96 protein-coding genes, 1 tRNA gene and 2 pseudogenes (2 of these 99 only partly in view) are annotated in these 115,343 nt (G+C 72.1%); 53 read left to right on the top strand and 46 right to left on the bottom strand.

Translation table 11 applies throughout. From position 1 onward, the window contains the following. Positions 1-1,516, bottom strand: partial view of a helix-turn-helix domain-containing protein gene (locus ACWCQK_RS09035; RefSeq protein WP_451153459.1) — the 5' portion only. Its footprint begins 62 nt before the window's first position; the window shows 1,516 of its 1,578 coding nt (coding positions 1-1,516); it begins with the start codon at positions 1,514-1,516; its stop codon lies off the left edge, out of view. A 187-nt stretch (positions 1,517-1,703) separates the two neighbouring features. Here ACWCQK_RS09035 and ACWCQK_RS09030 point away from each other — a divergent pair, with 187 nt between their 5' ends. The 4 genes from ACWCQK_RS09030 to ACWCQK_RS09015 are packed head-to-tail and all read left to right on the top strand — an operon-like array spanning position 1,704 to position 6,587. Continuing rightward, positions 1,704-3,182, top strand: coding sequence for a sodium:solute symporter (locus ACWCQK_RS09030; RefSeq protein WP_451153457.1), 1,479 nt, complete (start codon positions 1,704-1,706; stop codon positions 3,180-3,182). Between the two features lie 55 nt (positions 3,183-3,237). Further along, positions 3,238-4,206 (top strand): agmatinase, encoded by a 969-nt coding sequence (speB, locus tag ACWCQK_RS09025; protein WP_451153455.1) that lies wholly within the window; start codon positions 3,238-3,240, stop codon positions 4,204-4,206. After that, positions 4,203-5,888 (top strand): thiamine pyrophosphate-binding protein, encoded by a 1,686-nt coding sequence (locus ACWCQK_RS09020; protein WP_451153453.1) that lies wholly within the window; start codon positions 4,203-4,205, stop codon positions 5,886-5,888. Before speB ends, ACWCQK_RS09020 begins: the two co-directional genes overlap by 4 nt. Before the next feature lie 36 nt (positions 5,889-5,924). After that, the gene (locus ACWCQK_RS09015; RefSeq protein ID WP_451153451.1) at positions 5,925-6,587 is read left to right on the top strand and encodes a hypothetical protein; all 663 of its coding nucleotides are present in this window, start codon (positions 5,925-5,927) and stop codon (positions 6,585-6,587) included. Between the two features lie 3 nt (positions 6,588-6,590). Here ACWCQK_RS09015 and ACWCQK_RS09010 read toward each other — a convergent pair whose 3' ends face one another. The 4 genes and pseudogenes from ACWCQK_RS09010 to ACWCQK_RS08995 form a co-directional block, all read right to left on the bottom strand. Beyond that, positions 6,591-6,944, bottom strand: a complete 354-nt coding sequence (locus ACWCQK_RS09010) for a peptidase inhibitor family I36 protein (RefSeq protein ID WP_451153449.1) — start codon at positions 6,942-6,944, stop codon at positions 6,591-6,593. 144 nt (positions 6,945-7,088) lie between these two features. After that, positions 7,089-7,892 carry an endonuclease I family protein gene (locus ACWCQK_RS09005; protein WP_451153447.1) on the bottom strand — a complete coding sequence of 268 codons (804 nt, stop codon included), beginning with the start codon at positions 7,890-7,892 and terminating at the stop codon, positions 7,089-7,091. Between the two features lie 456 nt (positions 7,893-8,348). Next, positions 8,349-9,386, bottom strand: coding sequence for a hypothetical protein (locus tag ACWCQK_RS09000; protein ID WP_451153445.1), 1,038 nt, complete (start codon positions 9,384-9,386; stop codon positions 8,349-8,351). 31 nt (positions 9,387-9,417) lie between these two features. Continuing rightward, positions 9,418-11,987: pseudogene (locus ACWCQK_RS08995) on the bottom strand (DNA/RNA non-specific endonuclease); the annotation flags it as partial. A 117-nt stretch (positions 11,988-12,104) separates the two neighbouring features. On the opposite strand from ACWCQK_RS08995, the gene ACWCQK_RS08990 reads away from it, so the two are divergent. The 7 genes and pseudogenes from ACWCQK_RS08990 to ACWCQK_RS08960 all read left to right on the top strand — a co-directional run bounded on the left by ACWCQK_RS08990 (position 12,105) and on the right by ACWCQK_RS08960 (position 23,008). Beyond that, the gene (locus ACWCQK_RS08990; RefSeq protein WP_451153443.1) at positions 12,105-12,641 is read left to right on the top strand and encodes a hypothetical protein; all 537 of its coding nucleotides are present in this window, start codon (positions 12,105-12,107) and stop codon (positions 12,639-12,641) included. A gap of 197 nt (positions 12,642-12,838) precedes the next feature. Then, positions 12,839-15,045, top strand: a pseudogene (locus ACWCQK_RS08985) (trypsin-like serine protease). A gap of 153 nt (positions 15,046-15,198) precedes the next feature. Continuing rightward, positions 15,199-16,047 carry a serine hydrolase gene (locus ACWCQK_RS08980; protein ID WP_451153441.1) on the top strand — a complete coding sequence of 283 codons (849 nt, stop codon included), beginning with the start codon at positions 15,199-15,201 and terminating at the stop codon, positions 16,045-16,047. Between the two features lie 62 nt (positions 16,048-16,109). Continuing rightward, the gene (locus ACWCQK_RS08975; protein ID WP_451153439.1) at positions 16,110-17,129 is read left to right on the top strand and encodes an esterase-like activity of phytase family protein; all 1,020 of its coding nucleotides are present in this window, start codon (positions 16,110-16,112) and stop codon (positions 17,127-17,129) included. A gap of 92 nt (positions 17,130-17,221) precedes the next feature. Further along, a complete protein-coding gene (locus tag ACWCQK_RS08970; protein WP_451153437.1) occupies positions 17,222-20,947 on the top strand; it encodes an ABC transporter ATP-binding protein in 3,726 nt (1,241 codons plus the stop codon). 138 nt (positions 20,948-21,085) lie between these two features. Continuing rightward, positions 21,086-21,475, top strand: coding sequence for a hypothetical protein (locus tag ACWCQK_RS08965; protein ID WP_451153435.1), 390 nt, complete (start codon positions 21,086-21,088; stop codon positions 21,473-21,475). Positions 21,476-21,574: 99 nt separating this feature from the next. After that, positions 21,575-23,008, top strand: coding sequence for a S28 family serine protease (locus ACWCQK_RS08960; RefSeq protein ID WP_451153433.1), 1,434 nt, complete (start codon positions 21,575-21,577; stop codon positions 23,006-23,008). A 13-nt stretch (positions 23,009-23,021) separates the two neighbouring features. Here the strand turns inward: ACWCQK_RS08960 and ACWCQK_RS08955 are convergent, their stop codons facing one another. From ACWCQK_RS08955 to ACWCQK_RS08945, 3 genes are all read right to left on the bottom strand, one after another. Next, a complete protein-coding gene (locus ACWCQK_RS08955; protein ID WP_451153924.1) occupies positions 23,022-23,663 on the bottom strand; it encodes a hypothetical protein in 642 nt (213 codons plus the stop codon). 112 nt (positions 23,664-23,775) lie between these two features. Continuing rightward, a complete protein-coding gene (locus tag ACWCQK_RS08950) occupies positions 23,776-25,680 on the bottom strand; it encodes a glycoside hydrolase family 3 protein (protein ID WP_451153431.1) in 1,905 nt (634 codons plus the stop codon). A 313-nt stretch (positions 25,681-25,993) separates the two neighbouring features. Beyond that, positions 25,994-26,911 carry a LysR family transcriptional regulator gene (locus ACWCQK_RS08945; RefSeq protein WP_451153429.1) on the bottom strand — a complete coding sequence of 306 codons (918 nt, stop codon included), beginning with the start codon at positions 26,909-26,911 and terminating at the stop codon, positions 25,994-25,996. A 102-nt stretch (positions 26,912-27,013) separates the two neighbouring features. Here ACWCQK_RS08945 and ACWCQK_RS08940 point away from each other — a divergent pair, with 102 nt between their 5' ends. Next, positions 27,014-27,922 carry an EamA family transporter gene (locus ACWCQK_RS08940; RefSeq protein ID WP_451153428.1) on the top strand — a complete coding sequence of 303 codons (909 nt, stop codon included), beginning with the start codon at positions 27,014-27,016 and terminating at the stop codon, positions 27,920-27,922. 177 nt (positions 27,923-28,099) lie between these two features. Here ACWCQK_RS08940 and ACWCQK_RS08935 read toward each other — a convergent pair whose 3' ends face one another. The 4 genes from ACWCQK_RS08935 to ACWCQK_RS08920 all read right to left on the bottom strand — a co-directional run bounded on the left by ACWCQK_RS08935 (position 28,100) and on the right by ACWCQK_RS08920 (position 32,420). Beyond that, positions 28,100-29,338, bottom strand: a complete 1,239-nt coding sequence (locus ACWCQK_RS08935; protein ID WP_451153427.1) for an MFS transporter — start codon at positions 29,336-29,338, stop codon at positions 28,100-28,102. A gap of 101 nt (positions 29,339-29,439) precedes the next feature. After that, positions 29,440-30,240, bottom strand: coding sequence for a sugar phosphate isomerase/epimerase family protein (locus ACWCQK_RS08930; protein ID WP_451153922.1), 801 nt, complete (start codon positions 30,238-30,240; stop codon positions 29,440-29,442). 49 nt (positions 30,241-30,289) lie between these two features. After that, on the bottom strand, positions 30,290-31,219 hold the full coding sequence (locus ACWCQK_RS08925; protein ID WP_451153425.1) for a bifunctional helix-turn-helix transcriptional regulator/GNAT family N-acetyltransferase: 930 nt from the start codon (positions 31,217-31,219) through the stop codon (positions 30,290-30,292). 154 nt (positions 31,220-31,373) lie between these two features. Beyond that, positions 31,374-32,420, bottom strand: a complete 1,047-nt coding sequence (locus ACWCQK_RS08920; RefSeq protein WP_451153423.1) for a LacI family DNA-binding transcriptional regulator — start codon at positions 32,418-32,420, stop codon at positions 31,374-31,376. Between the two features lie 313 nt (positions 32,421-32,733). Here ACWCQK_RS08920 and ACWCQK_RS08915 point away from each other — a divergent pair, with 313 nt between their 5' ends. From ACWCQK_RS08915 to ACWCQK_RS08905, 3 genes are read left to right on the top strand one after another with little or no spacing between them, the layout of a single operon-like run. Next, positions 32,734-33,885 carry a Gfo/Idh/MocA family protein gene (locus tag ACWCQK_RS08915; RefSeq protein ID WP_451153421.1) on the top strand — a complete coding sequence of 384 codons (1,152 nt, stop codon included), beginning with the start codon at positions 32,734-32,736 and terminating at the stop codon, positions 33,883-33,885. After that, a complete protein-coding gene (locus ACWCQK_RS08910) occupies positions 33,882-35,036 on the top strand; it encodes a dihydrodipicolinate synthase family protein (RefSeq protein WP_451153419.1) in 1,155 nt (384 codons plus the stop codon). Before ACWCQK_RS08915 ends, ACWCQK_RS08910 begins: the two co-directional genes overlap by 4 nt. Before the next feature lie 32 nt (positions 35,037-35,068). Continuing rightward, positions 35,069-35,878: a sugar phosphate isomerase/epimerase family protein gene (locus ACWCQK_RS08905; RefSeq protein ID WP_451153920.1), complete on the top strand. Its 810-nt coding sequence runs from the start codon at positions 35,069-35,071 to the stop codon at positions 35,876-35,878. A gap of 318 nt (positions 35,879-36,196) precedes the next feature. On the opposite strand, the gene rbsD is transcribed toward ACWCQK_RS08905, so the two are convergent. The 5 genes from rbsD to ACWCQK_RS08880 form a co-directional block, all read right to left on the bottom strand. After that, a complete protein-coding gene (gene rbsD, locus ACWCQK_RS08900; protein WP_451153417.1) occupies positions 36,197-36,586 on the bottom strand; it encodes a D-ribose pyranase in 390 nt (129 codons plus the stop codon). Next, the gene (locus ACWCQK_RS08895) at positions 36,583-37,485 is read right to left on the bottom strand and encodes a ribokinase (protein ID WP_451153415.1); all 903 of its coding nucleotides are present in this window, start codon (positions 37,483-37,485) and stop codon (positions 36,583-36,585) included. Before ACWCQK_RS08895 ends, rbsD begins: the two co-directional genes overlap by 4 nt. Positions 37,486-37,561: 76 nt before the next feature. Beyond that, positions 37,562-39,508 carry an ABC transporter permease/substrate-binding protein gene (locus tag ACWCQK_RS08890; RefSeq protein ID WP_451153413.1) on the bottom strand — a complete coding sequence of 649 codons (1,947 nt, stop codon included), beginning with the start codon at positions 39,506-39,508 and terminating at the stop codon, positions 37,562-37,564. Next, entirely contained in the window at positions 39,498-41,024 is a 1,527-nt protein-coding gene (locus tag ACWCQK_RS08885) for a sugar ABC transporter ATP-binding protein (RefSeq protein WP_451153411.1), read from the bottom strand. The genes ACWCQK_RS08890 and ACWCQK_RS08885 overlap by 11 nt, the downstream gene beginning before the upstream one ends. Further along, positions 41,021-42,055 carry a LacI family DNA-binding transcriptional regulator gene (locus tag ACWCQK_RS08880; protein WP_451153409.1) on the bottom strand — a complete coding sequence of 345 codons (1,035 nt, stop codon included), beginning with the start codon at positions 42,053-42,055 and terminating at the stop codon, positions 41,021-41,023. Before ACWCQK_RS08880 ends, ACWCQK_RS08885 begins: the two co-directional genes overlap by 4 nt. Before the next feature lie 185 nt (positions 42,056-42,240). Between ACWCQK_RS08880 and recD2 the strand changes: the two genes are divergently transcribed. Together recD2 and ACWCQK_RS08870 are read left to right on the top strand one after the other, a co-directional pair. Continuing rightward, positions 42,241-44,511: an SF1B family DNA helicase RecD2 gene (recD2, locus tag ACWCQK_RS08875; RefSeq protein ID WP_451153407.1), complete on the top strand. Its 2,271-nt coding sequence runs from the start codon at positions 42,241-42,243 to the stop codon at positions 44,509-44,511. Positions 44,512-44,709: 198 nt separating this feature from the next. Continuing rightward, positions 44,710-45,999, top strand: coding sequence for a citrate synthase (locus tag ACWCQK_RS08870; protein ID WP_385774763.1), 1,290 nt, complete (start codon positions 44,710-44,712; stop codon positions 45,997-45,999). Positions 46,000-46,581: 582 nt separating this feature from the next. On the opposite strand, the gene ACWCQK_RS08865 is transcribed toward ACWCQK_RS08870, so the two are convergent. From ACWCQK_RS08865 to ACWCQK_RS08855, 3 genes are all read right to left on the bottom strand, one after another. Then, positions 46,582-48,843: a heavy metal translocating P-type ATPase gene (locus ACWCQK_RS08865; protein WP_451153405.1), complete on the bottom strand. Its 2,262-nt coding sequence runs from the start codon at positions 48,841-48,843 to the stop codon at positions 46,582-46,584. A 93-nt stretch (positions 48,844-48,936) separates the two neighbouring features. Then, complete coding sequence (locus ACWCQK_RS08860) at positions 48,937-49,176, bottom strand: heavy-metal-associated domain-containing protein (protein WP_451153403.1); 240 nt, start codon at positions 49,174-49,176, stop codon at positions 48,937-48,939. A 354-nt stretch (positions 49,177-49,530) separates the two neighbouring features. After that, positions 49,531-50,241 carry a TetR/AcrR family transcriptional regulator gene (locus ACWCQK_RS08855; protein WP_451153401.1) on the bottom strand — a complete coding sequence of 237 codons (711 nt, stop codon included), beginning with the start codon at positions 50,239-50,241 and terminating at the stop codon, positions 49,531-49,533. A gap of 173 nt (positions 50,242-50,414) precedes the next feature. Between ACWCQK_RS08855 and ACWCQK_RS08850 the strand changes: the two genes are divergently transcribed. Both ACWCQK_RS08850 and ACWCQK_RS08845 read left to right on the top strand, forming a co-directional pair. Next, the gene (locus tag ACWCQK_RS08850; protein ID WP_451153399.1) at positions 50,415-52,631 is read left to right on the top strand and encodes an MMPL family transporter; all 2,217 of its coding nucleotides are present in this window, start codon (positions 50,415-50,417) and stop codon (positions 52,629-52,631) included. Between the two features lie 72 nt (positions 52,632-52,703). Then, a complete protein-coding gene (locus tag ACWCQK_RS08845) occupies positions 52,704-53,747 on the top strand; it encodes a zinc-dependent alcohol dehydrogenase family protein (protein ID WP_451153397.1) in 1,044 nt (347 codons plus the stop codon). Here ACWCQK_RS08845 and ACWCQK_RS08840 read toward each other — a convergent pair. The 3 genes from ACWCQK_RS08840 to ACWCQK_RS08830 form a co-directional block, all read right to left on the bottom strand. After that, positions 53,728-54,318 (bottom strand): GNAT family N-acetyltransferase, encoded by a 591-nt coding sequence (locus tag ACWCQK_RS08840; RefSeq protein WP_451153395.1) that lies wholly within the window; start codon positions 54,316-54,318, stop codon positions 53,728-53,730. The genes ACWCQK_RS08845 and ACWCQK_RS08840 overlap by 20 nt on opposite strands. A 72-nt stretch (positions 54,319-54,390) precedes the next feature. After that, positions 54,391-54,591 (bottom strand): helix-turn-helix transcriptional regulator, encoded by a 201-nt coding sequence (locus tag ACWCQK_RS08835; protein ID WP_451153393.1) that lies wholly within the window; start codon positions 54,589-54,591, stop codon positions 54,391-54,393. A gap of 479 nt (positions 54,592-55,070) precedes the next feature. Beyond that, positions 55,071-55,988 (bottom strand): sugar phosphate isomerase/epimerase family protein, encoded by a 918-nt coding sequence (locus ACWCQK_RS08830; RefSeq protein ID WP_451153391.1) that lies wholly within the window; start codon positions 55,986-55,988, stop codon positions 55,071-55,073. Positions 55,989-56,111: 123 nt separating this feature from the next. Between ACWCQK_RS08830 and iolC the strand changes: the two genes are divergently transcribed. From iolC to mmsA, 5 genes are read left to right on the top strand one after another with little or no spacing between them, the layout of a single operon-like run. Continuing rightward, a complete protein-coding gene (gene iolC, locus ACWCQK_RS08825; RefSeq protein ID WP_451153389.1) occupies positions 56,112-57,062 on the top strand; it encodes a 5-dehydro-2-deoxygluconokinase in 951 nt (316 codons plus the stop codon). 59 nt (positions 57,063-57,121) lie between these two features. Further along, positions 57,122-58,006, top strand: coding sequence for a Cgl0159 family (beta/alpha)8-fold protein (locus tag ACWCQK_RS08820; RefSeq protein WP_451153918.1), 885 nt, complete (start codon positions 57,122-57,124; stop codon positions 58,004-58,006). Between the two features lie 7 nt (positions 58,007-58,013). After that, a complete protein-coding gene (iolB, locus tag ACWCQK_RS08815; RefSeq protein WP_451153387.1) occupies positions 58,014-58,838 on the top strand; it encodes a 5-deoxy-glucuronate isomerase in 825 nt (274 codons plus the stop codon). Next, positions 58,835-60,727 carry a 3D-(3,5/4)-trihydroxycyclohexane-1,2-dione acylhydrolase (decyclizing) gene (iolD, locus tag ACWCQK_RS08810; protein WP_451153385.1) on the top strand — a complete coding sequence of 631 codons (1,893 nt, stop codon included), beginning with the start codon at positions 58,835-58,837 and terminating at the stop codon, positions 60,725-60,727. The genes iolB and iolD overlap by 4 nt, the downstream gene beginning before the upstream one ends. A 14-nt stretch (positions 60,728-60,741) precedes the next feature. Beyond that, entirely contained in the window at positions 60,742-62,244 is a 1,503-nt protein-coding gene (gene mmsA, locus ACWCQK_RS08805; protein ID WP_451153383.1) for a CoA-acylating methylmalonate-semialdehyde dehydrogenase, read from the top strand. Between the two features lie 82 nt (positions 62,245-62,326). Here mmsA and ACWCQK_RS08800 read toward each other — a convergent pair whose 3' ends face one another. Further along, positions 62,327-63,172, bottom strand: coding sequence for a hypothetical protein (locus ACWCQK_RS08800; protein WP_451153381.1), 846 nt, complete (start codon positions 63,170-63,172; stop codon positions 62,327-62,329). Between the two features lie 382 nt (positions 63,173-63,554). On the opposite strand from ACWCQK_RS08800, the gene ACWCQK_RS08795 reads away from it, so the two are divergent. After that, positions 63,555-64,955: an APC family permease gene (locus ACWCQK_RS08795; protein WP_451153379.1), complete on the top strand. Its 1,401-nt coding sequence runs from the start codon at positions 63,555-63,557 to the stop codon at positions 64,953-64,955. 23 nt (positions 64,956-64,978) lie between these two features. Here ACWCQK_RS08795 and ACWCQK_RS08790 read toward each other — a convergent pair whose 3' ends face one another. Then, a complete protein-coding gene (locus tag ACWCQK_RS08790; protein WP_451153377.1) occupies positions 64,979-65,410 on the bottom strand; it encodes a GNAT family N-acetyltransferase in 432 nt (143 codons plus the stop codon). Between the two features lie 116 nt (positions 65,411-65,526). Between ACWCQK_RS08790 and ACWCQK_RS08785 the strand changes: the two genes are divergently transcribed. The 3 genes from ACWCQK_RS08785 (at position 65,527) to ACWCQK_RS08775 (ending at position 70,791) form a co-directional block, all read left to right on the top strand. Next, a complete protein-coding gene (locus tag ACWCQK_RS08785) occupies positions 65,527-68,169 on the top strand; it encodes a CocE/NonD family hydrolase (RefSeq protein ID WP_451153375.1) in 2,643 nt (880 codons plus the stop codon). Further along, positions 68,166-69,038 carry an ABC transporter permease gene (locus ACWCQK_RS08780; protein WP_451153373.1) on the top strand — a complete coding sequence of 291 codons (873 nt, stop codon included), beginning with the start codon at positions 68,166-68,168 and terminating at the stop codon, positions 69,036-69,038. Before ACWCQK_RS08785 ends, ACWCQK_RS08780 begins: the two co-directional genes overlap by 4 nt. A gap of 211 nt (positions 69,039-69,249) precedes the next feature. Beyond that, the gene (locus ACWCQK_RS08775) at positions 69,250-70,791 is read left to right on the top strand and encodes a YfbK domain-containing protein (protein WP_451153371.1); all 1,542 of its coding nucleotides are present in this window, start codon (positions 69,250-69,252) and stop codon (positions 70,789-70,791) included. An 86-nt stretch (positions 70,792-70,877) separates the two neighbouring features. Here the strand turns inward: ACWCQK_RS08775 and ACWCQK_RS08770 are convergent, their stop codons facing one another. Both ACWCQK_RS08770 and ACWCQK_RS08765 read right to left on the bottom strand, forming a co-directional pair. Further along, entirely contained in the window at positions 70,878-71,282 is a 405-nt protein-coding gene (locus ACWCQK_RS08770; protein WP_451153369.1) for a rodlin, read from the bottom strand. Between the two features lie 340 nt (positions 71,283-71,622). After that, positions 71,623-72,030 carry a rodlin gene (locus ACWCQK_RS08765; protein WP_451153367.1) on the bottom strand — a complete coding sequence of 136 codons (408 nt, stop codon included), beginning with the start codon at positions 72,028-72,030 and terminating at the stop codon, positions 71,623-71,625. A 221-nt stretch (positions 72,031-72,251) separates the two neighbouring features. Here ACWCQK_RS08765 and ACWCQK_RS08760 point away from each other — a divergent pair, with 221 nt between their 5' ends. The 3 genes from ACWCQK_RS08760 (at position 72,252) to ACWCQK_RS08750 (ending at position 74,181) form a co-directional block, all read left to right on the top strand. Next, complete coding sequence (locus ACWCQK_RS08760; RefSeq protein WP_451153365.1) at positions 72,252-72,662, top strand: rodlin; 411 nt, start codon at positions 72,252-72,254, stop codon at positions 72,660-72,662. 317 nt (positions 72,663-72,979) lie between these two features. After that, positions 72,980-73,231 (top strand): chaplin, encoded by a 252-nt coding sequence (locus tag ACWCQK_RS08755; protein ID WP_451153363.1) that lies wholly within the window; start codon positions 72,980-72,982, stop codon positions 73,229-73,231. A gap of 110 nt (positions 73,232-73,341) precedes the next feature. Then, a complete protein-coding gene (locus tag ACWCQK_RS08750; RefSeq protein WP_451153361.1) occupies positions 73,342-74,181 on the top strand; it encodes a chaplin in 840 nt (279 codons plus the stop codon). Between the two features lie 75 nt (positions 74,182-74,256). On the opposite strand, the gene ACWCQK_RS08745 is transcribed toward ACWCQK_RS08750, so the two are convergent. Together ACWCQK_RS08745 and ACWCQK_RS08740 are read right to left on the bottom strand one after the other, a co-directional pair. Next, a complete protein-coding gene (locus ACWCQK_RS08745) occupies positions 74,257-75,516 on the bottom strand; it encodes an NAD(P)-binding domain-containing protein (RefSeq protein WP_451153359.1) in 1,260 nt (419 codons plus the stop codon). Continuing rightward, the gene (locus tag ACWCQK_RS08740) at positions 75,516-76,952 is read right to left on the bottom strand and encodes a carboxylate--amine ligase (protein ID WP_451153357.1); all 1,437 of its coding nucleotides are present in this window, start codon (positions 76,950-76,952) and stop codon (positions 75,516-75,518) included. Before ACWCQK_RS08740 ends, ACWCQK_RS08745 begins: the two co-directional genes overlap by 1 nt. A 169-nt stretch (positions 76,953-77,121) precedes the next feature. Here ACWCQK_RS08740 and ACWCQK_RS08735 point away from each other — a divergent pair, with 169 nt between their 5' ends. Then, positions 77,122-78,570: a glycoside hydrolase family 26 protein gene (locus ACWCQK_RS08735; RefSeq protein ID WP_451153355.1), complete on the top strand. Its 1,449-nt coding sequence runs from the start codon at positions 77,122-77,124 to the stop codon at positions 78,568-78,570. Between the two features lie 25 nt (positions 78,571-78,595). Here the strand turns inward: ACWCQK_RS08735 and ACWCQK_RS08730 are convergent, their stop codons facing one another. The 9 genes from ACWCQK_RS08730 to ACWCQK_RS08690 are packed head-to-tail and all read right to left on the bottom strand — an operon-like array spanning position 78,596 to position 89,388. After that, entirely contained in the window at positions 78,596-79,702 is a 1,107-nt protein-coding gene (locus ACWCQK_RS08730; RefSeq protein WP_451153916.1) for a GNAT family N-acetyltransferase, read from the bottom strand. A 14-nt stretch (positions 79,703-79,716) separates the two neighbouring features. Next, the gene (locus ACWCQK_RS08725; protein WP_451153353.1) at positions 79,717-80,373 is read right to left on the bottom strand and encodes a lipopolysaccharide biosynthesis protein; all 657 of its coding nucleotides are present in this window, start codon (positions 80,371-80,373) and stop codon (positions 79,717-79,719) included. Continuing rightward, positions 80,370-81,548, bottom strand: coding sequence for a glycosyltransferase (locus ACWCQK_RS08720; protein ID WP_451153351.1), 1,179 nt, complete (start codon positions 81,546-81,548; stop codon positions 80,370-80,372). The genes ACWCQK_RS08725 and ACWCQK_RS08720 overlap by 4 nt, the downstream gene beginning before the upstream one ends. Continuing rightward, positions 81,548-82,297: a polysaccharide deacetylase family protein gene (locus tag ACWCQK_RS08715; RefSeq protein ID WP_451153349.1), complete on the bottom strand. Its 750-nt coding sequence runs from the start codon at positions 82,295-82,297 to the stop codon at positions 81,548-81,550. Before ACWCQK_RS08715 ends, ACWCQK_RS08720 begins: the two co-directional genes overlap by 1 nt. Then, positions 82,281-84,065 carry a murein biosynthesis integral membrane protein MurJ gene (murJ, locus tag ACWCQK_RS08710; RefSeq protein ID WP_451153347.1) on the bottom strand — a complete coding sequence of 595 codons (1,785 nt, stop codon included), beginning with the start codon at positions 84,063-84,065 and terminating at the stop codon, positions 82,281-82,283. Before murJ ends, ACWCQK_RS08715 begins: the two co-directional genes overlap by 17 nt. Beyond that, entirely contained in the window at positions 84,062-85,441 is a 1,380-nt protein-coding gene (locus ACWCQK_RS08705) for an O-antigen ligase family protein (RefSeq protein WP_451153345.1), read from the bottom strand. The genes murJ and ACWCQK_RS08705 overlap by 4 nt, the downstream gene beginning before the upstream one ends. Positions 85,442-85,446: 5 nt before the next feature. Continuing rightward, positions 85,447-86,871 carry an exopolysaccharide biosynthesis polyprenyl glycosylphosphotransferase gene (locus tag ACWCQK_RS08700; RefSeq protein WP_451153343.1) on the bottom strand — a complete coding sequence of 475 codons (1,425 nt, stop codon included), beginning with the start codon at positions 86,869-86,871 and terminating at the stop codon, positions 85,447-85,449. Continuing rightward, complete coding sequence (locus tag ACWCQK_RS08695) at positions 86,868-88,157, bottom strand: glycosyltransferase (RefSeq protein ID WP_451153341.1); 1,290 nt, start codon at positions 88,155-88,157, stop codon at positions 86,868-86,870. Before ACWCQK_RS08695 ends, ACWCQK_RS08700 begins: the two co-directional genes overlap by 4 nt. A 55-nt stretch (positions 88,158-88,212) precedes the next feature. Continuing rightward, a complete protein-coding gene (locus tag ACWCQK_RS08690) occupies positions 88,213-89,388 on the bottom strand; it encodes a DUF3344 domain-containing protein (RefSeq protein ID WP_451153339.1) in 1,176 nt (391 codons plus the stop codon). Between the two features lie 264 nt (positions 89,389-89,652). On the opposite strand from ACWCQK_RS08690, the gene chpG reads away from it, so the two are divergent. From chpG to ACWCQK_RS08655, 7 genes are all read left to right on the top strand, one after another. After that, on the top strand, positions 89,653-89,892 hold the full coding sequence (gene chpG / locus ACWCQK_RS08685; protein WP_451153337.1) for a chaplin ChpG: 240 nt from the start codon (positions 89,653-89,655) through the stop codon (positions 89,890-89,892). A gap of 288 nt (positions 89,893-90,180) precedes the next feature. After that, positions 90,181-91,065: a hypothetical protein gene (locus tag ACWCQK_RS08680; protein ID WP_451153335.1), complete on the top strand. Its 885-nt coding sequence runs from the start codon at positions 90,181-90,183 to the stop codon at positions 91,063-91,065. A gap of 319 nt (positions 91,066-91,384) precedes the next feature. After that, complete coding sequence (locus ACWCQK_RS08675; RefSeq protein WP_451153333.1) at positions 91,385-91,675, top strand: hypothetical protein; 291 nt, start codon at positions 91,385-91,387, stop codon at positions 91,673-91,675. A 165-nt stretch (positions 91,676-91,840) separates the two neighbouring features. Beyond that, the gene (locus tag ACWCQK_RS08670; RefSeq protein WP_451153331.1) at positions 91,841-92,344 is read left to right on the top strand and encodes a DUF5949 family protein; all 504 of its coding nucleotides are present in this window, start codon (positions 91,841-91,843) and stop codon (positions 92,342-92,344) included. A 176-nt stretch (positions 92,345-92,520) separates the two neighbouring features. Beyond that, on the top strand, positions 92,521-93,036 hold the full coding sequence (locus ACWCQK_RS08665) for a hypothetical protein (protein ID WP_451153329.1): 516 nt from the start codon (positions 92,521-92,523) through the stop codon (positions 93,034-93,036). Between the two features lie 243 nt (positions 93,037-93,279). Then, positions 93,280-93,840, top strand: coding sequence for a tyrosinase family oxidase copper chaperone (locus tag ACWCQK_RS08660; RefSeq protein ID WP_451153327.1), 561 nt, complete (start codon positions 93,280-93,282; stop codon positions 93,838-93,840). Continuing rightward, positions 93,824-94,690 carry a tyrosinase family protein gene (locus tag ACWCQK_RS08655; RefSeq protein WP_451153325.1) on the top strand — a complete coding sequence of 289 codons (867 nt, stop codon included), beginning with the start codon at positions 93,824-93,826 and terminating at the stop codon, positions 94,688-94,690. The genes ACWCQK_RS08660 and ACWCQK_RS08655 overlap by 17 nt, the downstream gene beginning before the upstream one ends. Before the next feature lie 184 nt (positions 94,691-94,874). Here the strand turns inward: ACWCQK_RS08655 and ACWCQK_RS08650 are convergent, their stop codons facing one another. Then, positions 94,875-95,162 carry a chaplin gene (locus ACWCQK_RS08650; RefSeq protein WP_451153323.1) on the bottom strand — a complete coding sequence of 96 codons (288 nt, stop codon included), beginning with the start codon at positions 95,160-95,162 and terminating at the stop codon, positions 94,875-94,877. A gap of 208 nt (positions 95,163-95,370) precedes the next feature. On the opposite strand from ACWCQK_RS08650, the gene ACWCQK_RS08645 reads away from it, so the two are divergent. Continuing rightward, positions 95,371-96,150, top strand: a complete 780-nt coding sequence (locus ACWCQK_RS08645) for a DUF2087 domain-containing protein (RefSeq protein WP_451153321.1) — start codon at positions 95,371-95,373, stop codon at positions 96,148-96,150. 10 nt (positions 96,151-96,160) lie between these two features. Here ACWCQK_RS08645 and ACWCQK_RS08640 read toward each other — a convergent pair whose 3' ends face one another. Together ACWCQK_RS08640 and ACWCQK_RS08635 are read right to left on the bottom strand one after the other, a co-directional pair. After that, positions 96,161-97,117: a D-2-hydroxyacid dehydrogenase family protein gene (locus tag ACWCQK_RS08640; RefSeq protein WP_451153319.1), complete on the bottom strand. Its 957-nt coding sequence runs from the start codon at positions 97,115-97,117 to the stop codon at positions 96,161-96,163. Positions 97,118-97,325: 208 nt separating this feature from the next. Beyond that, positions 97,326-97,601, bottom strand: a complete 276-nt coding sequence (locus tag ACWCQK_RS08635; RefSeq protein ID WP_451153317.1) for a hypothetical protein — start codon at positions 97,599-97,601, stop codon at positions 97,326-97,328. 644 nt (positions 97,602-98,245) lie between these two features. On the opposite strand from ACWCQK_RS08635, the gene ACWCQK_RS08630 reads away from it, so the two are divergent. Beyond that, on the top strand, positions 98,246-98,923 hold the full coding sequence (locus ACWCQK_RS08630; RefSeq protein ID WP_451153914.1) for a CDP-diacylglycerol diphosphatase: 678 nt from the start codon (positions 98,246-98,248) through the stop codon (positions 98,921-98,923). A gap of 405 nt (positions 98,924-99,328) precedes the next feature. On the opposite strand, the gene ACWCQK_RS08625 is transcribed toward ACWCQK_RS08630, so the two are convergent. Then, a tRNA-Arg gene (locus ACWCQK_RS08625) sits at positions 99,329-99,404 on the bottom strand. Positions 99,405-99,728: 324 nt separating this feature from the next. Here ACWCQK_RS08625 and ACWCQK_RS08620 point away from each other — a divergent pair. From ACWCQK_RS08620 to ACWCQK_RS08605, 4 genes are all read left to right on the top strand, one after another. Next, positions 99,729-101,336, top strand: coding sequence for a dynamin family protein (locus ACWCQK_RS08620; RefSeq protein WP_451153315.1), 1,608 nt, complete (start codon positions 99,729-99,731; stop codon positions 101,334-101,336). A 3-nt stretch (positions 101,337-101,339) separates the two neighbouring features. Then, positions 101,340-103,556, top strand: a complete 2,217-nt coding sequence (locus ACWCQK_RS08615) for a GTPase (protein ID WP_451153313.1) — start codon at positions 101,340-101,342, stop codon at positions 103,554-103,556. A gap of 348 nt (positions 103,557-103,904) precedes the next feature. Then, positions 103,905-104,384, top strand: a complete 480-nt coding sequence (locus ACWCQK_RS08610) for a single-stranded DNA-binding protein (RefSeq protein ID WP_451153311.1) — start codon at positions 103,905-103,907, stop codon at positions 104,382-104,384. Between the two features lie 271 nt (positions 104,385-104,655). Further along, positions 104,656-106,068: a Cys-Gln thioester bond-forming surface protein gene (locus tag ACWCQK_RS08605; protein ID WP_451153309.1), complete on the top strand. Its 1,413-nt coding sequence runs from the start codon at positions 104,656-104,658 to the stop codon at positions 106,066-106,068. 152 nt (positions 106,069-106,220) lie between these two features. Here the strand turns inward: ACWCQK_RS08605 and snpA are convergent, their stop codons facing one another. Beyond that, positions 106,221-106,922, bottom strand: a complete 702-nt coding sequence (snpA, locus tag ACWCQK_RS08600; protein ID WP_451153307.1) for a snapalysin — start codon at positions 106,920-106,922, stop codon at positions 106,221-106,223. 689 nt (positions 106,923-107,611) lie between these two features. Here snpA and ACWCQK_RS08595 point away from each other — a divergent pair. After that, positions 107,612-108,718, top strand: coding sequence for a hypothetical protein (locus ACWCQK_RS08595; protein WP_451153305.1), 1,107 nt, complete (start codon positions 107,612-107,614; stop codon positions 108,716-108,718). Positions 108,719-108,885: 167 nt separating this feature from the next. Here ACWCQK_RS08595 and ACWCQK_RS08590 read toward each other — a convergent pair whose 3' ends face one another. Continuing rightward, the gene (locus ACWCQK_RS08590) at positions 108,886-109,029 is read right to left on the bottom strand and encodes a hypothetical protein (RefSeq protein WP_451153303.1); all 144 of its coding nucleotides are present in this window, start codon (positions 109,027-109,029) and stop codon (positions 108,886-108,888) included. Positions 109,030-109,290: 261 nt separating this feature from the next. On the opposite strand from ACWCQK_RS08590, the gene ACWCQK_RS08585 reads away from it, so the two are divergent. After that, a complete protein-coding gene (locus ACWCQK_RS08585; protein WP_451153301.1) occupies positions 109,291-109,599 on the top strand; it encodes a hypothetical protein in 309 nt (102 codons plus the stop codon). A gap of 152 nt (positions 109,600-109,751) precedes the next feature. Here ACWCQK_RS08585 and ACWCQK_RS08580 read toward each other — a convergent pair whose 3' ends face one another. Continuing rightward, positions 109,752-110,090, bottom strand: a complete 339-nt coding sequence (locus tag ACWCQK_RS08580; RefSeq protein ID WP_451153299.1) for a cyclic-phosphate processing receiver domain-containing protein — start codon at positions 110,088-110,090, stop codon at positions 109,752-109,754. Between the two features lie 510 nt (positions 110,091-110,600). Between ACWCQK_RS08580 and ACWCQK_RS08575 the strand changes: the two genes are divergently transcribed. The 5 genes from ACWCQK_RS08575 (at position 110,601) to ACWCQK_RS08555 (ending at position 114,366) form a co-directional block, all read left to right on the top strand. Continuing rightward, positions 110,601-111,098 (top strand): hypothetical protein, encoded by a 498-nt coding sequence (locus ACWCQK_RS08575; protein WP_451153297.1) that lies wholly within the window; start codon positions 110,601-110,603, stop codon positions 111,096-111,098. Between the two features lie 102 nt (positions 111,099-111,200). Beyond that, positions 111,201-111,392 (top strand): hypothetical protein, encoded by a 192-nt coding sequence (locus tag ACWCQK_RS08570; RefSeq protein ID WP_451153295.1) that lies wholly within the window; start codon positions 111,201-111,203, stop codon positions 111,390-111,392. 197 nt (positions 111,393-111,589) lie between these two features. Next, on the top strand, positions 111,590-113,254 hold the full coding sequence (gene ettA / locus ACWCQK_RS08565) for an energy-dependent translational throttle protein EttA (protein ID WP_451153293.1): 1,665 nt from the start codon (positions 111,590-111,592) through the stop codon (positions 113,252-113,254). A 6-nt stretch (positions 113,255-113,260) separates the two neighbouring features. Next, complete coding sequence (locus ACWCQK_RS08560) at positions 113,261-113,686, top strand: acyl-CoA thioesterase (protein WP_451153291.1); 426 nt, start codon at positions 113,261-113,263, stop codon at positions 113,684-113,686. Beyond that, complete coding sequence (locus tag ACWCQK_RS08555) at positions 113,683-114,366, top strand: hypothetical protein (protein WP_451153289.1); 684 nt, start codon at positions 113,683-113,685, stop codon at positions 114,364-114,366. Before ACWCQK_RS08560 ends, ACWCQK_RS08555 begins: the two co-directional genes overlap by 4 nt. Before the next feature lie 192 nt (positions 114,367-114,558). Here ACWCQK_RS08555 and ACWCQK_RS08550 read toward each other — a convergent pair whose 3' ends face one another. Continuing rightward, positions 114,559-114,972 (bottom strand): globin, encoded by a 414-nt coding sequence (locus tag ACWCQK_RS08550; RefSeq protein ID WP_451153287.1) that lies wholly within the window; start codon positions 114,970-114,972, stop codon positions 114,559-114,561. Positions 114,973-115,103: 131 nt separating this feature from the next. On the opposite strand from ACWCQK_RS08550, the gene ACWCQK_RS08545 reads away from it, so the two are divergent. Continuing rightward, positions 115,104-115,343 carry the 5' portion of a methyltransferase domain-containing protein gene (locus ACWCQK_RS08545; RefSeq protein WP_451153285.1) on the top strand. Its footprint extends 744 nt past the window's final position, so the window shows 240 of its 984 coding nt (coding positions 1-240); it begins with the start codon at positions 115,104-115,106; its stop codon lies beyond the right edge, outside the window.

Genomic DNA, 115,343 nt, shown 5'->3' with positions numbered 1-115,343 from the left:
CCAGCAGCGCGGCGCACCGGGCGATCCGCTGCCGCACGGTGTTGCGGTGCACCGCGAGTGCCACCGCCGTGCGGTCCCAACTGCCGTGCAGGGACAGCCAGGTGCGCAGGGTCTCGGTGAGGGCGGGGGTGGCGGCGATCGGGGCGAGGAGGGTGCGGGCGTGCGTCGCGGCCTCGTCGAGCGGGACCAGCTCCGCGAGGCCCGGGCGGTCGCCGTGGCGCACCAGCGGGACGCGGAGGGCGCGGGCGCGGGCCAGGGCGCGCGCCGCCCGGGTGTCGGCGGCCGGCCAGTCCGGTGGCGCGGCGGGCGCGCTCACGCCCAGCGTCCAGCCGGGCTGCGCGGCCGGTTCACGGTCGCCGGGCACCAGGATCCGGACGACGCCGTCGGCGAGGTCGACCAGCGCGGAGCCGAGGGCCGCGCCCAGCGCGGAGGCGGCCACCGGGCCGGCGGCCCGGTCGTCCGGACGGGCGTGCACGACACTCCAGAGCCCGGCCCCCAGCAGCGGGGCCACCGCCTCCGGCTCGGCGCCCAGCAGCAGTCGTACGAGCGCCGAGGAGCGGGCCGCCCCCGTGCCGCTCTGGTGCTCGCCGGTGAGCAGGGAGAGCAGTACGGCCGCCACCGAGGCGATGGTGTGGTCGCCCGGGTCGCGCCGAGGCGCGGCGACCGCGAGCGCGAAGCCCTGGCCCGTGCCGAGGTCGTAGGCCGCGAGGTGCGTCCCGGCGGCGGTGTCGGTGGCGGTGGAGGACGGCCCGTCGGCGACGACGCGCGCGAGCCGGGCGAGCGCCGCCCGCACCCGCCCGCCGTCCGCCGGGTCGGGCTGCCGTACGGGATCGCCCGCGCCGTCCCGGCCGACCGGCACTGAGGGCTCGGGTTCCTCTGCGCGCAGGCGGCCCGCCGTGGCGAGTTCCGTGCCGTCCGGGCCGTACAGCACCGTCCACCCGCCCACCCGCTGGGCCAGCTGGCGCAGCACCGAGGGGACCGGGTCCGGGCGGGAGGCCGCGGCGGCCAGGCTCTGCTGTGCCTCCGTGACCCGGCGGAGCTCGGCCAGCCGGGCCTGGGCCATCAGCTGCCAGACCGCGCGGGCCACGCCCGAGAACGTGGTCTGCACCGGCACCTCGACCAGCGGCAGCTCGTACCTGTCGCAGGCCGCGACCAGCGCCCGCGGCACGCTGTCGTGCACCGGCGCCAGCCCGAAGCCGAGGGCCGCGCCGCCCGCCGCCACGATCCGCGTGACGTAGTCGTCGAAGTAGTCCCCCGGTCCCGACTGCGCTCGACCGGGGGCGCCCCCGTCCGGCCCGGCCGCCTCCGGGATGTGCACCCCGGCCGTCAGCAGCAGTTCGCCGCCCAGCAGATACGGATAGGGGTCGGCCATCTCCGAGGTGTGCGCCCAGTGGATCACCAGATCGGGGTCGCGGGGCCCCGCGATCTGGCGCAGTCCCAGGTCCTCGCGGGCCAGCAGGGCGGACAGCGGGACCGGCGGGGTGGGTGGGACCGCTGGTGCGGGAGCGTCCGGCATGGTGTGCGTTTCCTCCAGTCCGAACGGTCGGGATGGATGAAACGTACACTTCGCAGTCGCTTTCCGGCCACCTAGGGTCGGTGCAGAACCAGCAGCTCCGGGTACGGGCGGATGTCCCCGGGAAACGCTGCCGACCGTCCCCGGTACCGCACGACACGCCACCGAGAGTGCGCGAAGGAGGGCCCTCATGGCCGTCGACTACACAGTGATCGTCCTGTATCTGGCCGGCATGCTGGCCATGGGCTGGTGGGGCATGCGCCGCGCCAAGTCGAAGAGCGACTTCCTCGTGGCGGGCCGTCGCCTCGGACCGGCGATGTACTCCGGCACCATGGCCGCGATCGTGCTCGGCGGCGCGTCCACCATCGGCGGCGTCGGGCTGGGCTACCAGTACGGGCTGTCCGGTGCCTGGATGGTCTTCACCATCGGCCTGGGGCTCCTCGCCCTGTCCGTCTTTTTCTCCGCCCGCATCGCCCGCCTCAAGGTCTACACCGTCTCCGAGATGCTCGACCTGCGCTACGGCGGCCGGGCGGGCGTCATCTCGGGCCTGGTCATGTGGGCGTACACCCTCATGCTCGCGGTCACCTCGACCATCGCGTACGCCACGATCTTCGACGTCCTGTTCGACATGAACCGGACCCTCGCGATCATCCTGGGCGGCTCGATCGTCGTCGCCTACTCGACGCTCGGCGGCATGTGGTCGATCACGCTGACCGACATGGTGCAGTTCGTGGTGAAGACGATCGGCGTGCTGCTCCTGCTGCTGCCCATCGCCGTCGTCAAGGCCGGCGGCTTCGGCGAGATGAAGGCGAAGCTGCCCACGGCGTACTTCGACCCGCTGGGCATCGGCGGCGAGACCATCTTCACGTACGTGCTGATCTACACCTTCGGCATGCTGATCGGCCAGGACATCTGGCAGCGCGTCTTCACCGCCCGCAACGACCGCACGGCGAAGTGGGGCGGCACGGTCGCCGGCACCTACTGCCTGGTCTACGCCCTCGCCGGCGCCGTCATCGGCACGGCGGCCAAGGTGATGTACCCCAAGCTCGCCAGCCCGGACGACGCCTTCGCGACCATCGTCAAGGACGAACTGCCCGTCGGGGTGCGCGGCCTGGTGCTGGCCGCCGCGCTCGCCGCCGTGATGTCGACGTCCTCCGGCGCTCTCATCGCCTGCGCCACCGTCGCCAACAACGACATCTGGTCGCGGCTGCGCGGCGGCCTGGGGCGGCGGTCCGGGCAGGCGCGCGAGGAGGACGCGCACGACGAGGTCAGGGGCAACCGCGTCTTCATCCTGATCATGGGGGTCGCCGTCATCGGCACGGCCATCGCCCTCAACAACGTCGTCGAGGCGCTGACCGTGGCGTACAACCTCCTCGTCGGCGGGCTCCTCGTCCCCATCCTCGGCGGGCTGCTGTGGAAGCGCGGCACCGCGCACGGCGCCCTGGCCTCCGTCGTGGTCGGCGGCCTGACCGTGATCGGCCTGATGGCGGCCTACGGCATCCTCGCCAACGAGCCCGTCTACTACGGCTTGCTGGCCTCGCTGGCCGCCTACCTGGTCGTCTCCCTGGCCACCCCGGCCACCGACGCCGCCGTACTCGCCGCCTGGCGCGACCGGCTGGCGGGCCGCGCTCCCGAACCCGTGTCCGAAACGATCGCGGCCGCCCAGTAAAGTCGGAGCGGCAAGCAGCGCATACGCGACGAAGCGTAGGAAAGAAGGCAGTTCCATGAGCAGCAGCGAGACGCCCCGCGGGCCCATCGACTCCTCCCGCGTCCCGCGGTACGCCGGCCCCGCGACCTTCGCCCGGCTGCCCCGTCTCGACGAGGTCGGCACCGCCGACGTCGCCGTCGTGGGCGTGCCGTTCGACTCGGGCGTCTCGTACCGCCCCGGCGCCCGTTTCGGCGGCAACGCCATCCGCGAGGCGAGCCGGCTCCTGCGCCCCTACAACCCGGCGCAGGACGCCTCTCCGTTCGCGCTCGCCCAGGTCGCCGACGCCGGTGACATAGCCGTGAACCCGTTCAACATCAACGAGGCCGTGGACACCGTCGAGGCGGCCGCCGACGAACTGCTCGGCACGGGAGCCCGCCTCATGACCCTCGGCGGCGACCACACCATCGCGCTGCCCCTGCTGCGCTCCGTGGCCAAGAAGCACGGCCCCGTCGCGCTGCTGCACTTCGACGCGCACCTGGACACCTGGGACACGTACTTCGGCGCCGAGTACACCCACGGCACCCCGTTCCGCCGCGCGGTGGAGGAGGGCATCCTCGACACCGAGGCGCTCTCCCACGTCGGCACCCGCGGCCCGCTCTACGGCAAGCAGGACCTCACCGACGACCAGAAGATGGGCTTCGGCATCGTCACCTCGGCGGACGTCTACCGCCGGGGCGCGGACGAGGTCGCCGACCAGCTGCGCCAGCGCATCGGCGACCGCCCGCTGTACATCTCCATCGACATCGACTGCCTCGACCCGGCCCACGCGCCCGGCACCGGCACCCCCGAGGCGGGCGGCATGACCTCCCGCGAACTGCTGGAGATCCTGCGCGGCCTGGCCGGCTGCCACCTGGTCTCGGCGGACGTCGTCGAGGTCGCGCCCGCGTACGATCACGCCGAGATCACGTCGGTGGCGGCGTCCCACACGGCGTACGAACTGACCACGATCATGTCCCGTCAGATTGCCGAGGCTCGCGCGAAGTGACTCACGACCACGACCTGGAACTCCGTCCCACGCCCGCCCAGACGGAGGCCGCGCTGAACCCTCCCCCCGGCCGCAACGGCGGAGACCTGGTCGTGGAGACCCTGGCCGGACTCGGCGCGACGACCGTGTTCGGTCTGCCCGGCCAGCACGCCCTCGGCATGTTCGACGCGCTGCGCCGCTCGGACCTGCGGTACATCGGCCTGAGGGTGGAGAACAACGCCGGGTTCGCGGCGGACGCGTACGGCCGGGTCACCGGTGAGGCGGCGCCCCTGCTGCTGTCCACCGGCCCCGGAGCGCTGACCTCGCTCGCCGCGCTCCAGGAGGCGGCCGCGGCCTCCGCCCCCGTGCTGGCGATCAGCAGTCAGATCCCCACCGCGGGCCTGGGCGGCGGCCGGCACGGCTATCTGCACGAACTCCCGGACCAGGCCGCCTCGTTCCGGGGCGTCGTCAAGTCGGTGCACACGGTCCGCGCCCCGTCGCAGATCCCGTCGGCGATCGCGGCGGCCTGGAAGTCGGCGCTCACCGCCCCGCACGGCCCGGTGTGGGTGGAGATCCCGCAGGACGTGCTGCTGGCGGAGACGTCCCTGCCGGTGGTGACGGCGGTCGACGCGACCCCCGACGAGCTGCTGCCGCGCCCCGAACTGACCGCCGTGGCGGCCGACCTGCTCTCGCGTGCCGCCCGCCCGGCGATCATCGCGGGCGGGGGAGTGGTCCGGGCGGACGCCTCCGGCAAGCTGAGGCAGCTGGCCGAGAAGCTGGACGCCCCCGTGGTCACCACCTTCGGCGGCAAGGGCGCCTTCCCCTGGAACCATCCGCTCTCGCTCCAGTCCTGGCTGGAGGACCGGTACACCACGGACCTCCTGGAGGACGCGGACGTCCTGCTCGTGGTGGGCTCGGGTCTGGGTGAACTCTCCTCCAACTACCACACGTTCAAGCCGCGCGGCCGGGTGATCCAGATCGAGGCGGACCTCGGCAAGCTGGAGGCCAACCACCCCGCGCTCGGCATCCACGCGGACGCGCGGATGGCGTTGCAGGCGCTGCTGGAGACGGTGACGGAGCGGGCCGACGACACCGCGCGGGAGCGGGTCCGCACCCTGCTGGCGGAGGTCGCCGAGCGGATCGACGGCCAGGAACTCGCCCTGGAACAGCAGGTGCTGGGAGCGGTCCGCCGGGCCCTGCCGGCCGACTCCCCGTCCTTCTGGGACATGACGATCCTCGCCTACTGGGCGTGGTCGGCCTTCGACGCGAAGGCGCCCAACGCCATGCACTCCGCGCAGGGGGCCGGCGGCCTCGGCTACGGCTTCCCGGCCGCCCTCGGCGCGGCCGCCGCCGACCCGACCCGCCCGGTGCTCGCGGTGTCGGGCGACGGCGGCGCCCTGTACTCGATCGCCGAGCTGGCGACGGCCCGGCAGTACGACCTGAACGTCACCTGGCTGATCGTCGACGACGGCGGCTACGGCATCCTGCGCGAGTACATGACCGACGCCTTCGGGCAGGCGACGGCGACCGAGCTGAGCCGTCCGGACTACGTGGCGCTGGCGGAGTCCTTCGGGGTGCCGGGGACCCGTACGACCCCCGAGACCCTGGAGAAGGACCTGGCCGCGGCGCTCGCCGCCCCCGGCCCCTCGGTGGTCGTACTTCCCGCCCTGCTGCGGATGTTCGCGCCCACCCACCTGGGCTGAGACGAGGCCTTCGGCGGCCGTTGATACGGTCCCGGCATGTCTGAAGCGCGTCGAACACCTGAACCGGTCACCGCGGCCGACGTGACCAGCGCCGTGCGGCTGGCGGCGAGCGTCCTGCGCTCGGCGGAGGCGGCCGACTGGGACGCCCAGGCGGGCTCCCTGGAGTGGAACTGCTGGGAGACCGTCGAGCATCTCGCCGACGACCTGTTCTCCTACGCCGCCCAACTCGGCCCCGAGAAGCCGCCGTCGGACCGGGAGGTGCCCTTCGTCTGGCGGCGGGCGCGGCCCGGGGGCCCGGCGAACGTCGTCTTCGCGGACCGTGCCGCGGGGCCGGCCGGGCTGGTGCAGGTGCTGGAGGCCAGTGGGGCGCTGCTGGCGGCGATGGTGCGCACGACACCGCCGTCCGTCAGGTCCCATCACGTCTTCGGCGCCTCCGACCCGGAGGGCTTCGCCGCCATGGGGGTGGTCGAGACGCTGGTGCACCTGCACGACGTGGCCACGGGGCTCGGGGTCGAGTGGGCTCCGGACGCCGCTCTCTGCGACCGGGTCCTGGCCCGACTCTTCCCCGACGCGCCGGCCGGCACCGACCGGTGGCCCACCCTGTTGTGGGCCACCGGCCGCGGCGAGATCCCGGGACACGCGCGGCTCACGCGGTGGCGCTGGTACGGCGCTCCCGGAGGCGGCGCCGACGTGCGGTAGGCCTCAGCAGGCGCCCGGGCCGACCCCGTCGATCCGGCCGCCGAAGTCGCCGAGATAGCGCGAGCGCCAGTCGCCGTTGAAGACGTCCCGCTTCTCGACCGGGGACCAGTTGACGAAGCAGGCGCGGGTGCTCGCGACGGCGGAACCGACATGGTCGTGCAGGCTGGGAGGCATGTCGCGGTAACCGCTGCGGGACGTCCACTCCCAGTAGTCGCCGCCGAAGCCCTCCCCGCTCCAGAAACACACCGAGCCGTCGGGACAGGAGGGGGGCGCGGCCTGTGCGGAGGCGCTCTGCGCGGGGAGCGCCAGGGCGGTCAGCGCGAGGGCGGCGGCCAGGGACCAGGAACGAAGCTTCATGAGGTTCTCCAGGAAAGGGAGTTGAGGCACCCCGGACCTGCCGGGATGCCTCCATGCTCCTGTCCCGGGGCGATGACACGCCCGAGTCCAAGATCGACTTCACTGGTGTGGGGGAAGTAGTAGGACGGGCCTACCGGACCGGACCTACCAGATCGCCTCGACCCACTCAGGGTGGTCGATGAACGGGTTGCGGTTGTGCTGGTAGGTGTCGTAGATGACCTGGTTGCGCCGCTCCTCGAAGGCGCTCGGCGGGTCCGCCTCGTTCCACGCCTTGAGGATGGACAGCTTGCCCATGTAGGGGTTGCTGCCGTTGTTGACCTTCTCGTTGGGCTCCAGGTCGGCGAAGCCGTCGCCGCCGTCGTAGCGGACCGCCATGTAGAGGATCATGCGGGCCACGTCACCCCGGTCCGCCGCGCGCGGCTGGAAGGAGTCGGAGTCGACGAGGCTGCCGCCGCCGTTGGTGACCGTGCTGCCGCCGTTGTCGAAGTCGAGGTTGCCGCGGATGCTGTTGACCTGGACGTCGGCGGGGCGCAGGTGGTGCAGGTCCGTGCCGGGACCGGTCACCTCGCCGAAGTCGCCGTGGGACTTGGCCCAGGTGTGCTCGCGGTTCCAGTCGCCGACGTCGCCGCCGTTGAGGGACTTGCTGCGCGAGACGCCGCTGTACAGCAGGATCACGTTGTTGGTGTTGTTCGGGTCCTGGTCGGTGGCCTTGAGCGCGTTCCAGACCGCGGAGTACGAGATCTTGCTCTGGCTGCTGATGATCGTGTGCAGCGCGGACTTCAGGCTCGTACCGGTCTTGCCGACCGCGTTCTTGTAGTACGTCGAGTCGTAGGCCGTCGTGGTCGCCGCGGCGGGGGTCGCGGTGAACGCCGGAGCGGCGAGGCCGACCAGGACGGCTGCGGTGGTGAGCGCCACTGACTTCCAGCGGCGTATCCGTGTCGCCAGCATGTGGGGAGTCCGATCTACGCGGGTTGAATGGAGGCGGCACCCGGGAGCGTGACATGGACATGCGGTCATGTAAATGAACTGAGCATGACCATCGCATGAGCGAAATCGGCAATCCGGCACGTGTCTACGCGAGTTGACATGCTCTGTGGGCCTACGGGCGGCGGGCCTTGGGGCCGTTTCGGTCGTCTCGCACCGGACGGACCCGGCCGACGGAGCGTCTAAGTCACTTGTCCGATCGGCCCGTTCGACTCCGCATTCGACGCCGGACGGGACGTCGGGTCCGACTCGGCGCGCAGGCGGTGGAGGATCGCGTCCACCGGCTCATTCTCGTGCCGCCCTTCGGCACGGACAGGCCGAGATCGGTGACCGCGGCTGAACGACCCGGCTTCGGCGCTCCCATGACTCCCACGGTCATCGTGCTGGTCGGCGTCCCGGGCACTCGAGCGCCGGGCCTGCTCACTGGACCAGTTCGATGTGGGGATGGTCCGGGGACTTCGGGCACACGTGGAGCTGGAGGCTGTAGCCGCCGAGGATGTCGATCAAGGTGAAGTTGCCGTTCTTGGCGCCCAGGGGAGGCGGGGCCGGGTTCATCGGTTCCTCCCCCGCGATCCAGGTCTCGCTGCCGCCGTCCCATTCCCAGGAGGCGATGGTGAGGAGCGGCACCTGTTCGGTGCCGCACTCGGGGCAGGGGCGGGGCTTGGGGTCGGTGAGGCTCCAGCGGGTCCAGCCGCCGGTCTTCCAGCCGGGGGCGGTGGAGAGGTTGTTCAGGTAGAGCTCGCCCGGGTCGTCCGCGTACGTGTTGTACCGCGCGGGGTCGATCGTCTCCCAGCGGCTCATGTCGTCCAGCTGGTCCTGAAGTTCCGTGTCCAGCTCCGAGGGGTGGGGGTACTCGGTGACCTGCTCCGGCGAGAGCAGGCACGGCTCCGGGAGGTAGCAGTCCCGCTGGACGATGGGCGGCTCGGGCGGCGCGTCGAGAACGTTGGTGACGGTGGCGGAGGAGCGCCAGAAGAGGGCTGTCCGGGGGTGGGCCATCTCGTGGTCGAAGGGGCACCAGAGGACCTGGAGGAGGTCCGCGTCGGGCGGGCGCGGGAAGGAGACGTCGCGAGCGTAGAGCTGGGCGACGGGGAGGAGGGGGATCGGGCCGTCGAACCACGGACGGTCCGCGAGCCGCTCCCAGGTCACCCGTTCCTCGGGAGTCCACTGGGGTGCCTCGGGGTCGAGGCGCCGCCGCTCGGCCGCTGCGGCGCGGTCGTGGCGCAGGAGCCGGACGTCGTCGGGGGAGTGGACCACCGGTGCCGCGCGGCTGTCGTGCGGCTCGTCGCAGTACGGCCACGGCTCGTCGGCGGGCCACAGGAGCGGCCCGCCGACGGAGCTGTCGTGCACGGTCGGCGCCCCGGGCTGCGGGTGCAGCCGGGTCGTCGAGCGCGCCAGCGGGGCCAGCTGAGGGAAGAGCGCGGTGATGTCGAAGGGCCGCGGTGGGGTGGTGAAACTCATGCCGGCTCCCGTTGGCGCTTACTGAGTGGGATCAGTTGCCGAGGTTATACAACCCGGTGTTTCCATAGGTGTTGGTGACGTAGACGTTGGGGAACAGATCCTCGGTCGTCCCGTTAGCCCGTTCGATGTAAGCGCTCATCGTGACGCCCACCGGAATGGTGCTGGTCGCGTCGTTGTAGACGGGTGTCACCTGGTAGAAGATCGCGTCGTTCGTTCCGAGCACCCGATTGGGATCGTTGCCCTTGACCAGGTCCTCCCCCATTTTCTCGTACGTCCGCATGCTGGGCGTGCCCGTGTTCATCCCGACCTGCCAGCAAGGGACGAGGTTGAACCGAGTGCGCTTGCTCGTGCCCTTTCCGCCGAGGACCTTCGGGATGAGATGACACCGGGACTGGTCGTAGGCGAGGTTGTTCGTCTTCGCGTACTCCACGGCGTCCTTCATGCCAGTGACGGGATTGCTGGTATCGGTCCCCTCCTTGACATTCAGCCCCCCGCATGCCTGCGCCCGGGTCGGCCTGTATCCGGACCCGTCCGCCGGCGCACTCTTGTTGATGAGAGGAACCGCCTCCTTGGTGTTCAAGAACCAGCCGTCGCCGTTGGGAAGCGAGTTGAAGGGCGCGCGGTCGTTCAAGCAGCTGGCCTGCGGGCCGGTGTCCGGCAACGAGAATGTCAGCTCGAACTGGTCGGCGTCGATCACCCGCTGGTTCTTGAAGCCGTCGGCGAGCTGGTTGTCGGCGTACTGCTTCTCGGCGGGCGTGACATGGGCCTGCACGCAGGGTGAGGTGCGGTCCAGGTCACGGGCGTCGTTCAGGACGTAGGTGTCCCATTCGCCGTTGCCGAGATTGGGGATCACCTCGACGCACTGCGCGCCGGCGGCGCCGCCTTCCTTCGCCTCGCCGAAGGGGAAGTCACCGCAGGAGTCGTTCTCGACGATCTCCGTATCGGGCGTGAAGCCGCCGCACGTGCTGGCGGTGCGGTTGGCCACGCCGCTCGTCGACCGGGTCAGCGGCTTGCCCTTCTTCCCCCAGCCGCCGTCGAGGTTCTGCTGCGCCCACGCATAGGCGGCCACGGCGCCGCCGGCGTCGGATGCCTGCGCGCTCATCGGCACGACGGGCATGATCGAGGGGATGACACAGCCCGTCGTCGAGGTGCCCCCGACCGCGTTGTCGCAGCGGATCTTGCGCGGGTTGTCCCACGAGGCGTTCGGGTCAATGGCAGTGGCGCCCGGGGAGGTCACGTACATCTTGTACGACGTGAGGAACTCCGCGACTGCCCCCGCCGCCGGGGCCGAGGAGTACGTGACGGTGCCCTCGCGGGATTGCCCCAGGACAAAGTCGCTGTTGTACCAGGGCGCGGTCTTCGTCGCCGTGCAGCCGGTTCCGCAGGCGGCGCGGAACTTGGCGTTGAGGGCGGTGACCTCGCCCTGAGCGGAGGTCATCGTCACGGTGACCAGCTCGCTCCACGTCGTGCCGCTCGCGGGCAGTGACGCGCTGGTGGAGATCGCCAGGGTGCCGCGCCCGAGCTCCGCGCCGTTGCTGTCGCGCAGGAGGTAGAGGACGTTCACCCCGGTCACGCAGTAACTGAAACGCTCGTAGGAGTAGTTGCCGGGGGCGGTGATGGAGCAGCCGGCGGCGGAGTTGGCGGCGTCGCGGGCGGTGCGGGCCGCGGTGGCGGCGGTGCCGGCCAGGGCCTGAGCGGTGGAAGCCGCGTTGGTGGCACGGTTGGCGGCAGCGGTGGCGATCGCGGCCTGACGCTTGGCTTCGTCGGCCTCCGCCTGGGCGACACCGGCGGAGACGGCTGCTTGGGCGGAGGCCGTAGCCGCGGCGGCCGCGTTGCGTGCGGCGGACGCGGCGGACGCGGCGGACGCGGCGGACCGGCCGGCGGACGCGGACGCGTCGCCGGCGATGGCGGCCTTGTCGGCGGCCTTGTCGGCGGCCTTGTCGGCGGCCTTGGCGGCGCTCCGGGCCTTGGCCGCCGCGTTCCTGGCGGCGACCGCGGCGTTCTTGGCCGTCTCCGTCTTGCTCGCGTCCTTGGAGGCGGCGATCGCGGCCTTGTAGGCAGCGGCAGCGGCGCTGCCCGCCTTCGAGGCGGCCTGAGAGCGGCGCCGGTGGCCGCCCAGGAGGCGCGGCGGGAGGCACTCACCGCGGCATTGGAGGCATTGATGGCGTCGCGTGCGGCGTCCGCCGCGCCCTTCGCCGCGCTCGCCGCCTTCCGGGCCGCCGCCCCCGACTTCTGCACGTCGTTCTGGGCGGCGGTCGCCTCGGCAGCGGCCTTCTCGGCGGCTTCCTTGGCCTTCCCGGCGGCGGTCTCGGCACGGGCCGAGGCCTCCACGGCCAGGTTGGTCTCGCTCTCGGCGCGCTTACCCTCGCGCTCGACGAGGGCCACCAACTCCTCGATGGTCGCCGACTCCTGGTCACGGGCCCGCGCGATGTGCTGGCCGGTCTCGATGAACCACTCCACATCGGTCGCGGCGCCGTCGAGCGCACGGCTCGCGTACTTCTGTACCTCAGGGCCAGCGTTGAACAGCATGGCGCTGACCTGGACGCGGGTGTCCTCCAGGCGCGAGTCGTACTGGCTGTCGGTGAGGAAGGTGGTGAGGCTGTTCTCCCTTATTCCCGACGGGGGTTGGGAGCCCTTATTGAATTGCGGAGCCTTCATGTCTGTACACGGGGCCGGATGGCGGACATTCGGCCGGAGGAAAGCGAATTTAGGACTGCGATGAAGGAATGCACCACTCCTGCGGCGAAGCCGCTGCGGAAGAGGCTCGTGGCGCGCGCACTGGGCGTGCTGGCGGCCGGGGGCCTGGCATGGGCCGTGCTGGCGTCCGGCCTCCAGGCGGAGACCGACGGTCCGGTGGTCAACGTGGCGGGCGAGGCGCCCGGCTACGCGGTGGAGGATTTCGACTATCCGCAGGCCGACAGGATCCTGGCGGAGCAGGGCATCGTCCTCAAGCGCGGTGACGGTCACATCACCCTGGCCGACTGTGCCAGTGGCACCGGCCTCCTTCAGGTCATGGCCCGGCGGCAGTCGAAGACGATCTGCTTCAAGACGGTCGGCAACTCGGGCTGGCTGACGCTGGAGATCCCCGCCGTCTACGTGGTGAGGGGCAACGACTACGAGACGCAGGTGGACATGACCGTGGGTGACGAGGAGAAGTCCTACGACATCACCAAGAACACCTGGACGGCCGTGGGCGAGAGCGCGGACGAGCAGGGACGCGAGTTCATGCTCGTGGAGATCAGGACCTCCAAGTAGTCGGCTGACAGGCACAAGTGTCTGTCTGGCAGGCACGCTTCCAAGAAACGGAGTTGTCCGGTTGGACGCCGAGTGACACCCCCCGGCGCACATGTTGCCGACCGCCATGGTTCAAGTCTGGCCGGCCCACGCATGGTTGCCGGGTTGGGCGGCCCGTTCCCCGTTTCTCGCTTCCGTCTTCTCATCTCAAGGACGTCATGGTCACCCAGCACATAAGACCCGTTCGCCGCGCCCTCATGGCCGCGGCCCTGATCGCCGCGCCGCTCGCGCTGTGCGCCGCGCCCGCGCGGGCCGTCACCGGCCCCGCCGTCGCCGCCGCCGAGACCACCTACGGTTACACCGCCCGCCTGGACATCGGCAACGGCACCCGTGGCTGTTCCGGAGTCCTCGTCGATCCCCAATGGGTGCTCACCGCCGCCAGTTGCTTCGTCGACAACCCCGCCGCCGGGCTGACCGCGCCCGCCGGCGCGCCGAAGCTCGCCACCACCGCCACCGTCGGCCGCACCGACCTGACCGGGACCGCCGGTGCGGTCCGCAGCGTGGTCGAGCTGGTCCCGCGCACTGACCGTGACCTGGTGCTGGCCCGCCTCTCCGGCCCGGCGACCGGTGTCACCCCCATCGTTGTGGCCACCACCGCGCCGGCCGCCGGCGAGGAACTGCGCGTCGCCGGCTACGGCCGCACCAAGGACGAGTGGGCCCCCCTCGCCGTGCACACCGGCGCCTTCTCGGTGGACGCCGCCGACGCCACCACCGCCACCGTGACGGGCAAGGACGGCGTGTCGGTCTGCGCCGGCGACACCGGCGGCCCCGAGATCCGCGTCACCGGCGGCCAGCCGCAGCTCGTCGCGATCAACAGCCGCTCCTGGCAGGGTGGTTGCTACGGCATCGACGCCACCGAGACCCGCACCGGCGCCGTCGCCACCCGCGTCGACGACCTCGGCTCCTGGATCACCTCCAAGGTCAACGCCACCCGGGTGAACGACTTCAACGGCGACGGCATCGAGGACATCGCGGTCGCCGACCCGGAAGCGACCGTCGGCACCCACACCAAGGCCGGTCTGGTACGGGTCGTGTACGGCGGGGGCAAGGGCACCGCCGAGATCACCCAGGACCTGGACTGGGTGCCGGGTGGCGCGGAGAACGGTGACGGCTTCGGCGTGGCCATGGCCGCGGTCGACTACAACCAGGACGGCTACACCGACCTGGTCGTCGGCACGCCGAACGAGGACGTCGGCAGCGTGGTCGACGCCGGTTTCGTGGACGTGCTGTACGGCGGGAGCGGCGGTTTCGGCACCGGTCCCGCCGCGTTGCACCTGGAGCAGGGTTACGGTACGGGCGCGATCTTCACGTCGACCCCCGAAACCGGCGACCTCATGGGCTACTCCCTTGCCGCGGGTGCCACCGCGGCGGGCGAGCCCTGGCTGCTGATCGGTGTGCCGGGCGAGTCGCTCGGCACGCTGGCCAAGGCGGGCTCGGCGTTCTACGCGCACGGCACCACCAATGTCGTCATCCACCAGGACAAGACGGATGTGCCGGGTACGGCGGAGGCGGGTGACGGCTTCGGCACCTCGGTCGCGGGCGACGCCAACCACGTCGCGGTCGGCGTCCCGGGCGAGGCGATCGGCACACTCGCGGCGTCGGGCGGAGTGGCGGTCTTCGACCACAAGCTGAACGCCGAAGGCATTCCGACCCCGCTCGCGGGCATCGACCAGGACACCGACGGGATCACCGGTTCGGCAGAGGCGGACGACGAGTTCGGCAGGTCGCTGTCGATGACGGAGTACCGCCCGGCGGGCGCCGGCGCCACCACCGACTCGATCCTGGCGGTGGGCTCGCCGGGTGAGTCGCTGACCGTGGGCGAGGTCGACAAGGCGGACGCGGGACGTGTGGTGACCTTGCGGATCACGGCGGCGGGTGTGGTCGGCCAGATCGGCGACATCCACCAGGAGGTCGACGGTGTGACCGGCGGGGCCGAGGTGGGCGACCGCTTCGGCGAGCGGGTGGCGGTCATGAACACCGCGCCGCGCGCGGCGAGCACCGCCGCGACGATGAAGCTCGCGGTCGGCGTTCCGGGCGAGGCGCTCGGCACGGCGGCCAAGGCCGGCGCGATCGAGACCTTCGCCCTGCTGGGCGCTCCCGGTGACTCCGACTACTGGGTCCAGGCGGGCGCCTCGGGTCTGCCGGGGGGACCCCGGCGGCGAACCAGCAGGTCGGCATCAGCATCGCCGCGACCGGTACGAACCTGTACGTGGGTATGCCCTACGGCCCGTCGGCGTACGGCGCGGTCCACGTGCTGCCCTGGTCCAACGTGACCGGTGGCACGGTGGGCGCGGTCACCACGTACGCCCCCGGCACCGGAAGCCTTCCCGCGGTCGGCGTCCGCTTCGGCGCCGTAGTGAAGTGACCCCCGGCGCCGTCACGTAGTGGCCGAGGAGCCTCCGAGGTCCGGCGGACGGGACTCGGAGGCTCCCGGCGTGCGTGGCCGCTGTCGCGATCGACACACAATCGCCGCAACAGTCCGTACAACCATTCGGTCGAACTCATGAGTCAAAAGGACATGACTCAGGGGATATCCAGACGCGCCAGACTGGTCGCGGGCGGCCTCACGGCCGGGGTGCTCATGACGGGCGTGGCCGCCGCCGCGCCCGCCACCGCCGCGACGCCGACCGTCAGCTGCACGTCGTCGAAGGCGGCCCTGGCCGCCAAGCTCAAGAAGGACATCACGGCCGCGCTCGCCACCCGCAAGGGCACCGTCGCCGTCGGCCTCTACGACCGCACCACCAAGACCACCTGCACGCTGCGGGCCACCAGCGCCTACGACTCGGCCAGCGTCGTCAAGGTCACCGTCCTGGCCACGCTGCTGTGGGACGCGAAGAAGCACAACCGCTATCTGACGAGCACCGAGAACTCGCTCGCCACCGCCATGATCACCAAGTCGGACAACGCCGCGACCAGCAAGCTCTGGAAGCAGCTGGGCCTGACGAAGATCAAGGGCTTCCTGAGCGCCGCCAAGATGACCCAGACGAAGCCGGGCGCGAACGGCTACTGGGGTCTGACCCAGATCACGGTCACCGACGAGCAGAAGCTGCTCGATCTCGTCACCGCCAAGAACACGGTGCTCAGCGACAGTTCACGGGACTACATCCAGAAGCTGATGGGGAAGGTCGTCTCCTCCCAGCGCTGGGGCACGCCCTACGGTGTGCCGTCCGGTGTCTCCGTGCACGTCAAGAACGGCTGGCTGCAGCGCGCCACGCAGGGCTGGCGGGTGCACAGCGTCGGCACGTTCAAGGGGCGCGGTCACGACTACACGCTGACCGTGCTGACCCACGGCAACAGCACGATGAACTACGGCATCACGACCATCCAGGGCGTCGCGAAGGTCGTGCACCGGGACCTCATGTCCTGAGACGGCGGATCCTTCACGGTGCGGCCCACCGGGAGTCACCGAGCCGTCCTACGGTGACGTCCATGCGTCTGCGAACCGTACTCGCCACCCTCACCGCCTGTCTGGCGGCGGTCACCTCGGTGTCCGCCGCCGGCCCGGCCGTCGCCCGGGAAACCCAGGCCTGTTCGCCGTCCGTCACCCTCGACCGCTTCTCCGACGCGCTCGACAAGACGACGTACGACGGCATCTTCGTCGGCAACTTCTCCGCGCTCGCCGTGGACCGCTCCGGCCGACTCGCCGCGCTCTCCGACCGCTCCGCGCTGTTCACCCTGGACGCGCGCACGCTCCGGCCGACGGACGTGAGCGCGCTCGCCGACGAGAACGGCGCGGCGCTCGACTCCGAAGGCCTGGTCGTCGACCGTGACCACACCCGTCTGGTCACCTCGGAGACCGAGCCGTCCGTGCGCCGCTACCGGGCCGACGGCACGATCCTCGACCGCCTCCCGGTGCCCGCCCCGCTCCAGGTCGCCCCGGCCGGCCGCGCCGTCCCCAACGGCACCTTCGAGGGGCTGACCCTGTTCCCCGGCGGCCGCACCCTGCTGGCGTCGATGGAGTACCCGCTCGCCGGTGACGACGCCGGCATCGTCCGCTTCCAGACCTGGCAGCGGACGAAGGGCGACCACTTCCGGCTCGGCGCCCAGTACGCCTACCGCACCGACACCGGCCTCGGCGTCCCCGAGGTGCAGGCGACCCCCGACGGCCGCCTCCTGGTGCTGGAGCGCGGCTTCACCGCCGGCGTCGGCAACACGGTCCGCCTCTACCTGGCCGACCCGCGCCGCGCCACGGACACCGGCCGCGTCGAGAACGTCACCGGCCGGAGCGGCGTACGGCTGATCACGAAGACCCTGCTCACCGACCTCGTGACCTGCCCGTCACTGGGCGCGACCGCCAAGCAGCCGCAGCCGAACCCGCTCCTCGACAACATCGAGGGCATGGTGATCACCGGCCGGTCCCGGTGCCGCCTCGACGTCCTGCTGGTCAGCGACGACAACCAGAACGCGGTCCAGACGACCCGCTTCTACCGACTGCGCGTCCGTATCTGACCTTGCTTCGCCCGAATGTTGCGGAGGGATGAAATCCGCTTCGTTGCGCGTTGGTGCCTTCCGGTAGACCAGGACGAACGGAAGGCACCGGCGTGGCAGCGCAGCAGGGGGAGAAACAGGGCTGGGCGCGGAGACTCGCGGGCTATGCCTGGCGCCACCCGCGAGACGTCGTCCTGGCTCTCGGCTCCGCCCTGGGCGGCATGGCCGTCACCGCGCTGGTCCCGCTGGTCACCAAGGTGATCATCGACGATGTGATCACCGGCCACAGCCGCTCCATGACCCCCTGGGCCGGTGCCCTGATCGGCGCGGCCGCCCTCGTCTACGTCCTCACCTACGTCCGCCGCTACTACGGCGGACGTCTCGCGCTCGACGTCCAGCACGACCTGCGGACGGAGATGTACGACACGATCACCCGGCTCGACGGCCGCCGCCAGGACGAGCTGTCCACCGGGCAGGTGATCGGCCGGGCCACCAGCGACCTCCAGCTGATCCAGGGTCTGCTCTTCATGCTGCCGATGACCATCGGCAACCTCCTGCTCTTCGTGATCTCCCTCGTGATCATGGCCTGGCTGTCCCTGCCGCTGACCCTGGTCGCCCTCGCGGTGGCCCCCGCGCTCGCCTGGATCGCCCGCCGCAGCCGCACCAGGCTGCATCCCTCCACCTGGTACGCCCAGGCCCAGGCCGCCGCCGTCGCGGGCGTGGTCGACGGCGCCGTCAGCGGCGTACGCGTGGTGAAGGGCTTCGGGCAGGAGGAGCAGGAGACCGGCAAGCTGCGCGAGGTCGGCCGCCGGCTCTTCGCGGGGCGGCTGCGCACCGTCCGGCTGAACTCCACGTACACCCCGGCGCTCCAGGCCGTGCCGGCCCTCGGCCAGGTCGCGATGCTGGCGCTCGGCGGCTGGCTCGCCGTCGGCGGCCACATCACCCTGGGCACCTTCGTCGCCTTCTCCACCTACCTCGCCCAGCTCGTCGGCCCGGTCCGCATGCTGGCCGTGGTGCTCACCGTCGGGCAGCAGGCCCGCGCGAGCACCGAACGCGTCCTGGAGCTCATCGACACCGAGCCGACCTTCAAGGACGGCACCAAGGACCTGCCCGCCGACGCGCCCGCGACCGTCGAGTTCGACGACGTCGCCTTCGGCTACGACCAGGCCCCCGGCAGCACCGGCCCGGTACTGGAGGGACTCTCCTTCGAGATCCGGGCCGGCGAGACCCTCGCCGTCGTCGGCTCCTCCGGCTCCGGCAAGTCCACCCTCTCCCTGCTCCTGCCGCGCTTCTACGACGTCACCCACGGCGCCGTCCTGATCGGCGGCCACGACGTCCGCGAACTGACCCTCGACTCGCTGCGCGCCGCGATCGGCCTGGTCCCCGAGGACTCCTTCCTCTTCTCCGACACCGTGCGCGCCAACATCGCCTACGGCCGCCCCGACGCGAGCGACGAACAGGTCGAGGCCGCCGCCCGCGCCGCCCAGGCGGACCGGTTCATCGCGGAGCTGCCCGAGGGCTACGGCACCAAGGTCGGCGAGCACGGCCTCACCCTCTCCGGCGGCCAGCGCCAGCGGGTCGCGCTCGCCCGCGCGATCCTCACCGATCCGCGCCTGCTCGTCCTCGACGACGCCACCTCCGCGGTGGACGCCCGCGTGGAGCACGAGATCCACGACGCGCTCAAGCAGGTCATGCGGGGCCGCACCACCCTGCTCATCGCGCACCGCCGCTCCACCCTCAACCTCGCCGACCGCATCGCCGTCCTCGACGGCGGCCGGCTCGCCGACCTCGGCACCCACGAGGAGCTCCAGGAGCGCTCGGACCTCTACCGCCGCCTGCTCACCGACCCGGACGAGCTGGGCGGGGTCTCCCCGGGCCACACCCCGTCCGCCGAGCCGCGGCAGGACACCTCGGTCCGCGACGAACTGGACGCCGAGTTCGACGCCGAACGCGGGCTGACCCCCCGCCTGTGGACCGGTGACCGTGAGCCGAAGGACAACGCCCTGGCCGGCATGCCCGCCGGCGCCGAACTCCTCGCGCAGGTCGCGGCACTGCCCGCGGCGGCCGACACCCCGGACATCGACGAGGCCGGCGCGGTGCGCCCGGAGGAGTCGTACGGCCTCAGGCACCTGCTGAGGGGCTTCGGACGGCCCCTGCTGATCAGCCTGGCGCTCGTCGCCGTGGACGCCGGAGTGGGTCTGCTGCTGCCCGTCCTGATCCGGCACGGCATCGACCAGGGCGTGAGCCGGATGGCGCTCGGCGCGGTCTGGGCGGCCGCGCTGTTCGGCCTGGTCGCGGTGTTCGTGCAGTGGGCGGCGCAGGTCGGCGAGACCCGGATGACGGGACGCACCGGCGAGCGCGTGCTGTACTCCCTGCGCCTGAAGATCTTCGCCCAGCTCCAGCGGCTGGGGCTCGACTACTACGAGCGGGAGCTGACCGGGCGGATCATGACGCGGATGACGACCGACGTCGACGCGCTGTCCACGTTCCTCCAGACCGGCCTGGTCACCGCCTTCGTCTCGGTCGTCACCTTCTTCGGCATCATGGGCGTCCTGCTGGTCATCGACGTGCAGCTGGCGCTCGTCGTCCTCGCGACGCTGCCCCCGCTGGTCGTCGCCACCTACTTCTTCCGCCGGGCGAGCGTGAAGGCGTACGAACTGGCCCGCGAGCGCGTCTCGTCGGTCAACGCCGACCTCCAGGAGTCGGTGTCCGGGCTGCGCATCGTGCAGGCCTTCCGGCGCGAGCGGGACGGCGGACGGCGGTTCGCGCAGCGCAGCGACAGCTACCGGCGCGCCCGGATCCGGGGCCAGTGGCTGATCTCCCTGTACTTCCCCTTCGTGCAGTTCCTGTCGTCGGTGGCCGCGGCCGCGGTGCTGATGGCGGGCGCGAGCCGGGTCGACGCGGCCACCCTCACCACGGGCGCCCTGGTCGCCTACCTCCTCTACATCGACCTGTTCTTCGCCCCCGTGCAGCAGCTCTCCCAGGTGTTCGACGGCTACCAGCAGGCGACCGTGTCCCTCGGCCGTATCCAGGAACTGCTGCGGGAGCCCACGTCCACGAAGTCGGCAGACGAGCCGCTCGCGGTGCGCTCCCTGCGCGGCGAGATCGCCTTCGAGGACGTGAGCTTCGCGTACGGCGACGACGAGGCGGCGCTCACCGGCATCGATCTGAAGATCCCCGCCGGCCAGACCGTCGCCTTCGTCGGCGAGACGGGGGCCGGCAAGTCGACCCTGGTCAAGCTGGTGGCCCGGTTCTACGACCCGACCGCCGGCCGGGTGACGGTCGACGGCACGGATCTGCGGACGCTCGACCTCACCTCGTACCGCCATCGTCTCGGTGTGGTCCCGCAGGAGGCCTACCTCTTCCAGGGCACCGTGCGGGACGCCATCGCCTACGGCCGCCCCGACGCCACCGACGCGCAGGTGGAGGCGGCGGCCCGCGCGGTCGGCGCGCACGAGATGATCGCCACGCTGGACGGCGGCTATCTGCACGAGGTCGCCGAGCGCGGCCGCAACCTCTCCGCCGGGCAACGGCAGTTGATCGCACTGGCGCGCGCGGAGCTGGTCGACCCCGACGTCCTGCTCCTGGACGAGGCGACGGCCGCCCTGGACCTGGCCACCGAGGCGCAGGTCAACCAGGCCACGCAGCGGCTCGCGGGCCGCCGTACGACGCTCGTGGTCGCCCACCGGCTGACCACCGCCGCGCGCGCCGACCGGGTCGTGCTGATGGCCCACGGCCGGGTCGCCGAGGACGGCACGCACGAGGAACTGCTCGCCCTGGACGGCCAGTACGCGCGGCTGTGGCGGACCTTCGTGGGCGAACCCGTCCCGACGGTGTAGCGGGGCCGACGCGACGGCGTGGCGGGGCCCGGCGCGGGAGTGCCGCGGGGCCCCGAGGCGGGGCGCACGCAACCGTCGTACACCTGTCCTGCGTCCGTACACCAGTACGGTGATGGACGTGTGACAGGAGGGACGACCGTGGACAGTGGTGCGATACGCCGGCGGCTGGCACTCGGCATGACCGTGCTGGCCGCGTCCGGACTGCTCGCGCTCGCGGCGCCGGGCAGCGCCGACGCGGCTCCCGCGCAGTGCGCCGGGCGGAAGGTGAAGACCGTCTCCTTCTCCACCGGCGCCGTCCACCTCTACAAACGCGACGGCTACGTCTGCGCCGTCACCCTCCCCGAGCACCCCGGCCGCAGAACCGCGATGTCCGTCAGTGTGCAGGCGCGCGGCACCCGGCCGGTCGTCGACAGCGGGCGGTACGCGCTGCGGGCCGGCCCGGTGACCGTGCACGCCGGGCACCGCTGTGTCCGGATCAAGGGCGCGGTGGGGCGGGGGACGGTCAGCACGGGCTGGATCCTGTGCTGACGTGACCGACGCGCCGACTCGCCGAGTCTCAACCCCCTCTGGTGTGAAGGGTGTTGCTGGGATAGCTTCCGGCGCACATCCGTTTCACAGGGAGGGTGCATGCGCAAGGCGCTCAGATGGCTGCTGGCGCTCACGGTGCTCATAGGCACGTTGAGCACGGCCGGGGCGGCCACCGCCGCCGTGCCGGAGGCCACCGGAACGACCGACATCAAGGAGCGGCTGCTCTCCGTACCGGGCATGAGCCTGATCGAGGAGAAGCCGTACGCCGGCTACCGCTACTTCGTCCTCAACTACACCCAGCCGGTCGACCACCGGCACCCGTCCAAGGGCACGTTCCAGCAGCGGATCACCGTGCTGCACAAGGACGTCAGCCGCCCGACGGTCTTCTACACCGGCGGCTACAACGTCTCCACCACTCCGAGCCGCCGTGAGCCGACCCAGATCGTGGACGGCAACCAGGTCTCCATGGAGTACCGCTTCTTCACGCCGTCCCGGCCCGACCCGGCCCACTGGTCCAAGCTCGACATCTGGCAGGCCGCGAGCGACCAGCACCGCATCTTCAAGGCGCTGAAGAAGATCTACACCAGGAACTGGATCGCCACCGGCGGCTCCAAGGGCGGTATGACCGCGACCTACTTCGAGCGCTTCTACCCCCACGACATGGACGGCGTGGTCGCCTACGTCGCCCCCAACGACGTCGTGAACGACGAGGACGCCGCCTACGACCGCTTCTTCGCCTCGGTCGGCACCAAGGAGTGCCGCGACCGGCTGAACGCGGTGCAGCGCGAGGCGCTGGTGCGCCGCGAGCCGCTGGAGCGGAAGTACGAGGCGTACGCCGCCGAGAACGGCTACACCTTCACCACCGTCGGCAGCCTGGACCGGGCCTACGAGGCGGTCGTGCTCGACTACGTCTGGGGCTTCTGGCAGTACAGCCTGCTGTCCGACTGCGACACGATCCCGGCGCACGCGGCCACCGCGACCGACGACGAGATCTGGAACTCCGTCGACACGATCTCCGGCTTCTCCTTCTACACCGACCAGGGCCTGGAGCCGTACACGCCGTACTACTACCAGGCGGGCACCCAGCTGGGCGCGCCGACGATCCACTTCCCGGCCATCGAGCGGAAGTACGTCCGCTACGGCTACCAGCCGCCGCGGAACTTCGTCCCGCGCGACATCCCGATGCGGTTCGACCGGGGCGCGATGCGTGACGTGGACAGCTGGGTGGCGCACCACGCGCGGCACATGCTGTTCGTCTACGGCCAGAACGACCCGTGGGGCGCCGAGCGCTTCCGGGTCGGCAAGGGCGCGAAGGACGCGTACGTCTTCACGGCGCCCGGTCTGAACCACGGCGCGAACGTGGCCGGCCTGACCGCCGACCAGAAGGCGCTCGCCACCGCCCGGATCCTCACGTGGGCCGGTGTCGCGTCCCCCGCCGTGCGGGCGGACGCGGCGGCGGCGAAACCGCTGGCCGGGTTCGACGCGAAGCTGGACGTCCGGGACGTGGAGCGGGAGCCCGCGCTGCGTCCGTAGCGCGGCCGGGCGGTCACACCGGGCGGGCGCAGCCCACCGGGTCGGTGCCGCCGAGCCGGACGTAGAGGGCCGTGGACGCGGGGCATTCGACCCGGGCGTCCACGGCCTTCACCACCTTGTACTGGGGCTTCCTCGCCCCCGAGCCGTCGCAGGCCGTCTCGCGCACCTGGCCGGTGCCGGAACCGTAGACGCAGTCGCCGACGATGGTGTGCGGTCCGCCCCCGCCGCCCGGGTCGCCGGGATGCGGCGGTTCCAGATTGCGCATGCAGGCGTAGCCCTGCGGGACCGTGCCGTCGCCGTCCTCGTCAAAGGCGGCGGCCTGTTCGCTGATGTGCAGCACGAAGTCGGTGGTCGCCGGGCACGCCGGGCCGTCGGCCACCGTGCCGTCGTGGCGGGCCACGACCCGGGCCGCCGCCCGCTCGCCGGAGCAGGGCACCTCGGTGAAGCTGGTGGTGCCGAAGGAGCTGCACTCGTCGACGCCCAGGAACTCGGCGCCGTAGCCGACCGGCACGCCGGAGCTCGGCGCCGCGCCGGGCCGGCCGTCGTCCCGCGCGACCGGGCCCCGCGTACCGCCCGGCCCCTGGCACCCCGTCAGCAGGGCGGCGAGCAGCGCCGACAGGGCGCACACCGCCGCCGCCCGCCCTCTCCCGCGCATCGCCATCCCCCGGACACCCCCGTCCAGCGTGACCCGCGACAGCGGAGCACGCCAGACAACCGGGGGGCTTTGCGCCCTTCGGGGGTGGTACGCCGGGCGCGGGGCGTACGGCCTAGTACGTCAGCCCGTGCCCGAGCGGATACAGCACCTGCGCCGGGTCGTCCGCCCGAAGTACCGGCACCGGCAGCTTCCCGTGCGGCGCCACGTGCCCGGCGATGACCCGCGCGGCCGCGCGCAGCTCGACGTCGGTCCACGAGTACGTCGCCAAGTACGCCTCTACCGCGGGCAGTTGCGCGATGTCGTACGGGTTGCGGACGGCGATCGCGACGACCGGCTTGCCGGTCGCGAGCAGGTGCTCCACCAGCGTCCGCTGGCCGCCGGCCCCGGTGACGTTGTACGTCCCGACGACGACCGCGTCCACCTCGCCGGCCGCCGCGACGGCCTGGGCGACGACCGCGGCCGAGGGCGCGGTACCGGTGGACAGCGCCTTCGCCGTGAAGCCCAGTTCGGTGAGGGCGGCCGCGAGGACACCCGTCGGCGGGCCCGTGGTGCCCGACGGGGACGCCGGATCGGCGCCGACGACCAGCACCCTGGGGTGGGTGCGGCGGGACAGCGGCAGCACCCGGCCCTCGTTGACCAGCAGGGTCGTCGTCCGCTCGGCGATACGGTCGGCCGTCGCGCGGTGCGCCGCCGTACCGACCACGCGGTCCACGCCCGCCCGGCTGACGTACGGCCGCTGGAACAGGTCGAGCCTCGCCTTCAGCCGCAGCACCCGCAGGATCGATTCGTCGAGCCGGGCCTCGGTCAGCTCGCCGCCGTGTACCGCGTCCAGGACGGCGTGCCAGGCGACGTCGAGGTCGGGCGGGTCGAGGAGCTGGTCCACGCCCGCCTTCAGCGCGAGCACCGGCACCCGGTCGTCGCCGTACTTGGTGCGCACGCCCTCCATGGTGAGCGCGTCGGTCACCACCACGCCGTCGTAACCGAGTTCGCCGCGCAGGATGCCGGTCACGATCGGGTGGGAGAGGGTCGCCGGGTCGCCGGAGTCGTCCAGCGCCGGGACCATGATGTGCGCGGTCATGATCGAGTCGATGTCCGCCCGGATCGCCGCCCGGAAGGGCACCGCGTCCAGCTCCTGCCACAGCTCGCGGCTGTGGGTGATGACGGGGAAGCCGAAGTGGCTGTCGACGGCCGTGTCGCCGTGCCCGGGGAAGTGCTTGGCCGTCGCGGCCACGCCCGCCGACCGGTACCCCTTCACCTCGGCCGCGACCAGGCCCGCCACCGCCTCCGGGTCGGCGCCGAAGGACCGCACGCCGATCACCGGGTTGGCCGGGTTGACGTTCACGTCGGCCACCGGGGAGTAGTCCTGCCGGATGCCGATCGCGCGCAGCTCGGCACCGGAGATCCGGCCCAGCGTGCGGGCGTCGGCGCGCGAACCGCCCGCCCCGACGGCCATCGCGCCCGGCAGCAGCGTGGCGGGCTCGCCGACGCGGCAGACGATGCCGTGCTCCTGGTCGGTGGAGATGAGGACGGGCAGGCCGCGCGGCTGCTCCAGGGACGCGGCCTGGATGCCGTTCGACAGTTCCGCGATCTGGTGCGGGTCGCGGGTGTTGTGCGCCCAGGTGAAGTAGATGATGCCGCCGACGCGGTACTTGGCGATCAGCTCGGCGGCCGTGCGGACGCCGATCTCGCTGAGGTTGGCGTCGATGTCCGCCTGGTCGGGTGCGGTGGCCGAGTGGCCGTACACCCGCATGACGAAGAGCTGGCCGACCTTCTCCTCCAGCGTCATACGGGAGATGAGTGCGTGCAGGTGCCGGTCGTCGCGTTCGGCGGCGTACCCGGGTACGCCGACCGTCAGGGACGCGGTGACGCCGGCCGTGGCGGCGAGGACGGTACGTCTGGACGGACGTGCGGTGCGTCCCGCGCCGCGCGCACCGCCTGTGTCACTCGGACCACCTGTGTGTCCCGAACTCCCTGTGTTCCGCGAACTTTCCGTGCTTCCCGCGCTGCTGTCGGGCACGTGCGCTCCCTCCGAAGGAGAACCGCTGAAGGAAACTTCCAAGGTGCCACCAATATCCGGGAAGTTTCTTCCGGTCAAGGGAGTGCACAGTAACCAGCGGGGCGCCGCCATCGGCGCAGTTGGAGGGGGGCGCGCCGATGGCGGCGTGCTGCCGGCCGCGGTACGGCGGAGAGGGTGTCGTCGGCGTTCGCAGCCAGCGGCGAGGCCGACACCGCACCGCGGTGACTCGTCCGGCAGTTCGGTCCTTGGACGCGGAGTGCCGGGGCCGGGTTCCCGGCCGGCGCCCTCTTTCCGCAAGTCGGTACGGGTGCGTTCAGCGGGGCGTGTGCGCCGACACGTCCGGCCAGTGGGCCCGGAGGGCGCGCACGGTCTCCGCGATCGCCGGCCGCCGGGCCGCCCCCGTACGCCACAGCGCGTACAGGCGGCGCACGGGCATCGGGTCCATCGGCACCTCCACGACCCCGTCGGGCAGCGGGCCGCGGCCGAGCCGGGGGATGAGGGCGACGCCCAGACCGGCCGCGACGAGCGCGACGATGGTCGGGTTCTCCTCGGCCTCGTGCACGAGGTCCGGCTCGTGCCCGGCCGCGCGCAGGGTGCGTACCAGCCAGTCGTGGCAGACCCGGCCGGGCGGCTGGCAGATCCACCGCTCGCCGCCCAGCTCCTCCCGCCGCACGTCCGTCCGCCCGGCCAGCGGATGCCCCGCGGGCACGAGCAGATCGCACAGGTCGTCCCCGATGACCGCCTGCTCCACCCCCGCCGGGGCGGGCAGCGGCGCGATGTCCCAGTCGTGCGCCACCGCGAGGTCGACGGCGCCCTTGGCGACCAGGTCGACGGAGAGGTGCGGGTCGACCTCGCGCAGCCGGGCGTCCAGCGCGGGGTGCCGCTCGGCCAGGTCGGCGAGCACGGGCGGCAGCAGACCGCGGGCCGCCGACGCGAACGCCGCCAGGGTCAGCCGCCCGGCGGGCAGCCCGCGGCGCTCCTCCAGCTCGGTCTCGGCCCGTTCCACGATGGCCAGCAACTGCCGTGCGGTGGCGGCCAGCTGATGAGCCTCGGGAGTGAGCCGCACCCCGCGCCCCTCCCGCTCCAGCAGTACGGTCCTGGTCTCCCGCTCCAGCTTGGTGATCTGCTGGGACACGGCCGACGGGGTGTACCCGAGCGCGGCGGCGGCCGCCCCGACCGTGCCGTGCACGGAGACGGCGTGCAGCGCGCGCAGGCGCTGGAGATCGAGCATGTCCCCTCCTGGTGCCCGGAGTCGGCCGCTTAGCGTTGCTTAATCCGACCGTGCAGCAATCATCGCTGGTGCTTCATGGTCAGGGGAAGTGATCCTCGTCGTATGAAACCCGCGCACCTCGCCCTCGCCGTCGCCGTCGCCGCCGTCTGGGGCGTGAACTTCACGGTCATCGAGATCGGTCTCGGCCACTTCCCGCCCCTGCTCTTCTCGGCCCTGAGGTTCCTCGTCGCGGCCGTCCCGGCGGTCTTCTTCGTCGGCCGCCCGAAGGTGGCGTGGAAATGGATCGTCGCGGTGGGCCTGGTGCTGGGAGTGGCCAAGTTCGGGCTGTTGTTCGTCGGCATGGACGCCGGGATGCCGGCCGGCCTGTCGTCCCTCGTGCTCCAGATACAGGCGGTGTTCACCGCGCTGATCGCGTTCGCGGTACTCGGCGAGCGGCCCACCGCGGTCCGCGCGGCGGGCATGCTGGTCGCTCTCGCCGGCATCGGCGTGGCGGCCGTGGACGAGGGCGCCTCGGGCCCGCTCGGCGCCTTCGCGCTGGTGGTCGCGGCCGCGGTCTGCTGGGGCGCCTCGAACGTCCTGACCCGCAAGGCGGCACCCCCGGACGCCCTGAACTTCATGGTGTGGGTGAGCACGGTCCCGGTCCTGCCGCTGCTGACCCTGTCCCTGCTGCTGGAGGGACCCACCCGGGACTACGACGCCCTGGGCGCGCTGGACCCGCAGGGCGCAGGCACGGTCGTGTACGTCGCCTGGGTCACCACGGTCTTCGGCTTCGGCGCCTGGGGCTGGCTGCTGCGCCGTCACCCCGCCTCCACGGTCGCCCCGTTCTCGCTGCTCGTCCCCGTCTTCGGGATGACGTCCGCGGCCCTCTTCCTGGACGAGTCGGTGAGCCCGCTCAGGTGGTGCGCGGCGGCGCTGCTGGTCGGCGGCGTCGCGCTGACGTCCGTGGCGCCCGCCCGCCCCACCGCGCGACCGGGCGCCGCGACCCTCGGCGGTCGTCGAGCGGTCTCCTGATCTCGTCGAGCGGTCTCCTGATCCGGGGAAGCGCCGCACCGGCGTCATCCCATGTCGACGAGGGTGACGCCACCCGTGAGGCGGCCAGGAGGTGTCCCTCGCAACCGGGGTGCCTCCCGGGCGGCGACGGGTTCAGGCGACAGGCGACAGCCGACAGCCGACGGGTCAGGCGGCGGGTCAGTCCCCGGCCCCCGGCCCTGAGGCGCCCCGCAGTTCGGGTGTCGAGGCGGCCACCGTCGTCACCGCCGCCAGGCACAGCAGACCCCCACTGATCAGCGCCGTCGCGCCGGAGGTCCAGCCGGCGATCAGGCCGCCGCGCAGATTGCCCAGGTTGGGGCCCGCCTGGCCGACGATCTGTTCGGCGGCGGTGACCCGGCCGAGCAGGGCGTCCGGGGTGTGGGTCTGCACGATGGTGCCGCGCGAGACGACGGCCGTGGTGTCGGCCGCCCCGGCCAGCACCAGCAGGGCGAGGCCCGTCCAGGCGTCGGTGGTCAGACCGAAGAGGACCAGGGCGGCACCCCAGGTGGCGGACGCGCACAGCATCACCGGCCCCGGGCGCCCCAGGCGGGTGACAGAGCCGGAGAACGCCGAGGTGGCCAGGCCGCCCACGGCGAGGGCGGAGAGGAACAGGCCCAGCGTGCTCGGGTCGTCGCCGAAGCGCTCCGCGTTGACCAGCGGGAAGAGACTCACCGGGAACGACAGCACCGTGGCGGCCAGATCGGTGAGCAGGGCGCCGCGCACCGCCCGGTGGCCGGTCAGGAACCGCAGCCCGTCCAGCACCCCGCGCAGTCCCGGCCGGGAGCGCTCGCCCTCGGGCGGCAGCGCGGGCAGCCCGAAGGCGCCGTAGAAGGACAGACCGAAACTCAGGGCGTCCAGGAGGTAGCAGGCGCCGATGCCCAGCCGGCCGAGCAGCACGCCCGCGAGCGCCGGGCCGAGCAGCAGCATCGCCTGGCCGGTGATCTGGTTCAGGGCGAGCCCGGCCGCCACCTGCTCCTTGGGCAGCAGCCGGGGCACGAACACGCCCGCCGCGGGCGCCCCGACCGCCCCGCAGGACGACTGGGCGGCGACCAGGGCGAGCAGCACGACGACCGGCACGTGCCCGTTGAAGCCCTGCACGGCGAGGAGGAAGGAGCAGACCGCCTGGCCGACCGTGGCGAGCAGGAACACCCGGCGGCGGTCGGCCCGGTCCACCCAGGCCCCGGCGAACAGCCCGACCGCGACCATCGGCAGCGCCTGCGCGAGCCCGACCGCGCCGCTCCAGGCCGTGCTGTGGGTCATGTCCCAGACCTGGTAGATGACGGTGACCATGGTCATGACGCCGCCGAGCATGGACACCGTCCGCCCGATCAGCAGCCGCCGGAAGACGGGGGAGGTGCGCAGCGGACGTACGTCGATCAGCGCGTGCGTCAGCGACATGGGAGGGCGGTGGGGTTGGGCGGGTTCACGGCCGTGAGGCTAACCGGCAGGGCCGGACTCCGGCGAACCTATTTCCCCGGCCGCCCCAGCGGCGCCACGGCCTACGCCGACTCGTTGAGCAACCGCCCCAGATGCTCCCGCCCCGCGCCCAGCAGCTCCGGCAGCGGCGCCGCGTCCTCGTACCAGCGCTTCTCGTACTCCCAGCACAGCCAGCCGTCCCAGCCGTGCCGGGACAGCACCTCCACGCACTCGGTGAGCGGCAGGACCCCGGCACCCAGCGGCAGCGGCGCGGTGTCGTCGGCGGCGGCGATGTCCTTGACCTGGACGTAGCCGAGGTGCGGCGCGAGGGCCGCGTACGTCTCCGCGGGCTGCTCGCCGCCCAGCCAGGTGTGCATCACGTCCCACAGCGCCCCCGCCTGCCGGTGGCCGACCGGGCCCAGGATCCGGATCGCGGCGGCCCCCGTGCGGTGCGAGTCGTGGGTCTCCAGCAGGATCCGGACGCCGACGTCGGCGGCGTACTCGGCGGCCGTGCCCAGGCGGCGCGCGGCGACGGCGTCGGCCTCCCGCGGGGACTGTCCGGGGGCGGCGCCCGGGAAGACCCGTACGAAGGGCGCGCCCAGGTCGCGGGCCAGGTCGAGAAGCTCGCGGATCTCGTCGAGCACGGCGGTGTCGTCGCCGGGCGCGGCCACGCGCACGTAGCCCGCCAGGCCGAGGATCTCGACGCCCGCCGCCTTGAACCCGGCGGCCACAGCGGCCCGTTCGGCGGCGGTGAGGCCGGGGTGCACCGGCTCCTCCGGATGCGCGCGCAGCTCCACTCCGTGATAGCCGTGCGCGGAGGCCAGTCGCAGCACCTCCGGGAGTGGCAGGCCGGGGACACCGAGGGTGGAGAAGGCCAGCTTCATGTCCATCGACCCTACTCGTCGCCGCCGTCCGGCGCCCCCTCGTCCCCGCTCACCCGGCCGTCTCGCGCAGGTCGAGCCGCCAGTCCTGGCCCACCAGGTCCTTGCCGAAGGAACGGTGCGGGGTCTCGGCGGTGAGGACGAAGCCGTGCCGTCCGTAGAGGTGCCGGGCGGCGGTGAGCACGTCGTTGGTCCACAGAGCGAGGTCCCGGTAGCCGACCCCGCGCGCGAAGGCGACGACGGCCGCGACCAGCCGGTTGCCGAGCCCCAGGCCGCGCGCGTCCGGCTCGACCAGCAGGAGCCGCAGCCGGGCGGTGCCGGGTGCCTCGTCCCGTACGCACATCACGCAGCCCACCGGCCGTCCGTCGAGCTCGGCGATCCACACCCGTTCGAGGTGCGGGTCGTGGTCCTCGGCGAAGTCGGCGACGATCCTCGCGACCAGTCCCTCGTAGTCGGTGTTCCACCCGTACTCGGCGGCGTACAGCGCCGCGTTGCGCTGCACGATCCAGCCGAGGTCACCGGGTACCGGCTCGCGCAGGACCACGTCCTCGGCGCGGGGGCGGCGCTCGTCCAGGATGGTCCGGATCGTGCGCATCGCCTGGGCGAGACGCGTACGGTCGCCGGGCGCCACGCTCTCCAGCAGCGCGCCCACCGTCTCCCGGGCCCGCTCGTCCAGCAGTCCGGCGGCCTCCCGGCCGTGCGCGGTGAGCGTGACCCGGCGGCGGCGCGGGTCGTCCTCGGACGGGGCGCGCTCGACGAGTCCGTCCCGCTCGAAGCGGTTCAGGATGCGGCTCAGATAGCCGGAGTCCAGCGAGAGTCCGGCGCGCAGGTCGGCCGCGTCCGTACGGCGGGAGTGCGCGAGTTCGTACAGGACGCGGGACTCGGTGAGGGTGTACGGGGCGTACAGGTGGCGGCCGTGGCCGAGGGCGCCGATGACGTTCGCGTAGAAGTGGTTGAAGGAGCGGATGTCCTGGACGGTCATGGCTCGATCCCGGTGATCCGATGGCTGACCCAGTCAGAGATACGCACCCCCGAGCGTAGGCCGCCCGCACCGCCACGGCCAGAGCCCCTGGGGCGAATCGGACGGACGGCGCGACGCGCACCGGAACCGGGGGCGGGTCACACCGGCGGTGCGGTCACTTCCGAGGCACCCCGGAGGACCCCCGTACCATCAGCTCCCCCCGGACCGTCGCGATCTCCCCGGGCGGCGGCTCCTCGCGCCCCATCGCGATCCGCCCGGCCCGCGCCCCGGCCTCCGCCAGCGGCAGCCGCACGGTCGTCAGCGACGGCACCGCGTCGATGCTGAAGGGGAGGTCGTCGAAGCCGGCCACCGACACGTCCTCCGGGATCCTCAACCCGGACTCGCGCAGCGCCGCGCAGGCGCCCAGGGCGACGGAGTCGTTGGCCGCGACGACCGCCGTGAGGGACGGGTCGCGGCGCAGCAGTTCCAGGGTCGCCTCGTAACCGGAGCGCCGGTCGTAGCGGCCGTGCACGGTCCAGCGCGGATCCTCGTCGACGCCCGCCGCCGTCAGCGCCGCCCGGTGTCCCTCCAGCCGGTGCCGGGTGGTCGTCCGCTCCTCGGGTCCGGCGATGTAGCCGAGCCGCCGGTGCCCGAGCCCTATGAGGTGCTCGGTCAGCTCCCGCCCGCCGCCGCGGTTGTCGAAGGTCAGCGCGACCGCCCCGGTGTCCGGCGCGGGCGGGCGCCCGCACAGCACCACCCGGGTGCCCGCCGCCGTCAGCTTGCGCAGCTTCGCCGCCACGGCCGCCGCGTGCGACTGGTCCTCCACGGCGCCGCCGGTCAGCACCACGGCCGCGGCGCGCTGCCGCTGGAGCAGCGTGAGGTAGGTGAGTTCGCGCTCCGGGGAGCCGCCCGTGTTGCAGACGACCGCCAGCCGTTCCCCGCCGGCCCGGCCGCCCGGACCGCCGATCTCGGACTGGATGGCGCTCGCCATGATCCCGAAGAACGGGTCGGCGATGTCGTTGACCAGGATCCCCACCAGGTCGGAGGTGGCGGCGGCGAGCGCGCTGGCCGGCCCGTTCAGCACGTAGTCCAGCTCGTCCACCGCCCGCAGCACCCGTTCCCGGGTGGAGGCCGCCACGGGGTAGTTCCCGTTCAGCACGCGCGACACCGTCGCGGGGGAGACCTGGGCGCGGGCCGCCACGTCCGCCAGGGTCACCGTCATCTCGTCGTCCTCCGGTCGCGCATCGTGTCGTCCCTCGCCGTACGTCGTCGCGCACAGGGGCCGTTCGCAGGGCATGTACAGGCAACGCACAGGCAATGCACAGGCCCGCGATCCACAGCTACGGCGTCGTGCGGTCCGAGCAGACCTTACGGCCCCACACCCTGGTTGTTCGCCCCCTCGAACAACTCGAAGTGGACACGGCCTTGTCCGGACCACCGGTCAGAGGCTAGCTTCAGCGTGTAGAAAGCGCTTGCTGTGCAGTGTGTCGGTATCACCAGGAATCCGGGCGCCCGGCGCCCACGAAGGGACTGACGTGACACGCAAGACGGTGCGTATCGCCATGAACGGCGTGACCGGTCGCATGGGCTACCGCCAGCACCTGGTCCGCTCCCTGCTGGCCCTGCGCGAACAGGGCGGGCTCGACCTCGGCGACGGCACCGTGCTGTGGCCGGAGCCGATCCTCGTCGGGCGCCGCGAGCACGCGCTGCGCGCGCTCGCCGGGCGGCACGGCCTGGAGCACGTCTCGACGGACCTGGACGCGGTCCTCGCCGACCCGACCGTGGACATCTACTTCGACGCCCAGGTGACGTCGGCCCGCGAGGAGGCGATCAGGAAGGCGATCGCCGCCGGGAAGCACGTCTACACGGAGAAGCCGACCGCCACCGGCCTCGACGGCGCCCTGGAACTGGCCCGCCTGGCCGAGGAGAAGGGCATCAGGCACGGCGTCGTCCAGGACAAGATCTTCCTGCCGGGCCTGCTCAAGCTGAAGCGCCTGATCGACGGCGGCTTCTTCGGCCGGATCCTCTCCGTCCGCGGCGAGTTCGGCTACTGGGTCTTCGAGGGCGACTGGCAGCCGGCCCAGCGCCCCTCGTGGAACTACCGCGCCGAGGACGGCGGCGGCATCGTCGTCGACATGTTCCCGCACTGGGAGTACGTCCTGCACGAGCTCTTCGGCCGGGTGAAGTCCGTCCAGGCGCTCGCCACCACCCACATCCCGCAGCGCTGGGACGAGCAGGGCAAGCCCTACGACGCCAGTGCCGACGACGCGGCGTACGGCGTCTTCGAACTCGAAGGCGGCGCGATCGCGCAGATCAACTCCTCCTGGGCGGTCCGGGTCAACCGGGACGAACTCGTCGAGTTCCAGGTGGACGGCACGGAGGGCTCGGCCGTCGCGGGCCTGCGCGCCTGCCGCGCCCAGCACCGCTCCGCCACCCCCAAGCCGGTCTGGAACCCGGACGTCCCCGCCACCGAGGTCTTCCGCGACCAGTGGCAGGAGGTCCCGGACAACACCGAGTTCGCCAACGGCTTCAAGGCCCAGTGGGAGCTGTTCCTGCGACACGTCTACGCCGACGCCCCCTACCGCTGGGACCTCCTTGCCGGCGCCCGCGGCGTGCAGCTCGCCGAACTGGGCCTGAGGTCCTCCGCCGAGGGCCGCCGCCTCGACGTACCGGAGATCTCGCTGTGACCATCCGACTCCCCGACGCGTCGGGCGCGTTGCGCGCCTACGAACCCCGCGCCGAACCCCTCGACGTCACCCCCGGCACCCCCTTCACCTCCCGTACGGTCTTCTCGGCGGCGCACGTCGTCGCCGACCCGTTCGCCGACGCCGGCCCCGGCTCCCCGGCGGCCGTCGACTGGGACGCCACCCTCGCCTTCCGCCGTCATCTGTGGTCGCACGGGCTCGGGGTCGCCGAGGCCATGGACACCGCCCAGCGCGGCATGGGCCTGGACTGGGCGTCCGCGGCCGAGCTGATCCGGCGCAGCGCCGCCGAGGCCAGATCGGTCGGCGGCCGCATCGCCTGCGGCGTCGGCACCGACCAGCTCACCGGCGGCGGCTCCACGGCCGAGATCCGCCGGGCCTACGAGGAACAGCTCGCCCTGGTCGAGGAGTCGGGCGCCCGGGCGATCCTGATGGCGTCCCGCGCGCTGGCCGCCGCCGCCACGGGACCCGAGGACTACCTGGAGGTCTACGGCCACCTCCTGCGCCAGGCCGCCGAACCGGTGATCCTGCACTGGCTGGGCCCGATGTTCGACCCGGCGCTCGAGGGCTACTGGGGGTCGGGCGACCTGGACGCGGCCACCGACACCTTCCTGGAGGTCGTCGCCGCCCACCCCGACAAGGTCGACGGCGTCAAGGTCTCCCTCCTGGACGCCCGGCGCGAGGTCGGCCTGCGCCGCCGGCTGCCCGAGGGCGTCCGCTGCTACACCGGCGACGACTTCCACTATCCCGAGCTGATCGCGGGCGACGAACGGGGCTTCAGCCACGCCCTGCTCGGCGTCTTCGACCCGCTCGGCCCGCTCGCGGCGCGGGCCGTACGCGTCCTGGACACCGGGGACGTGACCGGGTTCCGCGGGCTGCTCGACCCGACCGTCGAACTGTCCCGCCACCTCTTCCAGGCGCCGACCCGCTTCTACAAGACGGGCGTGGTCCTGCTCGCCTGGCTGGCCGGCCACCAGAGCCACTTCACGATGGTCGGCGGCCTGCAGTCGGCCCGCTCCCTCCCGCACCTCGCCCGCGCCTACGAACTCGCCGACGGGCTGGGCCTGTTCCCCGACCCGAAGCGGGCGCAGGCGCGGATGGAGACCCTGCTCGCCCTGTACGGAGTGCACCAGTGACCGACGGACTCGCCCGCTTCAGCATCAACCAGATGACGGTCCGGCAGCTGTCGCTGCCCGAACTGACCGCCGCCTGCCGGGAGCTGGGGGTGCCGGGCGTCGGCCTGTGGCGCGCGCCGGTCCAGGCGTACGGCGTGCGGGCGACGGCGAAGCTGGTCCGCGACGCGGGCCTCGCCGTCACCACCCTGTGCCGGGGCGGCTTCCTCACGGCGATCGACCCGGCCGAACGGTCGGCGGCCCTCGACGACAACCGCCGCGCCGTCGACGAGGCGGCCGCGCTGGGCACGGACACCCTCGTCCTGGTCTCCGGCGGCCTCCCCGCCGGCTCCAGGGACCTGTACGGCGCCCGGGAGCGGATCGCCGACGCCCTCGCGGATCTGGGCCCCTACGCCGAGTCCCACGGCGTCCGCCTCGCGATCGAGGCCCTGCACCCCATGTACGCCTCCGACCGCTGCGTGGTCTCCACCCTCGCCCAGGCCCTGGACCTGGCGGAACGCTTCCCCGCACACCAGGTGGGCGTCACGGTCGACACGTACCACGTCTGGTGGGACGACCGGGCGCCCGCCCAGATCGCCCGCGCGGGCGCCGCGGGCCGTATCCACTCCTTCCAGCTCGCCGACTGGACCACCCCCCTGCCCGAGGGCGTCCTCAACGGCCGGGGGCAGCTCGGCGACGGCGCGATCGACCTGCGGGAGTGGAAGGCCCACGTGGACGCGGCCGGCTACACCGGACCCATCGAGGTCGAACTCTTCAACGAGGCCCTGTGGACACGCGACGGCCGCGAGGTCCTGACGGAGACGACCCGGCGCTACATCCACCACATGGACCCAGCGGGGGAGTGACCGGCACGGTCGGCGCACCGCGCGCCGCCGGACGGCGTGCGGAAAAAAAGTCCCGGAGACCGTGCAACCCTTCCCACGCTTGGTGGGTCGTATTGGGCATCAGGACCTTTGGAGGGGGATCTGGGGGGATCGCGGGGGTTCTGATACGGAGGGGAAGAGCCGAGGGGGCCAGGTCGACGGACCGGGCCCCCTCGAAGCTTTCACGCGAGCGACAGCGGCATCCGCGACCGGCCACACCGGCGCACGCGACAACGCGTGACCCCGCGCACGCGACAGCGGGGACGCCGGCTCACGTGACACCGGCTCACGCGCCCGCGATCAGAAGAACACGCCGCACCGCAGCAGCACGTTCGCGTACGGCCGTGCCTCGCCCGTGCGGACCACCAGCCGGGCGCCCGCCGACAGCTCCTTGAGCCGTTCGTGCGAGACCAGCCTCAGCTCGGGGAAGTGCCCGTCCAGCAGCCCGGCCGCCGCCGGATTCGCCGCCCGTACCTCCGCCGCCGCCGTGGCGCCCTCGACCACCAGCTCCGCCATCAGCCCGTCCAGCACCTCGGCGAAGGACGGCACCCCGGCCCGGAACGCCAGGTCCACCACCCGCGGCCCGTCCGGTATCGGCATGCCGGCGTCACACACCAGCACCCCGTCGCCGTGCCCCAGTTCGGCCAGCGCGCCGGCGAGATACCGGTTGAGGATTCCCGTCCTCTTCATGACGCCGGCACCTCCGCCGCGGTCGGGAACGACTCCTGCGCCCCCCGCTTCGTCACGGCCGCCGCCCCGACCCGCGCCGCGTACGTCGCCGCCTGCGCGAGGGACGAGCCCGTGCCCAGCTTCCAGGCCAGCGCCGCGGTGAACGCGTCACCGGCGCCCGTGGTGTCCACGGCCTCCACCCGCACGGCGGGGATCCGGGTGACACCCTCCGCGTCGGCGACCAGCGCGCCCTCGCCGCCCAGGGTGACGACCACCGAGCGCGGCCCCTTCGCCAGCAGTGCGCGCGCCCAGTCGGCGGGCTCGTCGCCCGCCCCGGACCCGCCGAGGATCACCTTCGCCTCGTGCTCGTTGACGATCAGCGGATCGCAGGCCGCCAGCACCTCGTCCGGCAGCGGACGCGGCGGGGACGGGTTCAGTACGAACCGGCTGTCCGGCGCCAGGTTCCGGACCGCCTCGACGACTGTCTCCAGCGGGATCTCCAGCTGCGCCGAGACCACCCGCGAGGCCCGGAACAGGCCCGCCGCGCCCCGGACGTCCGCGGGCCCGAGCTTGCCGTTCGCGCCCGGCGACACCACGATGCTGTTGTCCCCTGACGGGTCCACCGTGATCAGCGCGACCCCGGTCGGCGCACCGCCGGCCAGGACACCCGCCGTGTCCACCCCGGCCGCCCGCTGCGAGTCCAGCAGCAGCCGGCCGTAGGCGTCGTCGCCGACCCGGGCCAGCAGCGCCGTACGCGCCCCGAGCCGGGCGGCGGCGACCGCCTGGTTCGCGCCCTTACCACCGGGATGGACGGCCAGGTCGGAGCCGAGCACCGTCTCCCCGGCCCCCGGCCGCCGCTCGACACCGATCACCAGGTCGGCGTTGGCCGACCCCACGACCAGGAGGTCGTAGTCGTACATGAGATGACTCCCTAAGCACCTGCGTTGAGCCGGCCGGGCGGCCCTGGTACGGGCCGCCCGGCCGGTGGCCGATCCGTCAGCCGGTGAAGCCGGACACGTTCTCCTTCGTGACCACCTTCACCGGCACCTTCACGGTCGTCTCCACCTTCTTGTCCTGGGCCGCCTTCAGGGCGTTGTCCACCGCGATCCTGCCCAGCTGGCTCGGCTGCTGCGCCACCGAGGCGTACAGCGTGCCGTTCTTGACCGCGGTCAGACCGTCGGGGGTGCCGTCGAAGCCGACCACCGAGACCGACTTGCCGGCCTTGGAGCCCAGGGCCTTGATCGCGCCGAGGGCCATCTCGTCGTTCGCGGCGATGACGCCCTGGACGTCGGGGTGGGCCTGGAGCAGGTTCGACATCACGTCGAGCCCCTTGGTGCGGTCGAAGTCGGCGGGCTGCTGGGCCACGACCTTGATGCCGGGGAAGGCCTTGAGCCCGGCGGCGAAGCCGGCGGCCCGCTCACGGGCGGCGGAGGTGCCCGGCTGCCCCTGGAGGATCACGATCTTGCCCTGGCCGCCCAGCTTCTCGGCGACCGTCTTCGCGGCCAGTTCACCGCCCTCGACGTTGTCGGAGGCGACCAGCGTGTCCGTCGTGGCCTTGTTGACGCCACGGTCGACGGCGACCACCGGGATGTCCGCCTTGCCGGCGGCGCGCACGGCGGGGCCCGCCGCGTCCGAGTCCACCGGGTTGACGATGATCGCCTTGTAGCCGGAACTGGTGAAGTTCTGGAGCTGGTTGGCCTGCTGGGAGGCGTCGTTCTGGGCGTCCGTGACCGTGAGGTCCACGCCCAGCTTCTTCGCCTCGGCCTGCGCGCCGGACCGGATCTGCACGAAGAACGGGTTGTTCAGCGTGGACAGGGACAGCCCGACCTTGGGGTTGGAGCCCGCGGAGTTGCCGCCGTGCAGGAAGGTGGTGGCGCCCACGATCGCCACCGTGATCACGGCCGCGAGCGCGTAGGTCGTCGCCTGCTTGCGCCTGCCGCCCTGCGAGGCACCGGGCACCGGGGTGGAGCCCGCCTTGCGGCGCAGGGTGTCGAGCAGCACCGCGAGCGCGATGACGATACCGATGACGACCTGCTGCCAGAACGCCGACACGGACAGCAGGTTGAGGCCGTTGCGCAGCACCGCCAGGATCAGCGCGCCGATCAGGGTGCCGGACGCCTTGCCGGTACCGCCCGCGAGCGAGGCCCCGCCGATGACGACGGCGGCGATCGCGTCCAGCTCGTAGCCGGAGGCGGCCTGCGGCTGGGCGGAGGAGAGCCGGGAGGCGAGCACGATGCCCGCGGCGGCGGCGAAGAGACCGGACAGCGCGTAGATGGCGAGCTTCTGCTTGTTCACGCGCAGACCCGACAGGCGGGCGGCCTCCTCGTTGCCGCCGATCGCGTACATGGACCGGCCGATGTAGGTCCGGCCGAGCACGACCGCGGCGATGACACCCATCACGATCATCACGAGGACCGGCACCGGCAGCCAGCCGCCGAGCGTGTCGCCGAGGTGCGAGACGGAGGAGGGGAAGGGGATCGGCGAACCGCCGGAGATCACCAGCGACAGACCGCGGCCCACCGAGAGCATGGCGAGCGTCGCGATGAACGGCGGCAGTTTCCCGTACGCGATCAGGAAGCCGTTGACCAGGCCGCACACGATGCCCGTGGCGATCGCGAGCAGGACCGCGAGCACCACCGGGACACCGTGCGAGGTGGCGCTCCAGGCGAGCACGGTCGCGGAGAGCGCGGCCACCGAACCGACCGACAGGTCGATGCCGGCCGCGACGATCACGAAGGTGACGCCGAACGCGAGGATGGCGGTGACGGCGGCCTGGACGCCGACGTTGAGCAGGTTGTCCGTGGTCAGGAAGTCCCCGGACAGCGCCGACATGGCGACGACGAGGACGATGAGCGCGGTGAGGGCGCCGTTGTCGAGCAGGAGGCGACGGACCGCCCCGGCGCCGCCGGCGCCTGTCTTGCTCTTGAGCGTGTCAGTGGCCACGGTTGGCCTCCTTCTCGGACTTGTCGTTGTTCGTGCTGACGGCCAGTGCCATGACCGCGTCCTGGGTGGCCTCGTCGGCCGTGAGCTCGCCGGCGATCCGGCCCTGGGCCATCACCAGCACCCGGTCGCTCATGCCGAGCACCTCGGGCAGGTCGCTGGAGACCATCAGGACGGCGGCGCCGGCCGCCGTCAGCTCGTTGATGAGCTGGTAGATCTCGACCTTCGCGCCGACGTCGATACCGCGCGTCGGCTCGTCGAGGATCAGGACCTTGGTGTCGGCGAGCAGCCACTTGCCGATGACGACCTTCTGCTGGTTGCCGCCGGAGAGCGTGCGCACGTGCTGGCCGAGACCGGCCATGCGCACCCCGAGCTGTTCGGCGATCCGGGCGGCCGCCACGCGCTGGCCCTTGAGGTCGACGAGCCCGGCGTGGGTCGCCGCCCGCATGGTCACCAGCCCGAGGTTCTCCTCGACGGACGCGTCGAGCACCAGCCCCTGGCCCTTGCGGTCCTCGGGGACGAGCCCGATCCCCGCCGTCATCGCGGCGTTGACGTCGTGCCGGCGCAGCTTGGTGCCGGCCACCTCCACGGCGCCCTTGTCGTACGTGTCGGCTCCGAAGACGGCCCGTACGACCTCGGTGCGGCCCGCGCCGACCAGCCCGGCGATGCCGACGACCTCACCGGCGTGCACCTCGAAGCTCACGTCCTGGAAGCCGCCGCCGCGGGTGAGTCCCTCGACGGTGAGCAGCGCGGGGCCCGTTTCGGGCCGCTTGCGCGGATACTGCTGTTCGATCGAACGTCCCACCATGAGCCGTACGAGCTCGTCCTCGGGCGTGGAGGCCGGGACCTGCCCGACGCTCTTGCCGTCGCGGATGACGGTGACGCGGTCTCCCAGAGCGGCGATCTCCTCCAGGTGGTGCGTGATGAACACGATCCCGACGCCGTCCTCGCGCAGCTTGCGCACGATGGCGAAGAGCTTCTCGACCTCCTCGGAGGTGAGCACGGCGGTCGGCTCGTCCATGATCAGCACGCGGGTGTCGAGGCTGAGGGCCTTCGCGATCTCGACCATCTGCAGGCGCGCGATGCCGAGTTCCCGCACCCGCGCGCGGGGCGACACGTCGACGCCGACCCGTTCGAGCAGTCCGGCCGCGTCCGCCTCCATCCGCTTGCGGTCGATCATCCCGTAGCGGCGTGGCTGCCGCCCCAGGAAGATGTTCTCGGCGACCGTGAGATCGGGAACGAGGTTGAACTCCTGGTAGATGGTGGCGATCCCGAGGCGCTCGGAGTCCTGCGCACCATGGATGCGCACCTCCTCGTCGCCCACCAGGATGCGCCCGCCGTCCGGGCGGTAGGCGCCGGAGAGCATCTTGATCAGCGTGCTCTTGCCCGCGCCGTTCTCACCGAGCAGCACATGCACCTCGCCCCGGCGCAGATCGAAGTCGACGCCGTCGAGCGCGACCACTCCGGGGAAGGTCTTGCGTATGCCTTCGATGCGCAGCAACTCGTCCGCGTTGCTCACGACTGGCTCCTGTTCGTTACGGGGGACTGCTCCTGGGGAGCCGGCTCGCCGCACGAGCGGCGTACGACGAGACGGGCGGTGAGGGCGACGGACTCGGGGGGCCGTCCCTCGATGCGGTCGACGAGCGCGCGCACGGCGGCGCGGCCCAGGTCGCCGGTGGGCTGGGCGACCGCGGTGATCGGCGGATCGGTGTGCACGAACCACGGGATGTCGTCGAACGCGGCGAGCGCGATGTCGTCGGGAACCCGCAGCCCGCGCGCGCGGACCGCGTCCAGCGCGCCGAGCGCCATCAGGTTGTCGGCGGCGAAGACGACCTCGGGCGGTTCGGCGAGGTCGAGGAAGCCCTCGGTCACCCGCCGGCCGCTCTCGGCCTGGAAGTCGCCCTGGCCTATGTAGGCGTCCGGGAGGGGGAGCCCGTACTCGGCCATGGCCTCCCGGAAGGCCTGGACACGCTCGCTGCCGGTGGTGGTGGCGGCGGGGCCCGCGATGATCGCGAGCCGTCGGTGTCCGAGCCCGTGCAGATGGGCGACGAGGTCACGTACGGCCGCGCGTCCGTCGGCCCGGATCACGGGCACGTCCACGCCGGGTATCCACCGGTCCACGAAGACCATCGGCGTCCCCGCGCGCGCGGCGTCCAGCATCAGCGGCGAGCCGCCGTCGGTGGGGGAGACCAGCAGTCCGTCGATCCGGCGGTCCAGCAGGGTCCGTACGTGGTGGTCCTGGAGGTCGGGCCGCTCGTCGGCGTTGCCGATGATCACGCTGTAGCCGAGCGCGCGGGCCTCCTCCTCGACGGACCGGGCCAGCTCGGTGAAGTACGGGTTCATGACGTCGCTGATGACCAGGCCGAGGGTGCGGGTCTGGTCGGTGCGCAGGGACCGGGCGACGGCGTTCGGGCGGTAGCCCAGCGCGGCCACGGCGGCCAGCACGCGGGTGCGTGCGTCGGCGCTCACCGACGGATGATCGTTCAGCACGCGCGACACCGTGGCTACGGAGACTCCCGCCTCGGCAGCGACATCCTTGATGCTCGCCATCGCCGTTCCACCTCCTCGTGGAATCGATTACATCGACGTGTACCGAGGATTGGAATCGATTACATGCAGGTTAATCAAGACCTCAACCAGATGCTGAGACCAGATCGTGATAATTCGCGCTCAGGTGAGCGGGTCCGCGGGCCGTCCCCGCACGCGCTGTCACAGCGCGCCGGTACCGTCGGATCATGTCCAATCAGGCGGGGAGCCAGGCGGGGGGCGCGGAGCGGGGCCTGGCCGTGCTCGAAGGCGTCCTGGAGCGCATCACGTACGCCAACGAGGAGAACGGCTACACGGTCGCCCGGGTCGACACCGGCCGAGGCGCCGGCGATCTCCTCACGGTCGTGGGCGCGCTGCTCGGCGCCCAGGTCGGGGAGTCCCTGCGGATGGAGGGCCGCTGGGGGTCGCACCCGCAGTACGGCAAGCAGTTCACGGTGGAGAACTACACGACCGTGCTCCCCGCCACCGTCCAGGGCATCCGCCGCTATCTGGGATCAGGTCTGGTCAAGGGCATCGGTCCGGTCTTCGCCGACCGCATCACCCAGCACTTCGGCATCGACACCCTCCGGATCATCGAGGAGGAGCCCAAGCGGCTCGTCGAGGTCCCGGGGCTCGGGCCCAAGCGGACCAGGAAGATCGCCGACGCCTGGGAGGAACAGAAGGCGATCAAGGAGGTCATGCTCTTCCTCCAGAGCGTCGAGGTCTCGACGTCGATCGCGGTGCGCATCTACAAGAAGTACGGCGACGCCTCGATCTCCGTCGTGAAGAACCAGCCCTACCGGCTGGCCACCGACGTCTGGGGCATCGGCTTCCTCACCGCCGACCGGATCGCCCAGTCCGTCGGCATCCCGCACGACAGCCCGGACCGCGTCAAGGCGGGCCTGCAGTACGCCCTTTCGCAGTCCGCCGACCAAGGTCACTGCTATCTGCCCGAGGAGCGGCTGATCGCCGACGCGGTCAAGCTCCTCCAGGTCGACACCGGGCTGGTCATCGAGTGCCTCGCCGAACTCGCCGGGCCCGCGCAGGACGGCGAGGACCCCGGTGTCGTACGGGAGAAGGTGCCCGGACCGGACGGCGGCGAGCCCGTCACGGCGGTCTACCTCGTCCCCTTCCACCGCGCCGAACTCTCCCTCTCCGCCCAGCTGTTGCGCCTGCTGCGCGCGGACACCGACCGGATGCCCGCCTTCCACGACGTGGCCTGGGACAAGGCGCTCGTCTGGCTCAAGGGGCGCACGGGGGCCGAACTCGCCCCGGAACAGGAGGCCGCGGTCCGGCTGGCGCTCACCGAGAAGGTCGCCGTCCTCACCGGCGGCCCCGGCTGCGGCAAGTCCTTCACGGTCCGCTCGATCGTCGAACTGGCCCGTGCCAAGCGGGCGAAGGTCGTGCTGGCCGCGCCCACCGGCCGGGCCGCCAAGCGCCTGGCCGAACTCACCGGCGCCGAGGCCTCCACCGTCCACCGGCTGCTGGAGCTCAAGCCCGGCGGGGACGCGGCCTACGACCGGGACCGGCCGCTGGACGCCGACCTGGTGGTGGTCGACGAGGCGTCCATGCTGGACCTGCTGCTCGCCAACAAGCTGGTCAAGGCGGTGCCCCCGGGCGCCCACCTGCTATTCGTCGGTGACGTGGACCAACTCCCCAGCGTCGGCGCGGGGGAGGTCCTCAGGGACCTGCTGGCCGACGGCGGCCCGGTCCCCGCCGTCCGCCTCACCCGCGTCTTCCGCCAGGCCCAGCAGTCGGGTGTGGTGACGAACGCGCACCGCATCAACTCCGGACAGCATCCGCTCACCGACGGCCTCAAGGACTTCTTCCTGTTCGTGGAGGACGACACGGAGGAGACGGGCCGGCTCACGGTGGACGTGGCGGCCCGTCGTATCCCGGCCAGGTTCGGGCTCGACCCGCGCCGGGACATCCAGGTGCTGGCGCCCATGCACCGCGGCCCGGCGGGCGCCGGCGCCCTCAACGGCCTGCTCCAGCAGGCGGTCACCCCGGGCCGCCCCGACCTGCCGGAGAAGCGGTTCGGCGGCCGGGTCTTCCGGGTCGGCGACAAGGTCACCCAGATCCGCAACAACTACGAGAAGGGCGCCAACGGCGTCTTCAACGGCACCGTGGGCGTGGTCACCTCGCTCGACCCCGTCGACCAGCGCCTCACCGTGCTGACGGACGAGGACGAGGAGGTGGCGTACGAATTCGACGAACTGGACGAGCTGGCCCACGCCTACGCGGTGACCATTCACCGCTCGCAGGGAAGTGAATATCCCGCCGTGGTGATCCCCGTCACCACCGGTGCATGGATGATGCTCCAGCGGAACCTGCTGTACACGGCGGTCACGCGGGCCAAGAAGCTCGTCGTGCTCGTGGGTTCACGCAAGGCGATCGGCCAGGCGGTGCGCACGGTGTCGGCGGGACGGCGTTGTACGGCGCTGGATTTCCGGCTGACCGGCGCCGATCACAAAAAATGATCGATCAAATGAGTCATGAAGGTCACAGAGCACTTCCAGATGCGGGATGTAGGGGGCAGGATGTGCGAGTTGACGGCACTGAGTGCCGCCGATAAGCCCAATGGTCGACCCCGAGTGCACTCTCGTGCGCCAAATGGGGGATGGTAGAGACAGTCAGGGCAACCTCGAAGATGAGGCACAACGTCGGTGAGGGAAGACGTGAGCGACAACTCTGTAGTACTGCGGTACGGCGACGGCGAGTACACCTACCCGGTGATCGACAGCACCGTCGGTGACAAGGGCTTCGACATCGGGAAGCTCCGGGCCCAGACCGGCCTCGTGACTCTGGACAGCGGCTACGGCAACACCGCAGCCTATAAATCCGCGATCACCTACCTCGACGGCGAGGCGGGCATTCTCCGGTACCGCGGCTACCCGATCGAGCAGCTGGCGGAGCGCTCCACCTTCGTGGAGGTCGCGTACCTGCTGATCAACGGCGAACTGCCGACCGTCGACGAGCTCACCTCGTTCAAGAACGAGATCACGCAGCACACCCTGCTGCACGAGGACGTCAAGAACTTCTACAAGGGCTTCCCGCGGGACGCCCACCCGATGGCCATGCTGTCGTCGGTCGTCTCGGCGCTGTCGACGTTCTACCAGGACAGCCACAACCCGTTCGACGAGAAGCAGCGCAACCTCTCCACGATCCGGTTGCTCGCCAAGCTCCCGACGATCGCGGCGTACGCGTACAAGAAGTCGATCGGCCACCCGTTCGTCTACCCGCGCAACGATCTCGGCTACGTCGAGAACTTCCTGCGTATGACGTTCTCGGTGCCGGCCCAGGAGTACGAGCTCGACCCGGTCGTCGTCTCCGCGCTGGACAAGCTGCTGATCCTGCACGCGGACCACGAGCAGAACTGTTCGACGTCCACGGTCCGCCTGGTCGGCTCCTCGCAGGCGAACATGTTCGCCTCGATCTCGGCCGGCATCAACGCCCTCTGGGGCCCGCTGCACGGCGGCGCCAACCAGTCCGTCCTGGAGATGCTCGAAGGCATCCAGGCCAACGGCGGCGATGTCGACTCCTTCATCCGCAAGGTGAAGAACAAGGAGGACGGCGTCCGCCTGATGGGCTTCGGCCACCGGGTGTACAAGTCCTTCGACCCGCGAGCCAAGATCATCAAGGCCGCGGCGCACGACGTCCTCTCGGCCCTCGGCAAGTCCGACGAGCTGCTGGACATCGCGCTGAAGCTGGAGGAGCACGCGCTCTCCGACGACTACTTCGTCTCGCGCAACCTCTACCCGAACGTGGACTTCTACACCGGCCTGATCTACCGCGCCATGGGCTTCCCGACCGAGATGTTCACGGTCCTGTTCGCCCTCGGCCGGCTGCCGGGCTGGATCGCCCAGTGGCACGAGATGATCAAGGAGCCCGGCTCCCGCATCGGCCGCCCGCGGCAGATCTACACGGGCGTGGTCGAGCGCGACTTCGTCCCGGTCGAGGGGCGCTGAGCCCCACGAGGGCCCGAAGGCTCTGAAGACAGCAGAAGGCGCCCTGCCGCCGGTCCCCCCACGGGCCGGCGTACAGGGCGCCTTCCCATGTCCCGGTGCGGATTCCCCCCACGGGATCCGGCCGGGCGTCTGAGGACAGCGCCTGAATCGCTGTATTGCTGTGTGCGGTTGTTGAACGCGACGAGCGGGGCTCGCCGTATTACTGGCTGTGCGGTCTGCCGGGACAACGCACGCTGGGAGGGCCGCTCAAAGCTCCCCGGTGTGCGTGCCCCGGCAACGCATCTCTGAGGAAGTCCCCCAAGACATCCTCAGATGCCAGAAGGCGCCCCCCAAGACGCTTTCTGACATCGCCAACTTAGACCTTCGAATCCCTTCGATGGTTACGTTCACATCACTGTGATCTGCGTCTCTTGCATATGTCCTATAGATGCGCAAGAGCCCTGATATGCGGATCGGGGCTCGGGCGTAAGGATGATGCGCGAGCCTTGTGAAGAGCTTATGTGAGGCTCGCGCCTGACTCCAGGGGGACCGTCACTTCCGATGTGCCGAACTCCCGGTAACCTCGGGTAACTTCGATCCGGCTCAGCGGAAGGACCGCAACCGCAGGCTGTTCGTCACGACGAAGACCGAGGAGAAGGCCATCGCGGCCCCCGCGATCATCGGGTTCAGCAGCCCGGCGGCGGCCAGCGGCAGCGCCGCCACGTTGTAGCCGAACGCCCACACCAGGTTCCCCCTGATCGTGGACAAGGTCCGGCGGGACAGCCGGATGGCGTCCGCCGCCACCCGCAGATCCCCGCGCACCAGCGTCAGGTCGCTCGCCTCGATCGCCGCGTCGGTCCCCGTGCCCATCGCCAGGCCCAGGTCGGCGACGGCGAGCGCGGCCGCGTCGTTGACGCCGTCACCGACCATGGCGACGGTCCGCCCCTCGCCCTGCAGCCGCCGTACGACGTCGACCTTGTCCTCGGGCAGCACCTCGGCGATCACCTGGTCGATCCCGACGGCCTGCGCCACGGCCTCGGCCACCGCCCGGTTGTCCCCGGTCAGCAGCACCGGCGTGAGCCCCAGCGCGCGCAGCTCCCGTACCGCCTCGGCGCTGGAGTCCTTGACCGCGTCCGCGACCGCGAGGACCCCGCGGGCCTCGCCGTCCCAGCCGACCACGACGGCCGTACGGCCGCCCCTCTCGGCCTCGTCCCTGGCACGGGCCAGCTCCTCGGGCAGGGTCGCGAAGAGGCGCCCCACGGCCACCTCGTGGCCCTCCACGCGTCCGCGTACGCCCCGCCCGGGCACGTTCTCGAAGTGCTCGGCGGCCGGCAGCTCCCCGGCCCGTTCCCCGGCGCCCGCGGCGACCGCCCGGGCGACGGGGTGCTCGGAGGCGTGCTCCAGGGCGCCCGCGAGCCGCAGCAGCTGCTTCTCCTCGGTGCCCTCGGCGACGTACACCTCCTGGAGGGTCATCCGGCCGGTGGTGACCGTGCCGGTCTTGTCCAGGACGACCGTGTCGACGCGGCGCGTGGACTCCAGCACCTCGGGGCCCTTGATCAGGATGCCGAGCTGCGCCCCGCGCCCGGTGCCGACCAGCAGCGCGGTCGGCGTGGCCAGGCCCAGGGCGCACGGGCAGGCGATGATCAGCACCGCGACCGCGGCCGTGAAGGCGGCGCCCGTGTCGCCGGTGACCGCGAGCCAGGAGCCGAAGGTGGCGGCCGCGATCAGCAGCACCACGGGCACGAAGATCCCGGAGATCCGGTCGGCGAGCCGCTGCACCTCGGCCTTGCCGTTCTGCGCGTCCTCGACCATCCGCGCCATCCGCGCGAGCTGGGTGTCGGCGCCGACCCGGGTCGCCTCGACGACGAGCCGGCCCCCGGCGTTGACGGTCGCGCCGGTCACTCTGTCCCCGGGCGCCACGTCCACCGGTACCGACTCGCCCGTCAGCATGGACGCGTCCACCGCCGACGCGCCCTCGGTGACCGTCCCGTCGGTCGCGATCTTCTCCCCGGGCCGTACGACGAACCGGTCCCCGACGGCCAGCCGCGCCACCGGTACGCGCACTTCCCGGCCGCCCCGCAGCACGGCCACGTCCTTCGCGCCGAGCTCCAGCAGCGCCCGCAGGGCCGCCCCGGCCCGGCGCTTGGAGCGGGCTTCCAGATAGCGGCCCAGCAGGATGAAGACGGTGACCCCGGCGGCCACCTCGAGGTAGAGCGCGGAGGCGGCGTCCGTACGGGACAGGGTGAACTCGAAGCCGTGCCGCATGCCCGGCATGCCCGCGTGGCCGAAGAACAGTGCCCACACCGACCAGCCGAACGCGGCCAGCGTGCCGACCGACACCAGCGTGTCCATGGTCGCCGCGCCGTGCCGCAGGTTCGTCCAGGCGGCCCGGTGGAAGGGCCAGCCGCCCCAGACGGCCACGGGGGCGGCCAGGGTGAGCGAGAGCCACTGCCAGTTGTCGAACTGCCAGGCGGGAACCATCGAGAGCAGCACGACGGGGACGGCGAGCGCCGCGGAGACGAGGAGCCGGTGGCGCAGGGCCGCGAGCTCGGGGTCCGCGGCCGGCGCCTGCTCCGGCGGCTCGGGCCGCGGCGGGGCGGGTTCCTCGGCGGTGTACCCCGTCTTCACGACGGTCGCGATCAGGTCGGCGACCCGGATTCCGGCGGGGTAGGTGACCTTCGCCTTCTCCGTGGCGTAGTTGACCGTGGCGGTCACGCCGTCCATGCGGTTGAGCTTCTTCTCGACGCGGGCCGCGCAGGCCGCGCAGGTCATCCCGCCGACGATCAGCTCGACCTCGGCGGTGGCGGTGGTGCTCGCCGTGTCGCCGAGAGCGTCTATCCGGGTGTCTGTGACGGTAGTGGTCATGGTGTCCGTACTCCAGGGAGCGGAACGGGCCGTGCGGAGCCAGTATCAGCTGGTCGGCGCGGCCCGGTCGGGAAAACGTGTACGGGGTGCCGGTCAGGCCCTGGCGACGAGCTCGAAGCCGGCCTCGTCGACGGCGGCGCGCACGGCCTCCTCGTCCAGCGGGGCGACGGAGACGACGGTGACCTCACCGCTGGAGGCGACGGCCGTCACGGAGCTGACGCCGGGGAGCCCGGAGAGCTCACCGGAGACGGATCCCTCGCAGTGTCCACAGCTCATCCCGCTGACCTGGTAGACGGCGGTCACGGAACCCGGGGTGTCGGTCTGGGCGGTCATGGCGCTACTCCTCGTCGAGGCGGGCGGGGCCGGTGGGGCCCACGGGGATCACACTCTTCAGACTATACCCCTAGGGGGTATGAATCCAAGGGAGGTCCGACGCGTCCGGGCGCGTCGGGGCGGGTGGGGGCGGGTTGTGCGGGTGGGGGCGTGGTGGGGCACGGTGGGGCGCGGCGGAGGGCTGTCCGCCGGGTGGTGGTCTCGCCGCCGGGGCGACGTGGGCGTGGATGGGGCGTGCGGCGTCACGGATGCGGCGCCGATGGGGTTGGTCGCCCGTGCGGCGAGTCGGGCGGCCGGCCGGTCGGCTGGTCCGGGGGTCGGCCGTCCGGTCGATCAGCCGAATGGTCCGGCCGGTCAGCCGTCCGTTCCGGGCGGTCGGCCGTTCGCGGGCGCGGTGCGGCCGGGGCGGCCGAGGCGGTCGCCGACCAGCGGGGTGAGGTAGCGGCTCAGCGCGTTCTTGAGCTCCTGGACGTACGCGTCGCGCTCGGCGCCCTCGTGGGCCAGGACCAGCTCCAGGCCCGCCTTGTACATGCCCAGGCACATGTGCGCCGTGCGGGCCAGGTCGGCCGGGGGCGCCTCGGGCAGGAACGAGGAGAGCAGGCCCTCTATCCGGCTGAGCAGCGTGGCGTGCAGCGCGTCGTGCTCCTCGGCGATCAGGCCGGGGATGTCGGGGCCGTGCATCAGGGCGAAGAACACCGGATGGTCGCAGTTGAAGGCGATGAAGCGGTCGACGGCGGCGCCGACGGCCTCGTCCAGCGGGGTCGCGGGATCGACCGGGGCGAGCGCCTCGCCGTACGTCTCGCGCATCTCGTGCATGAGCCGGTCGCCGAGCTCGATGGCGATCGCTTCCTTGTTCGGGAAGAACTGGTAGAGCGTGCCGGGCGAGACGCCCGCCTCGCGGGCGATGGCGTTGGTGCTGGCGGCCGTGTAGCCGGTCGCGCAGAAGACGGTGGCGGCGGCCTCCAGCAGCTGGGCGACGCGACGCTCGCCGCGCGCCTGACGGCGGCGCGGCGACCCCTGCGCCGAGGGCTGCTCCTGTTCCTGGTGGTCGGACTTGTCGGGCACGCGTTATCCCCAGCTTTCCGCACGCGATTGACAAACACGAGCGGCCGCTCGCATTCTGGGTAAACGCGAGCGATCTCTCGTGTTTGTCAGTCTATGGCAATGACCGACCCATGCTCCTGTCTGTGTACAGCACGGATGACGGATCACGGTGAAGGTGAAGGGGACACCGCACAATGACCGAAGTCAACAGCCCACCCCGCGTCGGTGGATGGACGCGCCTCGTGACCGCGCGCCCACGGCTGTCGCTGCTGGCGGCCCTGGTGCTCACCGTGCTCGCCGTGCTGGCGGGCAGCGGGGTCGCCGACCGGCTGGGCAGCGGCGGCTGGGAGGACCCGGACGCGCAGTCGACGTACGCGACGAAGGCGCTGGAGCGCGAGTTCCCCGGCTCCCAGCCCAACCTCCTGCTGCTGCTCGACGCGGGTGACGCCTCCGTGGACGACCCGGCCGTCGTCGCCGAGGCGAACCGCCTCACCGCGCGCCTGGCCGGGGAGAAGGGCGTGACCGGCGTCGGCTCCTACTGGCAGGCCGCTCCGTCGGCGGCGCCCGCGCTGCGCGCGAAGGACGGCCACGAGGCGCTGATCGCCGCCCGCATCACGGGCGACGAGAAGACGATGGGCGACACCCTGGACCGCATCGAGCCCTCCTACCGGGGCACCCAGGGCCCGGTGAAGGTGCGGGTCGGCGGCATCGTCGCCGTCCGGCACGAGATGCAGACGATCATCCGCGAGGACCTGACGCGGGCCGAGGTGATCGCCCTGCCCATCACCCTGGTGCTGCTGGTGATGGTCTTCGGCAGCGCGGTCGCGGCCCTGCTGCCGCTCGGCATCGGCATCATCGCGATCCTCGGCACCAACGCGGTGCTGCGCGGCATCTCCGAGTTCACCGACGTCTCGGTCTTCGCGATGAACCTCACCACGGCCCTCGGCCTGGGACTGGCCATCGACTACGCCCTGTTCGTGGTCCGCCGCTTCCGCGAGGAACTGTCCGGCGGCGCCGAACCGCTGACCGCCATCGGCACCACGCTGCGCACGGCGGGCCGCACGGTCCTGTTCTCCGCGCTGACGGTCGCGGTGTCCCTGGCCGCGATGCTCGTCTTCCCGCAGTACTTCCTGCGCTCCTTCGCCTACGCCGGCATCGCGGTGGTGCTCCTGGCCGCCGCGGCCGCCCTCATCCTGCTCCCGGCGGCGCTGGTCCTGCTCGGCCACCGGGTCGACGCGCTCGACCTGCGCCGTCTGCTGCGCCGCGGGCGGCCCCCGAAGGCCTCCGGCGAGGAGGGCACGGCCTGGGCGCGCACGGCCTCCCTGGTCATGCGCCGGGCCCCGTTCTTCGCCCTGGCGACCACGGCCGTCCTCGTCCTGCTCGGACTGCCCTTCCTCGGTGTGCGGTTCGGCACCGCCGACGACCGCCAACTGCCCTCCACGGCCGAGTCGCACGTCGTGCAGCAGCACATCCGGGACGACTTCCCGGGCAGCCCCGGCGGCGGCCTGGAGGTGCTGGCCGAGGGCGACGCGACCCAGGCGCAGTACGCCGCCTACAAGGCGCGGATGTCCGCCCTGCCGGAGGTGGCGGGCGTGGACGGCCCCCTGGTGCGCGGGGACTCGGCGTACTTCACGGTGCTGCCGAAGGGCGAGGCCGTCGACGACGCGGCCCAGCGACTGGTCGGCGACCTGCGCGCCCTGGACGCCCCCTTCGACACCAAGGTGACCGGCACGGCCGCCGTCCTGGTCGACTCCAAGCACGCGATCGCCGAACGCCTGCCCTGGGCGGCCGTGTTCATCACGGTGGTCACCCTGTTCCTGGTCTTCCTGCTCACCGGCAGCGTGCTCATACCGATCCAGGCCGTGCTGCTGAACGCGCTCAGCCTGACGGCGATGTTCGGCGCGGTGGTCTGGGTCTTCCAGGACGGCCATCTCTCCGGCCTGCTCGGCTTCACCAGCCCCGGTTCCATCGAGACCACCCTGCCCGTCCTGATGTTCTGCGTGGCCTTCGGCCTCTCCATGGACTACGGCGTGTTCCTGCTCTCCCGCATCAAGGAGGAGTACGACCGCGGCGGCGACCACCGCGAGGCGGTCCGGCACGGCCTTCAGCGCACCGGCGGCCTGATCACCGCCGCCGCGGTCATCCTCGCCGTGGTGATGGTGGCGATCGGCACCTCCCGCGTGACCAACACCAAGATGCTGGGCCTGGGCATCGCGCTGGCGGTGCTGATGGACGCGATGGTCGTCCGCAGCCTGCTGGTCCCGGCGATCATGCGGCTCACCGGCCGCGCGACCTGGTGGGCCCCGGCCCCGCTGCGCGGGTTCCATCGCCGGTTCGGGCTGAGCGAGGGGGAGCCGGCGGCGGTCACGGAGACCGACCGGGAGCGGGACAAGGCCGGGGTGCCCGGATAGCGTTCCGCCGAGGGCGCGGGTTGATCCCCGGGGTGGCCGGCCCCGGGGCCCGGCGGAGGCGAGGGCGGACGCATGCGGGCTGTGGTGTTCGATCGGTACGGGGAGCCGGCCGAGGTGCGGGAGGTGGCCGACCCGCGGCCCGCGGAGCACGGGGTGGTGGTGCGGGTGGCGGCCACCGGGCTGTGCCGCAGCGACTGGCACGGCTGGCAGGGCCACGACCCGGACATCACCCTCCCGCATGTCCCGGGGCACGAACTCGCCGGTGTGGTGGAGGCGGTGGGGTCCCGGGTGACCGCCTGGCGCCCCGGCGACCGGGTCACCGTGCCGTTCGTCTGCGCCTGCGGCACCTGCCCGGCCTGCGCGGCGGGTGACCAGCAGGTGTGCGAGCGCCAGACCCAGCCGGGCTTCACCCACTGGGGTTCCTTCGCCCAGTACGTGGCCCTGGACCACGCCGACGTGAACCTCGTCGCCGTCCCCGACGGGATGTCCTTCGCGACCGCGGCCGCCCTCGGCTGCCGGTTCGCCACGGCGTTCCGGGCGGTCGTGCGGCAGGGCCGGGTCGCGGCGGGGGAGTGGGTCGCGGTGCACGGCTGCGGCGGCGTCGGCCTGTCGGCGGTGATGATCGCGGCGGCGTCCGGGGCGCGGGTGGTGGCCGTCGACGTGGCACCGCGGGCGCTGGACCTGGCGCGGAGGTTCGGCGCGGCGGAGTGCGTGGACGCCACCCGCACGGCGGACACGGCGGCGGCGGTCCGCGCGCTCACCGGCGGCGGCGCCCATCTCTCCCTGGACGCCCTCGGCTCCCCGGCCACCTGCGCGGCGTCCGTGAACGGCCTGCGCCGCCGCGGTCGGCACGTCCAGGTCGGCCTGCTGCCCTCACCGGACGGCACGACCCCCGTCCCGATGGCCCGCGCCGTCGGCCTGGAGCTGGAACTGCTCGGCAGCCACGGCATGCCGGCGCACGGCTACCCCGCGATGCTGGAACTCGTCGGCGCGGGCGTCCTGCGCCCCGACCTGCTGGTGACGTCGACCATCCCGCTGGACGCGGTGCCGGCCGCGCTGGCCGCGATGGGGACGGCGCCCGGTGCCGGGGTCACGGTCATCGATCCGTGGAGCTGACCGCGCGGTCCTCGGGCCGCCCGCGGTGGACGGCCCACTCCCGGTCGAGGACCCCCATGATCACCTCGTCCACCCATGCGCCGTTCCGCAGCGCGGCCTCCCGCCGCGCCCCCTCGACCACGAACCCGGCCTTCTCGTAGACGCGCCGGGCCCGGTGGTTGTCGCCGTACACCTCCAACTGCACCCGGTGCAGGCCGAGTCGCTCGAAGGCGTACCCGAGGATCAGCCGGGTGGCCTCGGTGCCCAGGCCCCGGCCGCGGCCCCGCGGACCCATCAGGGTGCGGAAGGTGCAGCCGCGGGTGTGCGGGTCCCACTCGTACAGGACGACCTCGCCGACGAGTTCACCGGTGGCCCGGTCGGTGACGGCGAGGTCGAGCCGGTCGGGCTGCCCGGCCCGATCGGCGTACCAGGAGCGCACCCGGTCGAGGGTGAGATCGCTGTCCGGCGTGAAGGTGAAGCGGACGACCTCGGGGTCGCCGATGATCTCCCACATGGTGTCGGCGTCGCTCGCGGTGAACGGCCGCAGCACGGTCCTCGCACCGGTGAGCACGGGTTTGACGGAGAAGTCCATACGACGCACTGTGCCCCACGCGAGGGTGGGGCACAGAAGGGTTTTTCGGTGTGGGGACTCGCCCCTGGCCGCTCAGTCCGGTCGGCGGCCCCGGTTCCCCGGCCGGGACGCGACCCACGCGCGGACGGTCTCGGCGTACCAGTAGGGCTTGCCGCCCTCCACGTGGTCGGGCGGCGGCAGCAGTCCGTGCTTGCGATAGGACCGTACGGTGTCCGGCTGCACCTTGATGTGCGCCGCGATCTCCTTGTACGACCAGAGCCTTCGGTCGGTCATGAGTTGCACCTCCCTGCGCGCGCCGCGGCGGCGGCCGGGGGGCGGCCGTCGGGGGAGCCGGGCGCGGCGCTGGCGATCACCAGCGTGTGCCCCATGAACGACGCAGAGTGAGGACGGGGCCTCGCCTGTCGACCGGGTGTGACACGAAACCCGCGTACACGCGACATGTGTGACAGAAGAGAGCCCTTTGTGACAGACCCAACGCAAACCCACGCGAGCCCCCACAGGGGCGCGAGGGACGGCGCGAGAACCCCCACCGGCCCGCAGCCACCCACGCTCCCGTCCCCCTCACCCCCTCAGGGGCGCGAGGAACGGCGCGAGAACCCCCCACAACCCGCACTCACCCACGACCCGGTCCGCCCTCCCCCTCAGGGGCGCGGGGAACTGCGCGACCAGCCCCCACCGCCCCGCACCCGAGCGACCGGCACCCGAGCGACTCGCGGGACCGGCGGACGAGATCCCACCCCACCCCCGGAGGGCTACGCCCCGCAGGACCTCAGGAACGCCCGCGTCCGCTGAGCGATCGGCAGCGGCCGATCCGGCTCGCACGGGTACATGTCCTGCTCGACGATCGCGAAGAGGTCCACGTCCAGCCGCTGCGCCGCCTCCAGCACCGGCCCCAGCGCCGGTACCCCGGACGGCGGTTCGCACATCACCCCACGGGCCACGGCCGGCCCGAACGGGATCTCCCGCGCCCGCACGTCCGCCAGGATCTCCGGGTCGACCTGCTTCAGGTGGAGATAGCCGATGCGCTCGCCGTACGTCTCGATCAGCTTGACGCTGTCGCCGCCGCAGTACGCGTAGTGCCCGGTGTCCAGGCACAGCGACACCAGGTCGGAGTCCGTGCCGTCGAGGAAGCGGACGACGTTCTCCTCGCTGTCGATGTGGGTGTCGGCGTGCGGGTGGACGACGATCTCCAGTCCGTACCGCTCGCGCACCTCCCGGCCCAGCCGCTCGGTCAGCGAGGTGAGATCACGCCACTGCCCCGGCGTCAGGGTGTCCGGCTCCAGCACCTCGCCGGTCTTGTCGTCCCGCCAGAAGGACGGGATGACGACCAGGTGCCGGGCGCCCATCGCCTGGGTCAGGGCGGCGATGTCGGACACGTGCGCCCAGGTCCGGTCCCAGACGTCCGGCCCGTGGTGCAGCCCCGTGAACACCGTGCCGGCCGACACCTTCAGGCCGCGCCGCGCGGTCTCCTCGGCGAGTACGGCGGGGTCGCTCGGCAGATAGCCGTACGGACCCAGCTCGATCCACTCGTAACCGGCTTCGGCGACCTCGTCGAGGAAGCGCTGCCAGGGCACCTGCTGTGGGTCGTCCGGGAACCAGACGCCCCACGAGTCGGGCGCCGAACCGATGCGGATACGGGAGAGTGAGGACTGAGGTGACAGCGAAGTCATGGCCGTCAGCGTGCTGTCCCCGGCGAGGGGGTGTCAAGCTCTGGTCCGAATGTCTGGACAAAACATTGACAGGGCTCGGGGTCCGGCATTAGAACCGGTGGAAGTCGAAGCGAAGGGAACCCGATGGCGTACGACCTGATCACCATGGGGCGGATCGGAGTGGACCTCTATCCGCTGCAGACGGGTGTCCCCCTGGCCCAGGTGACGGCCTTCGGGAAGTTCCTCGGCGGCTCCGCCACGAACGTGGCCGTGGCCGCGGCCCGGCTCGGCCGGCGGACCGCCGTGATCACCCGGACCGGTGACGACCCGTTCGGCGCCTATCTGCACGAGGCGCTGCGCGGCTTCGGCGTCGACGACCGCTGGGTCACCCCGGTCCCCGGGCTGCCGACCCCGGTCACCTTCTGCGAGGTCTTCCCGCCGGACGACTTCCCGCTGTACTTCTACCGGCAGCCCAAGGCGCCCGACCTGGAGATCCACGCCCACGACCTGGACCTCGACGCGGTCCGCGAGGCGAGCGTCTTCTGGGTCACCGGCACCGGCCTGAGCGAGGAGCCCAGCCGTTCGGCGACGCTCGCGGCCCTGGCCCACCGCGCCAAGTCCGGCACGACGGTCTTCGACCTGGACTGGCGCCCCATGTTCTGGAGCGATCCCGACACCGCCCGCCCCTTCTACGCCGAGGCCCTGCGCCACGCCACCGTCGCCGTCGGCAACCTCGACGAGGTGGAGGTCGCCACCGGAGTGCGCGAGCCGCACGCCGCCGCCCGTGCGCTTCTGGCGGCCGGCGTCGAACTCGCCGTCGTCAAGCAGGGCCCGAAGGGCGTCCTCGCCGTCAACCGCGAGGGTGAGTCCGCCGAGGTCCCCCCGCTGCCGGTGAACGTCCTCAACGGCCTGGGCGCCGGCGACGCCTTCGGCGGCTCGCTGTGCCACGGCCTGCTCAACGGCTGGGATCTGGAGAAGACCATGCGGTACGCCAACGCGGCCGGCGCCATCGTCGCCTCCCGTCTGGAGTGCTCGTCCGCGATGCCGACCCCTGACGAGGTCGACGCGGCGCTCGCCGCCGGAGCGGTGCTGTGAGGGCGGGCCACGTCGGAGAGGTCCGGCACGAGGGCGGCTCGGGAGCCGCCCGCGCCCGCGTGGACGTCGCCGAACTCGTCCGCTTGCGCACCCGGCACCCCGAGGCGATCGCCGAGGCCGCCGCCCGCCGCCACCGCAGGCCGCTGCTCGGCGACAACGGCCGGCTGATGATCGTCGCCGCCGACCACCCGGCCCGCGGCGCCCTCGGCGTCGGCGACCGCCGCCTCGCCATGGCCAACCGCGCCGACCTGCTGGAACGCCTCTGCCTTGCGCTGTCCCGCCCCGGTGTGGACGGGGTCCTCGCCACCGCCGACATACTCGACGACCTGCTGCTGCTCGGCGCCCTCGACCACAAGGTCGTCCTGGGCTCCATGAACCGGGGCGGTCTCCAGGGCGCCTCCTTCGAGCTCGACGACCGCTTCACCGGCCACCGCCCCGAGGACATCCACCGCCTCGGCTTCGACGCGGGCAAACTGCTGCTGCGCATCGACTACGACGACCCGGGCTCCCTCACCACGCTGGAGTCCACCGCCCGCGCCATCGACGCGATGGCCGAGCGCAGGCTCCCGGTCTTCGTCGAACCGTTCATCAGCCGGCGCGGACCGGACGGACGGCTGCGCAACGACCTGAGCGCGGACGCGGTCACCAGGTCCATCGCCATCGCCTCCGGCCTGGGCGGCAGTTCGGCCTACACCTGGCTGAAGGTGCCGGTCACCGAGAACCCCGACGACATGGCTCAGGTCATGGAGACCTCCACGCTGCCCGCCGTGCTCCTCGGCGGCGAGGTCGGCGGTTCCGTCGAGGACCAGACCGCCGCCTACGAGAAGTGGCGCGGCGCGCTCCGACTTCCCACCGTGCGCGGCCTGGTGGTAGGCCGCTCGCTGCTGTACCCGGCGGACGGCGATGTGGCCGCCGCCGTGGACACCGCCGTAGGACTGCTGTGAGGGCCGCATGACCAGCACCGACCTGCACCTGCCCCGGGGTGCCACCGCGAACGACTGGTACGCCGTCGACATCGACCCCGAGCGGGCCGGCTGGACGCACAGCAGCCTGCGCATCGTGGAGTTGTCACCGGGCGGTACGCACGCGTTCACCGCGGGGGACAGTGAATGGATCATCCTTCCGCTGGAAGGCGGATGTACCGTACAAATTGAGCACGACGAGTTCCAACTCCTGGGCCGGGACAGCGTGTTCGGCGGAGTCACCGACTTCGCCTACGTGCCCCGGGACGCCCAGGCACAGATCGCCTCCGGCGCGGGAGGCCGCTTCGCCCTGGCAGGAGCGAAGTGCGAGCGACGACTCCCCGCCCGCTACGGCCCCGCGCCGGAGGTCCCCGTCGAGCAGCGCGGCGGCGGCGACTGCGCCCGCCAGGTGCGCAACTTCGCGTCCGCCGACGCGTTCGACTGCGACCGGCTCATCGCCGTCGAGGTCGTCACACCCGGCGGCAACTGGTCCTCGTACCCGCCGCACAAGCACGACGAGCACCGGCCCGGCGAGGAGTCGCAGCTCGAGGAGATCTACTACTTCGAGATCGACGGTCCGAACGGGTTCGGCTATCAGCGCGTATTCCCCTCACGCGCGGGCGGCTCCGACGTCCTCGCGGAGGTCCGCTCCGGCGACGCCGTCCTCGTTCCCGACGGCTGGCACGGCCCGTCCATCGCCCAGCCCGGCCACGCCATGTACTACCTCAACGTCATGGCGGGTCCGGGCGGGACGCGGGAGTGGCGGATCTGCTTCCACCCGGACCACGTAGAAAGCACAGGGGGTTACCGATGACCTCGACGACTTCGACGACGAGGCTCACGGTCGCGCAGGCGCTCGTGCGCTTCCTGTCCGCCCAGTACACCGAGCGGGACGGGCACCGGCAGCGGCTGATCGGCGCGACCTGGGGCATCTTCGGCCACGGGAACGTCGCCGGTGTCGGCCAGGCGCTCGTCGAGTACGCCGACGACATGCCCTACTTCCAGGGCCGCAACGAGCAGTCCATGGTGCACGCGGCGGTGGGCTACGCCCGCCAGTCGAACCGGCTGTCGACGCACGCCGTGACCACCTCCATCGGACCGGGCGCGACCAACCTCGTCACCGGTGCCGCGCTCGCCACGATCAACCATCTGCCGGTGCTGCTCCTGCCCGGCGACGTCTTCGCGACCCGTGCCGCCGACCCGGTCCTGCAGCAGCTGGAGGTGCCGTACGCGGGCGATGTGTCGGTCAACGACTGTCTGCGCCCGGTGTCGAGGTACTTCGACCGGATCACCCGCCCCGAGGCGCTGATCCCGGCCGCCCTCCAGGCGATGCGGGTGCTCACCGACCCGGTGGAGACGGGCGCGGTCACGCTCGCCCTGCCGCAGGACGTGCAGGCCGAGGCGTACGACTGGCCGGACGCGTTCCTCGCCGAGCGCACCTGGGTGGTGCGCCGTCCGGGCGCCGACCCGACCGGGCTCGCCGAGGCGGTCCAGATGATCCGCGCCGCCCGGCGGCCGCTGCTGGTCGCGGGCGGCGGTGTGCATCACAGCCGGGCCGAGGAGGCGCTCGCGGAGTTCGCCGCGGCCACCCGCATCCCGGTCGCCTCCACCCAGGCCGGCAAGGGCTCCCTGCGCTACGACCATCCGCAGGACGTCGGCGGCATCGGCCACACCGGCACGGCGACCGCCGACGAACTCGCCCGCACGGCCGACCTCGTGATCGGCGTGGGGACCCGGTACACCGACTTCACCACCGCCTCCCACACCCTGTTCACGGGTGACGGCGTGCGTTTCCTCAACCTCAACATCGCCGCCTACGACGGTCACAAGCTCGGCGGCCTGCCGCTGATCGCGGACGCCCGCAGCGGCCTCCAGCAGCTGACGGAGGCCCTGACCCTGCACGAGCACGGGGTCGGCGACGCGTACGCGGCCGAGTACGCCGAGGACAAGGAGCGCTGGGAGCAGCGCGTCGACGCCTGCTACGAGGCCGAGGAGCCGGACATACGGCCGACGCAGCCGCAGGTGCTGGGCGCGCTGGACGCCCTCGTCGACGAGACGGACGTGATCATCAACGCGGCCGGCTCCCTCCCCGGCGACCTGCACAAGATGTGGCGGGCCCGCTCGCGCGACCAGTACCACCTGGAGTACGGCTACTCCTGCATGGGCTACGAGATCCCGGCCGCGATCGGTGTGAAGATCGCGGCACCCGACCGCCCGGTATGGGCGCTGGTCGGCGACGGCACCTACCTGATGATGCCGACCGAGATCGTCACGGCCGTGCAGGAGGGCATCGCGATCAAGATGCTGCTCGTGCAGAACCACGGCTACGCGTCCATCGGCGGCCTGTCGGAGTCGGTCGGCGGCGAGCGGTACGGCACCGCCTACCGCTACCGGTCCGGCGAGGGCACGTACACCGGGGCGCCGCTGCCCGTCGACCTCGCCGCCAACGCGGCCAGCCTCGGCATGCGGGTGCTGCGCGCGAAGACCGTCCGCGAACTGCGCGCGGCGCTCGCCGAGGCGCGGGCCGCCGACACTCCCACATGTGTCTACGTGGAGACCGAAACGGCAGACACAGTGTCGGGCGCGCCTCCGGCGCAGGCCTGGTGGGATGTACCCGTGGCCGAGACCGCGACCCGATCGTCGGCGGTCAAGGCACGTGAGCTGTACGAACGGCACGTCACCACCCGACGCCGCCATCTGTGAAGGAGCAACTGGGCATGACGAAGATCGTCAACCACTGGATCGGCGGCAAGACCGTCGAAGGCGCGTCGGGTACGTTCGGGCCGGTCACCGACCCGGCGACCGGCGCGGTCACCACGAAGGTCGCGTTCGCGACGGTCGACGAGGTGGACGCCGCCGTCGCCGCCGCGAAGGACGCCTGGGCGACCTGGGGCACCTCGTCGCTGGCCAGGCGGACCGCGATCCTGTTCAAGTTCCGCGCCCTGCTGGACGCGCACCGCGACGAGATCGCCGAGCTGATCACCGCCGAGCACGGCAAGGTCCACTCGGACGCGCTGGGCGAGGTCGCGCGCGGCCTGGAGATCGTCGAGCTGGCGTGCGGGATCACCGTGCAGCTCAAGGGCGAGCTGTCGACCGAGGTGGCCTCCCGGGTCGACGTGTCCTCGATCCGGCAGCCGCTGGGCGTCGTCGCGGGCATCACGCCGTTCAACTTCCCGGCGATGGTCCCGATGTGGATGTTCCCGATCGCCATCGCGTGCGGCAACACCTTCGTGCTGAAGCCGTCCGAGAAGGACCCGTCGGTCTCGCTGAAGCTCGCCGAACTGCTCGCCGAGGCGGGCCTGCCCGACGGCGTGTTCAACGTCGTGCACGGCGACAAGGTGGCCGTCGACCGTCTCCTGGAGCACCCGGACGTCAAGGCCGTCTCCTTCGTCGGCTCGACCCCCATCGCCCGCCACATCCACACCACGGCCTCCGCGAACGGCAAGCGCGTCCAGGCTCTGGGCGGCGCCAAGAACCACATGCTGGTCCTCCCGGACGCCGACCTGGACGCGGCCGCCGACGCCGCCGTCTCGGCCGCCTACGGCTCCGCCGGCGAGCGCTGCATGGCCATCTCCGCGGTCGTCGCGGTCGGCTCGGTCGGCGACGAACTGGTGGCGAAGATCCGCGAGCGCGCCGAGAAGATCAAGATCGGCCCCGGCGACGACCCGGCCTCCGAGATGGGCCCGCTCATCACGAAGGCGCACCGCGACAAGGTGGCCTCGTACGTCGAGGGCGCGGCGGCCGAGGGCGCCGAGGTCGTGCTCGACGGCACCGGCTACACCGTGGACGGCTTCGAGGACGGCCACTGGATCGGTATCTCGCTGCTCGACCGGGTGCCGACCGACGCGAAGGCGTACCAGGAGGAGATCTTCGGCCCGGTGCTGTGCGTGCTGCGCGCCGACACCTACGAGGAGGGTGTGGCCCTCATCAACGCCTCGCCGTTCGGCAACGGCACCGCGATCTTCACCCGGGACGGCGGCGCCGCCCGCCGCTTCCAGCTGGAGATCGAGGCGGGCATGGTCGGCGTGAACGTGCCGATCCCGGTGCCCGTGGGCTACCACTCCTTCGGTGGCTGGAAGGACTCGCTCTTCGGCGACCACCACATCTACGGCAACGACGGCACGCACTTCTACACCCGCGGCAAGGTCGTCACCACGCGCTGGCCCGACCCGTCCGAGGCCCCGGCGGGCGTCGACCTGGGCTTCCCGCGCAACCACTGACCGGCGACCGACCGCCGGCCGTACGGCCCACGATGCCCCGCCCTCCCCGTGCCGGGAGGGCGGGGCATCGCCGCGGCCGGGCTCAGCCCTGCTGCTTCTGGGCCTGCTTGATCGCCTCGGTGAGGTCACCGGTCTGCGCGGCCGGCGGCGCCTTGACCTCGGCCGTGGCGCCGAACTTCTCGAAGTCCATGGTGACGGTGGCCGTCCCGAACTTCTGCTTCATGCGCACCGGCAGGTCCTTGGCGCCGACCCACACGTCCATGGTGACGGAGGAGGCGCCGCCGGTGGCCGAGCCGAAGAGGTTGTCGGTGTTGCCGTAGGCCTCCTTGAACTTCCCCATGTGCGCCTTGTCGACCACGGCCCGGTAGTGGGTCGTGCTCTGCCCGTCGACGGTCTCCTTGCCGAGGTCCTCGACGTCGTTGGCGTACTTCAGGCCCTTCATGGACGCCGACGGGCTGCCCGCGGAGCTGCCGCTGAGGGCCTGTGAGCCCTTCTCGCCGAAGACGGCCGACGCGTCGACCTTCATCCACTCCTTGCCCTTGAGGGGGCCGGTGGCCTGCGGGTCGATGTCGTAGTAGTAGGCGCCGTCCACGAACAGCATGCGGACCGTCGGGGACGTGGTCAGCTGCTGCATCTGCGCGGCCTTGGCGTCCATCTCCACGTCGAAGGCGTACCCGTCGCCCCAGGAGTAGGTGCCCTCCATGGTGATCGGGGTACCGGTGCCCATGTCGGTGGACATCTTCACCTCGGCCGAGCCGAGCTGCTCGGTGCGGTCGGTCGCCCGCGTGAGCGCCGCCATGATCTTGTCGGTGTTGCCGGCGACGCCGTCGGCCGCGTCCTTGGCCGTCTGTCCCGCGCCGCATGCGGAGGTCGCCATCAGTGCGGCGGCCGTGAACCCCACCCAGCCCGCTGTGTACCGCAGCTTCATCTGTCCCCACCCGTAACCGTGAATCGACTGTGGTCCGGACTCTAGTGGTGGGCACTGACATTCCCGCGATCGTATTTACGGTACGGATACGTAAACGGGACGTTTCCCCCGTCCGCATTCCGGACGCCTTCACGTTTTTTTGACGCCCCCGCTGCGATTCCCGTACGGACGCCAGGCGGGCAACGGTCCGGCCGGAGGGGCGTATTCGCGATCAGCGCCCGCTCCGGGCCACGAATTCCGAAGGTAAACGGCTATTGACGTGCTGGTTTTCGCCGGGGTTCCATGCGGCATCGGGAGCGACCGAAGAGACGAACGACCCAGGCCGCCGGAGGCGATAGCGCTCCCGCCCGTAGCACCTCGCACAAGCGATCGGAACCGCCGCATGACCGACACGCTCCGCCCTGTCGCCACCGCCGTCGCAGAGGCCCCGGACACCAGTCCCCGGACACTGAAGCGTTCCATCGGAGTCGTCGGCGGCACGCTGCTCACGCTCTCCTGCGTGACGCCGGCCTCCACGCTCTTCGTGGTCGTTCCCGATCTGTTCGGCTCGCTCGGCACGGCCACCGCCCTGACGATCGCCATCGGCTCCCTGCTCTGTATCGCCGTGGCGTTCTGCTACTCGGAACTGGGCACCCTCATCCCCAGCGCCGGCGGCGAGTACGCCATGGTGTCGACGATGGCCGGCCGCCTCGCCGGCTGGCTGGTCTTCGTGCTGTCCCTGCTGGTCGTCATGATCGTCCCGCCGGTGATCGCGATGGGCACCGCCGACTACCTCGCGCCGATCGTCCATCTCGACCCCTCCCTGGCGGGCGCCGGCGTGATGCTCCTGGCCACCCTGGCCGGCCTGCTCGACCTGCGCGCCAACGCCTGGATCACCGGGGTCTTCCTGGTCCTGGAGGTCATCGCGGCGGCCGTCGTGGCGGTCCTGGGCTTCGCCCACAGCGAGCGCGGCGCGGGCAGCCTGGTGTCGATGCAGGTGGCGGGCGGGCACGGGCACACGGACACCGTGACGGCCATGCTGGTCGTCTCCGGCCTCGCCATCGCCCTCTTCGTCACCCAGGGCTTCTCGACCGCCGTCTACCTCTCCGAGGAACTGGAGAACCCGCGCCGCAACGTCGCCCGCACGGTCCTGGCCACCCTCGCCATCTCCACGGTCATCATCCTGGTCCCGGTCGTCGCGATCACCATGGGCGCCTCCGACCTGTCGACCCTGACCGGCGGCGACATCAGCTCCATGGTCACCGCCTGGTCGAACTCCGCCGTCGGCACCTTCGTCAGCCTCTGCGTGGCCCTCGCGATCATCAACGCGGGCATCGTCATGGTCATCCAGAACTCGCGGGTGCTGTTCGCCTCGGCCCGCGACAAGGCCTGGCCCGAGCCGGTCAACCAGGGCCTCTCGCGGCTCGGCCGCTTCGGCTCCCCCTGGGTCGCCACCCTCCTCGTCGGCGTCCCCGGTGCCCTGCTCTGCTTCGTCAACCTCGACACCCTGTACGGCGTGACCGGCGTGTCGGTGACGGCCATGTACCTGCTCGTCGCGATCGCCGCCCTGCTGGCCCGCCGCGGCTCGCACCGGCACACGCCCGCGTGGCGCATGCCGCTGTGGCCCGCCGTGCCCGTCCTGCTGATCGTGGTCCTCGCGTACATCCTCAGCCGCCAGGAGACGGTCTACCTCCTGTGGACCGGCGGCATCACCGCCGTCGCCACCCTCTACTGGGCCCTCTATCTGCGCCCCCGCCGCGACACCCGCTGGCTGGTGTCCATCCCGGAGGACGCGCGGGCCTGAACCCGGCGCCTCGGCCCGGCCGCTCAGTCGAAGTCCCACGTCACCACCGCGCACGACCCGTCGTCCTCGCCACCCGCGCTGCGGTAGGTGGCGAGGGCGACGTCGTTCCCGGTGTCGGTCAGGACCCACATCCCGTAGCAGCCGAGCTCACGCCCCAGCGCCGCCAGCCGTCCGATCAGCGCCCGTCCGATGCCCCGGCGCCGGTACGGCGGCGCGACCGCGAGCTCGTACAGGAACATCTCGGTGCCCTTGTCGGGATGGACGGTCTCCACCGCGCTGACGAAGCCCACGGGAGCGGCCGTGCCCTCCTCGTAGGCGAGCAGGAGATGGTGCCCGGCGGCGGTCAGAAAGCGCTCGGCCCACTCGGTGCGGACCGGATGGTCGAAGAGGTGCTCGGCGGCGGCGACTTCGGCGACGGTGGCGGCCCGGCGAATCGCGTACTGGTCGGAGTTCACCGACGGTTCGTACCACGACCGCGGTACGGAACCACCCGCCTCTACGCCCGGGGGAGGGGCGGACGCTCCGCCCCGGGGCTGCTTCGGATGTCGGTGGCGGCCCGTACCGTTGACGCATGGATCTTCGACTGCCCGCGCTGCGACGGCCGCGGACGCCACGGCGGCTGTCGGCCGCCGTGGCCGCCGTCGCCGTGCTCGCCGGTGCCGGGACATGGACGGCCGTCGCCGCCGACGACGTGCCCGCGGTGCGCCGCGCCGACCGGGTCATGGCCGTCGACGGAGTGCGCCTGGACACCTCGTACTTCACCTCCTCGGCGGCCGGCCGCCGTCCGGCCGTCCTGCTGGCGCACGGCTTCGGCGGCAGCAAGGACGACGTCGAACAGCAGGCGCAGGACCTGGCGCGCGACGGATACGCGGTACTGACCTGGTCGGCGCGCGGCTTCGGCCGCTCGACCGGCAGGATCGGGCTGAACGCCCCCGGGGGCGAGGTCGCCGACGTCTCGAAGCTGATCGACTGGCTGGCGCGCCAGCCCCAGGTCCGGCTCGACAAGGCCGGCGACCCGCGCGTCGGCGTCGCGGGCGGTTCCTACGGCGGCGCGATCTCACTGCTGGCCGCCGGACACGACGACCGGGTGGACGCCATCGCCCCGGCCATCACGTACTGGAACCTCGCCGACGCCCTCTTCCCCGACGGCGTGTTCAAGAAGCTGTGGACCGGCGTCTTCTTCAACACCGGCGGCGGCTGCGACCGTTTCGAGACCGCGCTGTGCGCGATGTACCAGCGCGTCGCCGAGTCGGGGACCCCGGACAGCGCGGCACGCGCGCTGCTGGAGGAACGCTCCCCGTCCGCCGTCGCCCACCGCATCAAGGTGCCCACCCTCCTGGTGCAGGGCCAGACCGACTCCCTCTTCCCGCTCGGCCAGGCCGACGCGGCCGCGCGGGCGATCCAGGCCAACGGCGCCCCCGTGGACGTCGACTGGATCGCGGGCGGCCATGACGGCGGCGACCTGGAGGCCGGCCGGGTCCAGGCCCGCGTGACGGCCTGGTTCGACCGCTACCTCAAGGACGACAAGGGCGCCGACACCGGCCCCGCCTTCCGCGTCACCCGCACCGGGGGCGTCGACTCCACCGACGGCGCCGCCCGGCTGCGGGGCGCGAGCGGCACCACCTACCCCGGCCTGGAGAGTCACGAACGCCCGGTCGCGCTCACCGGACGCGAGCAGCGCTTCGACAACCCGGCGGGCGCCAGTCCGCCCGGGATCTCCGCCCTGCCGGGCCTCGGCACCGGCGGGCTCGCCCAACTGTCGGCCCTGGGAGTCGGGGTGTCGCTCGACTTCCCCGGCCAGTACGCCTCGTTCGACTCGGCACCGGTGACCGACGACCTCACCATCACCGGCTCCCCGACCGCGACCGTCCACGTCACCTCGACCGGCGACGACGCCGTGCTGTTCGCCAAGGTCTACGACGTCGGCCCGAAGGGCACCCGGCAGGTGCTGCCCTCGCAGCTCGTGACACCGCTCCGGGTCGAGGGCGCCAGGTCAGGCAAGGACGTCGCGATCACCCTCCCGGCGATCGACCACCAGGTCCAGAAGGGCCACCGGCTCCGCCTGGTCCTCGCCTCGACCGACCTCGCGTACGCCTCCCCGGCGGCCCCGGCGACGTACACCGTCGCCCTGAAGGGCGACCTGAAGGTACCGACCGCCCCGGCGGTGACGACCGCGGCCGCCACGCTGCCCGCGTGGGTCTGGTGGCTGCCCCTGGCCGGCGCGGCGCTCGCGCTCGCCCTGCTGCTGACGGCCCGCAGGCGCACCGCCACCCCCGCCCCCGACCCCGGCCTGGCAGGCGTCCCCCTCCAGATCACCGACCTCGGCAAGCGGTACGCGAAGTCGAGCGACCGGTACGCGGTCAAGGACCTGTCCTTCCGGGTGGAGCAGGGCCAGGTGCTGGGCCTGCTGGGCCCGAACGGCGCGGGCAAGACGACCACCCTGCGCATGCTGATGGGCCTGATCACCCCCGACCACGGCGAGATCCGCGTCTTCGGCCACGCGATCCGGCCCGGCGCGCCGGTGCTGTCCCGGGTCGGCGCCTTCGTCGAGGGCGCGGGCTTCCTGCCGCACCTGTCCGGCCGCGAGAACCTCGAACTGTACTGGGCGGCGACCGGCCGCCCGCCCGAGGACGCCCACCTGGACGAGGCCCTGTCGATCGCCGGCCTGGGTGACGCGCTCGCCCGCGCGGTGCGCACCTACTCACAGGGCATGCGCCAGCGCCTGGCCATCGCCCAGGCCATGCTGGGCCTGCCGGACCTGCTCATCCTCGACGAACCGACCAACGGCCTCGACCCGCCCCAGATCCGCGAGATGCGCGAGGTGATGATCCGGTACGCGGCCGCCGGCCGCACGGTGATCGTCTCCAGCCATCTGCTGGCGGAGGTCGAGCAGTCCTGCACCCACCTCGTGGTCATGGACCGTGGCCGGCTCGTGCAGGCCGGTCCGGTCGCCGAGATCGTCGGCTCCGGCGACACCCTGCTCGTCGGCACCGCCGGACCCGTCGAGGAGCCGGTCGTCGAGAAGGTCGCCGCGCTGCCCGGCGTCGCCTCGGCCGTACGCACCGACGACGGACTCCTGGTCCGGCTCGACGCGGACGGCAGCGCCCGGCGCCTGGTCGCCGAACTCGTCCGGCTCGACGTGCCGGTGGAGTCGGTCGGACCGCACCGCAGGCTCGAAGACGCCTTCCTCACCCTGATCGGAGGTTCCGCGTGAGCACGCTCACCGGGCGCCCGGAGCCCGTGGAGGTCGCCTCCGGCTACCGGGCGAACCGCACCCTGCCGCTGCGGGTCGAGCTGGTCCGCCAGCTCAAGCGGCGCCGCACGCTGGTCATGGGCGGGATCCTCGCCGCCCTGCCCTTCGTCCTGGCCGTCGCCTTCGCCATCGGCGGCGAGCCGGGCGGCCGGGGCGACCAGGTCACCCTGATGGACACGGCCACCGCGTCCGGCGCCAACTTCGCCGCGGTGAACCTGTTCGTCTCCGCGGGCTTCCTGCTGGTGATCCCGGTCGCCCTGTTCTGCGGGGACACCGTGGCCTCGGAGGCGAGCTGGTCGTCCCTGCGCTACCTCCTGGCGGCCCCGGTGCCTCGCGCGCGCCTGCTGTGGTCCAAGCTCGCGGTCGGACTCGGCCTCAGTCTGGCCGCGATGGTGCTGCTGCCGGTGGTCGCCCTCGCCGTCGGCACCGCCGCCTACGGCTGGGGCCCGCTGGAGCTCCCCACCGGCGGCGCACTCGACGCCGGCACCGCCGCACAGCGCCTCCTGGTGGTCGTGGCGTACATCTTCGTCTCCCAACTGGTCACCGCCGGGCTGGCGTTCTGGCTGTCGACGAAGACGGACGCCCCGCTCGGCGCGGTCGGCGGCGCGGTCGGCCTGACCATCGTCGGCAACGTCCTGGACGCCGTCACCGCCCTCGGCGACTGGCGCGACTTCCTGCCCGCGCACTGGCAGTTCGCCTGGGCGGACGCCGTGCAGCCACGCCCGGAGTGGTCCGGCATGATCCAGGGGACGGCGATCTCCGTGACGTACGCCCTGGTGCTGTTCGCGCTGGCCTTCCGGAATTTCGCCCGCAAGGACGTGGTGTCCTAGCGGCCCGGCCACATCCCGCCGCGCGGCCCGCGCCACGCGTCGGCCAGGTCGACGGAAGGTCACCCACCGGTCTCGACGGGCCCCCGCCGTGCCCTCTTCGAGATTCATCCGCAACGCCCCATGACGCACGTTCCGGCACCCCGCGCCGTCACAGTCACAGAAGGCCGTCGTCCACCGACGCCGGCGTCGACGACCGTAGGGGGAACGGCAGATGGGGACCTACCGAACGAGGCGGCTGCGCGCCACGCTGCTCGCCCTCGCCGCCGCCGGAGCGCTGCTCACCGGCTGCAGCGCCGCCGACGGCAGTCGCGCGGACGGCGCGAACAAGGCCGAAGGAGGCCTGCCGGCCCCCGCGCCGGCGCAGTCGGGGGGCGGCGGCGAACAGAAGCAGGACGACGACAGCGAGTCCGAGGCCCGTGACTTCGCCCCCGCACCCGACCACCTCTCCACCTTCGCGCTCGACGTCGACACCGCGTCGTACGGCTACGCACGCCGCTCCCTCGCCGACGGCCGCCGCCCGGACCCGTCGACGATCCGCCCGGAGGAGTTCGTCAACAGCTTCCGCCAGGACTACGAACGGCCCGACGGCAACGGCTTCTCGGTCACCGTCGACGGCGCCCGCACCGACCAGGACGGCTGGTCCCTCGTCCGCGTCGGACTCGCCACCCGCTCGGCCGCGGACCCGGCCGAACGCCCGCCCGCCGCGCTCACCTTCGTCATCGACGTCTCGGGCTCCATGGACGAGCCGGGCCGCCTGGACCTCGCCAAGGAATCCCTCGGCATGCTGACGGACGAACTGCGCGACGACGACTCGGTCGCGCTCGTCACCTTCAGCGACGAGGCCCGCACCGTCCTGCCGATGACCCGGCTCGGCGGCCACCGCGGCCGGGTCCACCGCGCGGTCGACAGCCTGGAGGCGCTGGAGTCCACCAACCTCGGCGCGGGCCTGCGCACCGGCTACGCCACCGCCGTCGAGGGCCTGCGCGAGGGCGCCACCAACCGGGTCGTCCTGATCTCGGACGCGCTCGCCAACAACGGCGACACCGACCCGGACTCCCTCCTGGAGCGGATCTCCACCGCCCGCCGTGAACACGGCATCACGCTCTTCGGCGTCGGTGTCGGCAGCGACTACGGCGACGCCCTGATGGAGCGCCTCGCCGACAAGGGCGACGGCCACACGGTGTACGTCTCGGACGAGGACGAGGCCCGCAAGGTGTTCCGCGACCAGCTCCCGCGGAACATCGACCTCACCGCCCGCGACGCCAAGGCCCAGGTCGCCTTCGACCCGCGGACGGTCGCCCGGTTCCGTCTCGTCGGCTACGACGACCGGCGGGTCGCCGACGAGGACTTCCGCGACGACCGTGTCGACGGGGGAGAGATCGGCCCCGGCCACACGGTGACCGCCCTGTACGCCGTCCGCACCCGGCCCGGCGTCGACGGCCACCTCGCCACCGCGACGGTCCGCTGGCTCGACCCCGAGACCCGCGTACCGCACGAGGAGTCCGGCCAGTTGGAGACGGACTCCGTCGGCCGCTCCGTGTGGAGTGCCGGCCCCCGCTTCCAGGTCACCGCGGTCGCCGCCTACTTCGCCGACGCCCTGCGCGCGGGGGACGACCGCTGGAGTTCCCTGCCCGGCGCCCCTTCCCTGGACGAGCTGGCCAGGCGCTCCGACCGGCTGGCGTCGATCACCGAGGACGACGACGTGGCCCGGCTCGGCACGGCCATCGCGTCGGCGGCCCGCCTCGACGAGTAGTGCCCGGCACCGGCGGCCGGTCGCCGGGTACGCGGAACGGCGGGCCACCGGAGGACCGGTGACCCGCCGCGCGCGGAGTGAACGACTCAGTTGTTGTTCTGGCCGTTGCCCGACAGCGCCGAGATGTCGTCCAGGATGTGCGACAGCGGCTCGTCACCCTTGGCCTGGGTGGAGTTCTCGACGCACTGCTGGTTCTGCGGGGAGGACAGGACGTTGACGTCCTGGACCGCGATCGGGATCAGGCCGAGGAGCGAGCCCACGTTGGCCTTGAGCGGCAGCCCGACGCAGGGCTTGTTCAGCGAGCCCTGGACGAGCGAGAGCTGCGGGCTCATGTCGCCGAAGGTCGCCGAGTTGCCGAACTCCTGCGAGGCGCCGTTGCCGCTCGCGGAGTTGGTGCCGTCGTTGCCGATGGCCAGTGCCTGCGGCGCGGCCGCGGCCGAGACACCGGCGACGGAGGCGGCGATAGCCGCGGTTGCCCACAGCTTCTTCATGGTCTTTCCCTTCGAAAGGCGGACTCCGGGGGCGGAGCTGCATGATCGTCAACTGCCCGGGCGGGGTGGGGGTTGCGCTGTGTACTCCGTTCGGCGCAGCGCAGTCCGATCAGGCGACAAGCGCCCGTCGGGCGCGGAACACGCGCCTCGACCCGGCCGGGGCTTCGGGCGGCGTCGAGGAAGCGCGGGCCTGGAGAAGCGGGCATGGAAGCGCGGGCGTTCGAGGGCGTTCATGGGCATGGAAAAGCGGGCCGCCGAGAGTTCGGCGGCCCGCCGGCCGGGACCGGGAGGATTCAGTCCCTGGGCTCGGTGTCCGAGCCCGGTGTCATGCTGTCGGGGTTCAGCGGTTGCCCGTGCCGTTGCCCGCGAGGACCGCGATGTCGTCGAGGATGTGCGACAGCGCCTCGTCACCCTTGGCCTGGGTGGAGTTCTCGACGCACTGCTGGTTCTGCGGGGAGGACAGGACGTTGATGTCCTGGACGGCGATCGGGACGGCGCCGAGGAGCGAGCCGACGTTCGCCTTGGCCGGGAGGCCGATGCAGGGCTTGTTCAGCGAGCCCTGGATGAGCGCCATCTGGGGGCTCATGTTGCCGTACGTCGCCGAGTTGCCGAACGCCTGGTGAGCGCCGTTGCCGCTGGCGGACGAAGTGCCGTCGTTGCCGATGGCCAGTGCCTGCGGCGCGGCCGCGGCGGAGACACCGACCACGGAAGCGGCGACCGCGGCAGAGGCCAGAACCTTCTTGATCACTTACTAGTCCCTTCTGAGGAAACGCCCGTCCACCGGAGCGCTATCGACTCAACTGACCACGCCGCTCTTGGTTGCTGCCTTTCACCCCGATGGCCTACACGTGTCGGGAGTTCTCACCCATCGGGTGAAGGATCGCAATCAATCCGCAACCAATCACCGTGAATCCGGTTGATGCGGGGGCAGGAACACACGTCTTGGCGAAAGCCGGGAAAGGAAGCGAAATGCTGAAGAAGGCAATGGCTGCGGCGGCGCTGGCCGCCTCCGTCGTCGGTACGTCCGCGGCGGTCGCCCCGCAGGCGCTTGCCATCGGCAACGACGGCACCAACTCCGCCAGCGGCAACGAGGCCACCTCGCAGTTCGGCAACTCCGTGACCAAGGGCAACATGAGCCCGCAGGGCAGCCTCGCCCAGGGCTCGCTGAACAAGCTCTGCGTCGGTCTGCCGGCCAAGGCCAACGTCGGTTCGCTGGTGGGCGTGCTGGTGCCGGTCGCCGTGCAGGACATCAACGTCCTCTCGGCTCCGCAGAACCAGCAGTGCGCGGAGAACTCCACCCAGGCCAAGGGTGACGAGCCGCTGTCGCACATCGTGGACGACATCTCCGTCCTCACGGGCAACGGCACGGGCAACGGCTGATCTCCGGCTGACCCCCGTCAGGGTCGGCGTCCGAGACGCCGTCTGATGCTCGTTCAAGAAAAGCGCTCGGGCGCCCGTCTTTTCCGCGGGCTGCCCGAGCCCTTTCGCGTGTGCGGTGCCCGAAACCCTTTACACCACTCAGGGGAACCGTTTCCGCTCGCGTGTATGCCGAGTGCCGCCTCTCTGAAGGCGTTCGAGTGAATTCCCTTACGGCCCACGTTCCGTAGTTTCTCCGGCCGTCTATCTCTCGTTTGCAGCCTGCGAGTCATGTGCGAGCCGTCCGACTGCGCTCGCTCGGTTTCGACCGTCACAGGAGCATGACCGCGGAGAAGGGAAATTCCATGAAGAAGACCGCTGCTGTCGTCGCGGGTCTGATCCTGGCGCTGGGCGGGGCCGCTCCGGCCTTCGCCGACTCCGACGCCGACGGTGCCGCCCTCGGTTCCCCGGGTGTCCTGTCCGGCAACGTGATCCAGGCCCCGATCCACATCCCGGTCAACCTGTGCGGCAACACCGTCAACGTGATCGCCGCGCTGAACCCGACCGCGGGCAACGTCTGCGTCAACGACTGACGACGTAGGCAACGCAGCCACTCGGCTGACTCAAGGCCGGCCCTGGACCAAGCCTCTTTGCTCCAGGGCCGGCCTTTTCCCACGCCCCTTCGAGCAGGAAGACCAAGAGATTGCGCCAGACCCTGAGCAGGGGAATGGTCGCGGCAGCGGCCGCGACAAGCATTCTGTCGCTGTACGGCACTCCCGCCCTCGCCGACACGCACGCGAACGGCACCGGAGCCGGATCACCCGGAGCCCTGTCCGGCAGCAGCCTCTCCGCCCCGGTCGAGGTGCCGGTCAACGCCTGTGGCAACACGATCGACGTGATCGCCGCGCTCAACCCGTCGTTCGGCACCTCCTGCGCCCACACGGCGGGCGCGCACCGGTCGAAGCCGTACGGCGACGACGACTCCGGATACGGGAGCTCTGACGACTCCGGATACGGGAGCCGGGACGACTCCGGGTACGGGGCCGACGAGGACTCGGGCTACGGAGACCAGGGCGGGTACGGGGACCACCCCACCCCGCCCGGCGGTGGCGAGACGCCCCCTGGCGGCGGGGAGACTCCGCCTCCCGGTGGTGGGGAGACTCCGCCTCCCGGCGGTGGCGAGACGCCCCCTGGTGGTGGTGAAACCCCGCCTCCCGGTGGTGGGGAGACTCCGCCCCCTGGTGGTGGCGAGACGCCTCCCCCCGGTGGTGGTGAAACCCCGCCTCCCGGTGGTGGCGAGACGCCTCCCCCCGGTGGTGGCGAGACGCCTCCCCCCGGTGGTGGCGAGACGCCTCCCCCTGGTGGTGGCGAGACGCCCCCGCCCGGTGGGCACGAGGGTCCGCCCGGTGAGCACGGGGGGCCGCCGCCCAGCCTGCCGGACACCGGCAGCGAGGCCCTGCTCGCCGCCTCCGGCATCAGCGCCGCGTTGATCGTGGGCGGAGCGGTTCTGTACCGGCGTGGCAGGGCCGCGTCCCGTCGGTGACCTGCCGGGTGCCGGACGTGTGGTTCCGTCCGGCACCCGTGCTCGCGCCCTCGCCCGGGTCCGTCCCGGCCGTCGTCAGCGCCGTACGGTGTCCGCCATGTCCAGCCGGTCCCGGCCCGGCGCCGGTAGCGGCGCACCGCCCGGCCCCGTGCGCAGCCGACGCCGTACACCCCGTACGAGCGTGTCCGCCGTGAAGGTGGCGCCGTGCACGAAGCGCATCGCCGGGCCGAAGGCGGCGGCCGTCACCAGGCCCGCCAGGAAGAGCCCGGGGTGCGAGGACTCGAAGTCCCGCCCGACCGTAGGCGCACCGTCGGCCCCCGTCGTCAGCGTCCCGCGCAGTCCGTCGGAGAGCAGCCCGAGGCGGTCGCGGGTCGCCCGGAACCCCGTGGCGGCGATGACGTGTTCGGTCTCCAGCGGGCGTACGCGAGCCGCGCCCGCCGGTTCCAGCCGGACCCCGCCCGGCACCGCGCGCGCCGCCGCCACCTCGTGGCCGAGCAGCACCTCCACGGACCGCTCGACCCGCTCCCGTACCCACCAGGCGCCCGCCGGGCCGAGTGCGGTGCCCACGATCCGCGCCCGTGTCCGCTCCGGGAGACGGCGGTAGAGGCCGGGACGCTCGGCGTAGAACCAGTTGCGCCAGCCGCAGCCCAGGCCGCTGTGCGGGGCACGGGCGGACTGCCACCAGGGGCGCGTCCAGGGCGGCGGCACGTCGTTCCACCACAGCCGGTCGGCCCGCGCCAGCACCCTTACCCGGGTGCCCTGTTCGGCGAGCAGCGCCGCCGTCTCCAGGGCCGCCTGGCCGCCGCCGAGCACCGTGACGTCCTTGTTCCGGAAACGGCCGAGGTCGCTGTGGTGGCTGCTGTGCGAGACGAGACCGGGGGCGAGGCCGCGCAGCGCGGACGGGATCTCGACGAAGGGCAGCACGCCGATCGCGAGCGCGACCGTACGGGCGTGCAGCACCTCCCCGTCGTCGGTGACCGCCTCGAAGCCGCCGGGGCGGGCCGCCACGCGGACGATCATGCGCTCGTCCACCGCCGGTACGGCGTGCCGGGCGAACCACAGGCCGTACTCCGCGAACGTCTCCACCGGGATCGGCTCCCCGTGACGCGCCGTCATGCCCCGCCCGGCGCAGTACACGTCGAGCCGTCGGCGGCCCTCCGGGTCGGAGAGGTGGGAGGCCCACGGCTCCGACTTCAGGAACATGCCGCGGGGCATGTGGTCGCGCCAGGACGCCATGGGCCGGCCGAAGACGCGCAGCGTCAGCCCGGCCGCGGCGGCGTGGGAGGCGATGGACAGGCCGTACGGGCCGGCGCCCACCACCAGCAGGTCGTACATCAACGGCTGCTCGCTCTCTCGTCGTCGGTCGGTTCGGTCACGTCGGTCACGGCCGACGCTCCGGTAACACTCGGCACGGCGGTCACGCTCGGCACGGCGGTCACGGCGGTCACGGCGGTCACGGCGGTCACGGCGGTCACGGCGGTCACGGCGGTCACGGCCGGCACCCCGGTCGCCTCGGCGGTCGCCGACGGCAGGGTGGGGGCGGACGCCTGGCGCACCACGCGCGGCCGGACCTCCGTGTCGCGTACCGCGTACAGCCCCCGCAGTCGGCCCGCCAGCCGGCGGGAGACATGGCGGCACCACAGTCCCCACATCGCCCGCCCGGGGCCGGGGTCGTCCGGCGCGTACCACGCCAGCTCCCGGCGCGCCGGTGACGACCGGCCCAGCGCGGCCAGCGGCGCGTAGTTCTCCACGACGAACTCCCGCTCGGGCTGCGGCGCTCCGTCCGGCAGCGAACGGTGGGTCAGGTCCAGGTGCTGGGCGCGGACGACGTCCAGCCCCGCGGTGTCGGAGAACAGCCGGAACTGGGCCCCGGGGCGCGGATTGAAGTCGAGCAGGTGGTAGCGGCCGGTCGTGCCGCAGCGACGGAAGTCCAGGTCGAGGATGCCGCGGTAGCCGAGTGCGCCGGTGAGCCGCTCGGCGAGCGTCTGCACCTGGGGGTTGGGGGTCCACCGGCCCACCGCCGTCAGCCCCGCGCCGCGCGGCCAGGAGCACAGCTTGCGGCCGGAGCCGCCGCCGCGGACTGCGCCGGAGTGGTCGGCGTACCCGTGGAAGAACCAGTCGAGGTCCGGCCCCGGCGGCAGGAACTCCTGGAGCAGCAGCCGGCTGCCCGCCTCCTCGGTGCGCTGGAACAGCTCGCGGGCCTCCTGCGTGGAGCGCACCACCACCGTGCTGCGCAGACCGCTGCCCGCGGGCAGCAGCCAGGGCCGGCTCCACTTCGCCACCACCGGCAGACCCAGCTGCCAGGCGGCCCCGGCGGCCTGCGCCGCGCTCTCCGGGATCACGGTGACGGGGTGCGGTACGTCCACCGCGGCGCAGACGGCGGCCAGTTCCGCCTTGTCCGCCACCCGCTCGGCCAGCGCACCGGGCTGCCGAGGCAGCAGATACGCGGGTTCCAGCTCCTCGCGCAGCCGGCCCACCGCGACGGCGCCGGCGTCGTCCATCGGGATCAGCACGGCGGGACGCGCGATCCGGGCGGCCACCTGACGCAGGGTCATGGCGATCTCGGTCAGGGACGCGCCCGGCGGGGGCGGCGGGTGCAGCCGGGACACGAAGCGGGACTTGCGGACCGGGCTTCCGACGGAGTCGGCGACCACGTGCACGTCCACGCCGGCCCTGCCGAGGGAGCGCACGGCACCGAGCGTGCCGTGGTGAAAGGGATTCCGGTCGATCCGCAGCAGAACGGCGGGGACGCGGATGTCGAGCAACGACACGGACTTTTTTTCCTTAGCTTCGGTTCACCCGTGCGACGGAGTGGATCACCCGAAAGACCCCACCGCACTGGCCGAGTTCATATTCATATGACTGAGTGTCAGTAATCGGAATGTCGGAATGTCAGAGAAAGCGTCAGAAGTCAGCACGCGAATGGAGAAAGGAGCAGGCATGGCCCCACAGCAGCGACGCGCCCGGTCCCGGCGGCTGGCCGTCATCGCGGCCACGGTCGCCGCGTCGGCCGCCCTGGCCTCGGGTCCTGGATTCGCCGCGGGCGCGGGGGTGGTGCGGGTCGGCGATCCGCCCGCTCCCACGCCCACCGTCCCGGCCGCCGCGGGGACCACCCCGGCCCCCGCCGTGGCCGAGCCGACCGTCCCGTCGGCGCCGGCCGTCCCGTCCGTCCCGGTGGTCCCGCCCGTCCCGGTGGTCCCGCCCGTGTCCACCGTCCTGCCCGTCCCGGTGGTCCCGTCCGGACCGGCGGTCCCGCCCGTGTCCACCGTCCCGTCCGTCCCGGCGGTCCCCACGACCCCGCCGACCCCGCCGACCGCACAGACCCCGAAGCCCTTGGAGGCCGGAAAGACCGAGGAGGTTCAGAAGGACGTCCCCGCCTTCGGCGCCTACCTCGAGTACGACGCCGGTGGTGTGGCGCGCATGGCCGAGCTCAGCCGCTGGCTGGGCCGCGCGGACCTGCGCGTCGGGCACACCTATCTGCCGGGGGACCGGTGGAAGAACATCGAGGGCGACGTCGACTTCCTCGACGCGTGGGCGCGCTGGCGCAATGCGAAGGACGACCGGATGTTCGTCCTCAACGTGCCCATGCAGGAGGGCAACGAGGCCGGTGTCTCCGACGCGAACGTGGGGCTGCTGCTGCGGGCGGGTGCCGCGGGGGCGTTCGATCACCACTTCCACGCCCTCGCCGAGCGACTGGTGAAGCTGAGGGTGCCGGACACGGTGATCGTGCTCGGCTGGGAGATGAACGGCATCACGTACACCCATCGCTGCGGGCCGGACCCGGAGGCCTGGAAGAAGTACTGGAACAGGATCGTCACCACCATGCGCGCGGTGCCGGGCCAGAGATTCCGGTTCGACTTCGCGCCGAGCCGGGGCCGGGACGCCGTTGCCTGGACGGAGTGTTATCCGGGGGACGACACGGTCGACATCATCGGCATGGATTCCTACGATCAGCCGTCCGGGCTGACGTTCGACCAACAGGTGAATGAGCCCTACGGTCTGCAGAAACACGTGGACTTCGCCAAAGCCCATGGCAAGCCGATTTCCTATCCGGAATGGGGACTCTTCCGCAACGGTGACAACGCCGACTACATGCGCCGCATGATCACATGGATGGATGAGCACCGGCCGCTGTACAACACGCTGACCGACTACTGCCCGCACGGCGTGTGGCAGTGCTCGGCCAACCCCGCTTCGTCCGCCGTCTACCGTTCCCTCCTCTCCGAGCCCACCGAACCGACCACCCCGCCGACCGAACCCCCGACCACCCCGCCGACCACTCCGGAGCCCACGGCGACCTGTTCGCCGCTGGAGCTCGGCGACTGGGTCGAGTACTGGCTCGGCGGGAAACTGTGTCTGCGGTTCGACTGGTGGTCGCACACCCGGTAGCGCCCCTGGACGGCGGCGGGTCCGGTCAGGACCCGCCGCCACCGTCGCGCTCCCGCAGCCGGCTCAGCAGCTCCTTGCCGCGCCGCCGGGCGGCCACGTCGCACACCACCGCCGACATCAGGGGGGCCGTGCGCCGCCGGGCGAGCAGCAGCCGCTGGTTGACGACCGGTTCCGGACGCCAGTGGTGTTTGTACGGTTCGTCACCGCGCAGCAGGCTCAGCGTGCCCCGCCCGCCTCCTCGCGTGTGCTCGGCGCACGCGTCGAGCAGCATCACCGCCACGTCCGCCTTGCGTTCACGCAGCCGCGGATGGGCGCCGTAGAGATAGCCGCCCGCCAGCCGTCGCGACAGCAGCGTCAGATCCACGGCGACCACGTCGTCGTCGAGCCGGAACTCGGTGACCACCGCGTCCCCGGAACGCACCATCGGCCCCACGGACCGCACCAGATGCTCGCAGAACCGCGTCTGGAGGTGCTCGGACGTCACCTTCCGCCCCTGCCACTGGAGCCGGTGCAGTTCGAGCAGCCGCCGCAGCGCCGGATCCACCTCGTCCGGCCGGACGACCTGCCGCTCCACGCCCAGCGCGGTCAGTTTGCGGAGTTTGGCGCGCACCCGCTGGGCCTTCGCCGCCGGCAGCCGGGCGACCAGTTCGTCCATCGGCACGGCGGGCAGCTCCAGACACAGCGAGTCCTCCACCCGGCGCCGGGGCCCGCGCCAGCGGTCGTAGACCCGCTCGACCGCGCCGCCGGGCCGTACCTCGCGGAAGTCGATCAGCGCCGTGCGGGCCGCCGCCGCGAGTCCGTCGGTGAGCGCGGCCACGGCCGCCTCGCCCCGGTCGTCGTCGACCAGGACGTCCCCGTAGTCGGAGATCGCCCCGCCGAGCGGCACCAGCGCCGGCACCGGACGGCGTACGGCCATCAGCGGGGCGGCGGCGACGAGTTCGGCGCCGTCGCGCACCAGCAGCAGCCGCAGCCGGCCCGGCCTGCCGTACGACAGCCACCACGAGTACAGCCAGGCGTGGCTCTGGAACGGCGTCGCCGCCGCGCACCGCCCGTACAGCCGCCCCCAGGCCGGGGCCAGCGCGGCGAAGGAGCCCTCGTCGGTGACCAGGTCGGTGGTGTACGCGGGTCTCACCCCCGTTCGTGCGGTCACAACTGCCCGTGTACGTCGGCGGCGAGAGCCGGTCCGGGCACGGAGGCGGACCACGCCGTGCTCCGGTCGGCCCGCCGCGGCCGGACCAGTACCAGCAGGCCGCCCAGTAGCCCGCCCGCGGCGGCGCCCACCAGACCGGTCACCGCGGGCGACGCCGAGGACGGCGCGGACGGCCGGACCGCCCGCGCGAACTGCTGGAGCTCGACGTGGGTGGCGTTCTTGTTGTCGGCGGCGTGCCGGGTCAGCGCCCGGGAGACCGCGTTGGCCATGTCGGCCGCGAGGTCCGGGCGGGAGGAGGTGGCCGTGACGGCGACCATCGGGGCGTCCGGCGAGGTCGCCGTCCGCACGCTCGACCGGAGGGTCTTCGCCGGCACGCCCGCCCACACCTGCGCGTCCCCGAGCACCGCGACCTGCGTGGCGACCCGCCCGTACGCCTGCGCGAAGCCGAGCGCGGACGCCGGGTCGGACTTCTCGGTCGGTACGGCGACGACGTAGGCCGTGGCCGTGTACGACGGCGGTTCGAGCAGCCCGTACGCGCCGCCCAGCAGGCCGCCGGCCACGGTGCCGGCCGCGAGCAGGGACCAGGCCGGCAGGGCCCGGGTGCGGGACAGAGGGGAGGCCGGACGGTGTGGTCCGGTCGGGTTCTCGGTCATGAGGAACTGGCTCCCTGAGGTGACGGGGACTGCGGGGACGGGGAGGAGGGCGACGGGTCGGTGCGGGAGACGGCCGCCGCGTAGACGCCCATGAGCCGGGCGGCACTGCGGCTGATGCTGTAGTGGTGGGCGGCGTCCGGGGCGGTACGCGGGTGCGGGCCCCGGGCGCGGGCCGCGGCGAGCGCCCGCGTGAAGGCCTCCGGGCCGCCCGTCACACGCAGGGCGCCGGGCGCGGTGCGCGGGGGCAGGTCCTCGATCGCCGGGCAGGACGCGTAGAGCACGGGCAGCCCGCAGGCGAGGGCCTCCACGACGGCCAGTCCGAAGGCCTCCTCGGGGGACGGCGAGGCGAGCAGGTCCATCGCGGCGGTCAGCGAGGGCAGGTCGGGGCCGGGGGTGCCGTCGGGCACGTAGGGGCGTTCGCCGGTGAACAGCACCCGGTCCGCCACCCCGGCCTCGTGCGCGGTGCGGCGCAGCACGCTCTCCTCGGGGCCGCCGCCGACCAGCAGCAGCCAGTAGTCGTCGGGGAGTCCGGAGAGGGCGCGGACCAGGACGTCGAAGCGTTTGCCCGCGGCGAGCCGGCCGATCCCGCCGACGACGTAGGCGCCCTCGGGCAGGCCGAGGCGCTGGCGGGTGCGCAGCCGCTGGACCGGGTCGAAGCGGAAGCGGTCCAGGTCGACGCCGTTGGGGACGATCTCGATGCGCGGGGCGGGCACGCCCCAGTGCTTCAGCCGGTCGGCGACCGTGGGGGAGACGGCGACGGTCGTGGAGCCGAGGCGCTCTCCGGCGAGGTACAGGGCACGGACCCCGGGCGTCAGCCTCCGGCCCTCCATCTGGGAGTCGCCCAGGGAGTGTTCGGTGGCGACGATCGCGCGCACGCCCGCGAGCCGGGCGGCGAGCCGCCCGTAGAGGCAGGCGCGGTAGAGGTGGGTGTGCACGAGGTCGTAACGGCCCCTGCGGATGAGCCGGACCAGCCGGGGCAGGGCCCCCAGATCGCGGTTGCCGGTCATGCCCAGGTGGACGACGCGCACCCCGTCGGCGAGCAGCCCCTCGGCGACCGCGCCGGGGTTGGTGAGCGTCACGACGTCGCAGTCCACGGGGAGATGGCGCAGCAGGAGCCGCAGTTGCTGCTCGGCGCCGCCGACGCCGAGGCCGGTGATGATGTGCAGGGCCTTCATCACAGCCCCTCGACGGGCCGGCGGCGCAGCCGGTGCAGCCGGTGCTTCAGGAACAGCCGTACGGCGTTGTCGTTCTGGCCGATGTGGACCCGGGGCAGGGCCAGGCGGCCGCCCAGCGGACCGGGGTCGATCGCGCAGGCGTAGGCGTATCCGGCGTCCCGTACGGCGTCGACCGCGCGCCGGTCGATCGTGCCGTACGGGTAGCAGAAGCCGTCGACCGGAGCACCGGTCAACTCCGCGACCAGCGCCCTGCTCTCGACGGTCTCGCGCTTGAGGGTGAGGTCGTCCGCCTCGGTCAGGTCGACATGGGTCAGCCCGTGCGAGCCGATCTCGACGCCCTCGTCGGCGGCGTGCCGGATGCCGGCGGCGGTCAGCAGCGGCTTGCGCGGGCCCAGCGGGTCCCAGGCGTTGTCGCCGCCGAGCCGGCCCGGCAGGACGAAGAGGGTGGCGCCGAAGTCCAGGCGGCGCAGCACGGGAAGGGCGTGGTCGACGAAGTCGGCGTACCCGTCGTCGAAGGTGAGCCCGACCAGGCCCCGCCCCCGGCCGCGGGTCCGCGCGGCGAGCAGCGCGGACAGGGACACCCCCCGCAGACCGCGCCGGGCGAGCCACCTCAGCTGCCGCTCCAGCCGGTCAGGCGTGACGGTGACGCGGTAGGGGTCGTCGGAGCAGTCGCCGACGGAGTGGTACATCGCGATGAACGGGACGGACCCCGTCCCGGCGCGGTCGGCTGGGTCAACGGAAGAGGCCATGAGCAAGCCTTCGGGTCGCGGAACGTACGGATCTCAGTGCGGGGGTGAGGCCCTCGGTGCGCAGGGCCAGGCCGATCAGGACGAAGACGCAGGCCACGGTCAGCGAGCCCGCCGCGAGGCCGGCCATCGCGGAGTGCGGACGGTTCGCCACGAACAGGCCGGCCGCCGTGGCGACCGCCGCGGCGCGGACCGGCTTGCTCAGCTCGTGCAGGACGCGCCGGGTGCGGACCGGGACGCTGCGCGGGCCCATTCCGGCGAGCAGCAGCGCGGCTGTGACGGTGATCCCGGCCGCGTTGGCGGCGGCGATACCCAGCACGCCCCAGGGGCCCACCGCCCACGCGCCGATCCAGGAGGTGGCGACGACGCCGCCGGCCATCGCGCCGACCGGGTACCAGCTGGGCCGTCCCGCCGAGAAGTACGAGCGGACCAGGGCGCCCACCAGGGTCTGGCCGAGCAGACCGAGCGCGTACACGCGCATGACGTCCGCCGTCGCCGCGGTGTCCCGGGCCGTGAACGCGCCCCGCTGGAAGAGCAGTTCGACCAGTTGAGGGGCGCAGGCCACGACGGTGGCGGTACCCAGGAGCACCATGCACGCGGCCAGTGACAGATCCCGTTCCACCCGGCCGCGGGCCCGCTCGGTGTCGCCGTCGGCCAGCGCCCGCGCGACCACCGGGAAGGTGACCGTGCACACCATCAGCGACAGCGTCATGGGGATCTGGGCCACCTTCTGGGCGTAGTTCAGGTGCGAGATGGCACCGGCCGGGAGGGTGGAGGCGAGGAAGCGCTCGACGAGGACCTGGGACTGGCGGCACAGGGCGAAGAGCAGGACGGTCGCGACGAGGGCGAGGTCCATCGGCCGGGTGCCGGACCCGGACTCCTGGACGTCGGCTGCGGGGAGGTCGGTCGCCGGGACACCGGCCCCGGGGGCGTCGGCCGCCCGGACACCGGCGCCCGGGACACCGGCGCCCGGGGCGCCTGTGCCCGCGATGCCGTCCCCCGCCCGCCCCTTCCGCTTCCGCCGCAACTGCTTCAGCAGCGAGGGCACTTGGGTGAGCACCATCAGGCAGCCGCCGACCGCGACCCCGACCGCCGCCGAGCGCACCCCCCAGCGCCCGCCGAGGACGAACATCCCCGTGATGATCCCGGCGTTGTAGGCGACGTAGATCGCGGCCGGTGCCAGGAAGCGGCGGTGTGCCCGCAGGGCCGCGCTGCAGTATCCGGCGAGTCCGAAGCTCAGCACGCAGGTCGCGGTCAGCCGGGTGCAGTCGACGGCGAGGGCCGGGTCCGGCAGGCCGGGGGCGAGGGCCTCGACGAGATAGGGGGCGGTGCCGATCAGCAGGGCCGACACCGCGACGAACGCCAGCGACAGCCGGGGCAGGGTGGTGGCCACCAGGGAACGTACCGGGTCGCCCGGCGCGCCCTGCGCCCGCCGCGCCAGGGCCATGCTGAACGCCGGGATCAGGGCGAACGCCAGCCCGTCCTCGATGAGCAGCGTCGCCGCGAACTCCGGCACGGTCCACGCGACCAGGAAGGCGTCCGTCTCGCTGCCCGCCCCGAACAGCCGGGCCAGCGCCTGGTCGCGCACCAGACCGAGCAGCGACCCGGCGATCGACAGGGCCGCCGTGACGAGCGCCGCCTTGGCGAGGAACCGCCGGGAGACGGGAGCGCCGTCGGCGCCGTCCCCGGCCGGCCGCGCGGACCGGGGCGACGGTACGGACACCGCCCCGTCGGCGGTGGCCCGGGGCGGCCGGGAGGGCGTCACCGTCATCGGGCCCCGGCCCCCTCGGTGTCCCGGAGCCCGGGTACCGGCAGCTCCGTCGCGGCGTCCTCACGCTCGGCCCCGACCAGCGCCCACCAGGCCACCAGCCCGAAGCAGACGGCGGTCAGCACGGTGGAGGGGCCGCCGATGTCGGCGTACGCGAAGTCGACGAGCTGCCACACCAGCAACCCGCAGGCGACGAGCGCGCAGTCCAGGCCCGTACCGGTGCGCCGTACCCGTGACAGCCCGCGCAGCGCGCACACCAGCAGCGCCAGCCAGCTTCCGGCGAGCGCCAGCAGCCCGATCAGGCCCTGCTCGGCGAGCAGCAGCAGATACATGTTGTGCGGGGACAGCAGCGGCTGCCTGCGGAAGGCGGCGCCCGCGCCCTCCGTGTCGCTGCCGGACGACAGCGCCAGCGAGGCGTGGGCGTCCCGGTACTCGGGGAAGCCCTTCAGGCCCACGCCGGTCAGCGGGTGTTCGCGCCACATGCCGGCCGCGGCCGACCACATGGTGTAGCGGTCGGTGACCGACTGGTCGGGGGCGTCCGCGACCTGCGTGATGCTGTTGACGCGCTCCTGGAGGACGGCCGAACCGAGCCCGAAGCCGCCCACCAGGATCACGCCCGTGGCGGCGGCCACGGCGGCCACCTTCAGCGCCCGCCGCATCCCGGCGAGGAGCAGCTGGACCGTGCAGGTGGCGGCCGTGGCGATCCACGCCCCGCGGCTGAAGGAGAGCGCCAGCGGCAGCAGCAGAGCCAGCGCGCAGACGGCGGCGGCCACGCGCTGCCGCAGCGGCGTGCTCCCGAGCGCGAGGCCGAGCGCGCACACCAGCCCGAAGGAGACGACGGTCGCCATCCCCATCACGTCCTGCGCCCCGAAGGTGCCGACGGCGCGGATCTCCTCACCCTGGTAGGAGGCGCCGCTCCCGGTGACGTACTGGTGCACGCCGACCGCCCCCTGCCATCCGGCGAGCCCCACGAACGACCAGGCCAGCAGCCGCAGGTCGGACCGGCCGCGGACCAGCAGCACGACGGCCGCCGGGACGAGGACGAAGATCTGGAGATAGCGGCCGAGGCCGGTGAACCCGGCCCCCGGCGACGACGCCCCCATCGCCGCGAGCGCGAGCCCGACGACCGGCAGCCCCAGCACGAGGGCGGCGGTGCCCGACAAGGGGCGCCGCCGCTGCCGTACCAGCCGGACCACGCAGAACAGGACCACCAGCGCGGAGAGCGCGTCGGCCGGGCCGGCGCCGCCGTCGCCGCCGGGGGAGAGGGGCAGACCGAGCAGGGCGACCACGGCCACCACGGGCAGGACCGGGGACAGCCGGGCGAGGCGGGGCGGCGGGACGAGCGGGACGGAGCGGGGCGGCGGCGGGGCGAGGCTCATCGTCGTCAGCTCCCCGTCGGACGCACGAGGGAGGCGGCGGTGCGCAGCAGGATGCAGATGTCCTGCCACAGCGACCAGTTGTCGATGTAGGCGTTGTCGAAGCGGGCACGGTCCTCAATCGACGTGTCGCCGCGCAGCCCGTTGATCTGGGCCAGTCCGGTGATACCGGTCCGCATCCGGTGACGGGCCGCGTAGCCGGGGTGGTGCTGGCTGAACTGGGCGACGAAGTAGGGGCGTTCGGGGCGCGGGCCGACCAGGCTCATGTCGCCCCAGAAGACGTTCCACAACTGGAGCAGCTCGTCCAGCGAGCTCTGGCGCAGGAAGCGGCAGAAGGGGCTCATCTCGCGCTCGCCCGCCACGCTCCACCGGGTGGCGGCCTCGTGCTCGTCGACCGGGCGGTGGGTGCGGAACTTCAGCAGCGTGAAGGGGCGCCCGTCCTTGCCGATGCGCTCCTGCCGGAAGACCACTCCCGGGCCGCCGGTGATCCGCAGCACCACCGCGCACACCAGCAGCAGCGGGCTGACCAGCAGCAGCGCGATCCCGGACAGCAGCACGTCCAGCACCCGCTTGCCGAGACTGCCCGGCTGCCGCACCCCCATGTCCAGCCGTCGGCAGGAGAAGCCGGCGAGCTGGTCGCGGGTCGCGTACGACGGGGAGTCCGCGTCGATCTCCCACACCGCGCAGCCCGACTCGGCGAGCGCCCGCAGCAGGGGGCCCTGCGCGGTACGCACCGAGGGGTGGACGGCGAGCACGTCGCGCACCCCGTTCTGGATGAGCGCCCGCTGCACCTCCTGGCCGGTGGTCAGCACCGGCAGCCCGTCGGTGCCCTCGGGCCGCTCGGCCACGATCCCCACCGGCTGCACCCCGCAGCGCGGATGGCGCAGCACGGCAGCGGCGACCCGCTGCGCGGCCGGTGCGGGGCCGACGACCAGCGCGGTGCGCGGCCGGCGCAGCAGCGCGGCGCGCCGCCGCCCGTGCACGATCCCGCGCCCCGCGCAGTCCGCCGCCGTCTGGAGCAGGAAACCGAGCACCAGCGTGCGCGCGGACAGCGCGTACTGCGGGGTGTACGCGGCCACGAGCGCCGCCAGCGTCAGCCAGCCCACCGCGATCCGCCCGCAGACGGCGGGCAGTTCGTCCAGCACGCCCGGGACGGGCCGGTTGCGCGCGGAGCGCAGCAGTAAGGTGGCGGCCACCAGCAGCGCCACCACGAGCGGCCGCCGCTGGGCCGGAGCGAGCGCCAGGACGGCGACGAGCGCGGCGGCGAGATCCGCGAGCAGCAGCGGAAGCGGTGAGGCGGGCCGCGCCGGGGGACGGCGGGCCGGGAACCGGAAGCCGGCCCCGCCCCCGCGCGGCGGCATGACCGAAACGGGCGAGAATCCGTGGTCCCGTGGCAGCGCGCCGGGGGAGGGGACGGTACTTTCCGCAGTCACGGGTGGATGGACTCCCTGTACTCGGTGGGCACGACGCGCCCTGTTGCCTGGTTCGGCTCGCCGCCGAGCAGATCGTGGTAGAGGGCCGCGACGGCCGCGGCCGTGTGCCGCACGTCGTGCGTGGCCAGGACGTGCCGGCGCCCCTGCCGGCCGAGCGACGCGCGCAGCGGCGGGTCGAGCAGCAGCCGGGTCACGGCCGCGGCGAGCGCCCCCGGGTCGCCGGGCGGGACGAGGCAGTGCCCGGCGAGCGCGGCCGGCAGGCTCTCCCGGGCGCCGTCCACGTCCGTCACCAGCACCGGCCGGCCGCAGGCCATCGCCTCCAGCGGGGCCAGCGCCATGCCCTCCCAGCGCGAGGGCAGGACCACCAGGTCGGCGGCCTGATACCAGGGCACGGGGTCGGTGACGGCTCCCGCGAACAGCACGGACCGAGGGGCGCGGGCGCGCAGCCGGTCGCCCTCCGGCCCGGCGCCGACCAGGACGAGCCGGGCGGTGGGCACCCGTCGCAGCACGGCGTCCCAGGCGTCCAGCAGGACGTCCTGGCCCTTCTGCCGGCACAGCCGCCCGACACAGACGACCAGGGGCGGGTGCGGATCGCCGTCCCGGCCGTCCTGGCTGTCCTGGCCGTCTTGGTGGTCCCGGCCGTCCCTGCCGTCCCCGCTGTCCCCGTCGGGTGCGGCCCGTCCGGTGGCGGCGGTGGCGGGACGGAGACCGAGCGCGGCCCGTACGGTGTCGACCGCGGCGGGACGGAAGCGGCCCGGGTCGATCCCGTTGGGGATCACCGACCACCGCCCGGCGATACCGGCGCGCTCGCCGGTCGCGCGCTCCGCCTCGCTCACGCACACCACCCGGGACGCCCAACGCGCCCCCCACCGCTCCCACTTCAGTGCCAGCGCCGAGGTGACGCCGCCGACCGCCTCGAACGACCAGGCGTGCGGCTGGAACACGGTCGGGATCCGTCCCCGCACCGCGATCCGCCCGGCGAGCCCGGCCTTCGCGCTGTGCGCGTGCACCAGGTCGGGCCGGACCTCCCCGAGCACCCGGGCGAGCCCGCGCACCTCCGCGAGCAGCGTCGGACCGGGCGAACGCGTGGCCCGCCAGTTCCGTACCTCGGCGCCCGACGCGCCCAGCACGGCGGACAGTTCACTGTCCGGACAGGCGACCGCGACCCGCAGACCGGCCGTGAGCTGGGCCCGCACCAGGTCCGTCACGACCTGGGCGACCCCGCCGTCCACGGGCTGGGTGAGGTGGAGAACCCGTGGTCGGGCGTCGGTTGCTGACAGGTGCATCGCGCGGTTTTCCTCGCTCACGGGTGGCGCTCGGGACGTGCGGGAACGCGCCGCCTCACTGCCGGGCGTCGACGGCGACGAAAAGCGCCCCGGCCCACGCCGCGTCCCGCTGGGAAACGAGCCGGACCGTCAGCTGGTCACCACCTCGCCGCAAACCCCTGGCCAGATCGAACACGTCGGAGTCGTAGCCGAGGGTGTTCGCATAGGCCGGCACCCGCCCCGCAGGGGACCCGCCCGGCTCGCTGATCGTGGAGTTCAGCACGTCGTCCCCGGGATCGGTCGCGTCACCCAGCACGGTGGCGGCCCCGGAGGCCGTCGAGAGTGTGAGCGAATCACCCGTACGGCCGCGGTCGCCGTTGTACGCGACCAGTCCCGCCAGGCCGCCCGCGCCCCGCGGGAAGCGCGCTCCGGACAGCCGGATCTCCTGCCCCGTAAGGGAGTTCAGCGTGTCGAAGCCGTCCCAGAGCGACAGGTGCCGCAACGGCTCGGCCGCGTGCTCGTACGCCACCACCAGCGTCCATCCGCCCCAGGCCCCGGCCGCCGACCTGCCCATCGCCACATTGACCTGCGCCACGGTGTACAGCCCCGAACCACTCTCCCGCACCAGCGAAGTGACGTCCGCGGAGGCCTGGAAGGCGTCGGCGCCCTCGTCCGCCCGGTGCCCCACGACCGTGTCCGCGAGCACCTCCTTGTACTGGCCGCCGGGCTCCGCGACCAGCACCCGCCCGTTGTCCTGCGGCGGCTTCTGCTCGCCGACGCGCAGGTTGCCGCCCCAGTACAGCCGGGCGTACGTCGCGCGGGCGCCGGCGGGCAGCCGGACCTCCGCGCGCGAGGAGTCGTAGGTGTTCGGGTCGCTGTCGACGTCGACGTAGAACATGTCGAAGTCGCCGTTGACCGCGGCCCCGCCCTCGCGGACCGCGGGGCACGAAGGTTCAGCCTTGCGGGTGACGGCCGCCGAGTGCGACCCCGCGTCCGCGCGCGCGTTCGTCCCCGCCTCCGTACCCGCGACCGCTTCCGCCGTCGCCTCCGTGGCGCGGCAGCTGATGGACGTGTTGGCCGCGCGGACGATCCCGCCGTGCTGGAGCGCCCGGTACCGCTGGGCGAAGGCGAGGTGTGTCGCCTCCGGCGCCGGAGGCGCGGGGGCCCCGGCGGCGCCGGGTGCCCAGATCGTCGCGAGGACCAGGGCGCCCACCGTCGCGCGGCGCAGCGGCGGACCCAGGGAATGGCGCATGACCGGCGGTGGCCCTTTCGAGGAGGTTCGTCGACCAGGGATCAGCGGACTCGGCTGCTTGTGACGGCGCGTGGGGAGGCCCGCAACTCTAGCGGCTATCCGCACTAATCAGCAGAAACCAGACAAGTATGTCGGAATCGTGAAGCCTTTCCTTCGGGGGATCACCCCAATGGCCGCACAACCCGTGGGTGCCCGGCGCGTTGACACAGCGCCGGTGCATCCCCGCCCGGCTGTTTGTGTCAACCCCCCAAGGAGCACCTCTCCATGTCGCGTATCGCGAAGGGCCTGGCCCTGACCTCTGTTGCCGCCGCGGCCGTCGCCGGGACCGCCGGCATCGCCGCCGCCGACAGCGACGCGCACGGCGCCGCTGCCCACTCGCCGGGCGTGCTGTCGGGCAACGTCCTGCAGGTTCCGGTCCACATCCCGGTCAACGTCTGCGGCAACACCGTCGACATCATCGGCCTGCTGAACCCGGCCTTCGGCAACACCTGCGTCAACGACTGACGTCGGACGCACCCCCTGCGGCCGGCCGCTCTCGGGACGGAGAGCGGCCGGTTTCGCGTGTCCGGGGTCGGCACGGGCGGCTTCGCGGGTCCGCCGCGGTGCTCCGGTTGCCCCGAACGGCGGGAGGGTGGCCGGGCCCGGCGGGTGGACTGCGGCAGGCCTCTCACCAGCGGTGATGTCGATGGAGTGGCGAAGAGGCGGTGACCGTGTGCACTCTTTCGGTTGCAGAGCGCGAAGCGTGATTCCACGGTGGAGGCGAGTCCCACTGCACCACCGAAAGGAACCACCATGCGTGGCCTGCACGTCCGGCGTATCGCTTCTACCGCAGTATGCGCCGCCCTCGTCCTCGGCATCGCCGCACCGGTCGCCACAGCGGCCGACGACGACGTGACCCGTGAGCGCGCCCATGCGGCGTCCCGAGCGCCTGTCCCCGGCGCGGACGCGCTTCTCGCCCAGACCAAGGCGCTGGGTGACCTGGGTACCGTCGTCACCCCCGTCACCGACCTGCTCAACGCCGCCCTCAAGGCGGACGCGGGCCAGGTCTCCCCCGACGAGGCGACCAAGCTCGCCGACGCGGTGAAGGCCGCCATCGCCAAGATCACCGCGTCGGTGCCGGTCGCCCCGCCCGCGCTCCCGGTGACCCCGCCCGTGGCCGTCCCCGCCACCCCGGCGCTGCCCGCCACCCCAGCGCTGCCCGCCACCCCGGCGCTGCCCGCCGTGCCGGCGCTGCCCTCGCTGAACCGCGGCGCGGACGCCAAGCCCGGCGCACCTGCCCAGGAGCGCGCCGCCGACGTGGCGGGCGACGCGCTCGCCGCCCTCCAGAAGGCGGTCGACAAGCTGCTGGCGGCCGTGACCTCCGGCGACGTCGCCCAGGTCCTCCCCGCTGCCACCGCCGTCGTCACGGGCCTGGTCAACCTGCTCGCCGCCACCCTGCTGGGCGGCGGACTGCCGGTGCCGGACCTGGCCGGCCTGCCGGCGCTGCCGAGCCTCCCCGGCCTGCCGCCGCTGCCGAGCCTGCCGGTCGCGGTGCCGGACGTACCCGTCGCGGTGCCGGACGTACCGGTGGCCGTGCCGGACGTACCGGTGGCCGTGCCGGACCTGCCGGTGGCCGCCCCGGCTCTGCCCGTCGCCGCCCCGGCCCTGCCCACGGGGAGCCTGCTGCCCGCCAAGTAGCCCGCACGGTGTGACCGCGCAGCCGTACAGCCGTACAGCCGCGTTGGGGCCGTCGTGTCCGCCGATCCGGCTGACACGGCGGCCCTTCGGCATTCCGGATCCGGTCTTCAGGAATCCGGTATTCGGGATCCGGTTCTCCGGATCCGGCATGCGGGAGGAGGACCCCTCCCGTCCCCGGGGCGCATCCGATCCGCGTCGGAGCGCATCCGAGTGGGGTGCAGGAAGTTGCCGCGGACGGGGTTTCCGCCCCGGTCAGGGCTCGTTAGGCACGACGTCAGAATTCCCTGCGGCGACACGAGTTGCCGAAGAAAGGAACACGATGAAGTCCCTGAAGGCCGCCGCTGTCGTTGCCGGGTCCCTGGTCCTCGCCGGTGCCGCCGCGCCCGCGTTCGCCCACAGCACCGCCGACCTCACGCCCACCAGCCTCAACGGCGCCGTCGACACACTCACCAAGGGTCCCATCGGCGTGCGCGACGTGATGCCGCTCCAGCACCAGTCGGACGCGCTCGACACCGAGAACAAGGGCTCCGCGCTCAACGCGGTGAAGGGCGCGACCACCGCCCTCAACTCCCACAACCCACTGCTCGGCGGCCTCCCGCTGCAGGGCTGACCCGCCTCGGGGGCCGGTTCGCCAGCGCAGGGAACCGGCCCCCGGCCCGCTGTTCGAGGCACGTCCCCCGCCGCGTACCTCGTTCGTGTGGAGCGACCGCGGGCCGTCGTCCGGTCGGGTGAGAACGCGCCCGGCGGCCCTCCGCGGCGTCGGTAGGGTCGCGCGGTGACCTCAACCTCAAGCGAAACCCGCCCCCTGCGCGTCGCCGACCTCGGCACACTCGTCGTGATCCCCTGGAGCGGCGAGACCTCCGACGGCGGCGACATGCCCTACCTGCTCGCCTACTCCCTCGGGGACGCGGCGGACGGCCCCGAGGCCGCGACGGCCGCCGTGACGCGACTGCTGAACGACAACGGCCTGCGCGTCGGCGGCGACCTGGTCGACGGCAACGTCAAGCCGAGCATCCCGGTCAGCCTGCTCGTCGAGTCCGGCCACGCCGTCGTCGCCATGCCCCCGCACCTCAACGCCCAGTGCACCCCGCCGCCGGAGTGGCTGGAGGCGGTCGCCGCCCGGGGCTACGCCTACTTCGTGTTCACCACCCGCCCCTGGCCCGGGGCCGTGCCCGGCGCGCCCATCACCCCGGAGCAACTGGCCGCGTTCGCCGGTGCGGACGAGACCCTGAACGCGGCGGCACACATCGTCGTCCCGGCCCGCAGCCTGCGCGGCTGACGCCGAGGACCGGTCCGGCACCGGGCTGGGGGCGGGGTTCGGCGGCGGCCCGCGGCGTTCGTTCTCCTGTCGTACTACTACGGCGTTCGGGGGAATCTTGAGCTGATGTCCTTTTCCGGCTCGTTACTCGGTACGCAGACAGAGCACCCCGACATGTGAAAGGTCCCGTACGCGAGATGAAGTCGACCACCCGAGGAACCCTGGCCGCCGTGATCACGTGTGTGGCGGCCGCGACCGGCGCCGCCGCGACCCCCGCCGCCGCGGTCGGCACGGTCCCCGTTCCCGTACCGCTGGACGGCGTGGAGAAGTCGCTCGGCATGGAGCTGCCCACGGTCGCCGGGGAGCTGCCGATGCCCATGCCGGGCGCGCCCGAGGGACCGCGGTACGTCGAGGGTCGGCTCATGCCGGAGCACGTGATCCCGCGGCTTCCCCTCGACGCCGGACTCCCCGGCGCGGACCTGCGCGCGCCGCTGCCCCACATCCTCGGCCCCGGCTACGACCACCTCGGCGTGGACGCGCCCTCCTCCGCCGTGCGCGCGCTGGGCCCCGACCTGTCCATGGACGCCCCGCTCACCGCCCCGAACCCCGACAGGTTCGGCCTCCCGGACACGCAGCTTCCCCAGGCGGGCCTGCTGACCCCGGTACTGCGGACGGTGCCGGGGGCCGACCTGGGCATGGGGTCCGGCCGGTAGGACGCGTGCGGGGTCCGGCCCCCGGGGCCCGCGGCTCCGGGGCCCGGACCCGACGCAGGAAGGGTCCGGACGGATTCACGCAGCCCTCGGCCGTCCTCAGGGCTCGGTGTCAGGCCGGCGCGAGTGCCGGTCTCCGTTCGCGGCGTGGGCCATGTGGGCCGCGGATCGGTCGACGCGGGTGACCAGGCGGGCCGCCGGACGTTGATGTCCACGGACAACCGAACCCGGACCGAGGAGCACAGCATGGTCGTCAGTATGGGCGGCAGTGTGGCAGTGGGCGCCGAGCGCCCGACGGCGAGTCCGGCGAGACCCGGACCGGGAACACGACGGGACCTGCTGCGCGGGCTGCTGGCCTGCGCGGCGGCCGTCGCGCTCGTTCCCCTCGTCGGGGCCTCCCGGCCCCCGCGGGCCGTGGACGGGCCGGACGCCACCGGCGAGGCCCGCGACTTCGACGAGACCTACCACGGCCGCCGTATTCAAGGCGTCCAGCTCTCCGGCGGACGGCACACCACCGCCGTCGGCGCCTCCACCGCGGGCACCGCGACCGGCGGCTCCGCCGAGTGGCAGGTCACCGTGGACGGCCGCCCCCTGCACCTGATGCGCCGGGCCGACGGCACCTGGCTGAGCATGGTCGACCACTACCGCTCGTACGCCACCCCGCTGGAGGCGGCGCGCGCGGCCGTCGACGAGCTCGGCCCGGGGCAGCAGTTGCGCGAGACGGGCCCGGCCCACGGGGGCCACGCGAGGATGGCGCACAGGGGGCTGATGGGGACGATGGGGGGCCGGCATGGTCTACACGCGTAAGGACGCCAGCAGGCTGACGGCCGCCGAGAAGCGGCGGTTCGTGAAGGCGATGCTGGAGGTCAAACGACGCGGTGAGTACGACGAGTTCGTACGGACGCACATCGAGTACTACGTGGCCGACGGCGACGACGAACTGCGTACGGCCCACATGGCGCCGTCCTTCCTGCCCTGGCACCGCCGCTTCCTGCTGGAGCTGGAGCAGGCGCTGCGCCGGGTGGACTCGTCGGTGACGGTGCCGTACTGGAACTGGACGCGCGACCGTTCGACGACGTCGGCGCCCTGGACCAAGGACCTCCTCGGCGGCAACGGGCGCCCCTCGGACCACCAGGTGACGACGGGCCCGTTCGCCTACGCGGCGGGCAACTGGACGATCCGGGAGGGCGTGACCGACGGCGAGTACCTCGCCCGGGACCTCGGGCGCGCCCGCGCCCCGATCGCCCTGCCCACGCACGGCGATGTCGACCGGGCGCTGTCCGACCCCGTCTACGACGTCTCGCCCTGGGACTCGACGGTCACGAAGGGCTTCCGCAACAAGCTGGAGGGGTGGGGGACCGGAAGCGGCTCCGCCTCCTGGCACAACCACAACCGGGTGCACCGCTGGGTCGGCGGGGCCATGCTCGGCGGGGCGTCCGTCAACGACCCGGTCTTCTGGCTGCACCACGCCTTCGTCGACATGCTGTGGTCGCGCTGGCAGGCCCGGCACAGCGAACACCGCTACCTGCCGGCCACTCCCCCCGGCCCCGGCGACCCGCAGCACGGCCGGATCGTCGCCCGGACCGAGAAGCTGCCGCCGTGGGACGTGACACCGGACGGGCTGGAGGACCACAGCCGGGTGTACCGGTACGCGTAGCCGGGCGGCCGCCCGAACGGGAGTACGGGTACGCGTCGCCGGGTGCCCACCCGTACGGGAGTTCCGTACGGCGACTGGTCCCGCACACGGGGAGAGCCCCGGCGCTCTGGGTGCCGGGGCTCTCCTCCCTGTGACCGTGCCCGACGGCCTCGGGTCGGGGACCGTCGGGTCGGCGGGCGGTGGGTCAGCTGCCGTAGCCGTAACCCGACTTGTCGCCGGCCTTGCCGTGGTCGTCGAGGTTGGCGCAGGTGTTGCCGAAGGCCGGGTTGAGCAGGCCGACCACGTTGATCGTGTTGCCGCACACGTTGACCGGGATGTGGACCGGCGCCTGGATGACGTTGCCGGACAGCACGCCGGGCGAACCGACGGCCGCGCCCTCGGCACCCGCGTCCGCCATGGCCAGACCGGCGCCGCCGAGCGCCATGGCACCCGTGCCGAGCGCGACGACGGCAGCCTTGGTGATGCGAGACATACGTTCTCCTTATTAACTGGGTGAGCGTGAGTGCGACGGCCGGACTGGACGCCGCACTTCCCGTTCAACGCGGCGGTACGAGGCTGGTCACGGCGGCAGTGGAGCGGATCACTCTTTCTGAACGAGAGTCAGGGCCGCGCGGAGCAACGAGGCACCGATGGCGCGTAATTCACTCGGCCCGAGCGGGGAACACCACTAGCCTCCCGCCATGCCTACCAACGGATCTGACCGACCTGACCTGCCTGACCCCTCCGACCTGCCGGATCAGTCCGGCCGGTCCGGCCCGTCCGAGGGTGTCGGCCGTGTCGATGCGTCCGGCCGCCGACCGGAGCGTCTGCTCAGTCTGTTCGCCGAGGAGAGCCGCCTGCGCGCCTTCGCGGCGGTGGCGCTGGGCGCGGGCACGGCCGAGCAGGTCGCCGCCATGGCGGGTCTGTCCGCGAAGGAGACCGCCGGGGCGCTGCGCCGGCTGCGTGAGCAGGGAGTGGTGGCGGCCGGGGCGGACGAGACCCTCGCGGTGGCGTACGACCTGTTCCGTGAGCTGGCGAAAGCCGGTCGGGAGGAACGGGAGCGGGAGCGGCCGGGGTCGCGGTCGCCTGCGTCGGTCGGCGGAGTGCCCGGTGAGGACGACGAGGACGACGAGCGGGCCGACATGGTCCTGCGGACCTTCGTGCGCGACGGGCGGCTGGTACGGCTCCCCGCCCGCTGGAGCCGCAAGAAGCTGGTGCTGCGCCACATCGCCGAGCAGACCTTCGAACCCGGTGTCGCCTACCCCGAGCGGGTCGTCAACGACCGGCTGCGGGCGTGGTGCGAGGACGGCGAGGTCGACCATGCGACGCTCCGGCGCTATCTGGTGGACCTGGGCCACCTGGACCGGAGCGACGGGATCTACCGGCAGGCGGGCGAGAAGGCGCCGACCGGGGCGGCACGGGGCGGGACGGAGCCGGCTCAGATGGCGCGGGCCGGGGGCCGATCGGTACCGTCCGCCTGATCGAGTGCGGTCACGGCAGTCGGCGTAGGGGAGAACTCGCCAGGTACGCCTGGATGTTCTCGACCGCCTGGCCGTAGTACGTACGGTAGTTGGCCTGCGACACATAGCCGAGGTGCGGAGTGGCGAGGAGCCGTGGGGCCGTGCGGACGGGGTGGTCGGCGGGAAGGGGCTCGATGTCGAAGACGTCGAGCCCGGCACCGGCGATCCGGCCCTCGCGCAGGGCGGCCAGCAGGGCGTCCTGGTCGACGATGGCCGAGCGTGAGGTGTTGACGAGATAGGCCGTCGGCTTGAGGAGGGCGAGCTCGGTGGGACCGAGCAGGCCGCGGGTGCGTTCGCCGAGGGCGAGGTGGACGGAGACGAAGTCGGAGCCGGCCAGCAACTCCTCTTTGGAGGCGGCGAGTTCCACGCCGACCTCGTCGGCACGTTCCTTCGTGAGGTGTCGGCTCCACGCGCTGACATGCATACCGAAGGCGAGCCCGATCCGCGCGACCCGGCCGCCGATCTTGCCGAGTCCCAGCAGGCCGAGGCGCCGGCCGTACAGATCGGCGCCGACGGTGGACTGCCAAGGCCCGCCCGACCGCAGGGCGTTGTTCTCCCCGACGATGCCACGGGCGAGGCCGAGCAGCAGTGCCCAGGTCAGTTCGACGGGCGGGGCGGAGGAGCTGGCCGTACCGCACACGGTGACGTCGTGCGCCTCGGCCGCGGCGTAGTCGATGACACTGTTGCGCATCCCGGAGGCGATGAGCAGCTTCAGCCGCGGCAGACGGGCGAGCAGCGATCCGGGGAACGGCACGCGTTCCCGCAGGGTGACCACGATGTCGAAGTCGGCGAGGGCGGCGGCCAAGGCGTCCTCGCCGAGGTGGGTGCGGAAGGGGACGACTTCCACGTCGTCGGCGAGCGGCGACCAGTCGGCGAGTCCGGCCGCCGCGTCCTGGTAGTCGTCGAGGACGGCACAGCGAAGTCGCACGTCATCTCCTCAGCGGCGGGTCGTCGGTCACGGGCTCATGTCCGAGAAGAGCTCTCCCGAGAGGCGCACCTCTGGGCATGGACACCAGCAGATCGTCGCCACCGTATCCGAGGCCTTGGCACACGGCGTCCGAGGCCCTTGGGCACACCGCACCGCGCTCGGACAACGGGGTGCGTTCATGGCTGGGCGGTCAGGGCGGTGAGGGCGGTCATCGAGGCGGGTCGGCCGCCATCCGGCAGGCACCGTTCGCCGCGCCGCCCGGCACGCCGACCCCGGTCAGGGCGCTCACACAGGCCTGCAGGTCACGGTGGACACCGCGGGTGCACGCCGTAGTGACGACGTCCGAGACGTCGACGCCCGATTTCTGGACCATGCTCGTGCAGGCCGGGATGTCCGCCTGAGCGGCGGGGGCGGCGAGAGCGACGCCCCCCACTCCGAGCGCCAGACCGGCCAGGACAGCAGCGATACGCGCCGACATCTGCATGGGAGACACCTGCTCTCCGGGGTTGACCGGGAATGCGCGAATTCAGCGCACCGGGCGGCAGAGCCGACCGCGCACAACCGTGGCACCGGCCCCGCCCTGCCCCTCGATTCAGCGGAACAGCCCCTTCCCCGTCCGACACTAGAACAGCCGACCGCCGCGCGCACTCCGGCCGAGCACCATGCGGCGATCGACCATCGAGTTCCGATACTCCGTCTGTATGGATTTAGGAATCCGCTCTTTCGTCGAGCTCGCGGTTCAGAGCGACGTGCTCCTCGCCGCCTACGCTGTGAGCGGATCCGTGAGCGCGAAGAACATTTCGAGGCCGAGAGATCAGAGCGCCGAGAAATCAGAGCATTGTTCATCAGAAACGGAGTTCGTGCATGAACGAGGACAGGAATTCTGCCCGGTTGCCCGGGTTGCCTCGGCGTCAATTCGTCGCACTCTCCGGTGCCGCTGGTGCGGCGGCGCTCCTGGCCGGTGCGGGAGCGGTCTCGAGTGCGGCCGCGGCGGCCCTCCCCGCGCACGGAACCTCGGCCGACCCGTGTCCCTGCGCCCCTCCCGACTCAGGCCCGGGCGCCGGGGCGAGCCCGTGTCCCCCTGCCCAGTCTCAGCCCCTCTGCGGTCGGCCCAGCGACAATGATCCGCTGTGGCACGATGTCCAGTACTGCGTGAACGGGACACCTCCACCGCCGCCGCAGGTCAAACCCGACTGCTTGAAGACAGCTCCCAATTACGTCGTGTTGCACGGCAAGCCCGAGAGCCAGCACAATTATCTGCTGTGCCCCAGCTGTCGTATCACGGGTATCGAATGTCCGTTTCTCGAGTCGTCCTCGGCGGCGAACTACTGGAACGACGCGTGGGAAAACGCGAGGCCGGGTGGAAGCGTTCCCGTGAACTATTCCAATATCGGATTGGGAATCAACTCGAAGCCCGCCCGACGCCTCGACCAGCTGCACATCCACATGGCCGGTGTACGCGACAGTACGCAGAGGCGGCTGCAGGACCTCGACGCGATGGGCCGCGTCGCCGCTCACCCGGCGCAATGGAACGACACGCACTACCAGGTGCCCATCTCGGGCCCCCAGGGTGCCGGGGATCGCTCGTACCGAGCACTCAAGCTGCCCGACCTCAGCCGGAACCTCTTCGCTCTCGTGTCGCGGTATGTGGTGAGGCCATCCAATCTGGACATGGCGAACCAAACGCTGATCGTGGTGCCGAAGATGACGAATGGTGTATTCGGCAACCTCTTCTATGTCCTGAGCAGCGACAATTCGATCCACGACGGCACGAGCACGTGCGATTTCCTGCTCGTCTACACGTGAGGTCGTCCGTTCGACGCCGCGCCCGGCACCACCCGACGGGTGGTCCTCACCGAGCACCTCGACCACGGCACACATGTGACACCACCACCCGAGTCGCAAACGCCCGGCGCGGAGGGGTCGGGGTCGGCACTGCTGGCCACTTACGCCCGGCGTGTCGAGGGGCAGCCGCCTGACCTGAAACGGCGCCTGGAACCCGCAGGGGACTCGCTGGGACGGCCGACCCGGGCTGAGGCTGCGCGCCGAGAACGTCGATACGTATTCGACACGGCCACCCGCGAAATCCCGGTGACAGCCGTACGGCCCCGGAACTTTCCTTGATCGTCCAGGGAGGGTCCGGGGCTTCGGCGTGTCGCGCGATACCGGTCCTGACCAGCAAAAAGCCCTCCCGGAGGGAGGGCGAAGGCGTGGCGCCCCCGGCAGGACTCGAACCTGCGGCCAAGCGCTTAGAAGGCGCCTGCTCTATCCACTGAGCTACGGGGGCCTGGTGTGGTGGCCGCGTCGGTGGTGGCCCAAGGTGCGGGCTGACCCCATGACGATGCCGGGGACAAGGATAGGGCTCCCGGATCCTTGTCCCTATTGCTTCGCCTCCGTGGCTCGATGTGGAGGTTCAGTGAAGCGGTCCTGATAATCGCAGGCAGGTACGAATCGTGCATCGCTTTTGGGGCCTCGCGCACCGGGTGTTGTGCACTCGTTATGCCTGAGCTGTGCCCATGTCCCGGTCGTACCTTCCGTCCCTTGTGTTCTATCGGCGCGCAGACATGCCCATATGCTTCAGAAATCCCCTAAAATTGGGCATTCTTCGCATGTGGTGACCTTGGACGTACGGCCTCAGCTGCTCGACGCACTCTCCGCCCTGCGCGACCGTGTCGCCGCCGCACGCTTCCCGCTGCCCCTGGCGGGGGCCCCGCGCGCGCGTGCCAACCGCGACGAACTGCTCGCCCAGCTCGACGACTACTTGGTGCCCCGGTTGCGGGAGCCCGAAGCGCCCTTGCTGGCCGTCATCGGGGGATCCACCGGGGCCGGCAAATCGACGCTCGTCAACTCACTCGTAGGACGCCGGGTCAGTGAAGCGGGGGTGCTGCGGCCCACGACCCGCACCCCCGTCCTGGTGTGCCATCCCGAGGACCATCACTGGTTCAGCGGCATGCGCGTCCTACCCGACCTCACGCGCGTGTGGGTGCCCCATCAGGACCCCGGGGACGAACTGCTGGTGCCCGGGGAGGACGGCAAACGCGTCCTGCGCGTCGAGACCGCCGACACCCTGCCGCGCGGTCTCGCCCTCCTCGACGCACCCGACATCGACTCCCTGCTGGCCGACAACCGTGTACTCGCCGCCGAACTCCTCTGCGCCGCCGACATCTGGGTCATGGTCACGACGGCCGCCCGCTACGCCGACGCCGTGCCGTGGCACCTGCTGCGCACCGCAAAGGAGTACCGCGCCACGCTCGTGACCGTGCTCGACCGGGTGCCCCACCAGGTCATCTCCGAGGTGTCGCGACAGTACGGCGCCCTGCTCACCAAGGCCGGACTCGGCCACGTACCCCGATTCACCGTGCCCGAGCTGCCCGAGTCGGCCTGGGGCGGCGGGCTGCTTCCGGCGACCGCCGTGGCGGCCCTGCGGACCTGGCTCGTCCAGCACGCCCAGGAGCCGGCCTCCCGGCAGGACGCCATGGCCCGTACGGCCCACGGTGTCCTCGACTCGCTCAAATCGCGGATGCCCGAGCTCGCCGGCGCCACCGCCGCACAGCACGCGGCGGCACTGCGGCTCACCGCCGCCGTCGACGGGGCGTACGACAGCGAGTACACGCGCGTACGGGGGCGGTTGCAGGGCGGTTCGGTACTCGCGGGCGGCGCTCTGAAGCGCTGGCGTGCCTTCCCGCTCGACTGCACCGCGGGCGAACTCCTCGACGCGCTCGTGGAGAGCCTCGGCGCCCTCCTGCTGTGCGCCGTGACTGCCGCCGACGAGCGCATCGACGACGCCTGGCGGCGCGAACCCGCGGCGGGCGCACCCGAACTGGCGGGACGAGATCCGTCGCTGGAGAGCGCCGAGCACCGGATCGGGATGGCCGTACGGCGCTGGCGACGGGAACTCGTGGAGTACGCCGAGGAAGAGGTACGTGCCCTCGACCGCGGCACCGCACCCGACCCCGAGGTGGTCTCCGCCCTGGTCGCCACCGCCCTGCTGGGCGGCCGCAGGGCGCGGTCCGCGGGCGAGGGCCTCGCGGAGCGACTCGGAGCGCACGGCGCGCTGCGCCTGCGCGACCGGGGCGGGCGGCTGCTCGCCGACCACGTGGACCGGGTGCTGCAAATCGAACGCGAGCGCCGCCTCGCGCCTCTGGACGGGCTCGACATCCAGGTGGAGCCCCAGGCCGAACTCATCGCCGCGCTGTCCGTACTGCAGAAGGAGAGGTGACCGGTGACCGCCGTCACTGACCAGGACCACACGGAACATGCCGATCACGGCGGGGAGGCGGCCTCCAAGGGCGACCACGCCGAAAACCGGTCCCCTGGGGAGGGTGATCACGAAACCGGCTCCCCTGTGGAGGGCTCTTCCGCCGGACAGCCCTCGCGGCAGCCGACGCGGCAGTCCTCCGGAGCGGACTCCGGAAACGACTCCGGCGGGGATGTCGAGAAGGAATCCGAAGGAGACGCCTACGACGACGCGGGGGAGGGCCGTTCGGAGGAAGTTCGCGCTCTTCACGGAGGCGGCCACACCGATCGGGACGACCGTTCCGAGGGGCGACGGGCGCGTGCGGACCGGGCCGATCCGGTGAAGGGCACGGGTCGAATGCGCCGTACGGATGACGCAGACGACACGGACGACAAGGACGATGAGGGCGGCGCAGGCGTCGCTGACGACACGGCTGCTGTCACGGATCACACGGATCACACGGATCGCTCAGACCGTGCCGACTCCTCCGGCGCCTGGGACGACGGGCTGATCGCGCGGCGGGTGACCGAGGAAGGCGCCGCCGAGGCGGTCGCGGCGGCTGCCGCCGCAGCCGAGAGCCGGGTGCAGGCGCCGCTGATCGCCGCACCGCTCGCGTACGACGGGCCGCTGCGCTCACGCCTCGACGCGCTGCGGGAACTCGTGGGTCTCTCCCGTACCCGGCTCGACAGCAAGACGCTCGCCGAGGCCGGCCGGGTCCTGGACGAGGCGGCGGCCCGGCGCAGGCTCTCCGGGCAGCACACGGTGGTCGCCATCGCGGGTGCCACCGGCAGCGGCAAGTCGCAGCTGTTCAACACGCTGGCCGGTGTGACGATCTCCGAGACGGGCGTACGGCGGCCGACCACCGCCGCCCCCATCGTGTGCAGTTGGAGCGACGGCGCGTCCCACCTCATCGACCGGCTCGGCGTGCCCGGGCGGCTGCGGCGGCGCCCGTTGCAGAGCGCCGAGGCGGAGGCGCAGTTGCGCGGGCTGGTCCTGGTCGATCTGCCCGACCACGACTCGGCGGCGGTGCAGCACCGCGAGCAGGTGGACCGCGTCCTGGGGCTCGTCGACGCGGTCATCTGGGTGGTCGACCCCGAGAAGTACGCCGACGCCATCCTTCACGAGCGCTACCTGCGGCCGATGGCAGGCCACGCGGAGGTCATGTTCGTCGTCCTCAACCAGGTCGACCGCCTGCCCGGAGAGGCCGCCGAGCTGGTCCTCGACGATCTGCGGCGGCTGCTCGACGAGGACGGGATCGCCCTGGGGGAGTACGGCGAACCGGGCGCGACCGTGCTCGCGCTGTCCGCGCTGACCGGGGACGGCGTCGGTGACCTGCGCGAAGTGCTCGGTCAGTTCGTGACGGAGCGCGGGGCGGCGGCCCGTCGGATCTCGGCCGACGTCGACGCGGCCGCGGCCGGGCTGCGACCGGTGTACGCGACGGGACGGCGTATCGGGCTCAGCGAGGAGTCGCGCGACGAGTTCGCCGCCCGGCTGGCGGACGCGGTGGGTGCCACGGCGGCGGGCGAGGCGGCCGAGCGCGCGTGGCTGCGCAACGCCAACCGCGCGTGCGGGACACCGTGGCTGCGGCTGTGGCGGTGGTGCCAGGCGCGCTCCGCACCTCTCACCGGGCGCCTTCCGGTGCGGACGCAGGACGACGAGGAGGCCACGGCGCGCCAGCGCGTCGAACAGGCGGTGCGGATGGTCTCCGACCGGGCGTCGGCCGGGCTGCCCACACCGTGGGCGCAGGCGGTGCGTGAGGCGGCCGTACGAGGGTCCCAGGGCCTGCCCGAAGCGCTGGACGAGCTGGCGACGCGGGCCGGGCTGCCTCCCGGGCGGCCGCCGCGGCCGGGCTGGTGGCCGGCCGCCGTTCTGACGCAGGCGGCGATGACGCTGCTCCAGATCGTCGGCGGGCTGTGGCTGGTGGGGCAGATCGTCGGGGTCATGGCGCCGAATCTGGGCGTGCCCGTGCTGCTGATGGTGGCCGGCATCGTCGGCGGTCCGCTGGTCGAGTGGAGCTGCCGGATGGCGGCGCGCGGACCGGCGAAACGGTACGGGCTGGACGCGGAGCGGCGATTGCGGGAGGCGGCCGCGGGCTGCGGACGGGCCCGGGTGCTGGATCCGGTGGCCGCGGAGTTGCTGCGGTACCGGGAGGTGCGGGAACAGTACGCCCGGGTCGTGGGGGTGGGCGCCGGGGCGCGGTGAGGCCGCGGCGGTCGGCGACCGACGGGGGTGCGGAGGACCTGAAGGGCTGGCGGGGCGGAGGACCTGAAAGGTCTGGCGGGGCGGGAAGGGTGGTGGGGCGGGAAAGGTGGTGGGTCGTCGCCCGTCCGGGTGGTGGGGTTTTCCACAGGCGGGCGGTGGTCCACAGGGCTCGGCGGGCTCGTCCCGGCGGAGGCAGTCTGGTTTCGCGGCGATCGCGACGGACGTGGTCGTCACGGCAGCGGCGGTACGCGAGCGATCGCGGCCGGCGCGGCAGACGCAGCCGTACGGGACGGGCCCGTACGTGTGCCCGTCCGGGGGGTGAGCGCCCGGGTGAGGGAGGGGTTCACGATGAACGAGACGATCGTGTGCACGGTGGGGAACGTGGCCACGCAGCCGGTGTACCGGGAACTGGCGTCGGGGCCGTCCGCGCGGTTCCGGCTCGCGGTGACCTCGCGTTACTGGGATCGCGAGAAGAGCGCCTGGACCGACGGGCACACCAACTTCTTCACGGTGTGGGCCAGTCGCCAGCTCGCCACGAACGCGGCGGCGTCGCTGTCGGTGGGCGAACCCGTGATCGTGCAGGGACGGCTGAAGGTGCGCACCGAGGTGCGCGACGGGCAGAACCGGACGTCGGCAGACATCGACGCGGTGTCGATCGGTCACGATCTCGCGCGCGGGACCTCGGCCTTCCGACGCTCCGGCAGGCCGGAGACGGGTGCGGTGGCCACCGTGTCGGCGCAACCGGAGCCCAGTTGGGAGACACCACCGGCCGACGCCGCCGAGGAGGGTGCCACCCAACAGCACTCGGAGCCGGTCCCGGTGACGTGATGTCCGGCGTCGCCCCGAGCCGACCGGACCACGGCTTGTCGAGGAACAGGTCCGTCAGCCAACCCTGACAGCCCGGTTGATTTGTCGATAAGCCCTGCTCGGGGACGGCCTCGGCGATAACGATTCCGAGTCGGATCTCCTGTCCGACGATATGACGGAGAAAGGCGGCGCGCCGCTTCCTTAGGATGCCGAACAGAGCTCCTGTGGCTCCTGATTCTGCTGGTGGGACCCGTATCCCCACGTCAACGGGTCCTGCTCGAAGGGGAATTCTGTGTTTTCTACGCTCTCCGCGCTGTCCCTGCGTCGTCGGCGAGGGGCGGGTCGCCTCGCCGCCGCGGCACTGGTCTCCGGGTTGGCCGCCGTCGGTGCGGTGGCGGTCGCGAGTCCGGCCCTCGCCGTGGAGACGTCGCAGAACCAGGGCGGGGCGATCGCCACCATGGGCAGCCTGAAGACGTACGGCGGCGCCGTGATCCACGGCGCCGACGGGGACCAGCAGGTGTCGGCGGGCCTGTTCGAGATGTCCGTGGACGGCGGCGGCACGCTGCAGACGTACTGCGTCGACCTCCACAACCCCACGCAGCGGGACGCCAAGTACCACGAGACACCGTGGAGCGGCACGTCCCTGGGCGCCAACAAGGGCGCCGGCCGGATCCGCTGGATCCTTGAGAACTCCTACCCGCAGGTCAACGACCTCGCGGCGCTCGCCGACGAGGCCGGTATCGACGGCGGCCTGACCGAGCAGGACGCGGCGGTCGGCACCCAGGTGGCCATCTGGCGCTACTCGGACGACGCCGACGTGGACGCCGTCGACCCGCAGGCCGAGAAGCTCGCCGACTATCTCCACAAGACGGCCCGGACCCTCGCTGAGCCCAAGGCGTCGCTGACCCTCGGCCAGCCCGCGGTCTCCGGTCGCCCCGGTGGCCTGCTCGGTCCGGTGACGGTCCACACCGACGCAGACAGCGTGACGGTGACTCCGCCGGCGGACTCGGCGATGAGCGGGGTACGGATCGTGGGCAAGGACGGCAAGGTCGTCACGTCCGCGCGGGAGGGCAGCCAGCTGTTCTTCGACGTGCCCGAGGACGCCACGGACGGAACCGCCGAACTGACCGTGCAGGCCTCGACCACCGTCCCGGTCGGCCGCGCCTTCACCTCCGAGAGCAGGAGCCAGACGCAGATCCTGGCTGGTTCGAGCGAGTCGACGGTCTCGGCGACCGCGAGCGCGGCCTGGGCGACACGGGGCGCGATACCGGCGCTGTCGGCGGTGAAGAACTGCGCCAAGAGCGGTGTGGACATCACCACGGCCAACGAGGGCGACGAGGACTTCACCTTCGAGCTGATGGGGATCGAGCACAGCATCGCGGCCGGGGTGTCGCAGACGGTCACGATCCCGTTGCAGGAGGACCAGGCCTATGACTTCTCGATCACCGGCCCGGGCGGCTTCGAGAAGCGATTCACCGGCGTCCTGGACTGCATGACCGAGAGCGGCGCCGACGGCCTCACCACGCAGACCCTCAGCGCCCCGAGCCCTGCCACCGTCGGCGGCAGCGCCGTCGGCACGAACCTCGCCGAGACCGGCGGCTCCAGCGCGACCCCGCTGATCGCCGGAGTGGCCATCGGCCTGGTCGTCATCGGCGGCGCGGCCCTGCTCCTGGTGGGCAGAAAGCAGACGCCGACACGGGACTGAGTCGGTCCCTTCACCTGCTCCCGCACTTCACATGGAACGGGGCATCGTGCCCGCGCCGGGCCGGCTGATGGCAGTCGGCTGGGCACCGAGCACCGCAGGGGTGCGGGAAGCGGGGCCGGGCAGCCCGGGACACCGGGTCTCCGTCGCGCGGATCACTGTCCGATACGAGGCTGCTCAGCGGGCTGGTTCAGCGTGTCCGGGGCCTGCGCGAGTCCGGTGGCCCACAGCTGGTCGACACGCGAGCGCTCGGCGGCGTCCGGGTAGCGGTTGGTGCAGGACGGGCCCGCGCCGCCGCCCGACATCAGCTCACTGCACGGCCCGCTGTAGTCGTCCGGCAGGCCCAGCACGTGCCCGGTCTCGTGGGTGACGACGCGGAGCGAGTCGTTCTGCTGGTTCTGGGTGTAGTCGAGGAAGACGTAACCGCTTCCGTGGCCGTTGGTGGAGGCGTAGGACCCGCGCGGGTCGTTGCCCTCGTAGTAGGAGAAGTCGGCGCCGCTCGAAGCCTCCTGGAGCCTGACGTTGGACTCGGAGCTGTTCCAGATCGAGGCGGCGTTCGCTATCTGGGCACGGAAGCTCGGTGCCTGGGAGGCGTTGTAGTAGACGGTCACCGCCTGCGCGTCGGGCTGGGCGGTGCGCTTCTCGGCGACCGACTTGAGCACGGCCTCGAAGAACGCCTTGTTGTCCGCGGCCTCCTCGGCCGACCCGTCGTACCGTGCCACGGAGGAAGCGGTGGAAACGGACGGGGTGGTGGCCGTCCGGGCGCTCGCCGGCACCGCCGCGCCGAGCGCGGTGGAGGCCAGACCCAGGCCGAGAGTGAGGGCGAGGAGTCTCGCGGACATTCGGGACGACTTCATGTGGGGGGCTCCTACTCACTCGGTGACGCCGAGCGCCCGGAGGCGCGGTCGACCCTGCGTGAACACAGGTTCCGAACTGCGGCGGCGTCCTGTGGGTCGACATTCTTAGAACGACCCGACAGGGAGCGCAAAGGGTCCCGCCACTACGTCGCCTCGTAGGTCCCGGGACCTCGCCAGGGCCGTGCGCGGGTCTCCGGTCCGCACATGGCGGCGGGAGGGAAAGCTGGCGCGACGTCAGAAGCCTTGCGCCACGGGGCAGTGGGCGGGCGGGCCGCCCGGGCGGAATTCCGGGACGGACGGCGGGACCCACATCCGGGTCAAGACGGACAAATCCTCAGATGTCAGCCAAGTCGCATCTACTAAGTGCACCGGTTGATCGGGGGAGGGCTGTGACCCACTTCACGGAATTCGAGCTTCCGCTTCTTTCGCGCCGCATCGTCCCTGGGTCCTGATCAGGAGGGAATCAGGACCCGCTGTGCAGTCCGCCGAGCGGTGCGGGGGAGTTCAGCGGGCTCCTCGCCCGTTCCGGCCACTCGCCGCCGTCGCAGACGAGCGGCCGGAACCCGCCCGCGCTGCGTGGACGCTGCACGACTGGGGCGGATGCCGTTCCCGCGACGGACGGGAAAACACGTTGGCCGACCGTCGCCGGGCTGCGACGATGCAGCTGATTCCCGTACGGAGGGGGCTTTTTGTTCGTTTTCGTCTGTGCGCGGTGCGATGCCGAGCTGACCGTTCCCTTGTCCCAGGTCGCCCTGCCGCCCCACGCCCGCCAGATATACGGGAATGGGGCCCAGCTGCCGGTGCTCATGGAGTCGGGGACGTTCGCCGTGGACCCGGATCCCTGGGGAGGGCCGTGGCGCAGGTGGGACGAGATCGATCCGGGCGAGGCGGAGGCGCGCGGTATCTACGCGCCGGTCCACGCCCTGTCCGACAGCACGACCGGGGCGAGTCTCATCGCGCCCGGTGACATTCGCGGTACCCGGCTGATCCCCGAGATGCGCGGCGGCGCCTGCTGCGGCCTCGACGGGGCCGACGGGCCCAACGTGGCCTGCATGGAGTGCGGCCTGCCGGTGGCGACCAGGGTCGATGACTGTTCGCTCTGGCAGATGGCGCGGCTCGGCTCGGACGTGGTGCGCCGCATCCTCGTCAACGGGGTCGACGCCGCGCCGCTCTCCTGGGCCGAGCTGGCGGAAGAGGGAGAGGGAACGCCCCCGTTCGAGCCGATCGCCACATGGGGAGGACCGTTGGGGCCGAGCCACTACTGGTCGTGGAGTCCGCGATGGGTGGCGGCGGCCGGTCAGGCGCTCGCTCACCTGCTGGTGGCCTCCCGAGGGCAGTCGGTGCAGGTCCCCGATGGCCTGACCGCGGACGTGTTCCGACGCGCGCTCGACGCGCTGCTGCCCGCAGGGCCGCCGACGCGGCGCGCCGTCCTGGCCGGACCGGGACAGCCCTCTCCCGACGCGGGCGTCGACATCCTCCTCGTACCGGTCCATCCCCAGACAGGTCAGACCTGGATCCCCGCCGGCCCGGCCGCGTCCGCATACCCGGTGCCGCTGCCGCTGGGGGTGTGGCTGTGGCTGGTCTCCCCCGAGCCGTACCCGCCGGTTCCCGCGTCGGGCCGCATACCCCAGGACGTCCTCCGTGACGACCCGCTCCCGCTGCTCCCCAACCGCCTGTTCTGGGCCGACCGGGGAACGTTCCAGCACACCTTGGTACGGCTACCGGCCGTCCGCAGCCCGTGGATGCGCCCGATCCTCGAGAGCCTCACGCAAGGCAGGTCGGCCAACGTCTGCTGAGTCTCAGGCGATCGAACAGCGCCAGACTCTCGGACCTCCCGAAGTGGTCGACATCTGCTGCCCGTTCGCCATCCTCGTGAACACGGTCAGGCTGCTGCGAGGCGGCCCGTAGGGCGATCGACGTTCCTGTGTGGGGGATCGCCGACCGACCCGGTGAAGGCGCGAGGTCAGCGGGCGCCCGCGCCCTGGTTCTGGTACGAGCCGACCCTGGTGGCCACCAGGGTGGCGTTGGCCGCGGGGTTCTGCGGGACGGCGAGCACCTTTTCGCTGCTACAGGTCAGCTGGACCTTGTCCGCCTTCGTCAGCGTCACAACCCCGGTGGAGCTCAGCGATGCCGATGGTTCACGTCGGTCTTGGGCCGTTGTCCATCCCTGCTGTGACCTGCAATGATTCAGCCCGAATCATGATTACGAGAGAGTCCAGGCATGCAACCTTCGAGACCAGGCAGTCCCAGCACCGCGTCCTGCCGGAGCCTGAAGCAACCGCGCATTTCGCTGCTGGTCGCGCTAGGCATCGTTGCCGTCTGCGTGACGGGGTGCGGCAGTTCCGAGGATGAGGGACTGCCGGTGCGAGTGGTCAACGAGTCGGCCTGGGATGCCCACGTGATCGGTTGTCCGGGGTGCGGGAAGCTCGGCGTTGCGGTCGAAGGGGAACCTGACCGAAAGCCGGGCGAGGGAGGCGGTTCCAGCATTGGGTGGACCGAGGGACGCGCGTGGCCCACGACCTACAAGGTCGTCGTCCGCGGAGTGGAGTCGGTCTGCCCATTCATCGACCCCGAGCCTGATAAGGCGGAGGGCGCAGTGGGGACCCGTGACGTCATCTACGTAGTGGACGAGAGCGGGAAATGCGTCGTGGGCCCGGTGAGCATGGACGACATCTGACATCAGCGGCTGACACCAACAAGCGCGAACAGCGGCGGTCAGCAGCAGATTCTCAGCGAACCCTCGACCGAGGCGCCGGACTGGTCGAGTGGCGTCGAGGGTTACCTGTGATCGACCTGATAAGGATGAGGTCAGACCTCAAAATCAGATTCCTAGACCGTTGCCCGCCGGACCTGGTAGTCCCAGCGTGTGAGTGACCGGATGACGGTCTCGGCGCCTATGGGGTTGGCGCTGTGTACGAAGACCGTGCCGATTCGGAAGGGCCGCCCGTTGAAAGCGGCTTCTTCCATGAGCGTCACCACGGGCAAGATGCTGTCGTCACCGCCGAGGTCGTGGTCGAGCCAGAGTTCATCGATGAAGCTGTCGCGGTGCTCTTGCAGGAGCTTGATACCTTCGCCGCTGTTGCGCGCGATCCGCGTGGTCCAGGGCAGTGGCCGGAGGTCGTCTATGCCGAGGATGACGGGCGTTGGTACGGGTGACTCTTCTTTCACCCGACCATTATCACGGCACGGCCGCGACTGGCTCACGGAGGGACGTAATTGCCATCTCGGGCCTCAACCGAGCAAGCCCCGGCCTTGACTTGCCCATTGAGTCTCGGAGCCAACCTCTCGCCGTCATGGAATACAGGTCAGTTTGGTAGGTTACGGGGTTGGCATTCCATAGAGGAGGAAAGTCGCCAGTGTGTACACCGAAATGGCTAGGGCCACAGTCAACCCGGCAAGGCAGCCCCAGACGGTCAATCGAGTACTGATTCGCTCGTAATCATCGTTCCTTGGCGCACCCGCATCTAATAGTGCGATACACCCGACTCTCTACCCTCTCAGAGGTGGGTGGCGGGCTGTGGGGAGTGCGGGTGACCATCCCTGGCCCCGTTTACCAGGTATGGAGACCGCAGTGACTTATCCGCCCGTGGTTCGCATCGAGGTTGAGCCGCCAGCCCTAATAGCTGACCTGCCGGGGACACCAGGGACACCAGAAGCCTGGAGCTCTACGATTCCGCCGTGAGCTACGACATCTACTTCCTCAACCGGCGCCCAGACCAGTCCTGGGACGAAGCTCTCGAAGAGCTGGAGGAGGACCAGGACGTAGAGGTCGAGGGACTGGTACTGCCTGAGCTCATCGAAGCGTGGGACCGCATCGTTCCACGGGCCCGTGGCTTGCTGGGCGAGATCGAGGTCTTTGAGAGCAGCGAAACGTGTGAGCTGACGCACCACGCCACTGGCATCCAGGCTTCCGTCTTCATCGACGAAGTGGCGATCACGGTTCCGTACTGGCACACGGGCGGCGAGGCGGAACGCATTCTGGGCTTGGTGTACACACTGGCGGCGGTGATCGAACACGAGACCGGCATGGAAGGCTATGACCCACAGGTCGAGCGCCCGATCTCTGAGCTGTCTCCGCAACAGAGCGTTACCGTCATGTCTGCGGTCACCGGCGATCTCCGCATGCGCTTCAGTCGGGAAGCGCCGCCGAGATGGGGCTCTCCGCACTCAGCGTGACCTGTGTACCTTCGCCACCCCATCCAGCCGCCCTTACAAGGCCGATGGCACGCCCGCCTTGGGGCTAGCGACTTGATCCAGCTCATCGTCTAACTTGCCGACATGCGCGATGACATCTCCCTGAACCTCGACCATGCCAGCGCCGAGGACCTGTACGAGGTGCTGTGGCTGGTGGGGGAGCACCATGCGGCCGGGGCTCCCATCCCTCACTTTCCGGTTGAGGTGAACGAACGCCTGGGGCGAGTGATCAAGTCGTTGGGTGACTCGCTGGGCAAGGGGTACCCCAGCCGGTAGGTCTGGGCCGTGCGAGGGGCGTCGGCGTCGGCCGGTGGCGACCGACAGTGACAAGTGGGCTACGGCGATCAACAGCAGAACCCCAGGTCACAGCCCCCCGGCCGAACGCGTTTCCTTCGAGGGGTGGCAGTCAGGCAAGATGGGGTGTATCTGCCCTCTGCCCACTGCCAGACTTTCAAGCTGCCGGACGGTTTCTCTTGGCTGAGTACATCTACACCATGCGCAAAACGCGCAAGGCACACGGCGACAAGGTCATCCTCGATGACGTCTCGCTGAACTTCCTGCCCGGCGCGAAGATCGGTGTGGTCGGCCCGAACGGCGCCGGTAAGTCGACCGTCCTGAAGATCATGGCGGGCCTCGAGCACCCGTCGAACGGTGACGCGTTCATCGCGCCCGGCTACAGCGTGGGCATCCTGCTCCAGGAGCCCCCGCTGACCGAGGACAAGACGGTCCTGGAGAACGTCCAGGAAGGTGTCGCCGGGATCAAGGGCAAGCTCGACCGGTTCAACGCGATCGCCGAGGAGATGGCGACCGACTACTCGGACGCGCTGCTCGAGGAGATGGGCAAGCTCCAGGAGGACCTGGACCACGCCAACGCCTGGGACCTCGACGCCCAGCTCGAGCAGGCCATGGACGCCCTGGGCTGCCCGCCCGGCGACTGGCCGGTCAACAACCTCTCCGGTGGTGAGCGGCGCCGCGTCGCGCTGTGCAAGCTCCTGCTGGAGCAGCCCGACCTGCTGCTGCTCGACGAGCCCACCAACCACCTCGACGCCGAGTCCGTGAACTGGCTGGAGCAGCACCTCGCCAAGTACGCGGGCACCGTCGTGGCCATCACCCACGACCGGTACTTCCTGGACAACGTCGCCGAGTGGATCCTCGAACTCGACCGCGGCCGCGCCTACCCCTACGAGGGCAACTACTCCACGTACCTGGAGACCAAGACGACCCGTCTGAAGGTCGAGGGCCAGAAGGACGCCAAGCGGCAGAAGCGGCTCAAGGAAGAGCTGGAGTGGGTGCGCTCCAACGCCAAGGGGCGCCAGGCCAAGTCCAAGGCCCGGCTCGCCCGGTACGAGGAGATGGCCGCCGAGGCCGACAAGATGCGGAAGCTGGACTTCGAGGAGATCCAGATCCCGCCGGGCCCGCGGCTGGGCAGCGTGGTCGTCGAGGTCAACAACCTCAACAAGGCGTTCGGCGAGAAGGTCCTCATCGAGGACCTGAGCTTCACCCTCCCGCGCAACGGCATCGTCGGCGTCATCGGCCCGAACGGCGCGGGCAAGACCACGCTCTTCAAGATGATCCAGGGCCTCGAGGAGCCGGACTCCGGTTCGATCAAGGTCGGCGAGACCGTCAAGATCTCCTACGTCGACCAGAGCCGCGAGAACATCGACCCCAAGAAGACCCTGTGGGCCGTGGTCTCGGACGAGCTCGACTACATCAACGTGGGCCAGGTGGAAATGCCCTCGCGGGCGTACGTCTCCGCCTTCGGCTTCAAGGGCCCGGACCAGCAGAAGCCCGCCGGCATCCTGTCCGGCGGTGAGCGCAACCGCCTCAACCTCGCGCTCACCCTGAAGCAGGGCGGCAACCTGCTGCTCCTCGACGAACCGACCAACGACCTCGACGTCGAGACGCTCTCCTCGCTGGAGAACGCGCTGCTGGAGTTCCCCGGCTGCGCCGTGGTCGTCTCCCACGACCGGTGGTTCCTCGACCGGGTCGCCACGCACATCCTCGCCTACGAGGGCGAGTCCAAGTGGTTCTGGTTCGAGGGCAACTTCGACTCCTACGAGAAGAACAAGATCGAGCGGCTCGGGCCGGACGCCGCGCGTCCGCACCGTGCCACCTACAAGAAGCTGACCCGGGGCTGATCGACCTTGCGGCACATCTACCGCTGCCCGCTGCGCTGGGCGGACATGGACGCGTACGGCCACGTCAACAACGTGGTCTTCCTCCGCTACCTGGAGGAAGCCCGTATCGACTTCCTCTTCCGTCCGGACAAGGACTTCCAGCAGGGGTCGGTGGTGGCGCGCCACGAGATCGACTACAAACGGCAGCTCGTCCACCGGCACTCGCCGGTGGACATCGAGCTGTGGGTCACCCAGATACGAGCGGCGTCGTTCACGATCACCTACGAGGTCAAGGACCCGGACCAGGTCTACGTCCGGGCCTCGACGGTGATCGTGCCGTTCGACTTCGACAAGCAGCGGCCCCGGCGGATCACGGCGGAGGAGCGGGAGTTCCTCCAGGAGTACATGGACGAGCACGAGAACGCCGATGAGGGGGAGGCCGTCGCCGCATGACGGTGCTCCACCTCGCCGACGAAGGGGAGGCGGCGGACCTCGCGGCCTTCCTGTCCAGGCTGCTCCACTACGACCGTTCGGCCGCGGTGCGGCTCCAGGCGGCCGGCACCGCACTGGCGGTGTTCGGCCGGCCGCCGTCCTTCGAGGTGCTGGTGATCCGCGCGGTGCGGCTGGCCAAGCCGTACGAGGACGGCCTCGAGGCCACGCTCGACGTGACCGTGTCCGCCGGTGAACTTCTCGAAGCGGTGGACGAGAAGGCGGCCACGGCCGCCGTCCCGGGCGCGGTGACCGGGCCGCCGTGGGCGGGCGTGCTGCCGCCGCGCGGCGGCTGGCTGGCCGAGACCGGGCTGCCGGCCCCGGAGGCCCTGCGCGGGCTGGTCGCCGCCGCCGTCGCCGAGTTCCGCTCCCGTACGGGGGAACTGCCGGACGATCGGCGTACCCGCGCCGAACTCGACCGGATAGGGCGGGAGATCTGGTCCCGGACGGTCGGGAACACCCGGCTCCCGGTGCGCGTCGTGCACGCGGCGCAGTCACTGGGCTTCCTGCGGGCCGCGCGGGAGTCCGGCGAGACGGAGTCCCGGCTGTTCTCGTCGGGGGCGTGGCTGCGGCTGCGCACGCCCTACGGGTCGGTCGCCGTGCGGACGGCGGGGCTCGGGACGCTGGGCGTCAGCGTGCGCTGAACCGCCCGGACGCGTGCGCTGACCCGCCCGGACGCGTGCGCTGACCCGCCCGGACGCGTGCGCCGACCCGCCCGGACGAGGGACCCCCGGCCGTGGTGGCCAGGTGCGCGGCCGGAGAGGAATGTGGCCCTGGACGAATGTGGCCGGATTCCGGCGTCGTACGACCGGAATCCGCACGTCACACCAGGTGGATCACTCCGCCGTGTTCACCATCGAGGCGGCCGCGTAGGTCAGGTAGTTCCACAGCGTCGTCGCGTGCTCCTCGGACAGGCCGAGGTCGTCGACGGCGTCGCGCATGTGCTTCAGCCAGGCGTCGTGCGCGGCCCGGTCGACGGTGAACGGCGCGTGGCGCATCCGCAGGCGAGGGTGACCGCGGTTGTTGCTGTAGGTGGTGGGACCGCCCCAGTACTGCATGAGGAACAGCCTCAGGCGCTCCTCGGCCGGGCCCAGGTCCTCTTCCGGGTACATCGGCCGCAGGATCGGGTCCTCGGCGACGCCCTCGTAGAAACGGTGGACGAGCCGACGGAAGGTCTCCTCCCCGCCGACCTGCTCGTAGAAGGTCTGCTCCTGAAGCGTGCCGCGCCGAATCTCTTTCACGTACCCCATGGTCTCAGACGGGATGACCGAGGACTCGAGGCTTAGGACCTGACCTCACCCGCCCTTCGTCCGCCCTTCGTCCCCCTTCGTCCGGTGCGCGCAGGTTCGCCTCACGCCCCGTCCCGCAGGACAGTGGAGCTATGAGCACGCGGGCGCTCGACACGGAGCTGGCCGGCCTCGCCGCCTCGGCACGGGCCGCACTGGTGCGCGGGATCGAGGCGAGCGGGGCCTTCGACGCGGATCCGGCGTGGAAGGAGGCGTTCGCGGCGGTCCCACGGCATCTCTTCGTGCCGTACTACTACGTCGGTGTCCTGGGCGGCCACGAACGCTGCTGGGGCGAGAGCCCCGACCCGGGCGCCCGGGAGCGCTGGATGCGTGGC

It is taken from the genome of Streptomyces sp. NPDC002306 (assembly GCF_053593435.1).
Note: the sequence above shows the minus strand (reverse complement) of the source record. Positions and strands in the feature narration are given on the sequence as shown.

Excerpts from the sequence above, each read along its gene's own strand:
- ACWCQK_RS08865 (WP_451153405.1), bottom strand. The coding sequence starts at position 48,843 with ATGACCACTACCGTCACAGACACCCGGATAGACGCTCTCGGCGACACG.
- ACWCQK_RS08755 (WP_451153363.1), top strand. The coding sequence starts at position 72,980 with ATGACCGCGGAGAAGGGAAATTCCATGAAGAAGACCGCTGCTGTCGTC.
- ACWCQK_RS08745 (WP_451153359.1), bottom strand. The coding sequence starts at position 75,516 with ATGTACGACCTGCTGGTGGTGGGCGCCGGCCCGTACGGCCTGTCCATC.
- ACWCQK_RS08610 (WP_451153311.1), top strand. The coding sequence starts at position 103,905 with ATGAACGAGACGATCGTGTGCACGGTGGGGAACGTGGCCACGCAGCCG.
- ACWCQK_RS08635 (WP_451153317.1), bottom strand. The coding sequence starts at position 97,601 with ATGCAGATGTCGGCGCGTATCGCTGCTGTCCTGGCCGGTCTGGCGCTC.
- ACWCQK_RS08945 (WP_451153429.1), bottom strand. The coding sequence starts at position 26,911 with ATGCTCGATCTCCAGCGCCTGCGCGCGCTGCACGCCGTCTCCGTGCAC.
- ACWCQK_RS08550 (WP_451153287.1), bottom strand. The coding sequence starts at position 114,972 with ATGGGGTACGTGAAAGAGATTCGGCGCGGCACGCTTCAGGAGCAGACC.
- ACWCQK_RS08895 (WP_451153415.1), bottom strand. The coding sequence starts at position 37,485 with ATGTACGACTACGACCTCCTGGTCGTGGGGTCGGCCAACGCCGACCTG.
- ACWCQK_RS08695 (WP_451153341.1), bottom strand. The coding sequence starts at position 88,157 with ATGCACCTGTCAGCAACCGACGCCCGACCACGGGTTCTCCACCTCACC.
- ACWCQK_RS08835 (WP_451153393.1), bottom strand. The coding sequence starts at position 54,591 with ATGACCGACCGAAGGCTCTGGTCGTACAAGGAGATCGCGGCGCACATC.
- ACWCQK_RS08955 (WP_451153924.1), bottom strand. The coding sequence starts at position 23,663 with ATGCGCGGGAGAGGGCGGGCGGCGGCGGTGTGCGCCCTGTCGGCGCTG.
- ACWCQK_RS09010 (WP_451153449.1), bottom strand. The coding sequence starts at position 6,944 with ATGAAGCTTCGTTCCTGGTCCCTGGCCGCCGCCCTCGCGCTGACCGCC.
- ACWCQK_RS08650 (WP_451153323.1), bottom strand. The coding sequence starts at position 95,162 with ATGTCTCGCATCACCAAGGCTGCCGTCGTCGCGCTCGGCACGGGTGCC.
- ACWCQK_RS08665 (WP_451153329.1), top strand. The coding sequence starts at position 92,521 with ATGAAGTCGACCACCCGAGGAACCCTGGCCGCCGTGATCACGTGTGTG.
- ACWCQK_RS08735 (WP_451153355.1), top strand. The coding sequence starts at position 77,122 with ATGGCCCCACAGCAGCGACGCGCCCGGTCCCGGCGGCTGGCCGTCATC.
- ACWCQK_RS08880 (WP_451153409.1), bottom strand. The coding sequence starts at position 42,055 with ATGGCGAGCATCAAGGATGTCGCTGCCGAGGCGGGAGTCTCCGTAGCC.
- ACWCQK_RS08690 (WP_451153339.1), bottom strand. The coding sequence starts at position 89,388 with ATGCGCCATTCCCTGGGTCCGCCGCTGCGCCGCGCGACGGTGGGCGCC.
- ACWCQK_RS08770 (WP_451153369.1), bottom strand. The coding sequence starts at position 71,282 with ATGAAGAAGCTGTGGGCAACCGCGGCTATCGCCGCCTCCGTCGCCGGT.
- iolB (WP_451153387.1), top strand. The coding sequence starts at position 58,014 with ATGACCAGCACCGACCTGCACCTGCCCCGGGGTGCCACCGCGAACGAC.
- ACWCQK_RS08845 (WP_451153397.1), top strand. The coding sequence starts at position 52,704 with ATGCGGGCTGTGGTGTTCGATCGGTACGGGGAGCCGGCCGAGGTGCGG.
- murJ (WP_451153347.1), bottom strand. The coding sequence starts at position 84,065 with ATGACGGTGACGCCCTCCCGGCCGCCCCGGGCCACCGCCGACGGGGCG.
- ACWCQK_RS08960 (WP_451153433.1), top strand. The coding sequence starts at position 21,575 with ATGCGCAAGGCGCTCAGATGGCTGCTGGCGCTCACGGTGCTCATAGGC.
- ACWCQK_RS08555 (WP_451153289.1), top strand. The coding sequence starts at position 113,683 with ATGACGGTGCTCCACCTCGCCGACGAAGGGGAGGCGGCGGACCTCGCG.
- mmsA (WP_451153383.1), top strand. The coding sequence starts at position 60,742 with ATGACGAAGATCGTCAACCACTGGATCGGCGGCAAGACCGTCGAAGGC.
- ACWCQK_RS08990 (WP_451153443.1), top strand. The coding sequence starts at position 12,105 with ATGAAGGAATGCACCACTCCTGCGGCGAAGCCGCTGCGGAAGAGGCTC.
- ACWCQK_RS08935 (WP_451153427.1), bottom strand. The coding sequence starts at position 29,338 with ATGTCGCTGACGCACGCGCTGATCGACGTACGTCCGCTGCGCACCTCC.
- ACWCQK_RS08570 (WP_451153295.1), top strand. The coding sequence starts at position 111,201 with ATGCGCGATGACATCTCCCTGAACCTCGACCATGCCAGCGCCGAGGAC.
- ACWCQK_RS08940 (WP_451153428.1), top strand. The coding sequence starts at position 27,014 with ATGAAACCCGCGCACCTCGCCCTCGCCGTCGCCGTCGCCGCCGTCTGG.
- ACWCQK_RS08975 (WP_451153439.1), top strand. The coding sequence starts at position 16,110 with ATGCGTCTGCGAACCGTACTCGCCACCCTCACCGCCTGTCTGGCGGCG.
- ACWCQK_RS09005 (WP_451153447.1), bottom strand. The coding sequence starts at position 7,892 with ATGCTGGCGACACGGATACGCCGCTGGAAGTCAGTGGCGCTCACCACC.
- ACWCQK_RS08905 (WP_451153920.1), top strand. The coding sequence starts at position 35,069 with ATGACGGTCCGGCAGCTGTCGCTGCCCGAACTGACCGCCGCCTGCCGG.
- ACWCQK_RS09000 (WP_451153445.1), bottom strand. The coding sequence starts at position 9,386 with ATGAGTTTCACCACCCCACCGCGGCCCTTCGACATCACCGCGCTCTTC.
- rbsD (WP_451153417.1), bottom strand. The coding sequence starts at position 36,586 with ATGAAGAGGACGGGAATCCTCAACCGGTATCTCGCCGGCGCGCTGGCC.
- ACWCQK_RS08925 (WP_451153425.1), bottom strand. The coding sequence starts at position 31,219 with ATGACCGTCCAGGACATCCGCTCCTTCAACCACTTCTACGCGAACGTC.
- ACWCQK_RS08720 (WP_451153351.1), bottom strand. The coding sequence starts at position 81,548 with ATGAAGGCCCTGCACATCATCACCGGCCTCGGCGTCGGCGGCGCCGAG.
- ACWCQK_RS09030 (WP_451153457.1), top strand. The coding sequence starts at position 1,704 with ATGGCCGTCGACTACACAGTGATCGTCCTGTATCTGGCCGGCATGCTG.
- speB (WP_451153455.1), top strand. The coding sequence starts at position 3,238 with ATGAGCAGCAGCGAGACGCCCCGCGGGCCCATCGACTCCTCCCGCGTC.
- ACWCQK_RS08920 (WP_451153423.1), bottom strand. The coding sequence starts at position 32,420 with ATGACGGTGACCCTGGCGGACGTGGCGGCCCGCGCCCAGGTCTCCCCC.
- ACWCQK_RS08660 (WP_451153327.1), top strand. The coding sequence starts at position 93,280 with ATGGTCGTCAGTATGGGCGGCAGTGTGGCAGTGGGCGCCGAGCGCCCG.
- ACWCQK_RS08930 (WP_451153922.1), bottom strand. The coding sequence starts at position 30,240 with ATGAAGCTGGCCTTCTCCACCCTCGGTGTCCCCGGCCTGCCACTCCCG.
- ACWCQK_RS08680 (WP_451153335.1), top strand. The coding sequence starts at position 90,181 with ATGCGTGGCCTGCACGTCCGGCGTATCGCTTCTACCGCAGTATGCGCC.
- ACWCQK_RS08725 (WP_451153353.1), bottom strand. The coding sequence starts at position 80,373 with ATGACCGAGAACCCGACCGGACCACACCGTCCGGCCTCCCCTCTGTCC.
- ACWCQK_RS08645 (WP_451153321.1), top strand. The coding sequence starts at position 95,371 with ATGCCTACCAACGGATCTGACCGACCTGACCTGCCTGACCCCTCCGAC.
- ACWCQK_RS08715 (WP_451153349.1), bottom strand. The coding sequence starts at position 82,297 with ATGGCCTCTTCCGTTGACCCAGCCGACCGCGCCGGGACGGGGTCCGTC.
- ACWCQK_RS08655 (WP_451153325.1), top strand. The coding sequence starts at position 93,824 with ATGGTCTACACGCGTAAGGACGCCAGCAGGCTGACGGCCGCCGAGAAG.
- ACWCQK_RS08760 (WP_451153365.1), top strand. The coding sequence starts at position 72,252 with ATGCTGAAGAAGGCAATGGCTGCGGCGGCGCTGGCCGCCTCCGTCGTC.
- ACWCQK_RS08795 (WP_451153379.1), top strand. The coding sequence starts at position 63,555 with ATGACCGACACGCTCCGCCCTGTCGCCACCGCCGTCGCAGAGGCCCCG.
- ACWCQK_RS08675 (WP_451153333.1), top strand. The coding sequence starts at position 91,385 with ATGAAGTCCCTGAAGGCCGCCGCTGTCGTTGCCGGGTCCCTGGTCCTC.
- ACWCQK_RS08785 (WP_451153375.1), top strand. The coding sequence starts at position 65,527 with ATGGATCTTCGACTGCCCGCGCTGCGACGGCCGCGGACGCCACGGCGG.
- ACWCQK_RS08840 (WP_451153395.1), bottom strand. The coding sequence starts at position 54,318 with ATGGACTTCTCCGTCAAACCCGTGCTCACCGGTGCGAGGACCGTGCTG.
- ACWCQK_RS08980 (WP_451153441.1), top strand. The coding sequence starts at position 15,199 with ATGACTCAGGGGATATCCAGACGCGCCAGACTGGTCGCGGGCGGCCTC.
- chpG (WP_451153337.1), top strand. The coding sequence starts at position 89,653 with ATGTCGCGTATCGCGAAGGGCCTGGCCCTGACCTCTGTTGCCGCCGCG.
- iolD (WP_451153385.1), top strand. The coding sequence starts at position 58,835 with ATGACCTCGACGACTTCGACGACGAGGCTCACGGTCGCGCAGGCGCTC.
- snpA (WP_451153307.1), bottom strand. The coding sequence starts at position 106,922 with ATGAAGTCGTCCCGAATGTCCGCGAGACTCCTCGCCCTCACTCTCGGC.
- recD2 (WP_451153407.1), top strand. The coding sequence starts at position 42,241 with ATGTCCAATCAGGCGGGGAGCCAGGCGGGGGGCGCGGAGCGGGGCCTG.
- ACWCQK_RS08830 (WP_451153391.1), bottom strand. The coding sequence starts at position 55,988 with ATGACTTCGCTGTCACCTCAGTCCTCACTCTCCCGTATCCGCATCGGT.
- ACWCQK_RS08775 (WP_451153371.1), top strand. The coding sequence starts at position 69,250 with ATGGGGACCTACCGAACGAGGCGGCTGCGCGCCACGCTGCTCGCCCTC.
- ACWCQK_RS08800 (WP_451153381.1), bottom strand. The coding sequence starts at position 63,172 with ATGAAGCTGCGGTACACAGCGGGCTGGGTGGGGTTCACGGCCGCCGCA.
- ACWCQK_RS08850 (WP_451153399.1), top strand. The coding sequence starts at position 50,415 with ATGACCGAAGTCAACAGCCCACCCCGCGTCGGTGGATGGACGCGCCTC.
- ACWCQK_RS08860 (WP_451153403.1), bottom strand. The coding sequence starts at position 49,176 with ATGACCGCCCAGACCGACACCCCGGGTTCCGTGACCGCCGTCTACCAG.
- ACWCQK_RS09015 (WP_451153451.1), top strand. The coding sequence starts at position 5,925 with ATGTCTGAAGCGCGTCGAACACCTGAACCGGTCACCGCGGCCGACGTG.
- iolC (WP_451153389.1), top strand. The coding sequence starts at position 56,112 with ATGGCGTACGACCTGATCACCATGGGGCGGATCGGAGTGGACCTCTAT.
- ACWCQK_RS08705 (WP_451153345.1), bottom strand. The coding sequence starts at position 85,441 with ATGAGCCTCGCCCCGCCGCCGCCCCGCTCCGTCCCGCTCGTCCCGCCG.